We start from the raw sequence: 115,002 nt of genomic DNA, 5'->3' as shown, positions 1-115,002 counted from the left end.
AGCCGGGCGAGGTCCCCGGCGAGCCGGACCACCTCCCGGGCGTCGGCCGGTCCGGAGGGGTGGTCCTGGCCGCGCAGCGCTTCGCTGATCCGGACGGCGGTGCGGGTGAGCGCCTCGGCGAGCCGGTCCGGGTCGCCCGCCGCGTCGAGCACGGTGTGCTGCCACTCGGGGTCGCGGATGCCCGCCGGGTAGCCGGAGCGGGCGTCGAGCAGCGGGTAGGTGTAGGGGATCAGCGAGATGACGTGGCCGTCGGACGCGGTGGGGTCGGCCGCGGGCTCGGCGGGGTCGTCGGCCGGGCCGGTCGGGGTGAGCGCGGGGGCGTGGAAGGCGCCGATCACGGCGGCGACCCGGCGGCCGTCCGCGCCCGCCTGCCGGATGCGGTCCCGCATCCAGGCCTCGCGCCGCAGGTCGTACGGGTCGACGCCGGGCCCGTCCTCGGCGTCGCGGCGCAGTGCCCAGCCGACCAGCAGGGCGGCGCGCCGGACGGCCTCGGGGGTGGAGCCGGGGGCGGCGGTCTCGACGAGGCGGTCCCAGAGGTCCTCGTCGTCGTCGCGTCCGGTGAGGCGGTGGCGGAGGACGTCGGCCACGCCGGGGCCGGCCGGTGGGGCTTCCCGGTCGCGGTGGCCGTACTGGTCGCGGAGGGCGAGCGGCAGGTCGCAGGCGATGGTCTCGACACCGTTGCGGCGGGCCCAGCGCAGGGCGGCCAGCTCGGGCGAGAAGTCGGCGAAGGGGTAGAAGGCGAGCCCGGCGGTGCCCTGGCCGGTCTCGGTGCCGTCCTCCCCCGCGCGGTCGGCGGCGGGAGCCGCGGCGAGGGCGACCGGCGCGTGGGTGGCCTCGTCGGCCAGCCGGTCGAGCCAGGGCTGGAACTCGGCGGGCAGCTCGACCAGCAGCACCTCGGGCTCGACCGCGTCGAGCAGGGCGGGCACGACGGCGCTGAGCGAGGGGGCGTGGTGGCGCACCCCGATCAGGTAGGGCCCGGGCGTGTCGAGCCCGGATGCGGCGAGTCGGGCCGCCTCCGTCTCGACCAGCCCGCGCGGGTCGTCGGGGCCGAGGGCCACCCCGCCGGGCGGCACCGCGCTGCTCATCTGTTCACCTTTCGGGGTGTCGGTCATCCGGGTTCGGAGGTTCGGGTTCGGTCGTTCGGGTTCGGTCGTTCGGGTTCGGTCGTTCGGGTCCGGGCCGTGCCGCCGGGTGGGCGGCACGGCCCGGGTGGCAGGGAGTCAGCTCTCCAGGGCGGAGCGGAGGTCCCAGAGGGTGCGCCAGGTGGCGGCGCCCTGTTCGGCGCGCCGCCGGACCGGGCCGTCCCAGTAACCGAGGAGCCGGGCCGCGTCGGTGGGGTCGTCCTTGCGGACCACCCCGATCAGCTGGCCGGGGAGCCGCCCGAGCAGGTCGCCGCCGTCCGGCAGGTAGGCGGCGGAGACGCCCAGGGCGGTGGCCACCGAGACGGCCTCGGCGGTGCTCATCACGGTCGACGGGCGTTCGACGTCCCAGCCCTCGGTGGAGCGGCCGGTGCGCAGGTCGCGGAACGCGGTGACCAGCGCCTCCAGCACCGCGTCGTCCACCGCGTAGGCGGCTCCGGCCCGGGCGACGGCGGCGGTGGACTGCCGGCGGACGAGCTCGACCTCGGCGTCGAGGCTGCCGATCGGGCCGACCGTCTCGAAGTTGAACCGCCGTTTGAGCGCGGCGGACATCTCGCTGACGCCCTTGTCGCGCAGGTTGGCGGTGGCGATCAGGGTGAAGCCGGGGGCGGCGTGCAGCTGGGCGTCCGGGGTGCCGGCCAGCTCGGGGACGGCGACCCGCCGCTCGGAGAGCAGCGAGACCAGGGCGTCCTGGACCTCGGGCAGGCAGCGGGTGACCTCCTCGACCCGAGCGACCGCGCCGCCGGTCATCGCGGTGAGCACCGGCGACGGCACCAGCGCCTCCCGGCTGGGGCCCTTGGCGAGCAGGAGGGCGTAGTTCCAGCCGTACTTGAGCTGGTCCTCGGTGGTGCCGGCGGTGCCCTGGACGGTCAGCGCGCTGGTGCCGCAGACGGCTGCGGCGAGCAGCTCGGACAGCATCGACTTCGCGGTGCCGGGCTCGCCGACGAGCAGCAGGCCGCGCTCGCCGGCGAGCGTGACGACGCAGCGCTCGACGAGTGCCCGCTCGCCGACGAACTTCTGCTCGATGGCCAGGCTCTTCCGGCCGGCCTTGAGCTTCTCCCCGCCGCTGCCCATCACGAAGGTGACGACGGCGCGCGGGGTGAGCCGCCAGCCGGGCGGGCGCGGTCCGGAGTCGTGCGCGGCGAGGAACTCCAGTTCGGCCGCGTACTTCTCCTCGGGCGGGACGACCTGCCGGGCGGCGGGCCCGCCGCCGGTGGCGGTGCTCGGGGCCGTGCCCGTGGTCGGGTCGGTGCCCGTGGTCGGGGCGGTGGTGGTCATCGGCGGGCCTTCCTGCGCTTGCCGGTCTGGAGCTGTTCGAAGCCGGGGGCGTCCCCGTCGGTGACGCGCTGCCAGGCCCGGGTGAACAGCTCCGGGACGGCGAGGTGCGGCAGCGCGGCGTGGTGGGTGGGCAGTTCGTAGAGGCCGGCCTTCCAGATCTCGGCGGGCAGGCCGGGGGACTTGGCCTCCTGCCAGCCGCCGGGGAGGAACAGGGTGCGGCCTGCCCGGGCCCGCTTGGCCTCCAGGACCAGCCCGGTGGCGGCGAGTTCGGCGCGGGCCTGCTTCAGCCGGGCCGGCTTCCAGCCCGTCCAGCGGGCGACGTTGCGGTCCGTCGGGTCGGGCAGCGCGAGCAGCTGGAGGTAGAGCACGGCGGCGTCCTCGCCGAGCCCGTGGGCCTTGGCGGCCTCGGTGACCAGCTCCGGCACGCTGAGCAGCGGGTGGTGCGGCCAGTACTCGGCGGTCTCGGCACCGTCTGCGGAGTCGGCGCCGTCCGGGGTGGCGGGCAGGTCGGCGGGCGGGGCTACCAGCCGGTCCACTTCGCCCTTGAGGATCACCTCGATGGCGGAGCGCTGGCCCGTGAACCACCAGTTGCCGGAGATGCCGTCGAGCAGTTCCAGCACCGGGTCGTCGGCGCCCGTGAGGCCGGCCGGCCGCAGCCAGATCCGTTCCGTCCCGTCGCGGCCGGGCGACAGCACGAGCGCCTCGCCGCAGCGGACCAGCCCGTCCGCGTCGGCACCGCCCTCGGCGGGCAGGCCGAAGCGGGTGCGCAGGACCTGGGAGACCGGCTCCTCCTTGCTGGAGCCGTAGTACTCGCACGGCAGCAGCAGTTCGGGGTCGGCGAGCCGGGTGCGCAGCGCGGCGGCGGCCGACGGGAGCAGCGGGCGCAGCGGGCTCCGCTCGGGCAGGTGGTAGGCGAGCCAGCGCAGGGCGGCGACGGCGCCGGCGAACGCGCTGCCGACGGGCAGGGCGGCCGGGTCGTCGGGGGCGAGGCGCAACGCTCCGCCGTTGTCCTCGTCGGGGCGGAGCCGGTGGCGGGTGGTGCGGCTGAGCCAGGGGGTCCGAGAGACGTTGAGGATCTCCTCGATGGGTCCGATGCGGGCACCGCTGACGGTGGCCTGGGCCTCGGCGGGCAGGGTGACGAGCGGGCCGAACCGGTCGATCCAGCGCGCCGCGCCGGCGGCCGTGTCGGGGCCGTCCGTCCAGAGCGACTCGGGGTCGGCGGGGAGCAGGGCCGCCCAGGTGTCGGCGAGGACCGCCCGGTCCCGGTCGCGCAGCCAGTCGCGGGCGGCCTTGGCCTCGCCGGACTTGAGGCCGTACTCCTTGAGCGTCTCGGCGGGCAGCGGTGTGCCGTACCACTGGGCGAGGGCGCTGGTGGGGCTGAGCAGCAGGGTCGCGCGGGTGGCGCCGATCCCGGTGCGCGCGCCGAAGTCGGCGGCGCGGTCGACGCGGTGGGAGATGGCCCCGCGCTCGGCGAGCAGGGTGGTGAAGCGGGCGACCCAGTCGGCGGTGAGGGTCTCCTCGGTGCCGCGCTCCTCGGCGGTGCCGAAGTGGGCGATCGGGCCGAACCGGCCGCTCGGGTCGTGGTCGACGGCGAGCCAGTGGGCCTTGTCGTCCTGGTGGCGGCGGCAGCCGAGGACGACCACCGTGCGGTCGCCGTGCCGCCAGACCTGGCCGGCCCGCTGCTCGTGCTTGCCGTCGCCGGCGGTCGGATCGGTGAGCGGCTCGGTGAGGGTGAGCTCGCGCAGGGTGGCGCCGCGGTCGGCCAGCGGTCCGGCGGTGAGCTCGGTGAGCAGCAGCGCGAGCGTGGCGCGCGTCTCGTCGGGGGTGAGCGGGGCGGCCGCCGTGTAGGCGATGGTGCCGAGCCGGCCGAGCAGGTGGAGCCAGCCGTGGTGGATGTCCTCGCCGTGCAGCGGGATGCGGGCCGGGTTCGTCCAACCCTCGCCGGTGGCCGTCGGGGGCTCGGCGAGGAGGGTGGTGACGGCCCGGAGGTTGTTGATCACCCGGTAGTGGGCGCCCCGCTGCCAGCCGCGTCCGAAGCCGCCGACGCCGGGCAGCGGGAGGCCGACGGCCTCGCCGAGGTTGTGGTCGGTGCCGTGCTCGGGGCGGTGGGCGTACTCCTCGGCGTCGCCGTTGGCGCCGCTGCGCTCGGCCTCGGGCTGCGGGAGGTAGCGGGCGACCCGGTCGAGCAGGCCGGCGGCGGTGCGGGCGAGGCCGGTGACGCCGGCGAGCAGTCGCCGGTCACCGATGCCGGGCAGGATCTCGGCGACGGCGTCGAGCGGGAGCTCCTCCTCGGCCTTGCCGCTGCTGACGACCGGTCGGCGAACGCCCTGGACGGTGATCCAGCGCTGCTCCGCGGCGGGGACGGGTTCGGCGTCGGCCGGCCAGGCGGCGTCGATCAGACGGCCGGCCTGGTCGCCGGTGACGGCGCGCAGCAGGTGCGAGCCGGCCTCGTCGCGGGGGCGCAGGCTGTGCCAGTGGGACAGCGGGGGCACCAGGGCGGTGCCGGCGGCGGTCGGGCCGCCGGGGCGGCAGGGCTGCACCTCGCTGGTGGCACCGGTCGGGTCGGTGCCGACGACGGTGGGGGAACCGGTAGTCGGGGCGCTGGTGGTCGGGGCGCCGGGGGTCGGGGCGCCGGGGGTCGGGGCGGTGGCCGCGTCGACGGGGGCGTCGATGGCCAGGGCGAGGCCGAGGCGCTCGCCGGGCAGCTCGACGAGCACCGGGTGGGCACCGCCGGGCAGGGCGAGCCGGCCGACCGGGATCGTCCGGCGCCGGCCGCCCGCCGCGCCGGACCGGGTGAGGACGAGCGTGGTGCCGTCGGCGGTGCCGGTGGTGACGCGGTCGCCGTCGATCCGGGCCCAGTTGCCGAGGACGGTGCCGTCGGTGCCGAGCGGGGTGTCCGCCAGGCCGGGCTGGAGCGGGAACAGCGCGGTGTGGGCGAGGTCGAGCCGGCCGGCGGCCGCGGAGGCGGCGATCCGGGGCGGTTCGGCGGTGCGGCCCAGGGTGCCGGTGGCGGGGTCGAGTTCGGTCAGCACGCCGCCGCCCCGGCCGTACCGGACGGTCCAGTGGCCGGTGCCGTCGCCGAGCACGCGGTGCTCCTCGGGCATCCGGGTGTCGCCGACGTGCAGCGGGCGCTCGCCGGTGCTGCGGCCGCCGCCGGGCAGCGGGAGGGACGGCTCGCCGGTCTCGTCGCCGCCGCCGTAGTAGCGGGCGATGGTCTCGCCGCCGAGCTGGAAGGTCTCGGCGGGCCGGCCGGACCAGTAGGCGTGCTGCCTGCCCTCGCGGAACCAGGCGACCAGCAGCTCGCCGTCGACGAAGCGGAACCGGGGGCGCTGCCAGCTCTCCAGCTTGTCGGGGACGCGCAGGGTGTGTTCGAGCACGATGCCCTCGGGGCCGGCGACGACGACCTGGTTGCCGAGGGCGAGGATCAGGTGCGGCCAGGCGTCCTGCAGCAGCAGTCCCTCGGGGAGGGAGTGGCCGGAGTCGACACCCGGGGCGGCCTTGCGCTCGACGCCGAGCCGGGCGAGCGCCTCTTCGAGGGCGGGCCAGCCGAGTTCGTCGAGGATGCCGCCGCGCAGGGTGCGGGCGAGCAGTCCGGCCACGTCGAGCTGGGCGATCCGCTCGGCGGCGGCCGGGTTCTCCTTCCGGATGCCGGTGCGGCTGCCGCTCAGCTCGCGCAGCAGGGCGTCGGCGCTCGCCAGACCGCGGGCGGCGACGAGCTCCTCGACGCGCGCGTCGGACCACTCGACGAACAGCTCGCGCAGCACCGGCAGGGCGGCCGGGCCCCGGCTCTCGGCGGCGTCCCAGACGGCCGGGACGGCGGCACGCAGCGCGGGCCGGAAGCGGGGGTCGGCCGCGAGGGCGGCCAGGGTGCGGCCGTCGGGGCCGGAGGCGGCGACCCAGTCCTTGAGGTCGAAGCCGTGGCCGGGGGCCGGGTCGGCGACCGGGACGCCTGCGGCGAGCAGCAGGTCCAGCAGGTCGAGCTGGGTGGCGCTGCGGCGGACTCCGGTGAGGAGGTCGACGGGGACGCCGTCGGTGCGCAGGCGCTCCGTCATCCGCGCGGCCAGGGCGGTGGTCTCGGCGCTGATGCCGTGGGTGCGCCAGCCGCGGCCGAGGTGGCCGGTCCAGCGCTGGAGCCAGTCGGCGGCCGAGACGGTGGTGGCGCCCTCGGTGTCGGCGGTGTCAGCGGTGGCGGTGGCGGTGGCGGTGGCCGGGTCGGTGAGCAGCCGCTCGGCGCCGCACTCGGCGAGCGCGGCGAGCCAGGCGGCGTCCTGCGCGTTGCGGTCGACACCGGTGCCGGCCGGGTCGGGCAGGATCTCCAGCAGCCGGGCGCGGACGGCCGCGTCCTGGCGGCCGAGCTCGATGACGGCGGTGTGCCAGGTCTTCCAGAAGGCACCGGGCGCCCGGTTGACGGCGGGTGAGGCGAGCAGCTCGGCGAGCAGCGCCCGCTCGTGCTCGTCGCGGTCCAGGCCGGCGGCCTTGAGCAGGGCGCGGGCGTCCTCCGCGACCCCGGCGTAGGGGGCCATCCCGGCGGCCGAGCGCTCGGTGCACAGCTGGCGGAACCGCTGCCAGGCGGTGAGCGGGTCGAGCCGGCCGCTCAGCTCCTTGACGTACTGGCGCAGGGCCTTGACGGTGAGTGCGCCGGCGAGGGCGAATTCGAGGAAGACGGCGCGCAGCCGCTCCTCGTCGACGGTGAGGTTGTGGGTGCGCTCGGCCTCGCGGGCCTTGCCGAAGTAGGTGCCGGCGTAGCTCTGGTTGCCCTGTTCGAGGAAGATCCGGCCGACCTGCTCGCAGTAGGTGGGCAGGAAGTGCGGGACGGCGCGGCCGAGGCGCCGGGCGAGCTCCTCGAAGCCGTCCTTGGCGTGGCCGGGCTTGGACTTGGCCTGGCGGGCGAGCCGCTCCATCTCCTTGACCAGGGCGAGCGCGTGGTGGCCGTTGGCCGGGTCGTTGACCAGCGCCCAGGCGGGGAAGCCGAGCGCCTCCTGGCGGACCTGGCCGACCTCGGCCGGCTCGTCGGCGGGGACGAGGCCGAGGAAGTCGACGGCGGCGTCCTCGGCGGGGCCGAGCGCGGCGGGCACCAGGCGGACGACGCGGCGCCCGTCGAGCGCCGGGTGGTGGTAGCCGCGGGCGGTGAGGACGTCGGCGGCGCTGTCGGGCCCGCCGGCGTCGGGCAGGGTGCCGGGCGGCAGGACCGCCCCGGCGTCCAGCAGGCGCTCGTGCAGCTCGTGCAGCTCGCGACTGCGCCGGTCCTGCTCGGGACGGTCGGCGTCCGGGACGGTGACGTCCTGCGCGGATCCGGTGGTGCTCATGCGGCTTCCTCCCCTTCGATCGTGCGGCCGGCGTACAGTGCGGCGGCCATCCGCATCCCCTCGGACCAGGCGACCGGTCCGACCTCGGCCAGCGGCAGGACCTTGCCGTCCGGTCCGGTCCAGCTGAGCGCGCCCGTCTCGCACTCGTCGTACTCGTAGTAGTCGCCCACCCAGACCCGGGCCTCCAGCGCGCGGCCGTCCTCGACGACGGGCAGGACGGCGTGCCCGCCGCGGACCCGGTAGCCGAGCCGGGCGCAGCGCCCGAGCAGGTCGCGCAGCGCGCCGTAGTGGCCGCCGGCGTAGGTGTCGACCTCGGTGCCGGTGACGGTGTCGGGCCGCGGCCAGACCTCCCGGTAGAGCTGCTGGACCTGCTGGGAGACGCCGAGTTCGACGGCGAACTCGCGCAACTCGTCGAGGTCGGCGAGCAGCACCGGGTGGGGTATCCGCAGCTCGCCGTCGGTGAGCCGGACGGTGTCCCCGTCGAGGTCGACCAGGCCGATCCCGCGCTCGGCGTCGGCGCCGCGCAGGAAGCCGGCGACGGCGCCGTCCGGCCCGGTGACCACCAGGTCGCGCAGGACCTCCTGCCAGGCCTCGTCGGCCCAGACGGCGGTGACGACCGCGGCGGGCACGGGCAGCGACCGGACCATCCACCGCTCGACGGTCTCCAGGCAGCCGCGCCGGTGCGCGGCCAGCCACTCGGTCAGCTGCCGGAGCCCGGCGACCACCGGATCGTCGTTCAGCTTCGGCGGGACGGCCTTCAGCAGACGGCCCGCCGCATTGCGGCAGACCACCTTGCCCTCTTCGTCGAAGGCGACTTGATAGCCACCCGCACCCGTTTCCACCCACGCCACGGCCGCTCTCCTCCCAGTTGGTCGGTCAGTGATGGGAGGAACGTAACGGGACACACTGACAACGCGATCGGCGGGGAGGGCTGTTGAGCGGTCTGGTCGTTCAAACCGCTCGAACGGGTGATCCATTACCCATCGGTACTACCCGCCGTTGACGGTCAGCCGGAGGATCCGGTCGTCACCGGGACGCGGATCGCCCCGGCCGTCGGTGTTGTCGGTGACGAGCAGCAGCGTGCCGTCCCGGTCGGCGGCCACCGCGCGCAGCCGGCCGTGCTCGCCGGAGAGGAACGCCTGCGGCGGAGCGGCGGCGTGGTCGCCGTCGAGCTGGACGCGCCAGAGCCGTTCGCCGCGCAGGGCGGCGATCCAGACGGCTCCGGCGGCGTACGCGATGCCGCTCGGGGAAGCGTCGGCGGTGTGCCCCTGGGCGACCGGGTCGGTGAACTCCGGGCGGCCGGCGGTGCCCTCGACGGTCGGCCAGCCGTAGTTGCCGCCCGGGGTGATCAGGTTCAGCTCGTCCCAGGTGTCCTGGCCGAACTCCGAGGCCCAGAGCCGCCCTTGGCCGTCCCAGGCCAGGCCCTGGACGTTGCGGTGGCCGAGCGACCAGACCGGCGAGCCGGGGAAGGGGTTGTCGGGGGCGGGGGCGCCGTCCCGGGTGAGGCGGAGGATCTTGCCGCCGAGGGAGTCCCGGTCCTGGGCGAGGGGCTTGTCGCTCGCGTCGCCGGTGCCGGCGTAGAGGTAGCCGTCGGGGCCGAACGCGATCCGGCCGCCGTTGTGCCGCCCGCCGTGCGGGATGCCGGTCAACAGCGCCTGGGGGTCGCCGAGTTGGGCGCCGGCGGGGCGGCCGGGGTCATAGGAGAGGCGGACGATGCGGTTGTCGGCGGCGGTGGAGAGGTAGGCGTGGACCAGGTGGTCGGTGGCGAACCCGGGTGAGAGGGCGAGGCCGAGCAGCCCGCCCTCGCCGCCGGAGACCACGCCGGGGACGACGCCGGCCACCGTCTTCGCCCCGTCCTTGGCGGAGACCCGCAGGATGCGGCCGCTGTCGCGCTCGGAGACGAGGAGGTCGCCGTCGGGCAGCACGGCCAGGCCCCAGGGGGAGGCCAGCCCGTCGGTGACGGTCGCCCGGACCGTCGGCACGGGGGCCTGGCCGGGGGCCTGCGCGGAGGTCGGGGCAGCGGTCGGGGCGGCCGGGGTGGAGGCGGGCGCGGCCGTCGGGGTCGGCGCGGTGGGCCGGGGCGGCGCGGACGAGGCGGATGTCGTGGCGGCGGGTGCGGACGGTCCGGCGGCGCGGTCGGGCGCGGCGGACGAGCAGCCGGCGACGGTGGCCGATCCGACGGCGAGGGCGACGGCGAGGGGGAACAGGGCGGCGGCGGAGCGACGGAGCATCGGTGACCCCTGCGGGAGCGGCGGCGGGTGCGGCGGCGGCGCGGGCGCCCGGCGGACGCCCACTCAGCAGAACACACCACCGGGCAGCGCGGACCGCAACCCGCCACGCCCGCCCGGCCGGTCGAGTGGTCCGGGCGGGCGCGGCGGCCAGCCGGTCGGGCGGGCGCGGCGGTCCGGGCACCTCGGCCCGTCCCGGGGCTCAGCCCTTCGCGGCCGCCGGCGTGCGGCTGCCCGCGCGGGGGACGATCACCGGCGCGCCGTCGCCGGGGGCGGCGAGCACGTCGCTGTCGATGTCGTACAGCGCCCGGACCAGCGGCGCGTCGACCACCTCGCGCGGTGCGCCGCAGGCGACCACCGAGCCGTCGCGCATCGCCACCACGAGGTCGGCGTAGCGGGCCGCCGCGGCGAGGTCGTGCAGCACCATGACGACGGTCCGGCCGCCGGCCGCGACCTCGCGGACCAGCTCCAGGACCTCGACCGCGTGGCCGAGGTCGAGGGCGCTGGTGGGTTCGTCGAGCAGCACGACGGGGGCGTCCTGGGCGAGCACCATGGCGAGCCAGCAGCGCTGCCGCTGGCCGCCGGAGAGCCGGTCGAGGCGCCGGTCGGCGAACTCCTCGACGCCGGTGGCCCGCAGCGCCTCGGCGGTGAGCCGCTCGTCGTCGGCGGACCACTGCCGGAACAGCCCCTGGTGGGGGTGGCGGCCGTAGCGGACCAGTCCGGCGACGGTGACCGCCTCCGGGGCCTGCGGGCTCTGCGGCAGCAGTGCCACCCGGTGGGCGGCCTGCCGGGGGCGCAGCCGCCAGATGTCCTCGCCGCCCACCAACACCCGTCCGGCGTCCGGCCGGTGCAGTCGGGCGACGGAGCGCAGCAGGGTCGACTTGCCGCAGCCGTTCGGGCCGACGATGGCCACCACCTGCCCGCCGGGCACGGTGAGGTCGACGCCGCTCAGCACCGGGCGTCCGGGGCCGTAACCGGCCGCGAGGCCCTCGACCGTCAGCTCCATGGCGGGTTCGTTCCTTCGGTTGGGGTGGTGGTGAGTGACGACCGACGGCTGACGGATGACAGCTGACGACTGACAGATGACAGCTGACGGATTTCAGATATCAGATATCAGATTCTGTCATCCGTCAGCTGTCAGTCGTCAGCCCGTCATCCGCCGGCGCCGGCTCACTTCGCGGCGAGCGCCTTGCCGATGTCGCCGATCACCACGTCGGCCGCGAGCGGACCGCCGCGGGTGGACCAGACCGAACCGTCCACGGTCACGGTGTGGTTGTTCTTCACGGCGCCCAGCTCCTGGTAGGCGGGCTTGGACTGGACGTCCTTCAGCGCGGCCTTGCCGTCGTCGGTGAGGGTCGACAGGAACAGCCAGTCGCCGTCGATCTCGTTGATCTTCTCCAGGCTCAGCGCCGGGGTGTGCGCGTTGCCGTCCTTGTCCTGCGCCTTCGGGCGGGTCAGCCCCATGTCGAGGGCGACGCCGCTGGCGAACTGCTTCTTCTCCATCCAGCTCGGCCCGGTCGGGTTCCAGCGGACGATGGAGACCGCGGCGCCCTTGTTGGCGCCCAGCTCGCCGCCGGCCTTGACGGCCTTGGCGTCGTAGTCGGCGATGACCTTGTTGGCCTGGTCCAGCTTGTTGACGGCGTTGCCGATGCCGCGGAAGGAGAGCTTCCAGTCGTCGGTGGGCGCCATGGTGACCAGGGTCGCCGGGGTGATCTCGCGCAGCTGCTTGAGCACCTGCTCGTCCTGCATGTCGCCGGCCAGGATCAGGTCGGGCTTGGCCGCGACCACCTTGTCCATGACGGGCTGCAGCAGGTTGCCGACCACCGGGATGCCCTGGACCTTGTCCTTCAGGTAGGCCGGCGGCTCGTTGAGGCCCTGCCCGTTGGTGATGCCGACCGGCTTGACGCCGAGGGCGAGCACCGCGTCGAGGTCCTCCTGGGTCAGGGTGACGACGCGCTTGGGCTCGGCGGGGATCTCGACGGCCTTGCCGGTGGCGTCCTTGACGGTCCGCTTGCCGCCGGCCGCGCCGCCGTCGGCCGCCGGGCTGCCGGCCGCGGAGGAGGCGCCGGCCTTGTCCGCCGAGCCCTTGTCGGAGGAGCCCGACGAGCCGCACCCGGTGAGCAGGAGCGCGGCCGCCCCGGTGGCGGCCAGCGCCTGGACCGCACGGCGGCGGGCGAGGTGGAGCGGGCTCTGGGCGGTCGACATGTATGCCTCCGGGCAAAGGTGTTGCTGACAGGTGGTGCAGACGCTGGGGCCGGATCCGGACGAACCGAACGATCCGGTCCAGCACCGGACGGATCCGGCACGCGGCCGGGCGGCCATCGGACCGCGATGACCATTAGGTTAGCCTTACCTTATGACATTGTCGCAAGTGGGTACCGCCGAGGCGGCCGACGCGGACCCCTCCGTCCCCGCCCCGCCCTCGGCCGGAGGCGACCGCCGCAGGACCTGGCCGGCCGTCGGCGGCATCCTCGCCGCCCTGCTCGCGCTCACGGCGCTCTCGCTGTCGGTCGGCGCCGGCGAGGTCGGCCCCGGCCGGGTGCTCGACTACCTGCTCGACACCGGCGGCGCCCGCTCCGACAGTCACCTCGCCCTGGTCGTCGGCGACCTGCGACTCCCCCGCACCCTGACCGCCCTGCTGGTCGGCGCCGCGCTCGGCGTGGCCGGCGCCCAACTGCAGGCCGTCACCCGCAACCCGCTCGCCGAGACCGGCCTGCTCGGCGTCAACGCCGGCGCCTCGCTCGGCGTCGTCCTCGGCATCGCCGTCCTCGGCGTCCAGACCTCGTACGCCTACCTGGCCCTCGCCTTCGGCGGCGCCGTCCTCGCCAGCGGACTGGTCCTGGCGATCGCCGGCAGCCGGGGCGGCGGCTCGCCCATGCGGCTGGTCCTCGGCGGCTCCGCGGTCGGCGCCACCTTCGGCGGACTCACCGGCGTGCTGATCGTCAACTCCCCCGAGGCGTACGACCGGTACCGGGTCTGGGTGCTCGGTTCGCTGGCCGGTGTGGAGGGCTGGACCACCCTGCGCCAGCTCGCCCCGGTGCTCGGCGTCGGCTTCGTCGTCGCCCTGCTCACCACCCGCCCGCTGTCCGCGCTCGCGCTCGGCGACGACCTCGCCCGCGGCCTCGGCCACCGCCCCGGTGCCACCCGCGCCGCCGTCGCCCTCGCCGTCACCCTGCTCACCGCCTCCGCCGTCGCCCTGGCCGGCCCGGTCTCCTTCCTCGGCCTGCTGGCCGGTTTCCTCGCCCGCGCCGCCGCCGGCCCCCGGGTCGGCCGGCTGACCGTGCTCGCCGGACTCGTCGGCGCGGCCGTGCTCACCGGCTCCGACGTGCTGGCCCGGGTGGTGGCCCGCCCGTTCGAGGCCCCGGTCTCGGTGATCGTCGCGCTGATCGGCGCCCCCACCCTGATCGCCATCGTCCGGTCCCGGAAGATGGCCGCGCTCGGCATGACCGACACCGCCCCCGCCGAGACCTCCGGCCGCGCCGACCGCAGCACCCAGGACGCGCCGCCCCGCCCCGACCTGGTGTTCCGGCGCGGCGCGCTGTCCGTGCTGCTCCCCCGCCGCTCCGCGCTGGCCGCGCTCGGACTGGCCGCCGTGCTGCTCGCCGCGGTCACCGTCTCCGCGCACGCCGGCCAGAGCGAACTCGACCTCGGCCGCACCTTCCAGGCCGTCTTCGGCTACGGCGACCGCCTCGACGTGTTGCTGGTGCAGAAGTTCCGGCTCGGCCGGATCGTCGCCGGACTCGCCGCCGGCGCGGCGCTCGGCCTGGCCGGCTGCCTCACCCAGACCCTGGCCCGCAACCGGCTCGCCACCCCGGAACTGCTCGGCGTCAACGACGGCGCCACCGCCGCCGTGCTGATCTCGGTCACCGCCTCCGGCGCGTTCGGCGCCTGGTGGGCCGGCCCGATCGGCGCGCTGGTCGCCGTCGCCGTGGTCACCCTCGTCTCCGGCGGGCTCGGCGCGCGCGGCTACCGGGTGCTGGTCGTCGGCCTCGCCATGTCGGCCCTCGCCTCCGCCGTGATCCAGGTGGCGCTGGCCCGCCGCTCGCTCAACTCCGCCTCCTCGCTGTACGTCTGGACCTCCGGCAGCCTCAACGGCCGGGACTACGAGGTCGCCACGCCGGTGCTGATCGGCCTCGCCGTGCTGGTGCCGCTCGCCCTGGTGGTGGCCCGCCGGCTCGCGGTGCTGCGCTTCGACGACAACGTCGCGTCCTCGCTCGGCGTCGACCCGGGCCGGGTCCGGCTCGCCTGCCTGCTGCTGGCCGTCGCGCTCGCCGGGCTCGCCGTCGGGATCTGCGGACCGGTCGGCTTCGTCGCGCTCGCCGCGCCGGTGATCGCCGGCCGGCTGGCCGGACCGGCGCGGGTACCAGTACTCGGCTCCGCCCTGGTCGGCGCGGTGCTGATCGTGCTGGCCGACACCCTGGGGCGGGTACTGATCGACGGCATCGAGATCCCGGTCGGCATCGTCACCACGGTGCTCGGCGGCCCCTTCCTGCTCTGGGTGTTGCTCGGCCGCAAGGGCAACCCGGCCTAGTCCGTTGAGGAGTTATCGCAGTGCAGAGTGAACAGACCACCCCCGAGGACGAGTTCTGGGCCCGGGTGGCCACCGAGGGCGCGCCGCTGGTCGACCCCGACCCGGACGACCCGGCGTACCGGCTGGTCACCTTCGTCCTCCGCGACGGGACGGCGGGTGACGCGACGGCGGGTGACGCGGTTGCGGACGAGGCGGGGCCGTACGACGGTGTGCTCGCGCTCGTCCACACCGTCACCGACAAGGACCGGCACGCCGGCGACCTCACCCCGCACCTGATGGAGCGCCGCCCCGGCGGCTGGTCCCGCACCTACCGGCTGCGCGCCGACCACCGGGCCTCCTACCAGCTGTACCCGGTGCGCGGCGCCGTCCCCGGCACGGCCCGGGCCGACTGGCTGCGGGTCCTGGACGGCGCCCGTCCCGACCCGCTCGACCACGGCACGGCCGCCGGCCCGCGGCTGCCCGCCCGCGACGGCCGCCACCCCTCCTCGGTGCTCGCGCTGCCCGACGCGCCCGCCCAGCCGCACGCGGGGCGGCGTCCGGACGTGCCGCGCGGCCGGACCGTCCCCGCCGAGGTGGCCGGACGGCGGGTCGACGTGCACCTGCCCGCCGGGCACCGCGCCGACGACGGCCCGTACCCGGTGCTGGTCCTGCTGGACGGCGAGATGTGGGGCGAGGTGCTGTCGGTCGGCGACACCCTGGACAACCTGACGGCCGAAGGCCTGATCCCGCCGACCGTCGCCCTGCTCGTCCACACCATGGGCCCCGGCCGGCCGGACGACCTCAGCTGCAACCCGGACTTCGTCGACCTGCTCGCCGACCGGGTGCTGCCGTGGGCGTCCGCCCGGTTCCGGACCACCGCCGACCCGGCCCGCACCGTGATCGCGGGCCAGAGCGCGGGCGGCCTGACCGCCGCCTTCGCCGCCTTCCGGCGACCCGCGCGGTTCGGCAACGCGCTCTCCCAGTCCGGCTCCTTCTGGTGGCCGGACGGCACCGAGTTCGACGCGGGCAGCGAGTGGCTGACCCGCCAGTTCGCGGGCCAGGAGCGGCGGACGGCCCGGTTCTACGTCGAGGTCGGACTGCAGGAGTGGATGCTGCTCCCGCAGAACCGGCACCTGCGGGACGTGCTCACCGCGCGCGGCTACGACCTCGCATACCGGGAGTTCAACGGCGGCCACGACTACGCCTGCTGGCGGGGCGGCCTCGCCGACGGCCTGGTCCACCTGCTGGGCGGGACCACCGGCTGAAACGCGCGCGTCCCCGTACGACACCGGCCGAGTCGGGCGGGCCGTACGGGGACGCGGGCGCGCGGGGGCCTGCGCCGGGTAGGCGTGGTGACGCGGGCTCGGTGCGCGGACTACGCGGCGGGCGCGGGCCGCTCCGGCGCCGCCGCCTCGCGCAGGGCCCACCAGACGGAGGCGAGCAGCAGGACGCCCGGCACGATGCCCGCGACCGCCGCGATCGCCGCACGGGGCGCGTCGGCGAAGGCCAGGGCCAAACCGACGGCCCCGCAGACGGACATCGCCGCCGCGAGCCGGTTGACCGAGGGCATCCGCCAGACCGCGGCGAGACCGAAGAAGTGGACTCCGACCACCAGGGCGATCCAGCCGACCGCCGCCTGCGGCGTGTGCAGCACATGACTGAGGACGAACAGGCCCGCCACGCCGGCCGCCACCTCGGCGACCACCACGAGCCGGTAGCCCCGGCCGAAGACGCTCGGCCGCGCCGTCGCGGTGGCGGCGGCCTGAGCCGTACGGCTGCGCCGCAGCATGGTGAACAGCCGGAGGAACGCGAGGATCGCGAGGACCCGCAACGGAATTCCGACGGCCGTGGGAAGGGCGGCGGCGTTCACCATGATGAAGGCGAGTCCGAATATGGCGCCGATGAGCCGGGCGGTCTGGTTCGATGTCACGGCGCACAGTCTGGCCGATGTGGATCACCCCGCAAAACCGTGTTCCGCAGGTCCCGACCCCACGCCGTCTGACGGTGCGTCACTCCAGGCCTCCGGGGCGCGAATGCGTGTTGAATCAAAGGTTCGTGAGCGATCGTCCGCTAGTGTGCGTCGACGAAGTGACCGGTGGCGTCATCGACGACGGAAGGACTCACTCATGACCGAGAACTACACGGACCGGCCGACATCGGAATCCGTGCGCATCATCGACTACGAGGAGGCGCGGGTCGTGCCCGGGATCGTTCCGGAGACCTTCATCCTCGTCGTCCGCGGGACCCTGCCGTACCTGAACATGACGGTCCGGCTGTCGCCCCTGGTGTACATCCGGCGGCCGGAGTACTGGGGCATCGAGGTGATCGGCTCGCTGCACGGCCTGGGGCTCACCGCCACCGCCCCGTACACCGTCTCCCTCCCGCTGGACGGCGTCCTGGGGACCAGGGGCATCGAGGTGATCGGGGCGAACCGGACCGAGCAGATCGCCGTGCCGTAGGTCCGATCGGACCTGATCGAACCGGTCGACCCTGATCGGCCCCGGTCGGCCCGGTCGCCGGCCGTGGGTGCCGCGGCGATGGCGGGCCGTTGCGGGAAAGCCCGGCGGGGCGGCCGGAGAGTCAGTAAGGTGTCACATGTGACGCATCCATCTCCGGTCGGCGGTCCCGGGTGATCCGCCCGTTCCAGCCCGCCACCGACTACCCCGCACTGGCGGACCTGCTGTCCGCCGACGCGCCCACGGCCGTCACGGCCGACGAACTCCGCGCCCGGGACGCCGAGTTGCCGCCCCAGGACGGGCTCTCCACCGACCACCGCGGCCTGCTGACCGGTCACGGCCGGATCCGGCTGGTCCAGCCGGGGTGCGGCGGGGACCTCCTCGCCTTCGCCACCGCCTGGCGGGCGCCCTGGACGCCGCCCGGCGACATCGCCTCACTCGCCGTCAGCGCGCCGGGGCGGGCACCGGCCTGGCTGCTCCCGCTCTACGACGGGCTGGAGCGCTGGGCGCGCGAGGCGGGGGCCAGCCGACTGCTCGGCGAACTCGCCGACGGGTCCGGCGAGGCACCCGGCGAGCCCGACAACCACCCGCTCCTCGCCGGTCTGCTGCTCGGTCGCGGCTACCGGGTGGACGCCCACCTCCGCACGGCGACGGCCGCGCTGGACGGGCCGCTCCCGACCCCGCAGCCGCCGCCCGGCGTCCGGTTCGGCAGCCTCGCGACCACCCTCGTCCCCGGGCCGGAGCAACAGCTCCACCAGCTCTACCGCGAGACGCTCCGCGACAACCCCGGCTTCGCCGACACCCTCCCGGGCTTCGACCGCTGGCGGGCCGAGGCGCTGGACGGCGCGGGCGGCCGGCCCGACTGGGTGTTCACCGCCGAGTGCGCGGACCGCATCGTCGGCGTGACCGCCGTCCGCGCCACCCCCGACCCGGCCGCCTGCCACGTCGACTACACCGGGGTGCTGCGGTCGTGGCGCGGCCGCGGACTGGCCCGGGCGCTCAAGCTGCACGCCGCCCACCACCTGGCGGGCCACGGCGTGCTGACCGCGCACACCGAGGTCGAGGCGGGCAACGTCCCGATGGTGGCGGTCAATTCGGCCCTCGGGTACCGGTGGGGGCCGGGCCACCGGCGCCTGGTGAAGGAGCTCTGAGCTCCGCCCCCCGGGACCTCTGCCGGCGGGGCCTCGGCTGCCGAGACCGCCGTCTCCGAGACCTCAGCCTCCGGAACGGCGAGTGGACGGCACCCTGTGCGGGGTGCCGTCCACTCGCCGTCCCGGAACCGTCGGGAACCGTCCGGGCTCGTCAGTCCATCGGCGGCGGGCCCGGGGCCTCCTTCGGCAGGCGGGCCGCGACCAGCGCGCCGAGGGCGACCGCCCCCGCCGTGGCCAACAGGGCGACCCGGTACGGGCCGGGCTCGGCGCCGTGGGTGCCGTCCTCGGCGAGCGCGCCGATCAGAGCCGCGGCGCCGGCGATGCCGAGCGCGCCGCCGAGCGTGCGCACGATGGTGAACAGGCCCATCGCCCGGCCCATCGCGGGCGGCGGGACGTCCGCGAACCCGGCGATCTGCACGGTCAGCACGGCGGTGCCGAGGATCAGGCCCACCCCGAACATCAGCGCCCGGACCGCCCAGGCGTTCTCACCGACACCGGGCACCGCGAGGAGGGCCAGCACCACGGCCGCGAGCAGCAGGGCCGGCAGCGCCAGCCGGCGCGGGCCGAGCCTGGGCAGCAGCCGGTCCACCAGCTGCGAGGCGGCCATCAGGCCGACCGCCTCCGGGAAGACGCTCAGGCCCGCGTCCAGCGCCGAGGCGCCGAGCGCCGCCTGGTAGAGCAGCGGGAAGGCGAACAGCGCGCCCATCAGCCCGGCGGCGGTCAGCAGGGCCAGCCAGCTCGCCGCCCCGAAGGTCCGGTCGGCGAGCAGCCGCAGGTCCACCAGTGGTTCGGCGGTGCGCAGCTGGTGCCGGACGGCCAGGCCGAGCAGCAGCACGCCGAGCACCCCGCCGACCGTCACCGCCGGGGACGTCCAGCCGTGGGCGGGGCCGAAGCCCAGCGCGTAGGTGAGCAGGCCGAGGCCGGGGGTGGCGAGCAGGAAGCCGGTGGTGTCGAAGCGGCCGGCGGGCGGCTCCGACCGGTCGCGCAGGCCGAACAGACCGATGAGCACGGCCGCCACGCCGATCGGCACGTTGACCAGGAACAGCCAGTGCCAGGAGAGGTGTTCGGTGAGGAAGCCGCCGAGCGGCGGGCCGAGGGCGGGCATCAGCGCGGTCGGCACGATCAGCACCTTGCCGAGCCCGGCGCGCTCGTGCGGCTCGAAGGCGCGGAAGAGCAGGGTCATGCCGACCGGGGTGAGCAGGCCGCCGGCCACGCCCTGCACCGCGCGGGCGGCGGTGAGCGCGGCGAGGTCGGGCGCGGCCGCGCACAGGGCGCTGGCCAGGGTGAAGATCGCGAGCGAGGCGAGGAAGACCCGGCGCACCCCGAACCGGTCGCCGAGCCAGCCGGCGACCGGGAGGCCGACGGCGAGGCCGACCAGGAAGGCGGTCTCCACCGCGTTGGCGGCGGAGACCGGACGGCCGAAGTCCCCGGCGATGGTGAACAGGGCCGGGTTGACGATGGTCGAGTCCAGGCCGTTCATGCACATCGCGGCCGTGTAGACGAGGACCACCGCGACGCGCCCCGCGAACAGGGGGCGCGTCGGGGCTTCGGGCCCGGGGGCAGCGGCCGGAGTGCTGTCCGCGGTGTCTGGCTGGGTCATCGGGCCGGGGCCGCCAGATCGGTCCAGTGCGCGGTGATCCAGTCGAGGGCCTCGGCGCGCTCACACGGTCCGTGGGCGACGGTCCAACCGGCCGGGACGGCGGCGAAGGCGGGCCAGAGCGAGTGCTGGCCCTGGTCGTTGACGAGCGCGAGGAACTCGCCGTCGCCGTCGAAGGGGTTGGCGGGGGCGTCACTCATGGGGTGGGTTCTCCAGACGGTCTGGTTGGTCGGTCGGTCGGCTGGGGGCGGTCGGCGGACGAATGACAGTCGACGGACAACAGCTGACAAATGACAGATGACGTTTTCTGTCATCGCATATCTGTCAGCTGTTATCTGTCATCCGTCAACTGTCATTTGTCAGCTGTCAGTCGTCACGCGTCGGCACCGGCACCGGCACCGGCTCCACCGGCACCGGCGTCGAGCCGGGCGAGGTGCTCGGCGACCACGCCCGCGATGTGTGCGATCGGCTCGGGCAGGGTCATGTCCTTGTGGGAGCAGGCGACGTCGGTGTTGTCGATCCGCCCGGCCACGTACGGGGTCCAGAGCTCGGGCACCAGGGTCTCGTCGATGGTGTCGACGACGGCGCGGAAGAACAGGACGTCGCCCTCGAAGCGGCGGTGGTCGTACCCGCGCACCAGGTGGTTGGTGTTGAGGTAGATCCGGTTGAGCGCCTCGACGGTCCCGCCGTCCAGGCCCGCCAGCGGGCTGCCCTCGCGCCGCAGCAGCTCGGTGACGTGGCCGAGTTCGAGCGGCCGGCCGTCGAGGTCGGCCGGCCCGTAGCCGCCCATGGTGAGCAGCGCTTCGAGGGCCTCGGCCTGGTCGGGCACCGGCAGGTCGCGGAAGCCCTCGGCCGGGTAGGCGTCGAGGACGGCCAGCAGCTCGACGGGGCAGCCGAGTTCCTGCAGCCGGATGGCCATGGCGTGGGCGATGATGCCGCCGGTGGACCAGCCGAGCAGCCGGTACGGGCCCTCAGGCTGGACCTCGCGGAGCCGGTCGACGTAGTGCGCGGCCAGTTCCTCCAGCGTCGCGGGCAGCGGCTCGCCCGCGGTGGCGGCGCCGACGCCCTGCGCCTGGAGGCCGTAGATGGGCACGTCGGCCGGGAGGTTGCGGATCAGCCCGGTGTAGCACCAGCTGAGGCCGCCGGCCGGGTGGACGGCGAACAGCGGGTTGCGCCGGCCGGGCGCGGTGGGCCGCAGCGGCAGCAGGACGTCGAGGGCGTCGGCGTCCCTCGCCCCGGCGGACAGCGCGGTGTCGAGCGCGGCGACGGTGGGCGCCTGGAACAGCGTGCCGATGCCGACCTCCAGACCGAGCACGGCGCGGATCCGGCCGGCGAGCCGGACGACCAGCAGGGAGTGCCCGCCGAGCGCGAAGAAGTCGTCGTCGACGCCGACCGCCGGCACGCCGAGCACCTCGGCGAAGAGTTCGCAGAGCTGCTGTTCGCGCGGGTTGCGCGGGGGCCGGCCGGCGCCGGCCGCGGGCGCCTCGGGGGCGGGCAGCACGCGGCGGTCGAGCTTGCCGTTGGCGGTCAGCGGCAGCCGGTCCAGCAGCACGACGGCGGACGGGACCATGTGCACGGGCAGGTCGGCGGCGGTGTGGGCGCGCAGTTCGTCGGCGGTGACCGGCTGGACGGCGGGACCGTCCGGGGCCGCCGGGGCGAGGACGGCGTAGCCGACCAGGCGCTTGTCGCCGGGCACGTCCTCGCGGACGATCACCGCGGCGTCGGCGACCGCCGGGTGGGCGGCCAGCACGGCCTCGATCTCGCCGAGTTCGATCCGGAAGCCGCGGATCTTGACCTGCTGGTCGGCCCGGCCGAAGTACTCCAGGACACCGTCGGCGCGGCGGCGGGCGAGGTCCCCCGAGCGGTACATCCGGCTGCCGCGCTCGCCGAACAGTTCGGCGTACGGGTCGGCGACGAAGCGTTCGGCGCTGAGCGCGGGCCGGCCGAGGTAGCCGCGGGCGAGCCCGGCACCGGCCACGTACATCTCGCCGGTGACGCCGGGCGGGACGGGCTGGAGGTGCTGATCCAGGACGTAGACGCGCAGGTCGGGGATGTTGACGCCGATGGTGCTGCTGCTCCCGGCGGCCGCACTCGCCCGGTCCAGGGCGATGTGGGAGACGTGCACGGTGGTCTCGGTGATGCCGTACATGTTGACCAGGGTGGGCGCGTCGTCGGCGTGCCGCTCGTACCAGTCGTCGAGCCGGCCGAGTTCGAGCGCCTCGCCGCCGAACACCACGTAGCGCAGGGCGAGTTCGCTGCCGGGGCGTTCCCGGTCGGCGGCGCTGAGCTGGTAGAAGGCGGACGGCGTCTGGTTGAGGACGGTGACCCGTTCGCGGGCGAGCAGGTCGAGGAAGGCCGCCGGGTCGCGGCTGACCAGGTGCGGGACGACGACGAGCCGTCCGCCGTGCAGCAGCGCGCCCCACAGCTCCCAGACCGAGAAGTCGAAGGCGTAGGAGTGGAAGAGCGTCCAGACGTCCCGGTGGTCGAAGCCGAACCAGTGGTCGGTGGCGGAGAACAGCCGGACCACGTTGTGGTGGGTGACGGGCACGCCCTTGGGGCGGCCGGTGGAGCCGGAGGTGTAGATGACGTAGGCGGTGTCGTCGGCCCGCAGCGGCCGGGTGCGCTCGTGCTGGGCCAGCGGGACGGCCGGGAAGGCGTCCGCCTCGCCGCCGTCGACCAGGATCTGCGGCACCTGGTGGGCGGGGAGCCGGGGCGCGGTGGCGGCGTCGGTGAGCAGTGCGGCGGGGGCGGCGTCGGCGAGCATGTAGGCGAGCCGGTCGGCCGGGTACTCGGGGTCGAGCGGCAGGTACGCGGCGCCGGACTTGGCGACCGCGAGCAGGGCCGTGACCAGTTCGAGCGAGCGCGGCAGGGCCAGGGCGACGATGGTGCCGGGGCCGATGCCCCGGTCGGCCAGCAGCCGGGCCAGGCGGTCGGCGCGGGCGGCGAGTTCGGTGTAGTCGAGCGAGTCCTCGCCGTAACTGGCGGCGACGGCCCCGGGGTTGGCGAGGGCGGCGGCTTCGAAGAGCTCGGGCAGGGTGGCGCCGGGCGTCGAGGTGACCGGTGTGCCGTTCCACTCGACCAGGGCGCGGTGGCGCTCCTCGGCGCTGATCAGCGGGAGGCGGCCGATGGTGGTGTCGGGCGCGGTGGCGGCGGCGGTCAGCAGCCGGGCCAGTCGCTCGGCGAGCGCGTGGACGGTGGCCGGGTCGAAGAGGTCGGTGCGGTACTCCAGGAAGCCGGCGATGCCGCCCTCGCGCAGTTCGCCCGCGTTGAGGGTGAGGTCGAACTTGGCGGTGCCGGACGGGACGGCGGCGATGGTGGCGGTGAGGCCGCCGCCGAGCTCGAACTCCCGGTCGGGGACGGACTGCCAGGCGAGCATGACCTGGAACAGCGGGTGCCGGGCGAGCGAGCGCGGCGGGTTGAGTTCCTCGACGAGGCGGTCGAACGGCAGGTCGGCGTGGTCGTGGGCGGCGAGGACGGTGCCGCGGACCCGGCCGAGCAGTTCGCGGAAGGTCGGGTCGCCGGAGGTGTCGGTGCGCAGGACCACGGAGTTGACGAAGTAGCCGACCAGGGCGGCGGTTTCGTCGGAGTCGCGGCCGGCCACCGGGGTGCCGACCGGGATGTCGGTGCCGCAGCCGTGCCGGGTGAGCAGGGCGGCGAGTCCGGCCTGGACGGCGGTGAAGACGCTGGTCCCGGTGGCGCGGGCGAGCGCGGCCAGGGCGGCGTGGGCGTCGGCGTCGAGGCGGAACGGCACGGTCGCGCCGTGGTGGGCGGCGACGGCCGGGCGGGGGCGGTCGGTGGGCAGGTCCAGCTGGTCGGGCAGGCCGGCCAGGGTCTTGCGCCAGTGGTCGAGCTGGCGGACGGCCAGCGGGCTGGGCGCGTCGGCCGGGCCGAGGAGCCGGCGCTGCCAGTCCACGTGGTCGGCGAACTGGACGTCGAGCGGAGCGAGTTCGGGGGCCCGGCCGGCGAGGCGGGCGGCGTGGGCGGCGGCCAGGTCGCGGGCGAGCGGGGTGGTGGAGGCGCCGTCGCCGGCGATGTGGTGGAGCAGCAGCAGGAGGGTGTGGGTGCCGTCCTGGTTGGCGAACAGGCTGGCGCGCAGCGGGGGTTCGGCGCTCAGGTCGAAGGCGTACCGGACGGCGTCGGCCAACGGGCCGGTGCCGGTGTGCAGTTCGACCGGGGCGGGCGGGAGGATCCGCTGGTAGGGCTCGCCGTCGGCGGACTCGCCGTAGACGGTGCGCAGGGTCTCGTGCCGGGCCGCGAGGTCGCCGACGGCGAGCGCGAGGGCGTCGCGGTCGAGCGGGCCGGTGAGGGTGAGGGCGAGCGGGATGTTGTAGGTGGGGCTGGGGCCTTCGAGCCGGTAGTGGAACCAGAGGCCGCGCTGGGCCGGGGAGAGCGGCAGCCGTTCGGCGCGCTCGACCGGGACGAGGGCGGGGCGCGGTTCGGGGGCGGAGCGTTCGCGCAGCAGGGCGGCGAGGCCGGCCGGGGTGGGGTTGCGGAAGACGTCGGCGAATCCGACGGCCGTGCCGAGGGTCTCGCGCAGTCGGGCGGCGAGTCGGCCGGCGAGCAGCGAGTGGCCGCCGAGGTCGAAGAAGTCGGCGTCGCGGGGCGGCAGTTCGGCGCGGTCGAGGAGGGCGGCGAACAGCCCGCAGATGATCTCCTCCTGCGGGGTGGCGGGCGCCGCGCCACCGGCCGGGGCGGTGTCCTCGGGTTCGGGCAGGGCGCGGTGGTCGAGCTTGTCGTTGCCGGTGCGCGGAAGTTCGTCGAGGACGAGGACGGCGGCGGGCACCATGTGCTCGGGCAGCCGCTCGGCGAGCGCGGCGCGCAGGGCGGCCGGGTCGGGGGTGGCGCCGGGGGCGGGGACGGCGTAGCCGAGCAGGCGCTTGCCGTGCGGGCCGGGGCGGGCGATGACCACGGCCTGCGCGACGCCGGGCAGGCCGCCGAGGACGGTGGCGATCTCGCCGGGTTCGATCCGGAAGCCGCGGATCTTCACCTGGTCGTCGGCGCGGCCGAGGAACTCCAGGGTGCCGTCGGGGCGGCGGCGGGCGAGGTCGCCGGTGCGGTACATCCGGTCGCCGGGCGGGCCGTACGGGTCGGCGAGGAAGCGTTCGGCGGTGAGGTCGGGGCGGCCGAGGTAGCCGCGGGCCAGGCAGGCGCCGGCGACGTACAGTTCGCCGGTCGCGCCGTCAGGGGCGGGGCGCAGCGAGCCGTCGAGGACGTAGGCGCGCGAGCCCCGGACGACGCGGCCGACGGGGGTGCCGTCCGGGCCGGGGGTCCAGGAGTAGGCGTCGACGGTGGTCTCGGTGGGGCCGTAGAGGTTGACCGGGGCGAGGCCGTCGACGGTGGTGAGGCGGTGCCAGAGCGGGTCGGGGGTGGCCTCGCCGCCGACGGCGACGACGGCGGGGTGGTGCCGGCTCGCGCCGTCCGCGGTCGTCTCGTCCAGCAGGCCTTCGGCGAGCAGGACTTCGAGGTAGGAGGGGGTGACGTCGAGGTAGTCGATCCGCTCGTGGTGGACGTGCGCGGTGAGCGCGGCCGGGTCGCGGTAGGTCTCGTCGTCGAGCAGGTGGAGTTCGTGGCCGTGGAGCATCCACAGGACCGGGTCCCAGGAGGCGTCGAAGGCGAAGGAGGCGCTGTGCGCGACGCGCAGGCGGGTGCGGCCGGTGCGGGCGACGGCGGGGGCGATGTGGTCCTCGCCGTGGCCGGCGTGCAGGTTGGCGAGCGAGGCGTGGGTGACGACGACGCCCTTGGGGCGGCCGGTGGAGCCGGAGGTGTGCAGCAGGTAGGCGGTCTGCGCGGGGTCGGGCTCGGGCAGCGCGGTGACCGGGAGCGCGTCGAGTCCGGCGCGCACGGCGGGGTCGTCGAGGACGACGGCGGGGCGGCCCTCGGTGCCGGGGAGCACCGGGAGCGCGGCGAGGGCGGCGGCGGTGCCGACGGCGCAGACCGGGCGGGCGTCGTCGAGGATGTCGGCGATCCGCTGCCGGGGGTGGGCGAGGTCGAGGGAGAGGCAGACGCCGCCGGCCCGGAGCACGGCGAGCATGGCGACCAGGGTGTCGGTGCCGCGCGTTAGGGCGAGGGCGACCGGGGTCTCGGCGCGGACGCCGAGGGCGGTGAGGCGGTGTGCGAGGCGGGTGGCGGCGGCGTCCAGTTCGGCGAAGGTGAGGGCGGCGGCGCCGCTGCGGACGGCGACCGCGTCCGGGGTGCGGGCGGCCTGGTCGGCGAGCAGGCCGGGCAGGGTGCGGGTGGCGGCGGGCTCGGTGCGGCCGGCGGTGGCGCGGCGCAGGGCGTCCTCGTCGAGCAGGTCGATCCGGGCGATCGGGGTGTGCGGCTCGTTGAGGAGCAGGTCGGCGAGGCCGTCGAGGTAGCGGAGCAGTCCGTCGCGGTGGGCGGCGAGGGCGTCGGCGCCGTAGCGGTCGGGGTGGGCTTCGAGGCCGATCCGCAGGGCGCCGTCGGGGCCGGGCGAGACGGCGAGGGCGAGGTCGTCGACGGGTCCGGCGGCCAGGTTGCGGACGGTGCCGGGCAGGCCGGCCAGGTCGAGGTCGCGTTCGAAGGCCTTGATGTTGACCATCGGGCCGAACAGGGCGCGGCGGGTGCCGGTGAGGGCGAGGTCGCGGCGCAGTTCCTCCAGCGGGTAGCGCTGGTGGCGGCGGACCTCGCGGACCTCCAGGACGACGCGGCGCAGCAGTTCGGCGGCGGTGTCGTGCGGGCGGACGGCGAGGCGCAGCGGGAGGACGTTGGCGGTGGCGACCGGGGTGCGCAGGGCGGCGGGGCCGCGGCGGTTGGCGAGCGGCAGGCCGAGGACGACGTCCTCGGTGCCGGCCAGCCGGTGCAGGTAGCCGGCGGTGGCGGCGAGGACCAGTTCGGCCCAGGTGGCGCGGGCGGCCCGGGCGGCGCCCTCCAGGCGGGCGAGGGTGCCGGTGGGCAGTTCGGCGGTCTGCCGGGGCAGGCCGGCGGGGCCCGCCGGGGTGCCGCCGGGGAGGGTGGCGGGGGCGTCGGCGCCGGTCAGCCGGGCGCGCCAGAACTCGCGGTCGGCGCGGTGGTCCTCGCCCTGGCGGTAGGCGGCCTCCTCGGCGGCGACCTCGGCGGGGGTGGCGAAGGTGCGCTCGGTGGGGCGGGTGCCGGTGGCGTGCGCGGTGTAGAGCTCGGCGACCCGGCCGGCGAGCAGGGTGAGCGCGTAGGCGTCGACGGCGAGGTGGTGGACGCGCTGGTACCAGCGGTGGCGGTCGTCGGCGAGGCGGATGAGGGCCTGGGTGAACAGCGGGCCCTCGGCGAGGTCGACGGGACGGGCCAGGTCGGCGCGCATCCAGGCCTCGGCGGCGGCCTCGGGGTCGGCGTCGGCGCGCAGGTCGAGGCGGTGCAGCGGCCAGGGGCGGCCGGGGGTGAGGCGCTGGCGGGGGGCGGCGGTCTCGGCCTCGGTGACGCTCTCGGTGTCTTCGGCGACCACGACGGCGTGCAGCGCGTCGGCCTCGCCGACGGCCTGGCGCAGGGCGCCCTCGAAGAGGTCGGCGTCGAGCGGGCCGGTGATGTCGACGGCGTCGCCGGTGTTGTAGACCGGGCTGTCGGGGTCGAGCGCCTGGGCGTACCAGATCGCCGCCTGGGTGGCGAGCAGTGGTACGTCGGCGGCGGCGGGGACGGCGACGGGGTCGGACGCGGCCTGGTGGCGACGCATGGTTCTGAGAGCTCCTCGGGTCCGGCGAACGGAACGTCTACTTAGGTTAGCCTAAGCTATCTGCATATCGTCTGGTCAACAGCCTGCCGGGAGGCAGGCCCTGACGCCCCCGGAGGCGCCGATGTCCCCCCTGAACGCGACCGAGCCGGCAGCGGCGGCGGAACTGAAGGCCGCGATCCGCGAACGGGTGCTCGCCCACCGGGACGAGCTGCTCGCGCTCAGCCACCGCATCCACGCCCACCCCGAGACCGCCTTCGAGGAGCACCGGGCCGCCGAGTGGTGCGCCGAACTGCTGCGCGACCACGGCTACTCCGTAACCGGCGGGGCGCACGGCCTGCCCACCGCGTTCAGCGCGAGCATCGGCCACGGACCGGTCACCGTCGCCGTGGTCTGCGAGTACGACGCGCTGCCCGGCCTCGGCCACGCCTGCGGCCACAATCTCATCGCCGCCGCCGGCCTCGGCGCCGCGCTCGGACTCGCCCCGCACGCCGACCGGCTCGGGCTCACCGTGCGGGTGATCGGCGCCCCCGCCGAGGAACGCGGCGCGGGCAAGGCGCTGCTGCTGGACGCGGGCGCGTTCGACGGGGTCGACGCCGCGATGATGGTCCACCCCTGCCCGGTGGAGGTCGCCGACTTCCACTCCTTCGCGCTCGGCACCCTCTCCGTCCGCTACACCGGCCGCGCCGCCCACCCCAGCCTCAACCCGCACGAGGGGCGCAACGCCGCCGACGCGCTCACCGTCGCGCAGGTCGCGCTCGGGCTGCTGCGCCAGCAACTGCCGCCGCACTGGCGGGTGCACGGCATCACCACGGCGGCCGGGACGGCGCCCAACCTGATACCCGACAGCGCCACCGCCGAGTACGAGATCCGGACCTCGGCGGCCGAGGACCTGGCGGCGCTGCGCGCCCGGGTCGAGGACTGCTTCCGGGCCGGGGCTCTGGCCACCGGGTGCGAGGTCGAGCTGACCCGCCCCGAGCCGGACTACCTGGACTTCCGCAGCGACGCCGGACTGCTCGCGCTCTGGCGGGCCAACGCGGCGGCGGTGGGTCGTCCCGAGCCGGTCGAGAGCGGACCGTTCGCCTGCACCGACATGGGCAACGTCTCGCACGCGCTGCCGGCCATCCACCCGGTGCTGGACATCACCGGCGGCGCCTGCGGCCCGCACGAGGCCGCGTTCGCCGAGGCCGCCGTCTCGACGGAGGCCGACCGCGCCGTACTGGACGGCGCGGTCGCGATGGCCTGGACGGCGGCGGACTTCGCGGCGGCGAAGGGGTGACGGGCGACGGATGACGGCTGGCGGATGACAACTGACAATCGACGGATGACAGCTGACAGATATTGAAATCTGTCAGCCGTCATCTGTTATCCGTCAGCTGTCATTCGTCAGCCGCCCCCGTCAGCCGCGCGTCGGCGCCAGGTGCACCGGCCCCGGCTCGGGCAGCAGCTCCCCGAACACCGCCGGCGCCGCCCGCAGGGCGGTCACCCCGGCGTCGCGGACCAGGTCCCCCACCTCGCCCGGGCGGTCCGGATCGGCCAGCACCAGCGCCGCCCCGGTCCGCAGCGGCCAGAGGAACTCCCACAGCGGCAGCCCCAGTTGGAGCACCCGGTCGCCCGGGCCCAGCCGGTACGCGGCCTGCAGCTCGCGCACCCGGCGGTCCACCTCGGCGTGCGAGGTGGACACCCCGGCCGGCCGACCGCCCGGCCCGTACACCCGGCAGAGCGGGTGCTGCGGGGTGAGCGCGCGCGGCGGGTCGGTGGCCACCCGGTCGGCCAGCTCGGCCTCCGACGGCCGTTCCGCCCCCGGCACCCCCTCCCCCAGCACGAAGACCGGGGCCGCGTCCGCCAGCAGCCAGCCGAGCCGGCCGGGCGCGTCGTCCGGGTCCAACGGCAGGTACGCCGCCCCCGACTTCGCCACCGCCAGCAGCGCCGGCAGGAGGTCGGCCGGGCGGGTGAGTGCAAGGCCGACGACCGTGCCGGGGCGGGCGCCGCGGTCCGCCAGGAAGCGCGCCAGCCGGTTGGCCGCCGCGTTCAACTCGCCGTAACCGACCGCCGGGGCGCCGGCCGGCAGCAGCGCCGGGGCATCCGGGGTCCGGGCGGCCTGCGCCTCGAACGGACCGATCACCGTGGTCGCCGGCCACCTCGTCGCGGCCTCGGAGCCACCCGCCGTGCCGGGCTCCATCAGGACGCGCCGAGCAGCTCGGCCCAGGCCTCGACGGCCGGGCGCTCGGCCAGCTGGAGAAAGGCCACCTCGGCGCCCTCGGAGCGCCAGCGCTCGGCCAGCGCCATCAGCCGCACCGAGTCCAGCCCCCAGTCCGCCAGGTTCTCGTCCAGCGGGATGTCCGCCGGGTCCTCGCCGAGCAGGTCGGCGACCTCGGCCCGGATCCGCTCCACGGTGAAGGCCATGCCCGTCACTTCCCTTCCAGTACGGCGTCGGTGGTGGTGACCACGCCGCAGCGCCCGGCCACCCAGGTGAGTGCGGCGCGGTGCTCGTCCGCGCCGAAGTCGGCGACCGCGTCGGCCACCACGAAGGCCTGGACGTCCCGCATCCAGGCGTCGCAGGCGGTCGCCTGCACGCCGATGTGGGCGTAGACGCCGGTGATCACCAGCTGGTCGCGGCCCTGCTCGCGCAGCAGTTCGTCCAGGTCGGTGCGGACGAACGCGCTGTACTTCCACTTGGTGAGCAGGACGTCGCCCTCGGCCGGGGCGACCGCGTCGGCGATCGCCGCCGCCCGCGGGTCGTCCGGGATGCCCGGGCCCCAGAAGTCCTGCTGGAGACCGCGCTGTTCGGCGGTCTGGCCGCCGGGCTGCGCCGAGTAGACGACGGGGATGCCGAGTTCGCCGGCCAGTGCGCGCAACCGGTTGATGTTGGCGAACAGTTCGGTGACCGGCGCGGCCGCCGTGTCGAAGGCGTTCAGGAAGTGGTTCTGCAGGTCGTGCACCAGCAGCACGGCCCGGGACGGGTCGACCGTCCAGTCGACCCGGTTGGCCGGCAGCTCGGCGGCGACGGGCATCGGGTAGGAGGGGATGCGGGGCAGGCCCACGGCGGTGCTTCCTTCGATCTCGGGAGGTGCGGGGGGGTACGCGGGGGGTGCGGGAGGTTCAGGAGGGGGTGATAAGGCTCGCGGCGATGGCGGCGCGCAGGTCCTTCTTGCTGACCTTGCCGATGCCGGTGGCCGGGAAGGCGTCGACGAACTCGATCCGGTCCGGCACCTTGAAGTCGGCCAGTCCGCGCTGGCGCACGAAGCGCTTCAGCTCCACGGACTTCGGCGGCTGCCGGCGGTCCTCCTCGCGCAGCACGACGTAGGCGCAGGTGCGCTCGCCGAGGTACGGGTCGGGCATCGACACCACGGCCGCGTCGTGCACGGCCGGGTGGGCCAGCAGGTGGTTCTCGATCTCCTCGGCGGCGACCTTCTCGCCGCCCCGGTTGATCTGGTCCTTGGCCCGGCCCTCGACCACCAGGTGGCCGGTGGCGGTCCGCCGGACCAGGTCGCCGGTGCGGTAGAAGCCGTCCGCGGTGAAGGAGGCGGCGTTGTGCTCGGGCGCGTTCCAGTAGCCGCGGATGGTGTACGGGCCTCGGGTGAGCAGGTGGCCGGTGGTGCCGTCGGGCAGGTCGCGGTCCTCGTCGTCGACCACCCGCACCTCGTCGTCCGGGGAGATCGGCCGGCCCTGGGTGGTGACGATCACCTCCTCCGGGTCGTCCAGCCTGGTGTAGTTGACCAGGCCCTCGGCCATCCCGAACACCTGCTGGAGCGTGCAGCCCAGCACCGGGCGCACCCGGCGGGCGGCCTCCTCGCTGAACTTGGCGCCGCCGACCAGCAGCACCTCCAGCGAGTCCAGCCCGGTCGGCTCGCCGGCCGTCCGGCGCCGCTCGGCGGCGTCCAGCCAGAGCAGCGCCAGCGGCGGCACCAGGCCGGTGATGGTCACGCCCTCGCGCTCGATCAGCGGGAACGCCGTCTCCGGGCTCGGCTGCGGGCAGAGCACCACCCGGCCGCCGGCGTGCAGCGTGCCGAGCGAACCCGGGGAGCTGAGCGGGAAGTTGTGCGCGGCGGGCAGGACGCACAGGTAGACGCTGCGCTCGTCCTGGCCGCAGATCTCGACCGAGCCGCGCAGCGAGTAGATGTAGTCGTCGTGGGTGCGCGGGATGAGCTTCGGCACCCCGGTGCTGCCGCCGGACAGCTGGAGGAACGCGACGTCCCCGGGCTGCGGCTCGGGCCACCCGGCACCGGCCTCGTCGGCCGGGGCATCGGCGGGGACGTCGGCCAGCCGGACGTGCTCGCCCGCGTCCTCGCCGGCCACCAGGACCAGCTTGAGCGACGGCGTCTCCGCCCGTACCCGGCTCGCCAGTTCGCGGTAGTCGAAGCCGCCCTCGACGGCCGGGATCACGTAGGCCACCGCGCCGGTGAAGGAGCAGAAGTAGGAGATCTCGGTGTACCGGTGGGCGGGCAGCGCGAAGACCGGCAGCGCGCCGATCCGGAACAGCCCGAAAACCACCTCGAAGAACTCGGCGACGTTGGGGAGTTGGACGACGACGCGGTCGCCCCGGCGGATGCCCCGGGCATGCAGGCCGGCGGCCATCCGGTCGGCCCGGCGGTCGAGTTCGGCGTACGTCCAGCGGCGGGTCGGGTCCTCGCCGGGCCCGCCGACCGGGTCGACGATCGCGATCCGCTCGGGGTGGGCGGCGGCGCGCTCGCGCAGCATGCCGCCGAAGGTCTCGCCGCTCCAGTGCCCGGCCGCCCGGTAGCGCTCGGCGAACTCCGCCGGGTACGGGGCGAATCCGGCCAGCACCTCGGCCATCGGGCCGTCCACCGAGCCGTTCGCGGTCGCGTTGGCGGTCTCGTCCACAGCGTCATTCACCGCGTCAGCCGCTCCGTTCGTCACGTTGCTCATCGCGGCACTCCCGCGGCGTCCAGGAAGGTGCGGAACTTGGCGCTGGTCTCGGCGAGTTCGGCCTCCGGCCGGGACTCGGCGACGACGCCCGCGCCCGCGTACACCCGCAGGGTGCGCTCGTCGGCCTCGGCGCAGCGCAGGGTGACCACCCATTCGCCGTCGCCGTCCGCGTCGCCCCAGCCGACCATGCCCGCGTACAGGCCGCGGTCGAAGGGCTCGATCTCGCGTATCGCCTCCCGGGCGAGCGGGGTCGGGCTGCCGCAGACGGCGGGGGTGGGGTGCAGCGCGAGGGCCAGTTCGAGGGCGGAGACCGCCGGGTCGGCCAGTTCGGCGGTGATGGTGGTGGCCAGGTGCCACATCGCGGCGGTGCGGACCAGGGTGGGCCGCTCCGGCACGTCCAGGGTCCGGCAGTACGGCGCGAGCGCGGCGCGGATGGCGTCGACCACGACGGCGTGCTCGTGCAGGTCCTTGGGCGATTCGAGCAGCGCGGCGGCTCTGCGGACGTCCTCGCCGAGGTCGGCGCTGCGCGGCACGGAGCCGGCCAGCGGGTTGGCGACGACGGCGGTGCCGCGGCGGGACAGCAGCAGCTCGGGGCTGGCACCGATGAGGGTGCGGTCGCCGCCGGCGGGCACCGCGAAGGTGTAGCCGCCGGGGTCGCGGCGGGCGAGGCGCTGGAGGATCGCGGGCAGGTCGAGCGGCCGGTCGGCGGTCAGCTGGAGGGTGCGGGCGAGCACCACCTTGCTCAACTCGCCGCCCTGGAGCCGGCGGACGGCCTCGGCGACGCCGCTGCCGTAGGCCTCGGGGGCGGGCACCGGGCGGACGTCCCAGTCGACCCGGTCGGCGGCCGGGGCGGGGAGCGCGATCAGCGGGTCGTCGCGCAGCGCGCCGCAGCTGCGCAGCCGGGCGGGGACGGCGAGTTCGACGCGGCTGTCGTGGTCGAACGCCACCGCGCCCACCACCAGCGGGTGTTCGACGCCGTCCCGGCGGGCCTGGGCGAGCGTCTCGGCGACCCGGGCGGCCAGCGGGCGCCCGTCCTGGGGCACCCGGGCGTGCACGCCCTCGGCGAGCAGCGTGCGGGTCGGGGAGGCGAAGAACGCCTCGTCGGGCGCGGCCCGATACTGGCCCAGCAGCCCGCTGGCCGCGCCGATGACGGTGTGGTCCGTCCCGGCGGGGGCGTGGTGCACGGTGGTCACCTGGATTCTCCCAGTCTGCGAGTGGCCGCCGGGCGCTGCTCGTCGCGGCGGCCGGCGGGTGGTGTGGTGCGGTGCCGTTCCCCGGTGGGGGTGCGGCACCGGGTGGGGCGGTGAAGCGGTGGGCGGTGGAGCGGTGGGGCGGTGAGACCCGGTGAAGCGGTGGTGCGGTGGTGCGGACGTCCCCGGGGGCGCTGCGGGCCCGCGGGCACGGGGTCGGGGCGTCAGGCGCGCAGGGTCGCGCCGCCGTCCACGTAGAGGTCGTGCATGGTGATGTGGCGGGCCCGGTCGGAGACCAGGAAGGCCACCGCCTCGGCGATGTCGGCGGGTTGGGCGATCCGGCCGAGCGGGATGCCGACCCGGTAGCTGGCCGGGTCGCCGTCGATGACGCGCTGTTCGGCGGCGGTGGCGTCGTCCTGCCAGAGGGCGCGCTGCATCTCGGTGTCGGTGGAGCCGGGCGAGACGATGTTGCAGCGCACTCCGGAGCGGCCGAGTTCCAGGCCGAGGCAGCGGGTGAACATGGTGGCCGCCGCCTTGGAGGCCGCGTACGCCGCCATTCCGGTGCGGGGCACGCCGGCGGCGTTGGAGCCGACGGTGACGATGGCGCCGGTGCCGCGTCCGGCCATCCGGCGGCCGACCGACCGACAGGTGTGGAAGACGCCGGTGGTGTTGACGGCGAAGGTGTCCGCCCAGTCCTGGTCAGTGAGTTCGACGGCGGGGGCGACGCGCAGGATTCCCGCGACGTTCACCAGGATGGTGAGCGGCCCGAGCTGTCCTTCGATCAGGTCGACGGTGGACTCGACGGCGGCCGGGTCGGAGACGTCCAGCAGGTAGGGGTGGACGGGGCCGGCGGTGGCCGGGGCGCCCGGCTCCCCCGGTTTCCCCGACAGCCCGTCGGCGAGCTCGGCGAGCGGGCCCGGGTTCCGGTCGACCGCCGCGACGACGGCGCCCGCGGCGACCAGCGCGCGCGTCACGGCCGCGCCGATGCCCTGCCCGGCACCGGTGACCATCGCGACGGCACCGGCGAGTTCGGACTGCTGCACAGGAAAATCCCCTCCGACCAGCGACATTAGGCAAGGCTAACCTAACACAATTGTTCGGACGCGCCGAGGGGTCGCGCAAGGCCCGCGGCCGTCTGCGGGGTCGTCAATTGCGCCCGTGAGGGCCGTCGGGGGGCGGGCCGGAGTCCGGGCGATCTCCCGGGTCGGAGTCCGACGGTCTGCCACGTCGGAACCCGAGCGGCCTCGCCGGGTCGACAGTCGGGGAGCCGCCCGGAATCGAAAGTAGACGCAACGTTGCGTCCAGCTTCAGGCGGTGCTAGCGTCCACGGTATCGAGACGCAACGTTGCGTCCACATTCGCAGGCGCACCTCAGCGCCACTCTCCCGTCGAGGAGCACCCATGTCCTCCACCGCGCCCGGCCGTACGGGCCCGCTCGCCCCGGCCGCCGTCGCCCTCGCCTTCTGGGTCACCATGGCCGGCACCACCGTGCCGACCCCGCTCTACCCGCTCTACCAACACGCCTTCGGCTTCTCGTCGTTCATGGTCACGGTGATCTTCGCCGTCTACGCCCTCGGCGTCGTCGCCGGCCTGCTCTCCCTCGGCCGGCTCTCCGACCAGATCGGCCGCCGGCCCGTGATGCTGGCCGCGCTGCTGCTCGCCGCGGCCGCCGCCGGACTGTTCGAGGCCGCCGACTCACTGCCCTGGCTGCTCGCCGGCCGCGTCCTCTCCGGCTTCGGCGCCGCCCTCATGACCGGCTCCGCCACCGCCGCCCTGCTCGACCTCGCCCCGGCCGAACACCGGCTGCGCGCCCAGACCCTGGCCCTCGGCGCCAACATGGGCGGCCTGGCCGGCGGCACCCTGCTCGCCGGGCTGCTCGCCGAATGGGCCGGCTCACCGCTGCGCCTGCCCTGGACGGTGACGCTCGCGCTCACCGCCGTCGCCCTGCTCGGTCTGCTCGCCGTCCCCGAGACGGTGCCCGCCGAGGTGCGCGCCGCCAACAAGTTCCGGCTGCGCCTCCAGCCGCTGCGCGTCCCGCCCGGCATCCGCCCGGCCTTCGTGCGCGCCGCGCTCGCCGGTGGCGCCGGCTTCGCCGTGACCGGTGTGCTGACGGCGGTCAGCGGACTCTTCCTCGCCACCGTGCTCGACCTGCGCAACCACGCGCTCACCGGTCTCGTCGTGGCCGTGGCGTTCCTCTCCATCGCCGTCGGGCAGCTCCTCGCCCGCGTCCTGCCGCCGGTCCGCGCCCTGCCGCTGGCCTGCGCCGGACTGGTGCTGGCCGCCGCGCTCATCGCCCTCGCGCTGCTCACCGGGACGCTCCCGCCGCTGCTGCTCGGCGCCTGCGTCAACGGCCTCGCCGGCGGGACCGCCATCGGCACCGGGCTGGGCGTCATCAACGGCGGCGTGCCGCCGCACCAGCGCGGCGAGGCGATCTCCACCTTCTTCGCGGTGCTGTTCTCGATGCTCTCGGTGCCGGTGATCGGCGTCGGCGTGCTCATCCAGGCGACCGGGCTGCGCACCGCCGGCGTCACCTTCAGCGGCGTGGTCGCCCTCCTGGCCGTCGCCATCGCGGCGGGACTGGTCCGCCGGCCGCGGGCGACGGGTTCGGTGGCCGCGCCGCTCGCCGAGGAGGCATGAGAGGATGACCCGGACCGACACCTCCGGCCGTCCCCCCGCATCCAAGGACCAGAACACCATCGCCGCCCAGCCCCGCCCCGCCACCGGCACCGGCACCGGCACGAACGCCGCCGCCGCCGGCAGCCTCGGCGCGACTGGAACGGGCAGCGCGGCCGGAACGGGCAGCCCGGGCGGGGGCGGCAGCAGCCGACGCAGCGAGGCCGCCCGCCTCGCGGTGCTGAACGCCGCCGACGACCTCCTGGTGGAGCACGGCTTCGAGGGCCTGACCATCGAGGGCATCGCCGCCGCCGCCGGGGTCGCCAAGCAGACCATCTACCGGTGGTGGAAGTCGAAGGTGGACATCCTCTTCGACAACCTCCTGCTCGACTCCGGCCCCGGCCTCGCCTGGCCCGCCGAGCACCCCGCCACCCCGGCCGACCTGCGCGCCTACATCCACCGGTTCGCCGCCTTCCTCGACGAGGACCCGGCCGGCAAGGTCCTCCAGGCGCTCCTGGGCCACGCCCAACTGGACGCCCGCACCGCCGAGTTGCTGCACAGCACCTTCCTGGACCAGCTGCGCGCCCGGGACGTCGCGCACACCCGCGCCTGCCTCGGACTCACGGCCGAGGAAGACGGAACCGGAGAAGACGGAAGCGGGGAGGGCGGCGCCGACGACCGGGCCGCCGTCCTGCTGGACGCCCTGCTCGCCCCGCTCTACCACCGGGCCCTGGTGCTGCGCCGCCCGCTCGACGCCGCGTTCGTCGACGCGCTGCTCGACCAGCACCTGCCGCGCTGACGGCACCCTTCCCCGGCGCCCGTCCCGGCGCCCTCCTCGGAGCGCCGCCCCTTCCGGCGCCCTTTCACTCCCCAACTCCCTTACCCCTACCGGCCCGTGTCCAGCTCCGGGCCCGTTCAGGAGTCGCCATGTTCCGTCGCCCCCGGCCGTCCTACGACGCCCAGGTCGTCGCCGTCACCCCGCTCACCCCGGCGCTCACCCGGCTCACCTTCCGCGGTGCCGCGCTGGCCGAACTCGCCATCGAACACCCCACCCAGTGGGTCAAGTTGGCGATACCGGAGGGACACTCCCGGGCCTACACCATCCGCCACCACCGTCCGGCCGAGCACGAGGTGGACATCGACATCGTCCTGCACGGCAACGGTCCGCTCGCCCGCTGGGCCGCCATCGCCCGCCCCGGCGACCAGGCCCGGCTGTCCGGACCGCGCGGCCGCCGCCCCGAGTTCGACGGCGCCGAGCACGTCCTGCTCGCCGCCGACGAGAGCGCCCTGCCCGCCGCGCTCACCATCCTCGAACAGCTCCCGCCCGCTGTCCCGGTGTCCCTCGTCGTCGAGATCAGCAAGACCAGCGCCACCGTGCCGCTGCCCGCCCGCGCCGGCCTCACCAGCCGCTGGCTGGCCCGCCACCCCGGCGGACTGAAGGGCCACCTGCTGGCCGAGACCCTGCTCGCCACCGACATCCCGGCCGGCACCACGGCCTGGCTGGCCGGCGAGGCGAACGCCGTGGCCACCATCCGCCGCCACCTGCTCACCGACTGGTCGCTGCCGCGCGAGCGGGTCCACAGCAAGGGCTACTGGAAGCACGGCGAGGCCGACCACAAGGGCTGACCAGTCGGCCGTCAAGTCACCATCGTAGATCCACAGTTCAGCAAGACCGTCGAGGCCGCGCACAGATCGTGCGCGGCCTCGGTCAGCGCGCGTCGCGCCCGTCGCCGTTCCCGTCGCCATTCCCCCCGCTGTTCCCGCGCGCCGCCAGGCGGTACGGGCCGAGGAAGTACGACAGTGCCGCCAGCGACGCGCCCTCGGCCACCTCACCGGCCGTCAGCAGCTTCACCACCTCGTCCTCGGTCAGCCACTCCACCCGGCTCGACTCGCTCAGGTCGGCCGGCTCGCCGATCCGGGTCGCGCCGGTGACGTGGAAGGAGTGGAAGTGCATCGTCGAGATCCCGGACATGGCGTCGAACTCGGTGAGCGGCACCACCGCCCCGGGCCGCCACCCGGTCTCCTCCTCGACCTCGCGCGCGGCCGCCACCACCGGCTCCTCCCCCGGCTCCACCCAGCCGGCGGGCAGCTCCCAGCCCCACCGCCCGGTGATGAACCGGTGCCGGTACAGCAGCAGGAAGCGCCCGTCCCCGTCCGTGACGACGGCGTTGGCGCACTCCTTGGGCATCCGCAGCACGTGGTGGTCGACCCGGCCGACGCCGGGGATGTCCACGTCGTCCAGCCACAGCTCCACCCACGGCGACCCGTACACCTGCCGCCGGCCGTACACCGTCCACTCCGCCACTGCCCGTACCCTCCGCACACCGCTCGCCGTTCCCCACGAGCCTCTCACGCCCCGTCGCCGGTCCGACGACGCGGCGGTGGTGGCGGGCTCAGCCTCAGCGCGCGGCGGACGCGGCGGACGCGGAGGGAGCGGAGGGAGCTGCCGAGGAGGCCGGAGCCTGGGCCGCGGACGGGGCCGATCCCGGGGCCGAGGCCGAACCCGGGGCCGGGGACAGGCCGGTGCAGCCGCGGAGGCCGTCGCGGCGCTTGAGGGCGGCGGCCGCGGCGGCGCCGGACTGCGGGATCGGCACGCCCTTGTCGTCGATGGTCGCCGGGGCGAAGGCCTCGCCGACCACCTTCCCCGCCGGGCTCACGGTCAGCGTGGTGACGCCGGTCTCGTTGGAGTTGGCGTAGTTGGACGTCCCGTACCAGAGGAAGTTGCCGAAGCCGTAGCCGATGTAGGTGGCGCCGAGCATGCCCGAGCCGAGCATGGTGTGCGCGTGGGTGCCGACCACGGCCGTCGCACCGGCGGCCGCGAGCTTCTTGGCGATGGTGGTCTGCGCGTTGGTCGGGCAGGCCTTGCCCTCGTCGCCCCAGTGCAGGTAGACCAGCACGACCGGCGCCTGCCGCTTCGCCCCCTCGACCGCCTTGACCAGCGCGGCGGCGTCCAGGGCCGAGGCGATGCCGGGCTTGTTCGCGCCGGCCCGCCACTTCTGGTTGGTGATGTCCTCGACCTGGCTGGCCGCGACCACCGCGACCTTCACCCCGCGCACCGTGGTGACGTAAGGGGCGTACGCTTCCTGGGAGTTGCGGCCGAACCCGACGACCGGGATCGGCGAGGACTCCTTGGCGGCGAGGGTGTCGGCGAGGCCGTCGGCGCCGAAGTCGACGGCGTGGTTGTTGGCGAGCGAGACGACGTCGACGCCGGAGTCCTTGAGCGCGGTGAGCGCCTTGGGCGAGGTCCGGAAGGTGTAGGTCTTCTGCTCGGGGGTGCCGCGCTCGGTGATCGCGGTCTCCAGGTTGAGCACGGCGAGGTCCGCGGCGGAGAGCGCCTTGGCGCTCGGACCGAGCGCCGGCTCCGGCGGCTTCACGGCGAGCCTGGCCTCGGTGCGGCCCTCGAAGTGGACGTCCCCGGCGAAGGCGACGGTGATGCTGCCGTCGGGACGGGGCGCGGCGCCGTCGCCGGACGCCGGGTCGCCGGGGGTGCCGGAACCGCCCGGGGAGGTCTGCGCGGCGTCGGCGGCACCGGCGGACGCGGTGGGGGACTTGGCGGCCTTGACGGTGGCCGGATCGGGGTCGTCCGGCCCACAGGCGGCCACGGGTATCAGGCCGAGCAGCAGTGCGACGGCGGCCGCGGCACGGCGCATGTGGGTCCCCCAGGAGTCGGTACAGGAGCGGTCGGTCAGCCTACGCCACTCCCCCGCGTCCCCTTCGCCACGCGTCCACAAACGGCGCCCGCCCGTCGCCCGGCGTTCGCCCGCCCCGGACGGCTCTCGGGATGGCTCCCGGGCGGGCGAAACACCTCAGGCTCAGGGCTCGGGGCTCAGGCGAGGTCGAGCAGCTGCTCGTAGAAGCCGCCGAACCCGCGCTCCCGGTCCACCAGGTGGAGCTCCAGGATCCAGTGGCAGACCTGGCCGGCCCGGTCGGTGCGGCGCAGCGGGTTCTCGTTCTCCGGCGTGATGTACGACTCGGACTTGGCCCCGTCGTTGGTCTCGTGCGGGAACTCGCCGACCAGGTGGCCGGCGTGCCAGATGCCGATCTCCCAGCCGGCCTCGCCCGCCAACCGCTCGACCTCGGCGTGCAGCCGGCGGCCGGTGAGGTCGGGTTCGGCGGCGAACAGGGCGCGCCCGGCGGCGAAGATGCGCGGGAGGTCGTCGAGCAGCCGGTGCTTCTCCGGGTCGTCGCCGAAGACGTAGGTGCGGCCGAAGTCGGCCTCGTACTCCTCGAAGATCGGGCCGAAGTCGGCGAAGGCGATGTCGTCGGGGCCGATGACCCGGTCCGGCGGGTTGTCCCGGTACGGGGCGAGGGTGTTGGGGCCGGAGCGGATGATGCGCTTGTGCCAGTGGCGGGTGTCGCCGAACATCTCGTTGGCGAGGTCGCGGATCAGGTCGCTGGCCTCGCGCTCGGTGCGGCCGGGGGCGACCAGCCCGCGCGCCGCCACCTCGTCGAACAGCGCGATCGCCTTCTCCTGCGCCGCGACCAGCCCCTGGGCGCGCTGCGCCTCCGTCGGCCCGGTTCCGGATGCCTCGACCGTCATGACCTCTCCCCTCTGCCATTGCGCCGACCGGCCGCAGATACAGGCCTGAAGCGCTGATTTATCTTGCAATTGCATGCCAATATGCATGATCACGCTGGTATGTGCGAAATCCTTTCCGGGTCAGCCCACAGGACCGATCGTCCCAACCGTCCACCCGATCCGTCCACGGCGTCCCGGACGCACCGCCCGTCCGGGCGCGCGGCGTGGAAGCGTGGAAGCGTGGAGGGAGGGGTGGCAGCTGAGGGCACGGGCCCGGATGGCAGGTGGTGCGTCATGGCCGGCAACGGGAGCGCGGAGGCCGGACAGCGGATCGTGGTCGGGATCGACGGCTCGGCGCCCTCGAAGGCGGCGCTGCGCTGGGCGGTCGGCCAGGCGCTGCTGACCGGGGCGGCGGTGCACGCGGTGGCCGCGTGGGAGTACCCGTCGCTGTACGGGTGGTACGCGCCGGTGGCGGACGACGGGTTCGAGCAGGCGGCGCGGCGGACGCTGACCGCCGAGGTTGACGAGGTGATCGGGCGGGAGCGACCGGTCGAGGTCGCGGAGAGCCTGGTGCTCGGGCATGCGGCGGAGGTGCTGCTGGAGGCGGCCGAGGGGGCGGACCTGCTGGTGCTCGGCAGCCGGGGGCGCGGGACCTTCGCGCGGACGCTGCTGGGGTCGGTGAGCGCGCGCTGCGCGGTGCACGGGTCCTGCCCGGTGGTGATCGTCCGGGCGGACGGCTCCGCCTCGGCGGCGCCCCGGCCGGCCGGGGCGGCTGCAGCGGCGGGCGTAACGGCGACGGACGAGGCGGTGACCGTCCGCACCAAGGACTGGCAGCTGAGCCTGCACGTGGTCGAGGACCACGACACCACCCGGGTGCACGCCGTCCTGGACGCCGACGGCACCGTCCTGCACAGCGACGCGCTCGCCCGCCGCAACCCGCGCGACGTCCCGGCGGCGCCGGTGGGCGACGACTTCGCGGTCGGCCGCGCACTGGTCGACCTCGGCCACCAACTGCTCCGGGCGGGGACCCATGACGCCACGGGGCCGGCGGACGGGTGACATGCTGGCGGGCGAACGGCGAAGGACCCCCGACGGCGACGGACGATTGACAGCCGGCGGCTGACGGATGACAGATGACAGATGACAGCTGACGACTGACAGATTTCAGATGACGGATAACAGATGACAGATTCTGTCAGCCCGACCCAGGGTCAGGGCTCCCCCGACTTCACCCCCGCCCAGCGGGCCCGCGGCCGCGCGCTGCGCCGCGCCCAGCTGCCGTGGGCCCTGGGCGGCCGGCTGGCCGGCCTGGCCCTGACGCTCGCGCTCGGCCTGACGCCCGCCGGGGCGGGTCTGGTGTCGGCGGTCGGCGGCTGGTTCGGCGGCTCCCGGACGGCGGAGGTGCTCGCCGGGGCCGCCGCGCTGGTCCTCCTCGGCCAGGCGGCGCAGTTGCCGTTCGGGGCGGGCGCCCGGTCGGTGCGGGCCCGGTTCGGCCTGGTCACCCAGGGCTGGGCCGGCTGGGCGGTCGACGCCCTGCGCGGACTCGCGCTGACCCTCGCCCTCGCCCTGCCGACCGCCGCCGGCCTGTACGCGCTGACCGCCTGGTCGCCGGACCGCTGGTGGCTCCCGGCCGCGGCCGCCGCCGCGCTCCTCACCGCCGCCCTCTCCTTCCTCTACCCCCTCCTCGTCGAGCCGGTATTCAACCGCTTCACCTCGATGGAGCCGGGCCCGCTGCGCGAGGCCCTGCTTGGCCTCGCCGAACGGGACGACGTCCGGGTCCGGGACGTCCTGGTCGCGGACGCCTCCCGCCGGACGACGGCGCTCAACGCGTACGTCTCGGGCCTGGGCGCGACGCGGCGGATCGTCGCGTACGACACGCTGCTGTCGACCGCCGAGCCGCGCGAGGTGGAACTGGTGGTGGCGCACGAACTGGGGCACGTCAAGCACCGGGACGTGCTGACCGGCACAGTGCTGGGCGCGGTGGGCGCGGCCGTCGTGGTGGCCCTGTTGGGCCTGGCGACCGGCTGGGACGGGCTGCTGTCGGCGGCCGGCGCGGCGGACGCGGCCGACCCGCGCTCCCTGCCGCTGCTGGCGGCGTGCGCGGCACTGCTGGGCGCCCTGTCGGGCCCGGTACAGTGCGCGGTGAGCCGCCGGGTGGAGACCCGCGCGGACCGGCACGCCCTCGAACTCACGTCGGACACCGAGCAGTTCATCGCGATGCAGCGCAGACTGGCGTTGACCAACGTGTCGGACGTCGACCCGCCCCGGGTGCTTGAGCTACTGTTCGCCACTCACCCGAGCGCGACCCGCCGGATCGCGGCCGCGCGCGCCTGGCAGGCCGGCCGGACCGCGTCCGAGGGTGCGCCACCTGCACCCGAAGTCGTTGTATAGTGCAACGAAATTAGACCCCGAGGAGGTAGGTCACCGTGCCCGACCGCGAATCGTCGATCGCCACCATCCAGCGCGAGCTGACCGCCTTCGCCCGCCGTGCCCGGCACAAGGCCTCCCAGCTGCACCCCGACCTCTCCCTGGTCACCTACAGCATCCTGGACCTGATCACCGAGCGCGGCGGCTGCCGGGCCGCCGACATCGCCGCGCACTTCATGCTCGACAAGTCGACGGTGAGCCGCCAGGTCACCGCCCTGGAGCGGCTCGGCCTGCTGCGCCGCGAGACCGACCCGGAGGACCAGCGCGGCCAGATCCTGCTCGCCACCGAGGCCGGGCTCGCCCTGCTGCGCGAGGCCAACGAGCAGCGACGGCTCTCCTTCGCCGCCCGCTTCACCGGCTGGGCGGACGAGGACGTCGCCCGGTTCGCCGACTACCTGGCCCGCTACGGCGCGGAGGGCTGAGGCCCGCGGGGGCACCCCTGGCCGCCCGCCCCCGCAGGCCCTCCGGGTGCGGCGGACCACCCGGACGGTGTACAGAGGAGAGGTGCCACATCGGCCGCGTCCCCGTGCCCAGCACCCGCCCGAGCAGCGCCCGCACGACCCCCACCCCCTCACCCGCCGCCACCGCTCCTGGCGGCCCGACCGCCGCGCGCTGACCGCGCTGCCGCTCGCGCTGATCGTCCTGATCACCGTGGTCGACGTGCTCGCCCCGCCCGACATCCACCTGGGCCCGCTGCTCATCGTCGCCCCCGCCCTCACCGCCTCGCTGGCCGGCGCCCGCGCCACCACCGTCGTCGCCGTGCTCGCGCTCGCCGCGCTGACCCTGATCGGCGTCCTGCGCGACGGCCTCGCCACCGCCAACCACGAGACCCAGCTCGGCGCCCTGCTCGCCGTCTCGGCCCTCATCGTCACCCTGCGCGTCCTGCGCGACCGGCACGAACGGGAGCTCGCCCAGGTCCGCTCCGTCTCCGAGGCGGCCCAACGCGTCCTGCTGCGCCCGCTGCCCGACCGGATCGGGCCGCTCCACCTCGCCTCCGTCTACCTGGCCGCCGAGGCGGAGGCCCAGGTCGGCGGCGACCTGTACGCAGCCGCCCGCACCGCCACCGGCACCCGGCTGCTGGTCGGCGACGTCCGCGGCAAGGGGCTCTCCTCGCTCGGTGACGCGGCGCTGCTGCTGGGCGCCTTCCGCGCCGCCGCGCACCTGCACGCCGACCTGCCCGAGCTCGTCGGCTACCTCGACGGCAGCATCGCCTGGGACCTCGCCCAGCTCGCCGAGCAGCAGGACGCCCGACCGCCCCGACCGCTCCCGCTGGCCCGCACGCTCCCCCGCCCGCCACGGCGGCGCGGGGCGGCGGCGGCACGGGCCGCACCAGCACCCGCACCCGCACCGGACGACAGTGGCGAGTCGTTCATCACCGCCGTCGTCCTGGACATCCCGGACGACGGCACGGTGGTCCGGCTGGTCGACTGCGGCCACCCGCCGCCGCTGCTCCTGCACGCCGACGGCGTCACCGCGCTCGAACCCGCCCGCGCCGCGCCACCGCTCGGCCTCGGCGAGCTGGCCCCGGCGCCGTACGTGGTGGAGGAGTTCCCCTTCCTGCCCGGCGACCGGCTGCTGATCTACACCGACGGCGTGATCGAGGCCCGCGACACCGAGCGGCGGTTCTACCCGCTGCCCGAACGGGTCGCCGAACGGACCGCCGCCCACCGCGCCGAACCTCCGGCCGCCCTGCTGCACCACCTGCGCCGCGACCTGCTCGCGCACGTCGGCGGACGGCTGGACGACGACGCGGCGATGGTCGTCGTCGAGCGGCTCGGCTGAGCGCGGGACAGGGGCTCACCGGCCTCACGGGCGGTACGGCAGCTGCGGGACGTCGAAGCAGGTGGTGGTCATGGACTCCACCTGGGTGACCCAGCCGCCGCGCCCGTCCGCGGCGGAGTCCTGCCAGCGGGCCGCGTCCAGGCAGGCCCGGGTGAGCCCGGTCGGCGCGGGCCGCGGCGTGAACGCGGCGGGCAGGATCAGCCCGTGCGCGTCGTACGGCTCCGCCCGGTTCATGAACCGCTCGACGCAGGCCCGGGTGAGGTCCGCGCCGCACGAGTCCATCGCGTCGGTCAGCCACTGGGCGCCCGCCCAGCCCTCCAGTTCCCAGGCCGACAGCAGCGGCTCCCGGTCCGGCAGGTAGCGCGCCATCGCCGCGCGGAACTCGGCCACCGCCGGGTGGCGGACGTCCTCGTAGTTCAGCGAGGCGGAGGTCGCCCAGAGCGCGTTGCGGCAGGTGGGCGAGGCGCGGTAGTCGGTGCGGACGGTCTCCGACCAGTTCTGCACGTTGGTCACCTTGGCCGTGACGTGCGCGCCCGCTTCGTCCAGCGACCGGCAGAGCGCGGCGTTGCCCCGGCCGTCCATGGCGTCGAACAGCAGCTGCGAACCGTCCGCCCGGACCGCGGCCGCCACCGCCTGGAAGTTCGGCAGCGCGAAGTCCACCGTCTGCGTCAGCACCCGGTAGCCCTCGGCCTCCAGGCCGGCCCGCAGCTGCGCGGCGTAGCGGGCGGAGTCGGCCTGGTTGTAGGCGACCACGGCGGCGCTGCTCGCGCCCAGCCGTTCCTTGAAGAAACGGAACACCTCGGTGGACTGGTAGAGCGTGCCGTTCCAGCCGACCGCGTGCCCGTCGCGCGGCGCGGCGCTGCCGTAGATGCCGTACAGGTGCGGCCACCGGTCGTACGCCGTGCCGATCGGCTGGCCGCCGACGTCCGGCACCCCCTTGCCGCTCACGTAGGGCGCGCCGGCGTAGTCGAGGACGCTGCCGGAGACGAAGGCGAAGACGTGCGACTGGTCGATCAGCCGGTGCACGCAGTCCTGGTTGCCGATGCCGCTGCCGCCGTCGTCGCAGGTGACGAGCTTGACGGTGCGGCCGTGCAGACCGCCGCGGTCGTTGAGGGCCTGGAAGAAGGCCTGGGCTCCGTAGCGCGGTCCGCTGAACACCTCGCTGCCGACCGGACTGGTCAGCGAGGTGACGAGGCCGAGCCGGATCTCGGTCGGGGTGACACCGGTGTCGGAGGCCGGGTTGCCGGCACCGCCGGAGGTGGTGGGGCGGGCGCCGAAGGCCCCGTCCGGCAGGCGCGTGCCGCAGCCGGACGTCCCGACGAGGGCGAGCAGCAGGACGGCCAGGATCAGGGCCAGGGCCGGCCTCAGGGCCGGGGCCGGGGTCCGGACCGGGGCCAGCGCGTGGGCGTGGGCGTGGGCGGGGGCGGGGGCGTGGGCGGGGACGGGGACGGGCACGGCTCCGGGCCGCCGGCGGGTGGTTCCGTCGGCGGCCCGGGGGCGCTGAGCAGGGGTCAGCTGCATCCGGGGATCGGGGTGCCGCTGGCTCCGGCGGCCTGGACCAGCAGACCGCAGAGGGTGGAGCGGGAGACCTTCCAGGTGCCCTTGTCGAGCACCGCCTGACCGCTCGCGGCCGGCTCGACCACGGCGCCCTGGAGCGAGAGTTCGTAGGTGACGGTGGCCTCGGTCGGCGAGGTGAACGCCACGTCCGTCACCTTGGCCTGCACCTGGCCGACGCGCGGGTCCTGGGAGAAGCCCTGGAGGATGGGGAGCAGCAGGTCACCGTTCTGGAGCAGCGAGGCCTTCTCGGGGATCGGGGTGGTGGGGTCGAAGAACTTCTGCCAGTTGTTGGTGATCTCGGTCTTGGCCGTCGCGGGGTCGGCGGGCGCGGTGGCTCCGGCGGCCGGGGTGGCGCCGACGGTTCCCGGAGCCGAGGCCGACATCGAGGCCGACGCCGACGCCGAGGAGGTGGCCGTGGACCCGGACTTGCTGCTGCTGCACCCCGCCACCGTGCCCGCCAGCAGCAGCGCGAGCAGCACGCTCGCCGACCGCAGGACCGGGCGGCCGTCCCGGCGGGTGCCGCTCTGCCACACGTGCATGGTGTTCCTCTCGCCTGCCGGGACGGTGTGCGCCGCTCGGGTCGGTCCGCCGGTCTCCGGATGCTGTTCCAGGCCGTTCCTGGAAACGTCGCAAGTGACACCATCAAGGCGGATCCATGGACGAATCGCAATCCGGGGAACAGAACGCCCGAACCGCCCGCCGGCCCGCCTCCCGGGCCGCGCGGGCGGTGCGGGCGGCCCGGGACAGCCGCGAGTGGCCGGGGTGGGCGCTGGTCGCGGTCGGCGCGGTGCTCTGCGTGCTGGGCTGGTACGGGGTCTCCGGCGAGCGCTTCGCCGAACAGCAGATCCCGTACCTGGCGTCCGCCACCATCCCGGGTGCGGCGCTCATCGTGGCGGGGGCCGTCCTGGTCGCCCTGCGTTCGAGCGGCCGCCCCCACGCACAGCCGCGTACGGCCGTGACGTCCGCGTCCGCGACCGCGACGGACCGCCGGATCGAGCAGCTGTACGCCCTGCTGGTCGAACCCGCGCCGCCGGGACCGGACGCCCCGCCGCCCGCCCCGCCCGGACCCACCGGCCCCGGCCCGTTGCTGGCCGTGCCCGAGGGCACGCTCTACCACCGGCCGGACTGTCCGCTCGTCCGGGGCAAGCCCGCCGCCGCCCCCGTCGACGCGCCCTCCGTCCGCGCGCGCGGGCTCGTGCCCTGCCGCCTCTGCGACCCCGGTCCCGTCCCCCTCCTCGGCTCCGGCCCCGACTCAGACCCTGACTCAGACCCCGGCTCCGGCCCCGCTCCCGAAATCCCCGACGGACCCACCCGTCCGGGCGACCCGACCCCGCCGACCGGCTGAGCGGCCGTCCGATGCTCGTTCCTGTCCCCGCCCTGGCCGCCACAGCCGCCGACGTGACCGGCCTCACCGTCGACCTGGCCCTCGCGGGCCTGACCGTCGGCAGTGCCGCCGCGCTCAGCGGCATCGGCCTGGTCGTCTGCCACCGCGCCACCGGCGTGCTCAACCTCGCCCAGGGAGCCCAGGCGATGCTCGTCGCGTACCTGCTGCGCGACCTGGTGGTGGTGCGGCACTGGCCGGTTTGGCCGGCCGTCGCGTGCTGCCTGCTGGTGGTGGCGCCCGCCCTCGGGGTGGTGCTGGACGCCCTGGTGTACCGGCCGCTGCAACGGCGCGGCGCCGGGCCGGCCGAGACCATGGTGGCCGGGCTCGGGGTGTTCGTGCTGCTCATCGGGGTGGTGGTGCTGGTGTGGGGCGCCGCGCCGGTGGCGGGCGCGCCGTCCCCGTTCGGCGGGGCACCGATCGGGCTGGCCGGCGGACACACCCTGCGCCCGGACACCGTGGCGCAGCTGGCCGCGATCCTCGTCCTGGCGCTGACGGTCGGTGCGGCCACCCGGTTCACGCCGTTCGGCCTGCGGCTGCGGGCGGTGGTGGACGACCGCCGGCTCGCCGAACTGGCGGGGGTGGACGCCGACCGGGTGTCGGCGGCCGGGTGGGCGTTCGGCTCGTTCACCGCCGGACTGGTCGGGGTCGCGCTCGCGCCGTACCTGCTGCTGGATCCGTACGGGCTGCCGCTGCTGGTGATGGAGACGATGGCGGTCGCGGTGGCGGCCCGGCTGCGCAGCATCCCGGTGGCGGTGGTGACCGGGCTCGGCCTGGGGATCGCGCAGGCCGAACTGACCCGGCTCCGGCCGACCGGGCAGCTGCTGCCGCTGGTGCAGGCGGTGCAGGCGAACCTGTTCGTGGTGGCGCTGCTGGCCGCCGCGCTGCTGGCCGGGCCCCGGATCACGGGCGGGGCGGACACGGCCGCTCCGCCGGTGCCGGTGCCGGTGCCGCCCCCGGCCCCCGGCGGGTCCGGTGAGCGCGGCGGGCCCGGTGAACGCGGCGGTGCGTGGGCGGCGCGGGTGGTCTGCCTGGTGCTGCTCCTGCTGCCGATCGGTTTTCGCGGCAACGACCTGCGCAGCGCGCTGCTGGTCCCGGCGCTGGCCCTGGTGCTGCTGTCGATCGTGGTGGTGACGGGGTACGGCGGACAGATCTCGCTCGGCCAGGCCGGGTACGCGGGGCTGGGGGCGCTCGGGACGGCGCTGCTGATGTCCGGGCGGATCCCCGGCCTGCCGGCGCTGCCCGCCGCGCCCGCGCTGTTGTTCGCCGTGCTCGCGACCGCGCCGCTCGGGCTGCTGACCGGCTGGCCCGCGATCCGGCGGCGCGGGCTCGCCCTCGCCCTGGTGACCTTCGCGGTCGGCACGACCCTGAGCCGGTTCGTCTTCCAGCAGCCGTACGCGACCACCGGGCTCACCCTGGAGCGGCCGGCGTTCCTGGCCGGCGACCGCGCCTTCTACGTCGCCGAACTGCTGCTGCTCGGGCTGGGGTTGGTGGTGGTGCGGGCCCTGCACGGGGGCCGGACGGGGCGGGCGCTGAGCGCGCTGCGCGACCACGAACCGGGGGCGGCCGCGGCGGGGGTGAACGTGCCGGGGCTCAAGCTGTTCGCCTTCGTCGTGGGGGCCGCGCTGGCGGCGCTCGGCGGGGGGCTGATGGGGCTGGCCGGGCGGGCGTTCGACGCGGCCACCTTCGATCCAGTGCGCGGGCTGCTCTGGTTCGCGGCGGTGGTGGTGGCGGGCGCGGACAGCGCGTTGGGCGCGGTGCTGGCGGCGGCCCTGCTGATCGGCCTGGACGCGGGGACGGTGGCGGGGGTGTCGGCGGTCGCGGTCGGGGTGCTGGCGGCGGCCATCGGGCGACTGCCGGGCGGCCTGGCGGGGGTGGCGACGCGCTGGGCGGCGGGGTGGCCGACCGGCTCGGTGCCGTCCCGGGGGCCTGCGCTGCCCGAGGTGCCGGCGTTGCCGCCGGGCCGACTGACCCCGGCGGGGCGGCGGGTGCGGGCGGTGATCACGGCGCGCCGGGGCGGCGACGGGACCGCGTCCGCGCCCGTGCCAGGGGAGGCCGGGCCGTGAACGGGACGCGCGGCGCCGCCCGACTGACGGCCCGGGGCGTGGTCCGCCGGTACGGGGGGATCCAGGCGGTGGCGGGGGTCGACCTGGCCGCGCCGCCGGGGCGGGTGACGGCACTGATCGGGCCGAACGGCGCGGGCAAGAGCACGCTGTTCGACTGCCTGGCCGGCACCGCCCGCCCGGACGCCGGCCGGGTACTGCTCGGCGGCCGGGACGTCACCCGGTTGCCCGTGCACGCCCGGGTGCGGCTCGGCCTGGCCCGCACCTTCCAGCAGATCGCCGTCTTCCCCACTCTTTCGGTGGCGGACAACGTCCGGATCGGCGCCGAACAGCGCTCCAGGCGCGACAACGGCGGCGGCGTGACGCGGGAGCGGGCGGCGGAGCGGACGGCGCGGGCGCTCGGCCTGTTCGGGCTGGAGGCCGTGGCGGCGGAACCGGCCGGCGAGCAGCCGACGGGGGTGCTGCGCCTGGTCGAGCTGGCCCGGGCGCTGGCCGGCGGACCGCGCGTCCTGCTGCTGGACGAACCTGCGGCCGGCCTGGACGCCGCGCAGACCGCCCGGCTGCTCACCGTTCTGCGCGGGCTCGCCGGCGACGGCATGGCGCTGCTGCTGGTCGAGCACGACCCGGACCTGGTGGCCGAGCTCGCCGACATCGTGTACGCGATGGCCGACGGCCGGGTGGTCGCCGCCGGACCGACGGCGACGGTCCTGTCCGACCCCCGGGTGGCCCGCGCGTGGGGCGGGGCGGAGCGAGGGCGGGAGCGGGGCGGGAGGTGACAGATGACAGCTGACAACTTTCAGCTGACAGATATCAGATAACAGCTGACAGATAACAGATTTCCAACTCCCAACTCCCAACGGCCTCCCCGCCCCCACCCCTCCCCCGGAGCCCGCCCCATGCCCGTCGAGATCGCCCTGTCCGCCGCGCGGGTGCGGTACGGCCCACTGGAGGCGCTTCATGGCATAGACCTGACAATTCCATCCGGGCAGGTCACCGTCCTGCTCGGGCGCAACGGGGCCGGGCGGAGCAGCGCGCTGCACGCGTTGGCCGGGCTGGTGCGACTGTCCGCCGGGCGGGTCGTCTGGCGGGGGCGGGACGTCACCGCGCTCGACGTGCACCAGCGGGTGCGGCTCGGCTTGGCACTGGTACCGGCGGAGCGGGCGGTGTTCGCCTCGCTCACCGTCGCCGAGCACCTCGACCTCGGCGCCGCCGCCCAGCGCTCCCCCCACCCGGGGTCCGGCCGCACCCGCGAAGCGCTGGCCGTGTTCCCCGAGCTGACGGCGCTGCTCCCCCGGCGGGCCGGGACACTGTCCGGCGGACAGCAGCAACTCGTCGCCGTGGCCCGGGCATTGACGTCAGCCCCACGCCTCCTCCTGCTCGACGAACCGGACCGCGGACTGGCCCCGGCCGTCGCCGCCCGGCTGCACGCCCACCTGTTGGCCTCAGCCACGACGCAGGGCCGAACGGTGGTGCTGACCGCGCAGACGCTCCCGTCCACGCTGGCCGGGGCGGCCGTCGTACACGTCCTGCACCGGGGCGAGGTCGGCTTCTCCGGGGAGCCCGCCGAGCTGAGGACGGTGCCGCAGCGGTGGTGACGAGGGCCGGCGCCGGCCGACGGTCACTGGGCGAGGTAGCCGCCGTCGACCGGGAGAACGGTGCCGGTGATGAACGAGGCCTCGTCGGAGGCGAGGAAGAGGACGGCGGCGGCGACCTCCGCGGGCGAACCGAGCCGGCGCATCGGGTGGAGCTGCTCGATGGCGGCCAGGTACTCGGGGCCGCCGGGTTCGTCGCGCAGCCGGGCGACCCGTTCGGTGGTGATGGTGCCGGGAGCGACGGCGTTGACCCTGATACCGCGGTCGGCCCACTCCACCGCGAGGTGCTTGGTGAGCCCGGAGGCGACGAACTTGGCGGGCCCGTAGACGGCCTGGCCGCGCTGCCCGGCGACGCCCGAGATCGACGAGACGCAGACGATGGCACCGCCCGCACCCCCGCCGGCTGCCGCCCCTGCCCCCGTCCCCGTCCCTGCCCCCGCCCCCGCCCCCGGGGCCATCGCCTCGATGGCGTACTTGCAGGTCAGGAACATGCCCCGGCCGTCGACGGCCATCACGTGGTCCCAGTCCTCGGCCCCGGCCTCGGTGATCTCCAGCAACGGGATCACCCCCGCGTTGGCCACCAGGACGTCCAGCCGGCCGTGCCGTTCGACGGCGGCGGCGATCATGCGCCGGGCGTCCTCGTCCCGGGAGACGTCGCCGACCACCGTGGTGACGGCCTGCGGCAGCCGTTCGGCCAGCCGCCGCAGGCCGTCCTCGTCGAGGTCGGTGGCCACGACCGCCGCGCCCTCGCGGGCGAAGCGTTCGGCGACCGCGCGGCCGATCCCGTTCGCGGCTCCGGTCACCACACAGGACTTCCCGGCCAGCCGCCCGCCGGACGCACTCGTCTCCGTCATGGCACCGGACTGTAACGGTGCGCCGCCGGACGGTAAACCCGGCCGGGAGCGCGTCCGGCGCCGGACTGCTCCGGGCGGGTGAGGGGGCGACCCCGGCCGGTTCAGCCGACCGTGAGGACGATCTTGCCGCGCAGGTGGCCGCGCTCGCTCTCGCGCTGCGCCTCGACCGCCTCCGCCAGCGGGTGGACCCGGTGCAGCGGCAGGCTCAGCCCGCCCTCCTCGAACAGCGCGACCGCGCCCGCCAGCGCCGGACCGTGGTACTCGGTCGGCTCGTTGCCGCCGGTGAACCGGACCCCGTGCTCCGCAGCCCCCTGCCAGTCGGCGATGGTCAGCACGTGCTCCGCACCGCCCGCCAGCTCGATGGAGAGCGGCAGGACGTCCGTCCCCGCCCCGTCCAGCACCCGGTCCACCCCGTCGGGGGCGACGGCGCGGACCCGGTCGGCCAGCCCGTCGCCGTAGACGACCGGCACCGCGCCCAGCTCGCGCAGGTACGCGTGGTTGCCCTCGCTGGCGGTGCCGATCACCCGGATCCCCCGCGCCCGGGCGAACTGCAGCAGCAGGGTTCCGACGCCGCCCGCCGCACCGTGCACCAGCAGGGTCTGGCCGGGTTCGACACCCAGCAGGTCCAGCGACCGCCAGGCGGTCTCGGCGGCGACCGGGATCGCGGCGGCCCGCGTCCAGTCGAGCCCGGCGGGCTTGCGGGCCAGCTTGCCGGCCGCGGCCAGCACGTGCTCCGCGTAGCCGCCGCCCTCGACCAGGCCGAACACCTCGTCGCCGGGCTGCCACTCGGTGACGCCCTCACCGACCGCCTCCACCACGCCCGCCACCTCGTAGCCGACCACGGCCGGGAGGGTGACCGGGAACAGCTCGGCGATCACGCCGGAACGCACCTTGCTGTCCAGCGGGTTGACGCCGACGGCGCGGACAGCGATCCGCACCTGGCCGGCGCCCGGCGCGGGCAGCTCGATCTCGATCGGGTGCAGGACGTCCACGGTGCCGTACTCGGCGAAGCCGATCGCCTTGGTCGGGAAGCCGTCGCTGTCGACGCCCTTGCCGTTGCTGCTGTTACTCATGACGGGATCCACCGTTCTTCCTGAGACCTTCGGAACGGCTCCAGCCTGGTACGGGCGGCGGTCCGGGCCGGCCATCCGTTCGGCCGGTTCCACCTGGCCGTTCGGCCAGGCCGGGGCGGGCGGGCCCGGACTAGGCTGACCGGTATGGCCGAACAGCTGCGCAACGGACCCGCCACCGGCGCCACGAAGGACACGGACTCCGGCTCCGGCGCCGAACCCGGCAGCTGGTCCTGGGACCACCCCGAGGGTGCGCTGGCCCGTACCGCCGAGGTGCTGCGCGCGCCCCGCCCGGCGATCATGTCGAAGCTCTCCGAGGTGGTCGCCGACCTCGTCCCGCACATCGCGGTGGCCCAGCTCAGCGGGGTCTGCACATTCTCCCCGGCGATCGCCTTCGGCCCCGACGAGCTGTCCGCGCGGATCACCAGCGTGGAACTGGCCCAGCTCGCCGAGGCCGTGCCGCCCGGCCGCGCCTGGCAGGGCGAGGCGGTGCTCGCCGGGCGCGCCCGTCCGACGGTCGCCGTCTCGGCGGCCCCGGCGGGCAGCAACGGCGCCCTGCTGGTGCTGGTCCGGGCGAGCGCCGGGCCCCTGGAGCCGCTGCCGGAGGCGCCGCTCGCGCTGCTGCGGCAGCTGTGGGAGCTGGTGACCACGCACTCCCACCACCGGGCCGTGGACGCCGCCCCGGCGCACGCCGCCGTCTCCCGCGCCTCGGCGAGCGCCCGGGCCCGTGCGATCGCCGAGTTGGGCGGCGCCCACGCCTCCGCGCTGTCGGCGATCCTCGCGCCGCTGCGGTCCGCCGCCCTGGACGACGCGACCGCCCGGCGCAACGCCACCGAGCTGGCCGTGACGGCGCTGCTGGAACTGCGCGGCGCCGCCGACCTGGACCGCGAGCTGAGCGAGGAGCCGGCCGCCACCGCGTTCGCCCGACTCGCCGACGCGGTAAGGCCGTTGCTGCGGCACAGTCCGGTCCGACTGGACCTGCTGGCCCCGGCCGAGGGGGACCGTTCGGTGCCCAACGACACCGCGCACACCGCCCGGGCCGCCGTCCGGTCCACCGTGCTGGCCATGCTGGAGCAGGACGGTCTGACGCGACTGCACGTGAGCTGGCAGTTCGTCGACGACACGCTGCGGGCGGTGGTCCGGGACGACGGCCCGGGTCTGCTGAACGCCGACGCGCTCACCGTCCACCGCACCGCCGACCGGATCGCCGCCCTGGCGGGCCGGTTGGCGGTCGACGCCGTCCCGGGTTGGGGGACGACGGTGACCGTCGACCTGCCGTTGCACGTCGCGGCGGCGGCCGTCGGCTCGGCGGATCCGCTGGAGGGGCTCCAGCCAAGGGAGTTGGAGGTCCTGGACCAGCTCGCCCGGGGGCGCCGCAACCGCGAGATCGCCCAGGCCCTGCACATCAGCGAGTCGACGGTGAAGTTCCATGTCGCCAACATCCTGGCCAAGTTGGGCGTGACCTCGCGCGGTGAGGCGGCCGCCCTGGCGCACCGGGCCGGGCTGCCGACGGCCCCGCCCGCGCTCCACGCGGCGTCCTGAGCCGCCCGTCCCCCGTCGGAGCGCCACCCAGTGCTCAGTAGTAGTGCCGCAGTTCCGGCCAGAGCACCGACCAGGGCCGGTCGGTGCCCGAGCAGAGCAGCACGGGCGCGTGCTGCTCCTGGTTCGGGACGCCGTGGCCGTTGTCGACCCGGGCGACCACCCGGCAGTCGGTGAAGTGCCGTTCCGCGCCCGGGAATCCGTCCGGGTGGACGAGCAGCACCGGGCCGTCGAGGCGGTCCGGCGGCGGGCCCCAGTCGGCCAGGCTCATGTGGCCGGAGTACGGGGCGGGCAGGCCGCGGACCGGACCGTAGGCGGCGAGGGCGCCCGCCTCGCCGTAGTCGGCGGCGAAGAGGACGGCGCGGTCCCGGCGGTCGGGCGGGATGGCGTCCCAGCCCCGGGCGGCGGCGTCGGCGAGTTCGGGCCAGCCGATCTGCTCGCCCTGTTCCGCGTAGAGCCGGTTGACGGCCGGGGTGAGGCGGGCCGGCAGCACCGGGAGGGTGACGACGAGGTTGACGGCCGCGCCGAACGCCAGCGCGGTCGCGAACGACCGGATCCGGCGCGGGCCCGCCGCCGCCAGCCGGCGGGCGACCGGTTCGCAGCCGGCCGCGGTCAGGACCAGCAGCGCGGGCAGCGCGTAGTACGGCTTGCCGCCGACCGCGACCACCAGCCCGCAGAGCACCGGGTAGGCGAGCGCGAACGGCCTGGCCCAGGCCGAGTCGGCGTCGTGGCGCAGGCGGCGGAAGCCGGCCAGCCAGACCGGCACCAGCACCGGCGACAGGTAGAGGATCTGCATCGGCACGAACAGCAGCCGGTTGGCCAGGCCGTCCCGCTCGCTGATGCCGCCGGCGACGGTGAGTTGGGGCCAGCCGTGGGCGGCCTGCCACCACAGGTCGGGCAGCGCGACCGCCACCGCGACGGCGGCGCCCGCGACCGGCCACCACCCGCGCAGCACCCGGCGCGGTCCGGTGATCAGGACGGCCGGCACCAGGGCGGCGGCGAGCAACAGGACGAGGTCCTTGTTGAGCAGCGCGAGCCCGGTCGCCGCGCCGACGGCGGGCCACCAGCGGCCGTCGCCGGTGCGCAGCAGGCGCAGGGCGAGCAGGCAGACGGCCAGCCAGCCGAACAGGTCGAAGGTGGCGGTGTTGAGCAGGTGCCCGACCGCGAGCACGAACGCCGAGCAGGCCGCGCTCCCGGCGGCGAGCAGCTGGCCGCCCCATCCGGCGCCCAACTCCCGTGCCAGCAGCGCCACCAGGACGACGGTGGCGGCGCAGAGCAGGACGGACACGGCGCGCAGCCCGGCCGGGCCGTCGCCGAACAGGGCCGTGGACGCGCGCCCGAGGAGCGGGGTGAGCGGCGGCTGGTCGACGTAGCCCCAGTCGGGGTGGCGGCCGGCGAGCAGGAAGTACAGCTCGTCGCGGTGGAACCCGTACCGGCCGGACAGGGCGAGTTGCACCGCGGTCACCGCCGCCGTCACCGCGGCGACCGGCTTCCAGGCGAACGGCCCGATGGCGGAGGGTTCCAGGGCGGACGGAACGACGGCGAACGACCCCCGTGTGTTCACGAAGGCGAGTGTGACAGCCCGCCGTCGGCGCAGGAAGTCGGATCGGCCGACTTCCTGTGCGGGCCCGCCGGCAGGGCGGACCGCACCGCCCCGACTCCCCCGGCACCGACCGCGCCCACCGCGCTCACCGGCCGTGTCCGCCCGGCACGCCCGGCACGCCTGCGGACGCTCCGGCCGGGGCGGTCTCGATCCTGGCGGCGCACAGCACGTTCGGGCGCTTGCAGTCCGCGACCGGCGAGGAACCGGACGGGGCCGACCCCGGACGGCCCGCCGGCGGCTCCTCCCGGCCGTCACCCAGCAGGAGCGTGACGGCGCCACCGCCGACGACCAGCACCGCCCAGACGGCCACCGCCGTCCGTTGCCACCGCCGCACTCCGGCCCCCCGGTTCAGCATGGTCAGCACCCGCCCGACGGGCACGCTACCACCGGGTCCGGAGCGGGCTCACGCCTCCTTCGGGCGGGTCCGGGCGCGCAGGTGGAGGCGTTCGCCCTGCTTGCCGAAGAGGCTGAGCACCTCGACGTCCCCGGCGCCGGTGGAGCCGAACCAGTGCGGGTTCTGGCAGTCGAACTCGGCCGCCTCACCCGGGGCGAGGACGACGTCGTGCTCACCGAGGAGCAGCCGGAGCCGGCCGGAGAGGACGTAGAGCCACTCGTGGCCGGTGTGGGTGGTGAGGGTGGGGGCGTGGTGGCTCGCCGGGATGGTGATCTTGAACGCCCGGGGCTCGGTCTGGTGCCGGGAGAGCGGGACGAAGACCCGGCCGTCGGCGCGTGCCGGATGCTGGTGGACGCGCGGGTCCTGGACGCGCGGGGCGGCGACGATCTCGTCCAGCGGGACGGCGAGGGCGGCGGCGATCGGGAGGAGGAGTTCGAGGCTGGGTTTGCGCTGCTCGGACTCCAGCCGGGACAGGGTGCTCTTGGAGATCCCGGTGGCCTGGCTGAGATCGGCCAGCGACATGTCCTTGCGCTCGCGCAGGCGGCGCAGCCGCGGGCCGATCTGGCGCAGGGTGGCGGCGATGGCGGGGATCGCGTCGGGGTCCATACGGACGATCGAAGCAGGCCGTCCCGGTTCCGGCAACGCGGGTTCCCGCCGCCACCGCCGCCACCGCCACCGCCACCGCCACCGCCACCGCCGACCGGTTACCCCGCCGCCCTCAGCCGACGAGCAGCTGACTGCGCAGGTCGCGGAGGTCGCGCCGGTCCAGGCCGAGCCCGGACGCCAGGTAGGCGTCGAAGGAGCCGAACGTCCGCTGCACCTCGTCGAATCCGGCGTTCAGATACTCGGGCCGGACGTCCAGCAGCGGCTTGTAGACGGCCTGGTAGGCGGGCGGCAGCTGGGCGAGGGTGGCGGCGATCTCGGCGGCCCGGTAGGTGTTGCTGGCGAGGTAGTCGGCCTCGACGGTCTCGCGCGGCACGCCGAGCGCGGTGAGCAGCGCGGCGGAGGCCCAGCCGGTGCGGTCCTTGCCGGCCGTGCAGTGGAACAGGACGTTCTCGTCGTCGCGCTCCACCAGGGAGGTGAGGACGGCGCGGTAGGCGCCGCGGGCGCTGTCGGCGGAGACCATGGTGCGCTCGCCGTCGATCATGGCCTGGACGGCGGCCTGCGGGGTGGTGACGTTGAACGCGCCGGTGTCGGCGGTGCCGAGCACATTGGCGTCGACGGCGGTGGCGCCGGCCGGGAGGCGGTCGGGGGCGGCCTTCCGCTCGGCGGGGGTGCGCAGGTCGAAGACGGTGCGGATGCCGAGGCGGCGGAGCTTGGCGAGGTCCGGCTCGGTCAGCTTGGAGAGGTCGCCCGAGCGGTAGACGACGCCCATCCGGACCCAGTGGCCGTCGGCGGTGCGGTACCCGCCGGCGTCGCGGAAGTTGGGGGCGGAGGCGAGGTGCAACGAGCGGTCGGCGACGACGAGCGGGGTGCCGCGGTCGGGGACGAGCTCGAAGTACCACTGGTCGGCGGCGGGCAGCCCGGTGACGGTGACCGTGCCGGTTCCGGCGCCCTTGGCGACGGGCTTGCGGTGGCGGATGTCCTCCGGGTCGGTGCCGGCGTAGACGGTCACGTGGCGGGCGCCGGGGGCGGTCCAGGTGAGCGTGAAGCCGCCGTCGGCCTGCTGGGTGGCGGTGGCGGCGGTGAACGGGATCGCCTGCCGCGCGGCGGCGGCGGACCCGGCAGCGGCGGGAGCGGACGCGGCGGGAGCGGGGGCGGCGGCGGCCAGCGCCGGGGTGCCGAGGACGAGGGCGCCGGTCAGCGCCACCGCGACCGTCAGGCGGGTGTGGGAGGTGCTCATGACCCGGCACGGTAGGCAGGACGAAGTGGTCCTCCGTGGCCGCCGGATGGCGTACCGGCGACGACTTGTCGAAGTACTGGCGTTCGAGCGGCCGCTCAGTCCGGGTGCGCCATCCCGGCCGCCGCTTCGAGGACGCGCTCGTAGCCGACCTGGACGGCCCACAGGGTCCGCTCGTCGTACTCGGAGTCGTCGGGGCGCCGGGTGCGCCAGGCCAGGGCGGTCTGGAAGAAGGCGTGGTCGCCGGGTTCGAGGGCCGGGAGGGTCCAGCGCAGGGCCCGGTTGTCGTCGAGGTACTCGACGCCCCAGCCGGCCCAGCCGGCCCCGCCGACGTCCACGGTGTCGAAGTACCGGGCCCAAGCCGCCGGGACGCCGCCGAGTTCGGCGCGCCAGTAGAGGTCCTCCGCGTCGGGGCCGCCGAGGTGGAGAACCGTTTCGGCGTCCCAGAGTTCGACGGCGGCGGTCCCCTGACTGCCCGCGTACTCGCTCTCGACTCCGGCCGGGACGTCCCGGAAGGAGGCGGTCAACCGGACCCCGGAGAGCGCGGCCCGGGCGTCGATCCGCCAGACGGCGCCCCAGCAGTTCGCCGCCGGCAGCACCGCGGCGTCCCCGCGCGGCCGGAACGGGCAGAGCAGCAGCTCCAGTTCGGCGCCGGGGTGCTCCCAGTGGTGGATCAGGGCGCCGGTCGGGAGGCGGTCCACCCGCCCGGGCCTCGGCGGCACCGTCCAACCGCCCAGGCGCGCCCGGAGGTCGAGCACGCCGAGCGGCGTGGCCACCGAGGGCGGGGCGGGCACGAGCGGTCCGGGGAGCCGGGCGATGTGGGGCAGGAGGAGCGGCACACCGGGAGCCTAGGACACGGTCGGGTTCCGACACTTTCCGCCACGACTGCCCTACTCTTCGTGACCGATCGGTCGTGATCCGACGACCCGCAGCCATGAGGAGATTCCCGGTGCGACGAATCGCCGGCAGGATCGGCAGCCTTGCCGCCGCAGCAGTCCTCGCCCTGACGATGGCCCAGCCCGCCGGGGCCCAGCCCGCCGGGGCCCAGCCCGCCGGGGCCCAGCAGCGGACGGAGGGCCCGGGCACCCGCGCCCCCGATCCGACGGCCCTCTTCGAGTTCACCGACGTCACCCACGAGACCTTCGTCTTCCGGCTCACCGACGTGAACCGGATCCAGAAGGCCCGGGACATCCTGAGCGGCAAGGAGAAGGAGGCGACGCACGTGATGGCGCGGATCGTGCCGCGTCCGCAGTTCTACAACCCGCGGTGGAGCTACCACATCAACCCGGACACGGTGGAGTTCTTCGCCTTCGCCATCGAGGTGTGCGACGCGACGATCCCGTACATCGAGGAGCACCTGGACGAGGCGGGCGGCGCCTTCCTGCCGGGCTACTACTGGTGCGGCTGGTCCACGAAGCTGACCCGGGAGATCATCCCGTCCTGAGGACCCGCTGCCCTGACGGCCGTCGCCGGGCTGCCCCGTTCCCGCGCTCGGGGAGGAACGGGGCAGCCCGGCGGCGCGTCCGGGGGCGGGCGCGTCAGGCGGTGAAGGCCTGCTGGTAGTCGGGGTTGGCGATGGGGCGGTGGGCGAGGAGGGGTTCGGGGAGGTCGAAGGCCTCGACCAGGGTGAGGGCGTGGTCGGCCAGTCGGCCGATGGAACGTTCCGCCAGGTCCGGCAGGGACTCGGCCTGGCGGGCGGTGAGTTCGCCGGCGGCCAGCAGGGTGGCGGCGTGCGCGTCGATCCGGCGCAGGGTGAAGAGCCGGTGCAGGTCGAGCAGCAGGGCCCGGGCGTCCGGGTCGGCGGCGGCGTCCGCCCAGGCCAGCAGGGCCGCGCCGGCGTCGAGTTCGGCCCGGGCGGTGACGGCGGCGAGGGCGTCGGGGGCGGCGGCGTTCCAGCGGCCCAGGCTGTCCCCGGCGGGGGCCTCGCGCAGCCGGGTCCGGGCCCGGGCCAGCCGGATCCGGCCGACGGCGCGCAGCAGCGCCTGCCGGACGGCGGGATCGGCGAGGTCGGCCGGGTCAGCGGGGTCGGCGGCCCCGGCCCCGGCGGTCCCCCCGGCCGCCGGGAGGGACGTTTCCTCGGTCTCCAGGAGGAGTTCCGCGCCGGCCTTGGCCCAGAGCGCGAGGTTGTCGCCCTCGGCGGTGATGGCGCCCTCGACGTCCGAGGCGAGCACGGTGATCCCGTTGACCGGCAACAGGCCCTGGGCGCCGCAGCGTTCCCGGCTCTCGATGATCAGCTCGCGGGCCTGCCAGGTGATCCAGCCCTTGGCGATGGCGATCTGACGCTCGGCGGCGGCCCGGTCGGCGGAGTCACCGGGGCCGCCGGAGCTGCCGGGGCCGTTGGAAGCTCCGGCGCCATGGCCGGCCCAGCGGTCGACGGCGTCCCGGTGCAGCGCGGTCATCGCGTAGAGCGTGGCGAGGCCGGCCAGCAGCGGACCGTGGTGGGTGCGGTGGCTCCAGATCGGGCGGCGGCGGTCCGGCCGGGTGTCGGCGATCTCGCGGTGGTGCGCGTAGCGGACGGCGGTGGCGAGGGCGACCCGGGCGCCGCCGACGGCGCTGGCGCTCATGCAGAGCTTGCCGGCGGTGACCCGGCCGATCGCGGTGAGGAATCGTTTCCGCTTGCTGCCCAATGAGCTGCTGAGCGTGCCGTCGTCGGCGAGCCGGCCGTGCTCGCCGGTGAGCAGCGCCTCGGGCGGCAGGACGACCCGGTCGAAGGAGGTGAGGCAGTGGTCGACCGGACTGCCGGGGCGCAGCGGCAGGGCCTGGACGGTGACGCCGGGCAGCGGGCCGGACTCGTCGGTGAGCGGCACGTGGAAGAGGAAGACGCCCTGGTCGCGGCCGTCGATGCGCAGCCGCGCGGCGACCACGGCGGACTTCGGGCCGCCGGCGGGGCCGGTGTTCGGCATGAACTTCCGGGCGGCCGGGTGGGGCGTGTGCAGGATGAAGGTGCGGTCGGTGCGGTCGTAGTCGGCGACGGTCTCCAGGGCGGCGGCGTCGTTGCCGTGGCCGAGTTCGGTGCAGAGGAAGGTTCCGACGCGGTCCATCCGCAGGTAGTCGTCGAGCGGGCGCTTGTCGTTCGGGTCGTGGTCGAGCAGGCTGCCGAGGAAGAGGTTGTAGTGGATGCCGGCGAGCACGGTGAGGGCTCCGTCCAGCGGGCCGGTCCACTCGTGCAGCGCGGCCAGGCGGGCGGGGTCGGCGGCCAGGGCGGCGGCGTCGACGGTGTCGTTGACGCGGCGCAGGCGGCGGTAGGAGTCGGCGAGCTGCTCGGCGGGCGGGGTGTCGGTGCGCCGGTACATGGCCGGGTCGGCGGCCAGCTCCCGCCAGTCGCGGTGGACGTCGTGGCGGTGGGCGTCGTAGAGGAGCCGGGTCAGCTCGGCGGCCGTGCCGGTGGGAGCGGCGGTTGGAGTGGCGGCGGAATCGGCGACGGCGCCCGGTATGGAAAGCGTGGTCATGTCATCTCTATTGCCTGATCAGGCCATCGGTCACGGCTTTGTGATCAAGGTCACCGGCGGGATCGCGGAGCGGCCGGCGGCGGACCTCGGCGGCCCCGCCGCGCACAGGAAGTCGGCCGGTCCGACTTCCTGTGCGCCGACCCGTCACATTCCGGCGGGCTACGCCGTCTCCCTCCCGACAACGGCCACGGAGGAGAGCGGGAGGACGAGGACATGGCGCGGCGCATCACCATCATCGGCGGGGGCTTCGGCGGGCTGACGGCGGCGATCTCGGCGGCCGAGGAGGGCGCGGAGGTGACGCTCCACGAGGCGCACCGCCGGCTCGGCGGCCGGGCCAGGACGGCGCAGGGGCCGTACCGGACCAACGAGGGACCGCACGCGTTCTACCGGCGCGGCCCGCACTGGGCGTGGCTGCGGCGGCGCGGACTGGTCGGGCCGCTGGCCCGGATCCCGGTCGGCGACCTGCTGCGGATGCGCTACCGCCTGGACGGCCGGCTGCGCGCGCTGCCGCCGCTCGGGATCTCCCGGCTGGCGACCCGCCGGGACGCGCCGGTCGGCCGGACCTTCCTCGGCTGGGCGAGCGAGGTGGCGGGCGAGCGGACGGCCCGCGCGGCGGCGAACTTCGTGGCCGTCGCGACCTTCCACCACGACCCCGGCCTGCTCTCGGCGGCGTTCACCCAGGAGCGGCTGCGCCGGGCGGCGGGCCTGCCGCCGGAGGCGGTGTACCCGGTGGGCGGCTGGCAGTCGGTGATCGACCGGATGTCGGCCCGGGCGCTGGAGTTGGGGGTGCGGATCGAGACCGGTTCGCGGCTGGAGGCGCTGCCGCCGACCAACAACCCGATCATCGTCGCGACCTCGCTGGACGCCGCGCGCCGGCTGCTCGACGACGACCGCCTGACCGGGGAGAGCGGCCGGACGCTGCTGCTGGACCTGGCGGTGCGGTCGCGGCGCGGGGACGCGTTCGTCGTCTCGGACCTCGACGGCACCGGCTGGGTGGAGCGCTTCACCGCCCAGGACCGCAGCCTGGCGCCGGCCGGCGAGCAGCTGGTGCAGGCCCAACTCCCCCTGGCTCCCGGCGAGTCGAAGGAGTCCGGGCTGGCCCGGGCGGAGCAGCTGCTGGACCTGGGCTTCCGGGGCTGGCGGGAGCGCACGGTCTGGCGGCGGACGGCGGTGGCGGCGGGCCGGACGGGCGCGGTGGACCGGCCGGGGACGACCTGGCGGGACCGCCCGTCGGTCGACCGCGGCGACGGCGTCTACCTGGTGGGCGACCAGGTGGCGGCGCCCGGGGTGCTGAGCGAGGTGTCGTTCGGCAGCGCCCTGGAGGCGGTGTCGCTGGCCCTGGTCCGTGGCCGGGTCCGGCAGTTCAGCCGCTGAGCCCGCCGGCTGCAGGCGGAGCGCTTCACCGACGGGAACGGCGGGGGCGACTCGGCCTGACCAGGTCCCGGTGGCCGCCGGGCGGTTCAGGTCGGGACGACGACGGCCTGGTCACCGTGCGGGCCGAACAGGTGCAGGATCTCGACCGCGTCCGCCCCGGCCGGCCCGAACCAGTGCGGCTCGGCGGTGTCGAACTCGGCCGCCTCGCCCGGGTGGAGGGTGAACTCCCGCTCCCCCACGACGAGTCGCAGCTCACCGGCGAGGACGTAGAGCCACTCGTAGCCGAGGTGGGTGACGAGCCTGGGCTCGCGCGGCGCCAGGACCTGCTTGAACACCTGCACCCGCCCCGGGTAGTCGGTGAGCGGCACCAGGACGCTCCCGGAGTCCCGGTGCCGGGGCCGGAGGTGGACGCGGGGGTCGCCGGTGGCGGGGGCGGCCACCAGCTGGTCCAGGGCGACGCGATGGGCGCGGGCGAGTGGGATGAGCAGGTCGAGGGTGGGCCGCCGGTGGCCGAACTCCAGGCGGGACAGGGTGCTCACCGAGATCCCGGTGTCGGCGGCGAGCGCCTCCAGGGTGAGCGCGCGGCCGTGGCGCAGCGCGCGCAGCCGGGGGCCGATGGCGGCGATGAGCTCGGGGACGTCGTCGTTCACGGGTCCTGATTCTGCCCGGCGCGGGCCGTTCCCCGGCGGCGCCCCGGGCCGTTCCCGGCGTCGTCCCGGGCCGCTCTTTGCGGTTTCCGCAAAGACGCTGGGCCCGCGCCGCCGCCCGGTCCGAGCATGGGCGCGACCGGTACGACGTACCGCCCCGCACCCGTAGGACAAGGACCCGCCCATGGCAACCACGGCAACCCCATCGACCCCGACCACCACCCCGGCACCCGGGGCGGCACTGAGCGCCCGCCGACGCTGGACGGTCCTCGCCGTCTGCGCGCTGAGCCTGTTCCTGGTCGGCCTGGACACCACCATCGTCAACGTCGGCCTGCCCGCGATCGGGCGCGGCCTGGCCGTGGGAACGCACGGCCTGGAGTGGATCGTCGACGCCTACACCGTGGTCCTGGCCAGCCTGCTGATCTCGGCCGGCGCGCTCGCCGACCGGTTCGGGCGCCGCCGGGTCTTCCAGTGCGGGCTGGTGGTCTTCGGCCTCGCCTCGCTCGCCTGCGCGCTCGCGCCGTCGCTCGGCGTGCTGGTCGCGGCGCGCGCCCTGCAGGGCGTGGGCGCGTCGATGCTCAGCCCGGTGGCGCTGGCGATCGTGGTGAGCGCGATGCCCGACCCCCGGGAGCGGGCCCGCGCGATCGGCGTGTGGGCGTCGGTGTTCGGGCTGAGCATGGCGGCCGGGCCGGTCACCGGCGGGGCGCTGGTCGCGGCCTTCGGCTGGCGTTCGGTGTTCTGGGTGAACCTGCCGGTGGTGCTGGTGGCCGTCGTGCTGAGCGTGCTGTTCGTCCCGGAGTCGCGGGCGCCGCGGGCCCGCCGGCTCGACCTGCCCGGCCAGCTGCTGCTCACCGCGGCCGTGTGCGCGACGGTCGCGGTGCTCATCGAGGGGCCGCGGATCGGCTGGGCCGCCGCCCCCGCCCTGGCCGGGTACGCGGTGGTGGCGGCGACGACGGCCGCCTTCGCACTGGTCGAGCGCCGGCGGGCCGAACCGCTGATGGACCTCGGCCTGTTCCGGCGACCGGTGTTCGGCACGGCCGTGCTGGGCGCGGTGGCGGTGTTCGTCGCCCTGACGGTGAGCCTGCTGCTCACCACCTTCCAGCTCCAGCACGCGCGCGGGTGGACGCCGCTCGCGGCCGGCGCGGCGACCCTGCCGATGGCGCTGGGGGCGACGGTGTGCGCGCCGCTGTCCGGGGCCCTGACGAGCCGGTTCGGGCCGCGTCGGCCGCTGCTGCTCGCGGGCGGGTTCACGGCGGCCGGCGGCGTGCTGTGCCTGGTCGGCCGGGCCGAGCTCCCGGTCGTGCTGCTCGCCTACCTGCTGCTCGGCGTCGGGTTCGGCTTCGCCAACGCCCCGATCACCAACACCGCCGTGAGCGGTCTGCCCGCCGACCGCGCGGGCGTGGCCGGGGCGATCACCTCGACGGCGCGCCAGGTCGGTTCGGCGGTCGGCGTCGCGGTCGCGGGCGGCCTGGTCGCGGGCGTGGCCCCGGACGGCCTCGCCGTCGCCGCCCGGCCCGGGTGGCTGGTGGTCACGGCCTGCGGACTGTTCCTGCTGCTGGTCGCGCGGGCCTCCCGCGGGCGCTGAGTGCCGCGTGGAAAACCAGGTGCGCCCCGTTCGGACCCCGTGTTACGGTCGGCCGGTCCGAGCGTGACCAGGAGTCGATCAAAGACCGGTAGAGACGGGAAGGTGAATTGTGGCCACGGTGATAGCCGCTGCGCACGTGCTGCGCGGCGCCCGGAGCGTCCTCACCTCCCGGGTCCCGGTCTGACCATTCCGTTCGTACCGGGGCCCCTTCACACCAAGGGTCTACCCGATCATGTCTTCATCCTCATCCTCCATGCCGTCCTCCTCCGTGCCCTCCTCCCCGTCCTGGCACACCCGGGTCGAGCTGCCCTCCGACGTCCCGGCCGTCCATGAGCTCACCGTGGCCGCCTTCGGCCGTCCGACGGAGGCCGAGCTGCTCGGCCGGCTGCGGACCGACGCCGGGTGGATCGACGCCCTCTCGGTCGTCGTCACCCTCGCCACCGACACCGGCTCCCCCGTCGGCCACGTCGTGCTCACCCGGGCCTTCATCGACGACGTCCCAGCACTCGCGATGGGACCGGTCTCCGTGCACCCCGACCACCAACGGTCGGGCGCCGGTTCGGCCGCCGTCCGGGCCTCGCTGGACGCCGCGCGCGCGATGGGCGAGCGGTACGTCTTCCTGCTCGGGCACCCGTCGTACTACCCGCGGTTCGGCTTCGGCCGGGCCTCGGCGCACGGCGTCACGCTGACCGTCGACGCGCCCGACGAGGCGTGGATGGCACTGAGCCTGACCCCGGCCGAGCACCCGCTGCCGTCCGGGACGGCCCGCTGGGCCGCCGCGTTCGCCATGCCGTAACGACACACGGGCGCCCCGGCCCGGTTTTCCCCTCCAGATACCTGGGATGGAAACCGGGCCGGGGCCTCCCGGAGGATTCCGGTATCGGCACAGCGGGAGCTGGGCCGAGCTCCAGGGCGACCGGCCGGATTCGCACCTCGGCCGACCGGCCGTGGAACCCGACCTGTTCGCGTCCGCGCAGCCCGCACCGGACCACGGGGAACCACGGGGGAACGGGGACACGGGGGAACACGGGGGAAGGGCGGGGGGTCCTGCCGGCTTCGGGCAGCTGCCGGGAGGACCCCCTGCCGCCTCAGTCGGTCGGGGCGACCGTCGCCGGGGTGCCGGCGGTCGGTTTCCGGGGCCGGAGCAGGGGTAACGGGCGCGCGGGGCGTATGAACCGGACACTGCCGTCATGTTAAGGACATGTGTGCGCGCCGTCCGAAGATCGAACGGGCTTTCACTCCTAACACACCGTATGACTAGTATCGCCTCGTCATAAAGCCCGTGCCCCGGACGGTCCGGCCCTTCCGAGCCGACCGCCAGCCCCAAGGAGTCAGCTCTGCGCGCGCGTGCGAATCGGCGGCCCCCGACGCCGAAGACCCCCCGCAGGCGTCGGCCGCGCCTGTCGTTGCGGACGGCACTGCTCGTCCTCTCCCTCGTCCCCAGTCTCGCCATCGCCGCCCTCTGGGCGGTCACCAGCGGCGTGACCATCTTCGCCTTCCAGCGGCAGGCGGCCCAGGGGCTGCTGGCCGAGCGGGCGGGACAGCCGTCCAACATCGTCTACTACAACCTCCAGGAGGAACGCCGGCTCAGCGCCGAGGCGCTCGCCCGGCCCGGCAGCGTCACCGAGCAGCTGAAGAACCAGCGCCGGCTCACCGACGAGGCCGTGCAGAAGTTCCAGGCCCTCTCCGGCGAGACGGCCGACAGCGCGCCCGCCGAGGTCCGCACCGCCGTCGCCGAGACCCGGCGCGCGATGGAGAAGCTGGGCGACCAGCGGGCCGCCATCGACAAGGGCGCCGTCGACCAGCAGAGCGTCTACGCGTACTACACCGACCTGATCACCGTCGACCTGCGGCTGTTCACCGCGCTCAGCCACGTCGACAACGGCGAGGTCACCTGGGTCTCCAAGACCCTGCTCAACTCCTTCTGGGCGAAGGAGATGCTGGCCCGCGAGGACGCGATCCTGGCCCGCGGCTGGCCGTCCGGACGGCTCAGCGCCTCCGACTACCAGCTCGTCCAGCAGGCGATCGGCGCCCAGGAGCACCTGTTCACCGTGCAGGTCGTCCCGTATCTGCCGGCCGCGGAGCGGGCCACCTGGCAGGAGCTCACCAGCGGGCCCGCCTGGCAGGCCAAGGCCGCCGTCGAGCAGGCGCTCGGCCGCCCGGCCACCGCCGACGCGGGCGGCAGCGTCCGGCTCCCGCAGCTCCAGGACCAGTGGCGGCAGGCCGTCGACCAGCTCAACCCGCAACTGGTGCAGGCGATCGAGAAGCGCACCGACGGCGTGGTCGAGGTCGGCAAGGGCTCGATCATCGCGCTGCTCACCCGCGTCCTGCTGACCACCGTGATCGGCCTGGTCGCGGTCGTCGCGGTGGTCGTCACGGGCTGGCGGCTGACCCGCTCGCTGCGCCGCCGGATCAAGGACCTGCACGGCCAGGCACAGGAGTTGGAGCGCACCCTGCCCGAGGTGGTCGAGCGGCTGGCCCGCGGCGAGCAGGTGGACGTCGAGGCGGAGAGCCGGGCGATCACCGCCGGGCCGCACGCGGCCGAACCCGGAACCGGGGCCGCCGGCGAGGCGGCCGACGGGGCGGGCACCGGGGCCGGATCGGTGCCGGACACCACGACCGGCACCGACGAGCTGGCGCAGCTCGGGCAGGCGCTCAACCTGGCCCGCACCTCCGCGCTGGAGACCGCCGTCCGGCAGGCCGAGCAGCACCGCGGCTTCGAGCGGCTGCTCCAGCGGATCGCCCGCCGCACCCAGCTGCTGATCGGTCAGCAGCTGCGCAAGCTCGACGAACTGGAGCGCCGGCACGAGGACCCGGAGGTGCTGGAGGGGCTGTTCGACCTCGACCACCTGACCGCACGACTGCGCCGCTACGAGGAGAACCTGGTCATCATGGCCGGCGGCCAGCCGCAGCGGAAGTGGCGCAAGCCGGTGCCGCTGCTGGACGTGCTGCGCTCCGCGCAGGGCGAGGTGCAGGAGTACCGGCGGATCGTGCTGGACGTCGAGGGCCACCCGTGGCTCTCCGAACGGGCGGTCGGGCCGATCGCCCACGTGGTCGCCGAACTCATGGAGAACGCGGCGACCTTCTCGAAGCCGCCCACGCCGGTCGACGTCCGGGCAGCCGTCGTCGGGCGCGGGCTCGCCATCGAGATCGAGGACCGCGGGCTCGGCATGGACCCGGAGCAGTACGACGCGGCCAACAAGCTGATGGCCGACGCGCTGGCGGCCGACGCGCTGGCGGCCGAACCGCCGCGGACGGACATGCTGGCGCGGGCGGACGACATCCGGCTCGGCTTCCACGTGGTGGCCCGGCTGGCGGCCGCGGTCGGGCTGCAGATCGAGTTCCGGCCGTCGGCCTTCGGCGGGACCCGGGCGGTCGTGCTGGTCCCCGGCGAGCTCGTGCTGGACGGGGACGCCGGGCTGCCGGACGTCGCGGCGGTCACGCCGCTGCCCCGCCGGGCGCGGCCCGAGCGCGGGGCCGAACAGTGGGGAACCGAGCAGCGGGGGGCCCTCGCGCCGCTCGCCTCGGTGACGGAGATGCCCGCGCCGACCGAACTGCCCCCGTCGGCCGGGGTGACCCCGCTGACCGGGCTGACCGACGTGCACGGGCTGACCGGACTGGCCGCGACGGCCGGCGTGCCGTCGGGAGCCGAGGAGGCGCCGACGCCGGCCGTCGCGGTGGACGAGCAGCAGGAGCGCGCGGCCCGCGTGGCGCCGACGCCCGTCCCGGCCCCCGGCCAGGCGGACGAGCCGTCCGGCAGCGACTGGTTCACCGCCGGTCCCCGCCCGGCGCCCGCGCAGGCCTTCGCGCACGTCGAGTACGTGCCGCCGTCGGACGACGAGGTGTTCGCCGGACCGGTGCCCAGCGGCCGTCCGCACGGCGGCGGGGACGGGGACGGCTATCTGCACCCGTTCGCGGGCCCGGACGCACCCGGCATGCCCGGCACACCCGGCACACCCGGCGTACCCGGCCACGATGTCCCGCCGTACGGCACGCCGTTCAGCGGCACGTCCGGCACCCCGCACGGGGCGCCGTCCTACGACGCCCCCGCCTACCCGGACATCGCCTACGCGACGGTGACCCCGGCCGAGGCGCCGTACGCCGACGAGCAGTACCGGCCGGCCGACCACTACCGGCTGGCCGAGCGGCGCCAGCACCACGAGCCCGCCCCCGCCCCGGCCGTCGAGACCACCACCACACCGTCCTACCCGGCCGCCGACCCGGTCGGCCCGGCCGAGCCGCCGGTCGGCCTCCAGGCGCCGCTCCCGCAGCGGATCCGGCAGGCCAGCCTGGCCGCCGAGTTGCGCGTCCCGCCGCCGCCCCGGAGCCAGTACCCCGGGACCGGAGGCACCGGCACCAGCGGGTCGGCGGGCCCGTTCCAGCGGCCGGCGCGCCGCTCGGGCGCCACCATCGGCGCGTTCCAGCGCCAGTCCCGGGCCGCCCGCGGCCTCGACCAGACCGGACCCGACCACGCCACCGACCACGCCGACGGCCACACCAGCGGCCACACCGGCAGCCCCTTCGCCGGCGCCGTCCAGCCCGACCCGGCGACCCCCACCAGCATCGCCGGCCCCCCGACTCCCGCGACGGGCCCCGCCCCCTGGGCCCTCCCCGCCGCGGACCCCCGAACCACGAGGACGGAAGACCAGTCATGAACCGCACCACCGCCACCCACCAGGACCTCGACTGGCTGCTGGACGGACTCGTCGACTCGGTGCCCGGGACCAGAAGCGCCGTGCTGCTCTCCGACGACGGCCTGGTCGTCAGCCACTCCCGCTCGATCGAGCGGGCCGACGCCGAGCGCCTCGCCGCCGTCGCCACCGGCCAGCAGAGCCTCGCCCGGGGCATCGGCCAGCTCTTCGACGGCGGCCCGGTGCACCAGGTGATCGTCGAGCTGGCCGAGGTCTGGCTGTTCGTCATCGCCGCCGCGCAGGGCACCCACCTGGCGGTGATCGCCTCCCAGGAGGTGGACGCCGAGGTGATGTCGGTGGCCATGCACACCCTGGTCCAGCAGGTCGGCCAGAAGTTGACCACGCCGGTCCGCAGCGAGTTCGACGCCTTCGCCGCCAGGAACCGGGGGTGAGTCCCCGGTGAGGAGGCCGCACTGGAGCGAGCTGCCCGACGAGGACGAGGACGACGACTACGGCGCGGACACGATGGTGCGCCCGTACACCATCACCCGCGGCCGGACGGCGCCCGAACGCGACGACCTCACCCTGATCACGCTGCTCAGCACGGTCGAGGAGCTGGCGGATCCGGTGCTGGCGGCCCGGGGCGCGCGAGCGTCCGGGCCGCACGGGCTCCAGCCCGAGCACCGGCTGATCCTCGAACGGTGCCGGCGGCCGGCCGCCGTCGCCGAGGTCGCGGCCGGGCTCGACCTGCCGGTCTCGGTCACCAAGATCCTCCTGGGCGACCTGATCGCCCAGGGACTGCTGCTGGCCCGGGCGCCGATCTCGGTGGCCCGGGCCGCCGGGGGCGGCGGCCTGGACCTCGGGCTGCTGACGGCCGTACGCGAAGGACTCCGGAGGCTCTGAACCATGGCACCATCCGCACCACTCCCCTCCCCCGCACCCCGGCCCGCGCCGGTCGTCCCGGCCGCCGTGAAGATCCTGATCGCCGGCGGCTTCGGGGTGGGCAAGACCACCCTGGTCGGCTCGGTCAGCGAGGTCGCCCCGCTGCGCACCGAGGAGTACCTGACCCGCGCCAGCGTCGGCGTGGACGACCTGGCGGGCGTGGACAGCAAGGAGACCACCACCGTCGCCCTGGACTTCGGGCGGATCACCGTCAATCCGGAGCTGGTGGTCTACCTGTTCGGCACGCCCGGGCAGGAACGGTTCTGGTTCATGTGGAACGACCTGGTGAACGGCGCGCTCGGCGGGATCGTGATCGCCGACACGCGCCGGCTGGACACCAGCTTCGCCTCGATCGACTTCTTCGAGAGCCGGGGCATCCCGTTCGTGGTGGCGATCAACTGCTTCCACGGCCACAACACCCGCACACCGGCGGAGGTCCGGGCCGCGCTGGACCTCGACCCGCAGGTGCCGATGCTGATCGGCGACGTGCGGGTGCGGACGTTCGGGCGGGACCTGCTGCTGGCGCTGGTCGACCACCTGATGGCGCTGTCGGCCGGCGACCCCGGGCCGGGCTGCTGAAACCTTTCCTCACCTCTCTTCCCCGCACTCCTCCCCAGCTCGATCGATCACCACCGCTTGGAGAACAACCGTCATGACCCCACCCCTGCGCGTCCTCGTCCACGGCGGCGGCATCGGCGGCCTGACCCTGGCCACCGCCCTCGCCGGCCGCGGCCACCGGGTCGACGTCGTCGAACTGCGCGACGCCCTGGAGGCGCTCGGCGTCGGCATCATCCAGCCCTCCAACGCGCTGCACGTGATGCGCGAGATCGGCGTGCTGGAGCAGTGCCTGACGGCCGGCTTCGAGTGGGAGGTGCTCACCATCTGCGACCCGGCCGGTGCCACCGTCGCCAAGATCCCGCAGCCCCGGATGGGCGACGCGCCGTCCAACAACGGCATCCCGCGACCCGCGCTGGCCCGACTGCTGGGCGAGGCCGCCACCGCCACCGGGGCGAGCCTGCGGTTCGGCACGACGATCGCCGAACTCGCCGACGAGGGCGACCAGGTGGCGGTGACGCTCACCGACGGGCACACCGACCGGTACGACCTGGTGGTCGGCTTCGACGGCATCGGCTCCCCACTGCGCAAGCGGCTCTACGGCGACCGGTACGCGCCCGAGTACACCGGCTTCGCCAACTGGCGGGTCACCCTGCCGCGTTCGCCCGAGGTGCAGGGCGTGGTGATGTCCGCCGGGAACCTCAAGGCGAAGGCGCTGCTCACCCCGATCAGCGCGGAACTGATGTACCTGGGTTCGGTGTTCGCCGAGGCCGAGGACTTCCGGCCGGACCCGGCCCGGGCCCACGAGCAGCTGCGCGAGCGGCTGGCCGGCTTCGGCGGACCGATCGCCGAGGCGCTGGAGCAGGTCACCGACCCGGCGGCGGTGGTCTACTCGCGGATCTCCCAGGTCACCGTCGAGGAGCCGTGGCACGTCGGCCGGGTGGTCCTGGCCGGGGACGCCGCGCACGCCTCCACCCCGCACCTGGCCCAGGGCGCGGCGATGGCGGTGGAGGACGCGCTGGTGCTCGCCCAGAGCCTGGACGCCGCCGGGACGGTGCCCGAGGCGCTGGCCGCCTGGGAGGAGCGCCGCCGCCCGCGCGCCATGTGGGTGCAGGCGCTGTCCCGGGCGATCCTCAAGCAGGAGACCGGCACGCCGACCACGCCGGAGGAGGACGAGCTGCTCAAGATCGGCATCCCGGGCGCCGCGCACGTCCTGGTCCAGCCGTACTGACGACTAACAGCTGACAGATTTCAATATCTGTTATCTGTTATCTGTCGGCTGTCATCTGAAATCTGTCATCCGTCAATTGTCAGCCGCCTCCGGTCCGGCGCGGGCTTGTGCCGCGCCGGACCACGGGACAGACTTGACGCCCGTCCGACAAAAAGGCCGCCCACCGAGGGCCGACCAGCCCGAGGGGTGACGGATGACGTCGTCGTCGCTGTTCCGCATGCTCGACCTGCACGAGGCCGTGGAACGCGCCCGGCAGCGGCCGGACGGGCGACTGTTCGTCTCCGACTACAACGGTGGGCACCCCTACGTCGCCGACTACCTCGGCGACCTCGCGCACACCCCGCCCTACCGGCTCGGCGACGTCACCCGCTACTCGGCGATCGACGAGGACCACGTCCTGCGCGCCAAGATCGCCCGCCTGCACGAGAGTTACGACGGCGAACCGTACTCCCCCGACCAGGTCGTGCCGGCCGGCGGCGCCAGCTCACTGCTCGGCACCTTCTGCACCTGGCTGCGCCTCACCGGCCACACCCGGATCCACTACCTGCCGCCGGTCTACTACAAATTCGCCTACTTCTTCCGGCAGTTCGGCATCGAGCCGGTCAAGCTCACCGAGGCGCACGCCCACCAGCCCCAGCCGGACCTCCGGCTCCCGGACGAGCGGACGGTGCTCCTGCTCACCGACCCGGTCTGGTACGCGGGCCGGCGGGTGCCGAAGCTGGTGCTCAAGCAGCTCGCCGAGTGGCAACTCGCCACCGGTTCGCTGGTGTTCGTCGACGGCACCTTCCAGTACATGCGCTGGGACGGCGGCCGCCGCGAGGACTCCGCCGCCCTGCCCGCCGACCTCACCCTGCGGCTGGTCTGCCCCACCAAGTACCTCTCCATCCACGGCTACCGCTGCGCCCACCTGCTCGTCCCCGGGCCGCTGCGCGAACCGCTCGCCGAACTGCACCTCAACCTGCACGGCGACGTCACGATCGCCGACCGGCTGTTCGCCCACCGGGCCGCCGACCTGATGCTGATCGAGGGCAACCACCGACTGCTGGACCACGTCCGCAGCAACCACCAACGGCTCACCCGCGCCGGGGCGTTGGACGCGCAGGCGCAGATCGACACCGGCTACTTCCTGTTCGCCCGCCCCGCCGCCCCGGCGGACCGCCTGCTGGCGCTCGACGGCCGGTACTTCGAACTGCCCGGCCACCCCGGCTACGTCCGGATCAACCTGCTCAACGAGCCCGCCCTGGAGGGCCTGGAGGAACTCGCCGCCTCCCCGCGCTGACCTGACGTCAGCCCGCGATCCGGTGCCGGCGGGCCCAGACCGCCGCCGAGATCCGGGCCACCAGCCGGGCCGCCGGGTCCGCCGCCGCCTCGTCCGCGCCGGAGGCCAGCGGGCCCGTGTAGCAGACAGCCAGCAGGTACGGCGGGCAGTCCGCCGGGTGAACGAGGCCGACACTGTGCCGCACGCCGGGGAACCAGCCGTTCTTGAACGCGACCCTGGTGCCCGGCGGCAGGCCGGCCGCGAGGTCCACCCGGAAGGCGTTGCGCTCCAGCAGGGCGAGCAACTCCGGTTCTCCTTCGAGGGATTGGAGCAGCCGGACGAGGTCGCGGGCGGTGACCCGGTTGTGCACGCCCGCGTCCCGTGCCCGGTAGTCCTCGATGCCGCGCGGGCTGGCGCTGTGGGTGGCGCCCGCGCGGCGCCAGGCCTCGGCGACGGCGGCGTGACCGGTGCGGGCGAGGCAGAGGTTGGTGGCGAGGTTGGAGGAGTGGGTGATCATCCGCTCGGCGAGCAGGCCCAGCGGGGCGGTGCGGCCGAGCAGGGCCCAGGGGACGGGGTCGCTGTCCCAGTCCGGGTCGTTGCCGAACTCGCCGCCGGCCCGGGACTCGAAGGCGTTCACCACCGGGACGTGCGCGTCGAGGTCCGCGCCGCTGCGGTGCAGCGCGGCCAGGACGGCGACCTTCATCGTGCTGGCGGCGTCGTGCGGCTCGTCCCCGGCCCGCTCGAACACCGGCTTCCCGCCCCACGGGGCGACCACTACGGAGAGCATGTCCGCCACGGTTCCCACCCACGCCGCCGCCCAAACCGGCGCCTACGTCCAGGTGCGGGACTCGGTGAGCAGGTGGGCGTGCAGGTCGGCGAGGCGGGCGTCGGCGAGGGTGCCGGACCGGGTGGCGAGGTAGAAGGTGTTGATCGGCGGCAGGTCCGGCCGGAGCAGCTGGACGAGGGTGCCGGCGTCGAGTTCGCGCTCGCACAGGTAGGTCGGCACCACCGAGACGCCGGCCGAGGCGGCAACCGCCGCGATCACCGCGCGCAGGTCGGGCACCACCACGGCGGGCGAGCCGGGCGGCGGCGCGGAGAAGACGGTCTGCCAGTAGCGGCGGATGATCGGCAGGGTCTCCGCGTAGGCGATCAGCGGGACCTTCTCCAGGGCTTCGGGACGCCGGAGCGCCAGCCCGTCGCGCAGCAGCCCGTCGGCGATGCCGGGCGAGGCGACCAGGGCGAACTCCTCGTCCGTCAGCGGCACCGCGTCGACGCCCCGGGAGCGCGCCGGGACGGTGGAGACGACGAGGTCCAGGTGCCCGGCGCGCAGGCTCTCCAGCAGGCCGGCCGCCTCGCCCAGGCTCACCCGGACGTCCAGGCCCCGGGCGATCAGCCCGCCCAGGCTGGGCAGGACCCGGGCGGCGATCAGTTCGGCGGGTCCGCCCAGCCGGAGCGGCCGGCTGCTCGGGCTGCCGCCGAAGTGCCGCCGGACGGCGATGTCGAGCTCGGCGAGCGGGTCCCGGACGTCGTGAGCGAGCGCCTCGCCCTCGACGGTGGGCAGGGCGCCCTTCGGCGTGCGGTGGAACAGCGGGCCGCCCAGCGCGACCTCCAGGCCCCGGATCTGCTGGGTGACCGCGGGCTGGGTGATGCCGAGTTCGCGCGCGGCCTTGGTGAAGGATCCGGTGCGGTAGACGGCGATGAACGTCTGCAGCCACCCGAGTTGCACTGCCCGGCCCCCCGATACCGGAGGGCCTTGACACGCCCGGTGGCGGTGTCGGCTCCGTTCCCCCCCTCCGGCCGAATCTACCGGAGGCGCCACCGCCGGCCGCCCGCGCCCCGCCCCGTCCGCGCGCTCCCGTCCGCGCGCCCCTGACCGCGCGCCCCCGCCCCCGGTCGCCGGGGCCCCGTCAGGCGGTGCCGACCTGCCGGAGCGCCAGCCTGGCGACCTCGGCGGCGGAGGCCGGGTTCTGCCCGGTGACCAGGCGGCCGTCGGCCACCGCGTACTCGGCGAAGGCGTCCGTCTTGGTGACCACCGCACCGAGCCCGGTCAGCGCCTCCTCCAGCAGGAACGGCACGGTGCCGGCCAGACCGACGGCGGCCTCCTCCTCGTTCGTGAAGGCGGACACCCGCTTGCCCGCGACCAGCGGTTCGCCGTCCGACAGCACGACCGGCAGCAGTCCGGCCGGCCCGTGGCAGACCGCCGCGACCACGCCGCCGTTCTCGTAGACGGTGGCGGCGAGTTCGGCGATCTCCCGCGCGTCCGGGAAGTCCCACATGCTGCCGTGGCCGCCGGCGAAGTAGACCGCGGCGTAGTCGTCGCCGTTCAGTCCGGCGGCGGTGGGCGTGTCGGCGAGGGCCTCGGCGTGCTCCCGGAGGAAGGCGGCGGTGACCTCGTCCGCGGGGTCGACGCCGTCCTGCGGGGCGGCGCCGCCGCGGACGGAGACGAAGGCGAGGTCCCAGCCGGCCGCGGTGAAGACCTGGGCGGGGTGGGCGACTTCGGGGACGTAGAAGCCGGTCTTCCGGCCGGTGTCACCGAGGGTGTCGTGCGAGGTGAGGGCGAAGAGCACGGTGGGCACGGTCGATCTCCTTCAGCGGGAACCAGGGCGCCGGAGGCGGTGACGGCGTTGCCGTCCGACCCGTCCCCCGGCCGTTTTCCACGCTAGGGAGCGGCGCGACGCCCGCCAAATAGCGGCCGCCGCACTCCCCGATAACGGAAACGATGCCCCCGGCGGCAGCCCCAGGGGCTATCCCTCCGCCTGGTCGGGATGGCGCGGGTGCCGCTTCCGTATCCGCCTGGGGGCGAGGCGGGCGGCCGGGAGCCGGGTGGTGTCGAGCGGTTCGAGGTCCGCCGGCCCGCCCGGCCCGCCGTCGGCGAGCGCGGCGAGGTAGCGGGCGCGGGGCGCGGGCGCGGCGCCCAGGCTGCGGACGTGCGGTGAGTCCCACTGGGCGTCGAGCAGTCTGCCCCCGGCGGCGGCGAACCGGGCGGCGAGGTCGGCGACGGCGACCCGGGCGGCGTCCGAGCGGCGGTGGAACATCGAGTCGAGGCTGAGCACCGGCCCGACGGCGATGCCGAAGACGCCGCCGACCAGGTCACCGCCCGACCACACCTCGGCGCTGTGGGCGGCGCCCAGCCGGTGCAGTCCGGTCAGGGCCTGCTGTAACTCCCCGGTCAGCCACGGTGGTTCGCGCCCCTCGGCGCAGGCGGCGAGGACCTCCGGGAAGGCCCGGTCGGCGGTGGTCCACCAGTCCAGGCGGTTGCGCAGCAGCCGGGCGAGCTTGTGCCCGATGCGCACGCCGCCGGCGTCGAGCACCGGGCGCGGGTCGGGTGACCACCAGGCGAGCGCGTACGGGTCCGCGTGGTCGGAGCCGGGCAGCAGGGCGACCTCACCGGCCGCCACCGCGTCCTCGAAGCGGGCCTCGTTGAAGGCGCTCGCATAGTCGTCGGCGGCGGGCAGCGGGAACAGGCCGCGCCGGTAGGCGGCGAGCAGCACCTCGGGCGCCAGGTCGGCGCCGAACGCCACCGGACCGTCGGCCGGCGCCCGTCCGACGTCGACGGCGGCGAACAACGCTTCGGCGGCGGGTACTTCGTCGCGTTCGCGGCGGGAGCTCATCGCATCGCCCCCAGCGGCGGGGCGAGGAAGCCCTCGGCCGTCAGCCGGTCCAGGTAGAAGTCCAGCAGTCCGTCGTCGACGGAGGGCAGCACCACTCCGCTGCCGGCCAGGGCGTGTTCGGTGTTGGCCCGATCGAACAGTGGGAACGTGGGGCGGAAGTACATCTCGCTGATGGAGAGTTCGGTGCCGGGGACGCGGTCGACGAAGAGCGGGACGAACGGCGTCATCGGGTGGGTGGGGTGCCCGGCCGCGAACCGGACCAGACCCTGCACCCACTCCCCGTACGGCACCTCGTCGACCGGGTGGCCGCGCACGCGGAGCCGCTCGGCGAGGTCGGCGAGGGCCGCCGGGCGGGGCGAAGTGACGTGGTACACCTCGCCGTTGGCGGGTGCGTGGGCGACGATGTGGCTGAGCGCGCGGCTGAACCGGTCGGCCGGGACGAAGTCGAGCGGGAGCCGGACGTCCGGGCAACTCCCGCTCTCGGCCATGTACTTGATCAGCGCGCAGATCTCGGTCCCGGTATTCATCACGCCCGTGCGCAGGTCGCCGGTGACGTCGTTGGTGCGCAGCACGGTGACCGGGAGCCCGGCGGCGGCCGCGTTGTGCAGCAGCTGCTCGGCGACCCACTTGCTCTCCACGTAGCCGACGGCGAGCCGGTCCGGATGGGCGAGCGGGGTGCGTTCGGTGACCTCGCCGACGCCGGCCGGGCCGAAGCCGGCCAGGACGGCGAGGGTGGAGAGGTAGTGGACCGGGATGCCGCGCTCGTGCCCGGCGAGCCGGACCACCTCGCGGGTGCCGTCGACGTTGGCGGCGCGCAGCTGGTGGTAGGGGTAGATGAAGTTGACCTGGCCGCCGAGGTGGTGGATGGCGTCCAAGGATCCGGCCAGCTGCTCGAACTGATGCTGCGTCAGGCCGAGCAGCGGTTCGGCGAGGTCGCCGACCAGCGGGACGACCCGGCGGTCGGCGAGGTCGTGCCGGAGGAAGCGCTGCTGGGCGGCGCGGATGCGTTCGAGGGCGTGTTCCTCGTCTGGAGCGCGGACCAGGCAGTGGATGCGCGCGGCGGTGGTGTGCAGCAGGGCGTCGAGCAGGTGGGCGCCGCAGAAGCCGGTGGCGCCGGTGAGCAGGATCTCGGCGGGTTCGGCGCGGGACGGCGCCGGGTGCCAGGACTGGCGGACGGGGGTGTCCAGCCGGGCCTCGGCGACCCAGTCGACGGCGGCCTCCCCCGCCCCGTCCCGGCTGGAACCGGCCGAGCCGGCTGCACCGGTCGAACCGGCTGGACGGGCCGAGCGGGCCGAACGGGCGGCGAGGGTGGCGGCGGCGAAGGCGCGCAGGGTGGGGTCGCGGAGCAGCGCGCGGGTGAGGAGGCGGATCCGGGTGACGTCGATGCCGAACATGATCCGGGCGCGGGCGAGCATCTCCATGGCGAGCAGGGAGTTGCCGCCGAGGTCGAAGAAGTCGTCGTCGGGGCCGACTTCCTGGACGCCGAGGAGTTCGGACCAGAGGTGGGCGACGCCCGCCTCCACGGCACCGCCGTTCCCGTTCCCGCCGCCGGAAGCCCCGCCGGAAACGGCAGCGGGCGCGGGGGCAGGCGCCGGCGCGGCGACCGGGGCAGCCGGGCCGGCCGGCCGCCGCTGGAGCTGCGGGCGGGTGCTCGGCAGCCGGCGGCGGTCGATCTTGCCGGCCGGGGTGAGCGGCATGGTGTCGAGGAGGACGAACTCGGCGGGGACCATGAAGTCCGGCAGCCGTTCGGCGAGGTAGGCGCGGATCCGGCTGCGCCGGGCGCGGGCCCCGGAGGCGGTCCGGTCGGTGAGGGTGTAGTAGGCGGTGAGCACGCGGGCACCCTCGGCGCCCTCGGCGTCGCCGTCGGCGTCGCCCTCGGTGGCGGCGGTGTCGGCGGTGACCCGGGCCTGCCGGACGTCGGGGTGGGCGGCCAGCACGGACTCGACCTCGGCCGGGTCGACGCGGTGGCCGCGGACCTTCACCTGGTCGTCGAAGCGGCCGATGATCTCCAGGTGGCCGTCGGCGCGCCAGCGTCCGGCGTCGCCGGTGCGGTACATGCGTTCGCCGGGGGCGGGCGCGTAGGGGTCGGGGAGGAACGTTTCGGCGGTGAGCCCGGGGTCCTTCCAGTAGCCGCGGGCCAGCCCGGGACCGCCGAGGTGGATCTCGCCCTTCTCGCCGGGGCGGACCGGGGAGAGCCGGGCGTCCAGGACGTGCACCCGCACCCCGGGCAGCGGCCGGCCGATCGGCACGGGCGCGACGTACCCACCGGTGCGCGAACCGTCGACCCGGGCCCCGTCGACCCGAGTCGGCCCCTCGACGTGAGCCCCGTCGACCTGAGCCGCCCCCTGCGGGGCGAACCCGTGGGCGCCGGGCGCCAGCACCTCCGCCGTGAGGTCACAGAGCGTGGACGTGATCGCGGCCTCCGTCACCCCGTAGGCGTTGACCAGCCGGACCCCGGGCAGCCGGTCCAGGCAGGCGCGGCAGTCGTCGGCGTGCACGGTGTCGCCGCCGACCACGATCAGCCGCAGCCCCTCGGGCGCGGGCCCGCCGGGCGGCAGCAACCCGAGCACGTGGTGCCAGTAGGCGGGCGTGAGGTCGGCGACGGTGAGGCGCAGCTCGCGCATCCGGTGGACGAGTTCGGTGGGCGCCCAGGTGTGGGCGCCGCCGAGGACGAGGGTGGCGCCCGCGGTCAGGGTCGCGAAGACCTGTTCGAGCGAGGTGTCGAAGCCGAGGGCGGCGAGCTGGAGGACGCGGTCACTCGGGGTGAGCGCGTAGGCCTGGACGACCCGGTCGAGGGTGAAGACCAGCGAGCGGTGGGTGACCGGGACGCCCTTGGGGGTGCCGGTGGTCCCGGAGGTGTAGATCAGATAGGCGAGGTCGTCGGGGCCCGCCGCGTCCTCGGGAACGGCGCCACCGGAACCGTCCGCACCCCCGCCCTCCGGACCGCCCCCGACCTCCGGCCCGCCCGCGTCCGGCGCGAGGACCCGCACCCCCGGGAAGCTCCGCCCCGCCGGCGCGACGACGAGCCGCGCGCCGCAGTCCTCGACCAGCCGGTCCAGCCGTCGCTGCGGGTGGGCCGGCTCCAGCGGGAGGAAGGCGCCGCCGGCCTTGAGCACCCCGAGCCAGGCGGTCACCAGGTCGGCGCCGCGCTCCAGGCAGACCGGGACGACCTGTTCGGGGCCGACGCCGTGGGTGCGCAGCACGGCGGCCAGCCGGTCGCTGCGCCGGTCGAGTTCGCGGTAGCGGAGCGTCTCCTCGTCGGCGACGACGGCGACGGCGTCCGGGGCCTGCGCGGCGCGGGCCCGCACGAGCCCGTGCACGGTGCCGTCGGCACCGGCGGTACCGACCCGAGCACCGGCCCGAGTGGCCCCGCGCCCGACCCCGAGGCCCGGCCAGCGCCACTCGCGCTCGACGTACGTCCGGCACTCCTCGTGCCGGGCGGGCCCGAACACGGTGCGCCAGCCGCTCGGAACCGTGAAGTCCCCGGGCCAGATCGTATACTGACCGTTCTCATTGCAGAGCACGGCGTGACGTCCGGAGTCCACCCCGGGACGTGCGCCCCGTGCGCTGTCTGCTGCGTCGTCCACCGGCTTGACCTCGTGCTGTGGCGGCAGAATGCTGGGAGGTGCGACATTTCCGACTATACGCACTCAAGGCCCATTTCGAACGCCCGGCCCAACCCGTCACCACGGGTCACCGCCGGGCGGATCTCCGGACCGTCCGAACGGGCGGCCCGACCACCCCGACCACCCCACCCCTCGCCCGAACTCCCCTGCCCGACCGGCGGGGTGATGTCGTGGAGGAGGTAGCCTCGTTGACACGCCGGCGCCAACGCCTGATGGTCTGTTACCTGGTGTGGATGATGCTGTTCACCGGCATCTACTACGCCAACCCCTCCCAGCGGATCATCTGGTGGACGGGCATCGGCCTGGGCGGCGTCGCCGCCATCGTGGCCGGAGTCCGTCTCAACCGCCCGTCCCACGCGCTGTTCTGGTACCTGCTGGCGCTCGCCAACCTCAGCTTCACCGCGGGCGAGGTGGTACAGGTCATCCAGATGCAGTTCCTGCACCTGGGCAGCCCGTTCCCGTCCGTCGCCGACGGCTTCTACCTCGCCGAGTACCTGCTGTACGCGGCGGGCGTGTTGGGCTTCATCCGCTGGCGGACCGCGCATCAGGACCGGGCCAGCCTGCTGGACGCGCTCACCCTCACCATGGGCCTGGCGCTGCTCGCCTGGATCTACCTGATCCTGCCCTACGCCCGGGACCCGGACCTCAGCTGGTTCCAGAAGGCCGTCTCGATCGCGTACCCGCTCGGCGACGTGGTCATCCTCGCCCTGCTGCTGCGCCTGCTGGTGCCGCGCGGCGGGTTCAGCCGCGCGCTCCAGCTGCTCACCGTCGGCACGGTCGGCCTGCTGGTCTCGGACGTGCTGTACGGGCTGATCCTGCTGCACGGCAGCTGGCACATCGGCACGCCGGTCGACCTCGGCTGGGCGCTGTTCTACACCTGCTGGGGCGCCGCCGCGCTGCACCCGTCGATGGTCGAGCTGACCAGGCCGATCCCCAGCCAGCAGGCCGACCTCAGCGCCGGCCGGCTGGCCCTGCTGACCCTCGCCTCGCTGATCGCGCCGAGCATCCTGATCATCGAGTCGCTGAACGGCAACACCAGCAACGCGGGCGTGATCGGCGCCTTCTCCGCCCTGCTCTACCTGCTGGTGCTCGCCCGGCTCGCCGTCGCGGTGCGGGCGCGCCGGCAGGCGATGGCCCGGGAGCGGGCGCTGCGCGAGGCGGGTGCCGAGCTGACCGCGGCCGTCACCGTGGAGGAGGTCGCCGACGCGGTGCAGGCCGCCGCGTCCACCCTGATGCCCACCGAACCGGGCCACGTCGCGCTGCTCGCCGTCACCGAGGGTGGCGTCCTGCACGTCCGACACGCCGAACGCGGCGCCGACCGGCACCCGCTCGCCGACCGGCCCGACCACCCGGACGCGCCCGACGATCCCGACCACGACCACCCCGACACGCCCGACCACCCCGCCAGCCGCCGCGAACCCGACGAGGTGCTCGCCCTCGCCGCCTACCGGGAGACCCGGCTGCTCCCCGTCGAGGACATCGGCAGCGACCTCGCCACCCGCCTCGACGGCATGCCCTGCGCCCTGCTCTGCCCGCTCACCCTGGCCGAGCGCCCCTCCGGCGACCCGCTGATCGGCGCCCTCATCGTCACCGGCACCGAGCAGGAGCTCACCAGCCTCTGGGGCTCGCTGGAGATCCTCGCCGCCCAGGCCGCCCTCGCCGTCGAACGCGTCATGCTGAGCCAGGAGATCACCCGGCGCGACAGCGAGGCGTACTTCCGCACCCTGGTGCAGAGCGCCAGCGACGTCATCCTGATCCTCAACGCCGACGACTCCGTCCGCTACGCCTCCGCCTCCTCCGCCGAGCGCGTGCTCGGCTACCCGAACCTGCACGGCACGCTGATCACCGACCTCGTCCCGCCCGAGGACAGCCGCGCCGTCGGCAGCGCGCTGGCCCGGATGCGCGGCATGGACGGGGCCGGCGGCCGACTGGGCCGGGCCGGACGGATCGGCCGCTCGGGCGGCGACGCCCAGCGCGAGCACTGGCGGCTGCTGCGCGCCGACCGCACCCCGATCGAGGCCGAGGTGCGCTGCAACGACCTCCGCGACGACCCGACCGTCGGCGGGCTGGTGCTCACCCTGCGGGACGTGACCGAGCAGCGGCAGATGGAGCGGGAGCTCACCCACCGCGCCTTCCACGACTCCCTGACCGGCCTCGCCAACCGCGTCCTCTTCCAGGACCGGGTCGGCCACGCGCTCTCCCGGGGCGAGCGCAGCGGCGCCGTCACCGGGGTGCTCTTCATCGACCTGGACGACTTCAAGGTGGTCAACGACACCCAGGGGCACGCGGTCGGCGACGAGCTGCTGGTCGCCGTCTCGCTGCGGGTCTCCACCGCGCTGCGCACGTCCGACACGGCGGCCCGGCTCGGCGGCGACGAGTTCGCGGTGCTGGTGGAGGACGCGCTGCGGCCGGCCGACGTCGGCTCGATCGCGGACAGCGTGCTGGCCGCCTTCGCCGAACCGTTCAAGCTGAGCGCGGGCGCGGTCCGGGTGACCGCGAGCATCGGGGTGGCGACCACCGAGGACAGCGTGGACGCCACCGAGCTGCTCAGCCACGCCGACCTGGCGCTGTACTCGGCGAAGGCGGCGGGCAAGCGGCAGTGGTGCCACTACCAGCCGGCGCTGCAGGCCGGGCTGGTGAAGCGGCACGAGCTGAACGAGAACCTGGACACCGCGATCGCCGAGTCCGCGTTCCGGCTGTACTACCAGCCGATCGTCGACCTGGCGACGGGTGACCTGGTCGCCTTCGAGGCCCTGGTGCGCTGGCCGCACGACCGGCGCGGCATGGTGCTGCCGGACGAGTTCATCGCGCTCGCCGAGGAGAGCGGCCAGATCGTGCCGCTCGGCGCCTGGGTGCTGGAACGCGCGGCCCAGGAGGCGGCCGGCTGGCACCGGCTGAGCTCGGCCGTCCGCACGGCCGCCGGCCTCCCGCCGCTACGGGTCAACGTCAACGTCTCGGCCCGCCAGTTCCGCGACGCGGGCTTCGTCGACGTGGTGCGCGGCGCCGTCCACAGCTCGGGCATCCCGGCCGAGTCGCTGGTCCTGGAGCTCACCGAGTCCGTCCTGATGCGGCGCGACGACCGCGTCCACACCGACATGCGCACGCTCGGCGAGCTGGGCGTCGGCATCGCCATCGACGACTTCGGCACCGGCTACTCCTCGCTCTCCTACCTGCGGGAGTTCCCGATCTCGATCCTGAAGATCGACAAGTCCTTCATCGACGGCCTGGGCCTCTCCCAGCAGCAGTACGCGCTGGTCGAGGGCATCACCCGGATCGCCGACACCCTCGGCGTCCAGGTCATCGCCGAGGGCATCGAGAACCCCGAACAGCGCGACCTGCTCGCCGCGATGGGCTGCCCCCTCGGCCAGGGCTACCTGTTCGCCCACCCGCTCACCCCGGACCAGGCCCGCGCCCTGATCGAGGAACGGACCGTCACACTCCGGAAGCCTGCGTGAAGTCCGCCGTCGCACCGAGCACCAGCAGGTCGTCGTCGTCCACCGTGTAGCCACGGATGTCGAAGACCAGCTTCGCCCGCGGGACCTCCCTCGGCACGTCCACGGTGAGGGTCAGCGTGGTGTCGCCCTTGGGGATCGGGCTCTTGCCGTCGCTGGTGGCGCAGGACAGCTTCAGCGTTCCCTCGCCGCGCAGTTCGGCGAGGAGGTCGTAGTCCTTCGTCAGGAGCTTGATCAGCCCCAGCTTGACGACGACCTGGAGGTACGCGCCGTCCGCGATCTCCGTCTGCGCCGTCGCGCTGATGGTGAAGACATGGGTCCGCCCCGGGGTGAGCGGGGTCGGGCTCAGCTCGATGCCCGTGATCAGCAGGGCGTCCGCCGGCGAACCCTTGTCCGTATAGCTCCACGTGGCCATCGCAAATCTCCTCAAAGCAAAGGGAGTTGATCACACAACGGCTGTTCAGTCTGGCGCGCCCATCGTCTCACACCGCATGGCGAGCCATTCAAGCCACTCGAACGGGTGATCACCCCCGCCGGAAGACACCGGCCCGGGCCGCGGCCTCGGCGGCGTCGGCGGCGCGCTGGGCGGCCGGCTCGTCCAGCGGGTCGCCGGTGGTGAGCATCCGGTAGTACAGCGGGGCCGAGACGGCGCGGACGACCTCGGCCGGATCCGTCCCGGGCGGGAGTTCACCACGCTCGACGGCCTCGGTCACGCACGGGGCCCACTCCTCCACCCGGGCCCGGTAGAAGCGGTGCAGGGCCTGCGCCGCCGCCTCGTCGCAGGTGGCGGCGACCAGCACCGCGCGGAACAGGGCGCCCTGCCGCGGGTCGGCGAGGGTGCGCTGGACGAGGCGGGCGTTGGCGCGCAGGTCCTCGCGGAGCGAGCCGGTGCGGGTGCGCGGCAGGGACTGCTCGGCCATGTCGGTGAGCAGGTCGGCGAGCAGCGCGCCGACCGAGCCCCAGCGCCGGTAGACGGTGGTGCGGCCGACCTCGGCGCGGCGGGCGAGGTCGGCGAGGTCGAGCCCGGCGAAGCCGACCTCGACCAGGGCGTCCTCGGCGGCGCGCAGCACGGCGGTCCGGACACGGGCGGTGCGGCCGCCCGGTCGCTGCATCTCAGACGCCATTAACGGGACTCCTGTTCCATTAGGCCCAGCGCCGGTGCTAGGGTCGGTCACATCTTAACGGAACGCCAGTACCGTTAGCGAAGGGAAACCGCATACCCATGGAGTACCGCCAGCTCGGCGCGTCCGGCCTCAAGGTCCCCGCGCTCTCCTTCGGCACCGGCACCTTCGGCGGCCGCGGCCCGCTCTTCGGCGCCTGGGGCACCACCGACGCCACCGAGGCCCGCCGCCTGCTCGACATCGCCGTCGACGCCGGCGTCACCCTGTTCGACACCGCCGACGTCTACTCCGACGGCGCCTCCGAGGAGGTCCTCGGCCAGGCGATCAAGGGCCGCCGCGACCGCGTCCTCGTCTCCACCAAGGCCGGCCTGCCCACCGGCGACGGCCCCAACGACGCCGGGACCTCCCGCGCCCGCCTGATCACCGCCGTCGACGCCGCCCTGCGCCGCCTCGGCACCGACTACCTCGACCTCTTCCAGCTGCACGCCTTCGACGCCGCCACCCCCGTCGAGGAGGTGCTCGCCGCCCTCGACGACCTGGTCCGCGCCGGGAAGGTCCGGTACACCGGCGTCTCCAACTTCTCCGGCTGGCAGCTGATGAAGTCGCTCGCCGCCGCCGACCGCGACGCCCGCCCCCGCTACGTCGCCCACCAGGTCTACTACTCCCTCGTCGGCCGCGACTACGAGTGGGAGCTGATGCCGCTCGCCCGGGACCAGGGCGTCGGCGCCCTGGTGTGGAGCCCGCTCGGCTGGGGCCGGCTCACCGGCCGGATCCGTCGCGGCGCCCCGGTCCCGCCCGGCAGCCGCCTGCACGACACCGCCGACTACGGCCCGCCGGTCGAGGAGGAGCTGCTGTACGACGTGGTCGACGCCCTCGACGCGATCGCCACGGAGACCGGCCGCACCGTCCCCCAGGTCGCGATCAACTGGCTGCTGCGCCGGCCGACCGTCTCCTCCGTCATCATCGGCGCCCGCAACGAGGAGCAGCTGCGGCAGAACCTCGGCGCCGTCGGCTGGGAACTGACCGCCGACCAGGTGGCCCGCCTCGACGCGGCGAGCGCGCGCACCGCCCCCTACCCCTACTTCCCGTACCGCCGCCAGGAGGCCTTCGCCCGCCTCAACCCGCCGCTGGCCGGGTAAACCGGTTGTCCTCGCAGGTCAGGGCAGGGCATTGTCTCGGACATGATCGAACTCCGCGTGCTCACTTCAGACGACTGGCGGCTCTGGCGCGGGCTGCGGCTCGCCGCCCTGGCCGAGGCGCCGTACGCCTTCGGCTCGACCCTCGCCGACTGGCAGGGCGAGGGCGACCGCGAGGAGCGCTGGCGCTCCCGGCTGGAGATCGCCGGAGCCCGTGACCTGGTCGCCTTCGTCGACGGCGAGCCCGCAGGGATGGCGACGGGCGTGCCGCAGGGCGAGGACGCGGAGCTCATCTCGATGTGGGTCGCCCCGACGGCGCGCGGCCGAGGCCTCGGCGAGCAGCTGATCGCCGACATCGAGCACTGGGCGGCCGAGCAGGGCTTCGCCGCCCTGCGCCTGGCCGTGATGCCGGACAACGCCCGCGCGATCGCCCGCTACGAGCACTGCGGCTTCAAGGACACCGGCGAGCAGGGCGACCTGCTGCCCGACGGCCTCCGCCACGAGGTCCTGATGGCCAAGCCCTTGCGCGCCGGCTGAACCCGCCCCGCCCACGCCGACGGCCCGCCGCGCGCCTTCCGGTGCGCGGCGGGCCGTCGGACTGCCGTTACTCCCCCTGCCTCCTCAGGTGCCGGGCGAAGAAGCGGGCTCCGTCCTCCATCTCGAACCGCGGGACGCCGGTGTGCCCGCCCAGGTTGGCGTGCAGCGACTTCTCCTGCGAACCGAAGGCGTCGAACAGGTCCAGGGCCGCCTGCCGGTCGTTCCCCGCGTCGTCCCACTGCAGCAGGACCCGCAGCGGAATGGTGACCTGACGGGCCTCCTCGAACATGACGGCGGGGATGAAGCTCCCGGCGAAGAACCCGGCGACCGCGATCCGCGGCTCGACCACCGCCAGCCGGACGCCGACGGAGATCACCCCGCCCTCGTACCCGACCGGGCCGCCGAGCCCGGGCAGCGCGAGGAGCGCGTCCAGGGCGGCCCGCCATTCCGGGACCGCCCGCTCGACCAGCGGCAGGATCAGCGCGTCGACCACCTCGCCGGTCACCGGCTCACCGGCCGCCAGCACCCGGCGCAGCTCGGCCCGGGCCTGCTCGGCCGCGTCCCAACGGGGCCGGACCCCGCTCCCGGGAAGCTCGATGGTGGCCGCGGCGAAACCGAACTCCGTCGCGTAGTACCGGGCCCGCCCCACCAGCCGGGGGTACATCTTGTCCAGCCCGAGCGGAGGGTGGCCGATCAGGATCAGCGGTGCCGGCGCGGAGTCGGGTGCGGGCGCGGAGTCGGGCGTCCACAGGACGCCGGGGATCTCCCCGAGGGTGAATTCGCGTTCGAGGACGCCGTCGTCGAGGCGTCGCTCGGAAGTGAAACGCATGGTCGTGCCTTTCGGGAGTGCTCGTGAAAACGGCGCTCCCGGACGACCTACCGCCCGACCGTGACCCCGGAGGGGAGCACCCAAGTCGAAACTGCGTTCACGGGTACCACCTCCTCGCTCTCCCACACGGCCACCCGCAAGGTAGCAGCGGCCACCACACTCCGCCAACAGGATTTCGGTGCGGCCGCGCGGGACCTCAGGTCGCCGTGCGGGAGAAAACGAACGCGGCGGCGTCCTCGTCCAGATCGATCGTCAGCCCGGCATCCAGCGCCTTGGCCAGCCGCATGAACAGCGGCAGGGTCGGCAGGGAGTCCCCGCCCTCGATGTCGGAGATCTGCGGCTGGGTCATGCCGGCCCTGCGTGCCAGCTCCGTCTGCGAGATGCCCAATTCCGTGCGCCGGTCGTAGACCGCCTGCCCCAGCGCGAACGCGTGGCCCGCCTCCACGTACGCCGGTGACTCGGCCACTGGCTCGCCCAGGAGCTTCCGGGTCCGGCGGGTCTTCCACTGCGAGTGGTTCACGGGCACTCCCCCTCGATCGGGTCGTAGACGTGCCCACTATGCCAACTCCGCTGCCCGCGCCGGGTGGGCGCGGGCGGCGCGGAAGAATATGTAGACCGGTCTACAGATTCTGAGGTGTCGGGCGAGGAATATGCAGACCGGTCTACAGAGACCCCCTCAGAGGTGGTCGATTCAGTGGACCGGTCTACATATTCGGTCCCGGGGCGCGGCGCGGCGGCCGGGAGTCGGGGTGGGCGCGGGGGTCAGCCGGCCGGGGGGTAGGGGTGGGGGTGGCCGAGGTGGGGGAAGGTGGGGAGGAGGTCGGTGTGCGGGGGGATGTGGTCGCTGGTGATCTTGCCGCCGGAGACCATGGTCAGGCGGGCCGAGGTCACGTCGTCGGTGAGGGTGCGGCCGTTGGGGTAGGCGGCCGGGCGGGCGCGGTCGTAGCGGAGGATGTCCGGCAGGATGATCTTCAACGTCTCGGTCGCGGAGGCCGTGGTGTAGTCCCCGGTGTGCTGGAGGACGGCCGTCCACGGCTCACGGTAGTTCGCCCAGTCGTCGGCCGGCTCGCCCGCGTTGTAGGCGTCCTTCACCTCCTCCGCGTTGAAGTACGCGGTGAGGGACGGGTGCGCGCCCCGGTCGATGGAGGTGAGTTGCCCGTTCTCGTGCAGGCTCACCCGGGCCCAGACGCCGATGGCCGGGTCCGGCCCGAGGTCGGCGTCCGGGACTTCGAGGGCGATGCCGAAGACGTTGGTCTCCCCCATCGCGTCCTTGCCGGTCCAGGTGAAGTTGTTGACGATCCCTTCGAGGTCGGCGAAGAAGGGGTCGCTGCGCAGGCCGACCGAGAGCTTGTAGCCGCCCGCCTCGACCACGTGCGGGGTGGTGCCGAACGCGACCGGGACGTCGGCGAAGAGGACGTCGCCGCCCGCCTCGTGTTTCTGCGCGGCGGCGCCGGTGGCCCGGTGCACGGTGACGCTCTGGGCGCCGGTGGAGGGCTGGGAGAAGGTGAACGAGTAGGCGACGTCGGCGCGGTGGTCGCCGTCGTTGTCGACGTTGAGGCGGTAGACCGCGTCCGGGTGGAACTCGGTGCCCTGGGTGGGCGCGAACGGGTTCACGTTCATGATCAGGACGGTCCGGCCCGGGGCGCCGGCCGCTGGGAAGGCGAACACGTCGGTCAGGTCGAGCCGGGCGTCACCGCGGGGAGAGCGGAGGTTCGGTCCGCTGAGGTGGTGGGACATGCCGCCCGTGGTACCAGTACGGCCCGCACACGGGAGGGAGGACACCCACACAACCGGCGGCCGTCCGCCGATTGGCGGACGGCCGTGGGGTGGAGCTCGTCAGCTCGTCAGACGGAACGGGCGAACTCGACGAACGCCGCCCAGGCGTCGGGCGAGAAGGTGAGCTGGGGCCCGGACTTGTCCTTGGAGTCACGGACGAGCACGGCGGCCGCCGTCTCCGCGACCTCGACGCACTCGCCGCCCTCATTGCTGCTGTAGCTGCTCTTGCGCCAGGCGATCTCGACGCAGGCACCGCCCTCGTTGCCGCTGTAGCTGCTCTTGAACCACGCCAGCTCGCTGCTCATCGTTCTCCCAGAATCTTCTCGATCAACGACAGGGACTCCTTGGGAGTGTGCGCCTGCGCCCTGAGCGTCCCGTATCGCGCGTTCAGGATCCGGACCTCGTTCTGATCCGTGATCAGCCTACTGCTCGTCTGGACCTCGATGTAGCCCATCTGCGAACGCCCCTTCGGGGTGATCAGAGTGAACGAGCCACCCGTACCGGCGTGCTCCGTCCGGTCGAGCGGCATGACCTGGACCACCATCCCCCGGGTGTTCCCGACCTCCAGGAGGCGGCGCAGCTGCCCCGCGTGCACATCCCGGCCGCCGAACGGCCGGTGGAGCACGCTCTCGTCGATCACCCAGCTGAACATGGCGCGGGGCCAGCTCGCGAGGATCTCCTGCCGTGCCATGCGGGCCGCCACCCGCATCTCGATCACCTCGTCGGAGAGGAGCGGCTGGCGCATCGCGAAGATCGCGCGCGCATGGGCCTCGGTCTGGAGCAGCCCCGGGACACCGTCCAGGCTCCAGAAGTGGAGCTCCTCGGCGCCGGGTTCCAGGCCCGCGTAGTCGCGGAACCAAGCGGGGTGCCGCACACGGGACTTGGCCTTCGCGCGCTCGATGTCATCCTTGGTGACGCTCAGCAGCCCGCCCGCGTTCAGGTGCGTGTCCGCCGCCACCAGCAGGTCCGGCTGCGGCGTCCGCTTGCCCTGCTCCACCGCGCCGATCAGGCTCTCGGTGTAGCCGGCCTTCACGGCGAACTCCCGCTGCGTCAGGCCCGCCCGCTCGCGCAGCAGCTTGAGCTGCTTGCCGATCGCCCGGAAGAAGTCCGGCACCTCCGACAGGTTCTCGTCCAACTCCGCGATGCGCACGTCTCCGCTCTCGCCGCCACCCTGAACAACCTCACGCATGGAGACCACCCCTATTTTCCGGTCACACCCGACTGCCACCACAGGGCACTTTCCGCACCCGGACAACCACGGATTGTGCTCGCCTGATGCATGGTCAGCGTACGCCCGGGGGGGCAGGCTTTTCCCCATGAAGTCCGAAATCCCCCTGGACAACCCGGTTCCGCGCGCCCATACCGCGCTCCTCACCTCCACCCCCAAGGGAGCGGCCATCGGGCGCCGCATCGCCAGACAGCAGCTGGTCTCCTGGGAGGTCAACTCCCTTCACCCGGACGCCTTTCACTCCGCGCTGCTGATCGTCGCGGAGCTCGCCGCCAACGCCACGACCCACGGGCGCACCCCGGGGCGCGGGTTCCTGCTGCACCTCTGCCTCACCACCGTGCGCCGGTCCCGCACCACCGTGCTCCGCATCGAGGTGTCCGACTGCCGGGGCGACCGGCACCCCACCCTGCCCACCGACTGCCCCGCCGACTCCCAGTCCGGGCGCGGCCTCGTCCTGGTCGACGCCCTCGCCGACCGCTGGGGCTGCCTCCCCCGGCAGCCCAGCTCCAAGACGGTCTGGGCCGAGATCGACATCCCGTCCCCCCAGTCCGTCCCCGCCGCCGACCCCTCCCCCACCACCCATGTCGCTGCCTGACCGCGCGGCCGCCGCCGCCTGCACCGTCCTCCCGATCACCCTCCTGCTCGCCTTGGTCGCCTGGGCCTACCCCGTCCTCTCCCACGACCGGCCGGCCCATCCGATGCCGTCCCCCACCGTCTCCGCCTCCCCCTCCCCCAACCCCTGAACGCCGCACGGGAAGTCGGCCCCGCCGACTTCCCACTCCGCAGCAACCCGCTATCCGGCCGCCGGCCGCCGCGCGTACACCTCGATCTCGATCTTCATCTGCGGGTCGGCGAGGCCGCACACCAGCATCGTCGCCGCCGGGCGGACCTCGCCGAAGGTCCGGCGCAGCACCGGCCAGCAGGGCTCGAAGTCCTCGCGCTCGGGCAGCAGGTAGCGCACCCGTACGACGTCTGCGAACGTGCAGCCGGCCTCCGCCAGGGCCGCGCCGATGTTGCGCAGGCACTGCTCGGCCTGCTCCACCACGTCGTCCGAGATCGTCATCGTGCCGTAGTCGTACCCGGTCGTCCCCGACACGTGGACGTGCTCGCCGTCCACGACCGCACGGGCATAGCCGATCTGTTCCTCGAAAGTGGAACCGCTGAGAATCGCGCGTCGCTCTGTCATGGCCGAACGCTAAGCGAGCTGCGCCGATATCGTCCAATACATCAAAAGCCATCGCCTGATATCTCTAGGAATATGGACCGCCCCGAACTCCCCCTCCCCCAATTGCACGCTTTCGTCGTGCTTGCCGAGGAACTCCACTTCGGTCACGCCGCCGCGCGTCTGGGCATCGCGCAGCCCCCGCTGAGCCAGCAGATCGCCCGGCTGGAGACCAAGGTCGGCCATCCCCTGTTCAGCCGCGCTCCGGGGCGGGTCGCGCTCACCCCGGTCGGGCGCGAGCTGCTGCCCGCCGCCCGGCGGGCGCTCGCCGAGCTCGCGGACGGGCTGGCGGCGGCGCGAGCGGTCGGCGACGGCCGGGCGGGCCGGCTGCGGATCGGGTTCTCCGCCTCGCTCGCCCTGACCGTCCTGCCCGAGCTGCTGCGCGCCTTCCAGGAGCGGTTCCCGGGGGTGGAGCTGGACATCCGCGAGATGACCACCGCGCCCCAGCTCGCCGCCCTGCACGAGCGGACGATCGACATCGGGCTGCTGCGCGAACCGCCGGCCGCCGAGGAGGGATCACTCGGCTTCCGGACGGTCCTCACCGAGCCGTTCGTCGCCGTCCTCCCGGCCGCCCATCCACTCGCCGCCCAACGGACCGTGCGGGTGGAGCAGTTGGCGGACTCGCCGTTCGTGTTGCTGCCCCGCGAGGTCGGGCCGCAGCTGTACGACCGGATCGCCGGGCTGTGCGGGGCGGCGGGCTTCGCGCCCCGGATCGTCCAGCACGCGGTGGAGTGGCAGACCGTGTGCGCGCTGGTCGGCACCGGCCTCGGCGTCTCGCTCGCCCCGGCGAGCATCCGGCGGATCCGCCTCCGGGGCGTCGCCTTCCGCGCCGTCGAGCCCGCCGCCGCCCGTACGCGGGTCGCCGTCGCCTGGCGCCGCGACGACCCGAACCCGCTGGTGGCCCACCTGCTGGCGACCATCAGCCAGGACCGGGCGGCCGACGACGGGCACCCGTCTCCGCCTACTGCCCCGACCGCACAGCCTCGGTGAACTCCTTGAGCCGCTGGCGGAGATGATCTTGTTGCACCCGAAGCTTGGCCAGCGACCGCTCGTCAAGAACTCCGACCACCGACGGTATGGCAACGGCGATGTTCACCATGATCATTGCAGTGGTCAGGCCGGTGTACGCACGAGCCGTGGCCTCGGAGGCGAAGAGCATGATGTCGCCCTCGAAGGCCTTCAGTTCTCCCTGAAGCCCTCCGGTCCGCTTCGGGAGAGCGCGCATCTGCTCCTTGGAGACGGGAGGCAGGAGCGACAAGGCGTCGATGGCTTCCTTCGCGAGCCGGTAGATCTCACGGTAGACGTCACGCATCCGGCCGTCCGAGCCGGCCCCCGATCCGCCCCCCGAGATGTTGACGGAGCCGTTCACCACCTCGGTCTGGATGACGACCTCCGCCCGACCACCATTGAGCTGATTCTCCGTCACATCGCTCTCCTGGTCCACGTTCCGCGCGACCAGGATAGACGGGGCGGGCTCATGGCGGGCCGACTCGGCAGGGAGGCTAGCGGGGGGAACGGCCTGGGGCGGCCGAAAAGGAAGGGCCCTGGCCCCGCCCCCGTCCACCGCGGCCAACCCGCTGCCCGGTCGGCGACCGGGCTGAAGGGTTCTGACCTGCGGGTTATGCTTCCCGCCATGTCTGCCACCGATGCCCACCAGCACACCTGCGCCTGCTGCGCCGAGCCGCACGACGGGCCGCCGCTGTCCTATGGGTCGCCGGCGCCGGTGAGCTGGAAGTCGCGCTACCGCCTGCGGCGGGACAGCGAGCTCACCTCCGACCAGTGCATGATCAAGGGGAAGCACTTCTACGTCCACGGCCTGGTCGAGATACCGGTCCGGGACAGCGACGAGACCTTCTCCTGGGGCGTCTGGGTCTCGCTGAGCGAGGACAACTTCGGCCGGATGCACGATCTTTGGGAAGACCCGGCGCGCGAGCAGGAGCCGCCGTACTTCGGCTGGCTCTCCACCGAGCTGCCGGTCTACCCGGAGTCCACGCTGCTGCTCAAGACGCACGTCCGCACCCGCGAGGTCGGCCGGCGGCCGCTGATCGAGCTCGAACCCACCGAGCACCCGCTGGCCGTCGAACAGCGGGAGGGGATCACCATGGACCGGGTGCGGGAGTTCGCGGGGCTGCTGCTGCGCGGCTGATCCGCGTACTCAGAACGTCGCCAGGTCGAGGGCCGTGCGCAGGGAGGCGTAGCCGACGCAGGGCAGCAGCCAGACGCCCAGGCCGGCGGTGACGGCGGCGAGGACCCGGCCGAGGCGGCCCCTCCGCTCCTTCGGGCGGCGCAGCTGCCGCACGCCGAGGGCGATCACGGCCACGGCGAGGACGCCCAGGCCGTAGGCGAGCGCGGGACTCCGCCGGTGGGCGAGTTCGGCCCCGACGAACAGGACGACCAGCGAGCCCGTGGTGACCACGGCCAGCACCGCGCCGCCCACCGCCTCGGTGACCAGGTCCAGCAGGAAGTCCCCGATCGCCCGAAGGCAGCCGGCCTCGGAAGCCACCACCGGCGTCGGATCCCCCGGTTGGTGGGCCGCCGGCCCGTCGAGGCCCTCGTCGGTCATCGCCTCTCCGTCTCGCTCGTCCGGCCGCCCACGCTACAAGGCGGTGGGGGCGGCGGGATCACGGGCACCGGCTGGTTGTGGAGGAGGGCGTGGCCGAGGGGGGTGAGGGTGTGGCGGACGCCCGGGCCGGTGCGTTCGGTGGTGAGGAGGCCGGCGGCGCGCAGGATGGTCGCGTGGTGGCTGGCGGTGGCGGGCGAGGTGCCGGTGCGGCGGGCGAGTTCGGCGGTGCCGGCCGGGCTGGCCACCGCCTGGAGGGTGCGGGCGCGGGTGGTGCCGAGCAGGGCGACGAGCGCGCCGTCCGGCCCGGCGGAGGCGGTCGGGGCGCAGACCGCCCGGTAGCCGGCGAGGTCGGCGGCGAGCGGGTAGCGCAGCACGAGCGGGTTCTCGGGCCCGGCGTTGTCGGTGAGGGCCAGCGGCTCGGGCCAGAAGAAGGTGGGCACGAGGAGGAGTCCGCGGCCGTTCAGCCGCAGGTCGAGGTCGAAGGGGCAGGGCACCGACAGCACCGGCGCGTCCCAGGAGACGGCGGGGTGGAGGGTGCCGAGCATGCCGTCCAGGCCGCCGTCCACACCGGCCAGGGCCCGCCGGGTGCGCTCGGTGTGGGCGGCGGCGAGCAGTTGCGGCCAGTAGGGGGCGACGGCGAGGGCGTGGTACTCGCGGAGCCGTCGGCGTACGAGTCCCGCCCACTGGCGGTCGCCCCGGTGGAGTTCGCGGACCCAGCGGGGCAGGTCCGGCCGCAGCACGGCGAGGGCGCCGAGGTCCGCCAGCCAGCGGCGCGCGGACCGTGACCAGGTGTGGTCGAGGCTCTCCGGCAGGCTGGTCGCGCCCGCGTGCAGGAACGCCTCCGGGACGTGCCGCGCCCCGGCGGCCGCCAGTTCGAACAGCGGGCGCAGTTCGGGCCGCAAGCCGCGCCGGGTGCGTTCGCGCCAACCGTCCAGGGCCGCGCCGCCGGTGGTCGGACTTTGCACGAGCGAGAGACTCAGGACCGTTTCGGCGAGCGGGTCGGGGGCCCGTGCGATCCGGACCCGTGCCAGGTCATCGTGGGTGAAGTGGATGCGCAGCACCGTCGTCGGCCCCTCCCGTCGGCTCTTCGGCCAGGTGCGGCAGCACACGGTTCGGACGCACATCCTTCGCGTGCCTGCCACTGGGCCCACGGTAAGCGGGCCCGTCCGGGGCTTCGGCGGGTTGCCGGTTTCTGACCGGATCCCGTCGGGCGACGGTCGGACGGCTGTCGGGCGGCCGCCGTGGCCGCCCGAATTCGATGGAGCCCGAAGGGTTTTGGTACGCACCGGAGGGCCCGATGACACTGGGTCACCGGGGCACCGTCCGGTGCCCCGGTCACGAGGTGAGGGGAACCACGATCATGCGATTCCTGCGGTTCACGCGATCCACCGGCCGGTTCGCCGCGCGCACCGGCGTCATCGCCGGCGCGGCGGCGCTCTCCGCGACGACCCTGCTGGCCGCTCCGGCCGAGGCCCTCCCGACGCAGCACCGGTGGGCCAACGTGGCCACCGGCAAGTGCCTCGACATCCGGGGTGCCGACGTGCACTACGACGCGCTGCTCCAGCAGTTCAGCTGCAAGGTGGCCGGGAACCAGAAGATCCAGACGGACACCTACCTCGGCGACCCGACCACCGACATGCGGGTGATGCACTCCGGCATGTGTCTGGAGCCGACGGGCATGGAGGCGGGCGCCACCATCGTCCAGCGCACCTGCAACTACAGCCAGGGGCAGCGCTGGGAGTTCACCTGGTACGACGCGGGGGCCACCATCAAGAACAAGGTGACCGGTCTGTGCATCGACGACGCGGGCATGCCGTCGGGCAGCCGGCGTGAGGTGCGGCAGCAGCCGTGCACCGCCGCCGCCGGCCAGCTCTGGCGGAACCTCGCGGCCAACGGCTGACGGTCCGTCGCGTTCGCGGCCCGGGGGCGCTCCCCCGGGCCGCGAGGCGCTCAGACGGTGTTGACGGGCGCGGTGGGCGCGGTGGTGGAGCCGGCCGGGGCGCCGAGGGTGCGTTCGGCCTTGGCGACGGCGGCGCGGTAGTAGAGCGAGGCGAGCTGCGAGGAGTCGGAGTCGCGCTGGAAGAACCCGAACGCGAGGGCGACGTCGCCGAGGCGTTCGACGCCGAGGTAGCCGTTCAGCCGGATGCCGTCGATGGCGCCGTCGAGGCGGACGGCGGGGGCGCCCTGGCGGTCGCCGAGGGCGACCGGGGTGACGGTGAAGGTCACGCTGGTGCCGGTGTCGTCGTTGAAGGTGATGCTGCGGCAGTCGGCGAACGCGTCGGAGACGGTCTTGAAGTCGCCGGTCAGCCGGGCCGGTTCCTCCGCGGTGAGCGACTCGGTGACCATCGGGTTGCCGTTCGGGCCGTCGAACTCGGCTTCCTGGTGCGGGGTGGTGACCGGGCCGCGGGCCGTGTTGCGGTTGAGCAGGGCGCGCAGGGCGTCGCAGCCGGCGACCGGGGACGCGCCGCCGCCCGGGGAGGGGCTTTCGCTCAGCACGGCCTCGGTGAAGTCCGGGCCGAGTTCGGCGGCGGTGAGCAGGGCGGCCTTGAGCTGCTCGTCGGTGGGCAGCTGGGCGGCCGTCGTCCGGACCACGGCAGGCGCGGCCCCGGGTGCGAGCGCGGGTGGGAGCGCTGCGCCGGAGAGGCCGAGGGCCAGCACGGCGGCGGCGGTGAGGGCGAGGAGAGGCCTCGGGAAGGACATACGGGCCCCCGGTCGAGAGTCGGGCAGGGACAGGCGTCCAGTGTCCCACCGGCCCCCGAGGCCCGCCCGCCCGGCGGGCGTTCCCGCAGGTCAGGCGTGGTCTGAAGGGGCGGGCGGCAGCGCGTCCAGGGTCTCGGCGAGCCACTGCACCCAGAAGGCCTCCAGCCCGATCCCGGCCCGCAGCACGGCGTGCTGGAGCGGGTCGCCCCCATCGCCGTTCTCCGGCGGGAAGTCCTTGTGCTCGATCTCCCGGTAGGCGGCCAGCTGCGCCCGGTGCAGGGCGAGGTGCCGGCGCAGTTCGGCGTCCAGCCCGGCGGTGCCGACCACGGCGGCCGCGCGCAGCCGCAGCAGCAGCGGTTCGCGGATGGTCTTGGGGTCGTCCCCGGCGGCCGTCCACCGCGCCAGTTCGCCCCACCCGGCCGGCAGCACCTCCCACTCCTTCTTCTGCCCGCGCACCGGGCCGGCCTGCGGGAGCGCCCGGATCAGCCCGGAGGTCTCCAGCCGGCCCAGTTCGCGGTAGATCTGCTGGTGGGTGGCGGACCAGAAGAAGCCGATCGACTTGTCGAACCGCCGGGTCAGCTCCAGCCCGGAGGACGGCTTCTCCAGCAGGGCGGTGAGGATGGCGTGCGGCAGCGACATGGGTCGATCCTAGGCGCCGCCGCACACCGTTCCCCCCGGCCGGATCGGCCCGATCAGAGCGCGGCGGCCAGCTCGGTGCCCTGCTTGATGGCGCGCTTGGCGTCGAGTTCGGCGGCCTGGTCGGCGCCGCCGATGAGGTGCGGGGTGAGGCCGAGGGCACGCAGCGCGGCGTCGAGGTCGCGGCGCGGCTCCTGGCCGGTGCAGAGCACGACGGTGTCGACGGGCAGCAGCTGCGGTTCGCCGTCGACGGTGAAGTGCAGGCCGGCGTCGTCGATCCGGTCGTACCGCGCGCCGGCGACCATGGTGACGCCGCGGTGCTTGAGTTCGGTGCGGTGGATCCAGCCGGTGGTCTTGCCGAGGCCGGCGCCGACCTTGGTGGTCCGGCGCTGGAGCAGGTGGACGCGGCGCGGGGGCTCGGGCCGCTCGGGCGGGGTGAGGCCGCCGCGGTCGCGGTACTCCGGGTCGATGCCCCAGTGGCGCCGGTGGACGGCGGGGTCGAGGCCGGCGCCGTCGCCCGCGTCGGTGAGGAACTCGGCGACGTCGAAGCCGATGCCGCCGGCGCCGAGGATCGCGACGCGTTCGCCGACCGCCGCGCCGTCGCGCAGCACGTCGAGGTAGCCGAGCACGCTGGGGTGGTCGACGCCCGGCAGGTCGGCGGGGGTGGGGGTGCGCGGGGTGACGCCGGTGGCGAGGACCACCTCGTCAAAGCCCTCGGCGGCGAGCGCGGCCGCGTCCACCCAGGCTCCGAGCCGCAGTTCGACGCCGTGGGTGTCGAGCTGGTGGCGGTAGTAGCGCAGGGTCTCGGCGAACTCCTCTTTGCCGGGGATGCGGCGGGCGATGTCGAGCTGGCCGCCGATGGTGTCGGCCGCGTCGAACAGGGTGACGGCGTGGCCGCGTTCGGCGGCGGTGACGGCGAAGGCGAGACCGGCCGGGCCGGCGCCGACGACGCCGATCCGCTTGCGCAGCCGGGTGGGCGCGAGGACGAGTTCGGTCTCGTGGCAGGCGCGCGGGTTGACCAGGCAGGAGGTGATCTTCCCGCTGAAGGTGTGGTCGAGGCAGGCCTGGTTGCAGCCGATGCAGGTGTTGACGGCCTCGGGGCGGCCGGCGGCGGCCTTGGCGACGAAGTCGGCGTCGGCGAGCAGCGGGCGGGCGAGCGAGACGAGGTCGGCGTAGCCGTCGGCGAGCAGCTGTTCGGCGAGTTCGGGGGTGTTGATGCGGTTGGTGGTGACCAGCGGGACGGAGACCGAGCCCATGACCTTCTTGGTCACCCAGGCGTAGGCGCCGCGCGGCACGGAGGTGGCGATGGTCGGGATCCGGGCCTCGTGCCAGCCGATGCCGGTGTTGATGATGGTGGCGCCGGCCTCCTCGACGGCCTTGGCGAGCCGGATCACCTCGTCGAGGGTGGAGCCGCCGGGGACGAGGTCGAGCATGGAGAGGCGGTAGACGAGGATGAAGTCGGGGCCGACCCGCTCGCGGACCCGGCGGACGATCTCGACCGGGAAGCGCATCCGGTTCTCGTAGGGGCCGCCCCACTCGTCCTCGCGGTGGTTGGTGGCGGCGGCGATGAACTCGTTGATCAGGTAGCCCTCGGAGCCCATGATCTCGACGCCGTCGTAGCCGGCCCGCCGGGCGAGGGCGGCGCAGCGGGCGAAGTCCTCGATGGTCTGCTCGACCTCGTCGGCGCCGAGGGCGCGCGGCGGGAACGGGCTGATCGGGGCCTGGACGGCGCTGGGGGCGACCAGGCCGGGGTGGTAGGCGTAGCGGCCGAAGTGCAGGATCTGCAGGGCTATCCGGCCGCCGGCGGCGTGCACGGCGTCGGTGACGACGCGGTGCTTGTCGGCCTCCTCCTCGGTGGTGAGCATGCTGCCGCCGTCCCAGGGGCGGCCGGCCTCGTTGGGGGCGATGCCGCCGGTGACGATGAGGCCGACGCCGCCGCGGGCGCGTTCGGCGTAGAAGGCGGCCATCCGGTCGAAGCCGCCGGGGGCCTCCTCCAGGCCGACGTGCATGGAGCCCATGATCACGCGGTTGGGGAGGGTGGTGAAGCCGAGGTCGAGCGGGCGCAGCAGGTGCGGGTAGGGCGGCGGCGGGGTGCTGGTCATCGGCGGGTTCTCCTGGTGGCGGCCTGTGGTTGCTCCACGGTTGGTTACTCCACGGTAGGGGAGGCTCGGACGCTTATGCAACCAGTTGCACAAGCCGCCCGGGATGCCCTTTGAGGCATAGACATGACAAAAATCCCCCGGTTTGCACTGACGGATCGTCAGCACACGGCGTATGGTCGACGGAACGACGTGAGTCGGCGGACGAACGTGCTGGATGAGGCAGAAGGGGAACGGCCGTGCGGGGTGGATCGGTCGCCGTGGTCGGCGGCAGCATCGCCGGATGCGCCTTCGCGCGGGCCGCGGCCCGGGGCGGGGCCGAGCGGGTCACCGTGCTGGAACGCAGTCCCGGGCGGCTGGAGGACCGCGGCGTGGGCCTGTGCATCGTGGTGGACCGGTACGCGGAGCTGGTCCGGGCCGGACACCTCGACGACGGCATCCGCCACCACCCGCTCACCACCCGGCACTGGGTGGCCCTGGAGCCGGACGGCCCCTCGCGCGGCGCCCCGCGCGGCCGGGCGCTCTGGGTGCAGCCGATGCGGATGCACTCGTTCCACTGGGGCGTGCTCTGGCAGGGCCTGCGCGAACGCACCCCGGAGCGGGTGGAGTTCCGCACGGGGACGTCCGTCACGGCGGTCGGCGGCGGCGGTTCCGTCGCATCGCCCGAACCGGCCTGGGTGGAGACCGCCGCCGACGGCCGCGAGCCGTACGACCTGGTGGTCGGCGCGGACGGCCACCGGTCGGTGGTGCGCGCCGCCGTCTGCCCCGACGCCCGGCCCGAGTACGCGGGCTACGTCGCCTGGCGCGGCAGCTTCGACGCCCGGCTGCTCGACCGCCTCCCCGGCGGCGCCGCCCGGTGGCCCGAGGACGAGGTCATCACCGTCTGCTACCCCGGCGGCCAGGTCGTGCTCTACCGCATCCCCGGCCTGACGCCCGACCGCACGCTGGTGAACTGGGTCTTCTACGCGGCCGCGCCCGACTGGCTGCTCCCGGCCGACAGCGGCTCCGCCGACCCCAACGGCATCCCGGCCGGCTCGCTCGACCCCGCTCACCTGGACGACCTGGCCGAACTCGCCGAACGCATGCTGCCGCCCTACTGGGCCGGGGTGGTCAACCTGACGCCGGTCGAGCGGATCCTGCTCCAGCCGATCCACGACCTCGAAACCCCGCGCCGCACCGCCGGCCGCCTGCTGCTCGCCGGGGACGCCGCGACCCTGGTCCGCCCGCACAACACCAGCGGCGCCGCCAAGGCGCTCCAGGACGCCTGCGCCTTCGAGGAGGCCTGGCGCGCGGCGGCCGGCATCGACGAGCTGCTACCCGTCTACGACCGCGAACGCGGCGCGGTGGGGCGGGCGTTGGTGGAACTCGGCCGCCGGCTCGGCCGGGCGCAGGTCACCCGGGCGCCGGACTGGACGGCCATCGACGAGGCCGGGATGGCCGAGTGGTGGCGCGACCAGCTGGCCGGCACCGGCGGGTTCGGCGGCCTGGCACTCGACCGGACTCCGAACCCGCCGTCACCTCACGACGGTTGACCCGTCAGAACGGTCGACCCGCTCAGACGTTCACGCCGTAGTCGGTGGCGATGCCGCGCAGGCCGGAGGCGTAGCCCTGGCCGATCGCGCGGAACTTCCACTCGGCACCGTTGCGGTACAGCTCGCCGAAGACCATCGCGGTCTCGGTGGAGGCGTCCTCGGTGAGGTCGTAGCGGGCGATCTCCTGACCGTTGGCCTGGTTGACGACCCGGATGAAGGCGTTGCGGACCTGGCCGAAGTTCTGGAACCGCGCGTCGGCGTCGTAGATCGACACCGGGAAGACCACCTTGGCCACCTCGGCCGGCACGGCGCCCAGGTCGACCTTGATCTGCTCGTCGTCGCCGTCACCGCCGCCGGTCAGGTTGTCGCCGCTGTGCTCGACCGAACCCTCGGGGCTGCTCAGGTTGTTGAAGAAGACGAAGTGCTGGTCCGAGACCACCTTGCCGAACGCGTTGCAGAGCAGCGCGCTCGCGTCCAGGTCGTAGTCGGCGCCGGTGGTGGTGCGCACGTCCCAGCCGAGTCCGATGATGACGGCGGTCAGACCCGGCGCCTCCTTGCTCAGCGAGACGTTGCCGCCCTTGGCCAGCGAAACTCCCACGATTGCCCTCCTCGATTGCTCTCCCTGTCGACGAATCTACAGCACTGTAGAGATCATCGAGAGACCGGAGGACGCCTTCGCGTCAGCCGGGGGAGGAATCCGGCTCCCGCGCAGTGGGTCAGGGGTAGCCGTACCGCGTCGAGGCGGTACGGCATCTCGGGGGTGCAGACCTGCGAGCGACCTTGAGCAGGTGAATGTTCTGTGGGTCGAGAGACCGCCGCTTGTGCTCAGCCTGTGCGGCAGCCATGCGTGGGTGTCGGTGGGGAGCCGTAGTGTGATGGGGTTTCGTGATCCATCCGTCAAGGGCAGCGACAGGGTGACACTATGACGGCACTGAAGCAGACGGCGAACGAGGTTCCCGGGCACGCCCGGTACACCTACCGCCTGCGTGTGTCGTCCAGCGCGCTCGCGCTGCTCGACGCGGAATGGTCCCGGTGTCGGTGGGTGTGGAACGAGTGCGTGCACGTGTCCCGCAAGGTCCACCACCACAACTGGGTGACCGGCGAGAAGACGACATGCGGCCCGGCGCAGCTCGACAGGATGCTGACCGCAGCGCGCGGCGCGATGTCGTGGCTGCGCGAAGGAGCCTCGGTTCCGCAGCAGCAGGTCGTCCGGGACTTCGCCAAGTCCCGCACGAAGGCGCTGACGGACATCAAGGCGAAGTTGCCTGTCAGGCAGCGTGCGGGGATGCCGAATGCGAAGAAGAAGCGTGAAACACTTCCCAGCCTGAACTACACGCGCCACGGTTTCCGGATCAAGGACGGTCGGCTGTGCCTCGCCGGGGGGATCGTGCTGACGGTGGTGTGGTCGCGTGGCCTTCCCTGCACCCCGTCCTCGGTACGGGTGTACCGCGACGCCGTCGGACACTGGTGGGCGTCGTTCGTGGTGACCGCCACGGTTGAGCCACTGCCCGCGACCGGCCGTGTGATCGGCATCGACTGGGGCGTGAAGGAAATCGCGACCACCACCAGCGACACCCACGACCTACCGCACCACGCGCACGGCGGGAAGGCGCAGGCCAAGCTGACCCGGTACGACCGGATGATGGCCCGACGCCGGCCGCCCAAGGGCAAGGCCGCCAGCAACGGCTACAAGCAGGCCAAGCGGCTGCGCGCCAAGGCGTACCGAAAGGTCGCCGACCAGCGACAGGACACCGCCCGCAAGTGGGCGAAGGCCGTCGTCCGGGACCATGACGCTCTCGCCGTCGAGGACTTCAAGCCGCGCTTTCTTGCCAAGACGACCATGGCCCGAAAGGCCGCTGACGCGGCGATCGGCGCAACCAAGCGCGCCCTGATCGAGATGGGCCACAAGCACGGTCGTGCCGTCCACCTTGTCCACCCCGCGCACACCACGATGGACTGCGCACACTGCGGGGCGAGAGCCAAGCACCGCCTACCGCTCTCCGAGCGAACGTACGCGTGCACCGCGTGCGGAGTCGCCTCCCCGAGGGACAAGAACTCCGCCCGCGTGATGCTCGTCCGGGCTGGACTGGCACCCGGCTGACGTTGAGGGCGTAAGACACGGCCACCCGCAGTGGCGGCCATGCAACCCGAGTCAGGAATCCCCCAGACGAACGCGGAGTCCCCCGCCTTCAGACGGGGGAGCAGTCAAGACAAGAGCTCCGTCACATGCTGCGGCAACAGACAGGCCTGCCGGGCCAGCAACTCGACGAAGGCCGCCGTCAACGGGTCCGGCCTGGTCCGGGTGTACGCCGCCAGCGCCCGGCGCACCGGCGGCTCGGGCCGGCGCACCAGGCCGTCGAACGCCACCGGCACGATGTTCGCCGGCACCAGGGCCACGCCCAGCCCGGCCGCCGCCAGCAGCGGCGCCGCCGCCGTCTGCTCCGTCCGCACCGCCACCCGCGGCCGGAACCCGGCCTCCGCGCAGGCCGCGTCGAGGAGGTCGGCGAGGCCGTTGCCGGGCGCGTAGTGCACCCAGTCCCGCTCCGCCAGCGCCGCCAGCGGCACCTTGCCCGCTGCCGCTTCCTCCTCCGGCGGGAGGGCCAGCACGAACTCCTCCACCCCCAGCTCCCGGATCGGCCCCTCCCAGTCCGCCGGCGGCGCCCCCACCGCGACGTCCGCCTGCCCGGCCGCCATCGCCGCCCGCAGCTCCTCGTTGTGCGCGAACTCGCGCAGCCGGATCCGCACCCCCGGATGCGCCCGCCGCCAGGCCCGCAGCACCGGCGGCAGGATGCCCAGGCCGACCGAGTAGACCGTCGCCAACTCCAGCTCCCCGCCGGACAGTCCGGCCGCCTGCCGGGCCACCGCCCGCAGCCGCTCGGCGTCCGCGAGCGCCGCCCGCGCGTGCGGCAGCACCGCCCGCCCCATCGGTGTCAGCCGCACCGCCCGCGGCAGCCGCTCCAGCAGCGCCCCGCCGACCGCCTTCTCCAGCGCCCGCACCTGGTGCGAGAGCGCCGGCTGGGTGACGTGCAGCAGCTCGGCGGCGCGGGTGAAGGAACCGGTGTCGACGACGGTCACCAGGTACTCGAACTGTCGGAGAGTGGCCATGCAGAGAGTTTATGGCTTCCGGAGAAAACAAGCCTTGGACGCATCACCCCAGGTCAGCGGAGCCTTACCCCATGACCTCCGACACCACTCTCCCCGCTCTCCCCCTCGCTTCCCGCCGCGTCGTCATCGTCGGCGCCGGCTCCAACACCGGCCGCGCCCTCGCCCACGCCGCCTCCGCCGCCGGAGCCGAGCTCATCCTGGCCGGCCCCGACCCGCGCAAGCTGGAGTGGACCGCCGGCGAACTGACCGGCCCCGCCAAGGTCGTCCCGGTCGACCTCGCCGACGAGGACTCCATCGCCGCCCTCGCCGCCGCCACCGGCCGCTTCGACCACCTGGTCTCCACCGCCGCCATGCCCGCCAACGGCCCGCTCGCCGAACTCCAACTCGCCGACGTCCACCGCGCGTTCGCCGCCAAGGTCTACGGCCCGCTGCTGCTCGCCAAGCACCTCGCCCCCAACGCCGCCACCGACACCCCCGACGGCGCCTCCTTCACCTTCTTCTCCGGCGTCGCCGCCTGGCGCCCCGCCCCCGCCCGCACCGTCATGGCCACCACCAACGGCGCCCTCGCCTTCCTCATCCAGGCCCTCGCCGTCGAGATCGCCCCGGTCCGTGTCAACGCCGTCTCCCCCGGCATCGTCGACTCTGGCGCCTGGGACCGGATGGGCGCCGACAAGACCCCCTTCCTCCGCTCCGTCGCCGACCGCAACCCCGCCCGCCGCACCGGCACCACCGACGACCTGGTCCGCGCCGTCCACTTCGCCATGACCAGCCCCTTCGTCACCGGCACCGTCCTCCACGTCGACGGCGGCGCCCGCCTGGCGTGAGAAAACGCCGATGCCGGGGTGAGAAGCCACTCACCCCGGCATCGGCATTCCCGGTCGGTCCGCTATTTCCCGAGCTGCCGCGCTCGGTCTCTGGCGCGGTTCTTGATCTTCCGCGTCAGACCACGTTCCGCCAGAGCCTCCAGCAGGACCACTGATTCCGAGCTGTCCGCCAGGCCCCGCTGCAACCAGTGCGACGAACCAAGGACATCTTCGATAACCGAATCAGGGTCAACAGCGGAGGTCTTGGCCAGAATCCATTCACGAATTCGCTGCCGAAGGAACGCCAGCTCCCCGGCCTGCTCCCCTACCCGGTCGACCCGGCGACAGAAGGATTCGAGCTCACGAATTTCCAGGGCAAGTCGGTCGACGTGATCGACCAGGGCCGCCTGCGCCATTGTTCGATCCGGGTCGCGCAGAACGATCTCCACGACCCGATCCTCTACGTCCGCTTCGGAATCCTTCAGCGAGCGGACATACAGGCCGTATCGAACGTGCTCGTCCTCGTCCCATGCCGGATCCACCTGGCCCTGGCCGGAGATCGAAGCAAGCCATTCGATATCACCAGCACTGATCACTCGGCCTGTCCTCCAGTTCCATGTTGTGCGGCCGATCACCCGGGCGCGTAGCGGGTTACAGATCTTACGCTACCCGCGCGCACCCGGGTGACCCATCAGAAACTAACCGATACTAGGAGACTCCCTTCGGATTCGCCTTGAGCCACCACTTGAAATACTTCCGCATCCTGGTTCGGATCTTGCTCTTGTTCGCATTGACTACCTCGGCCTGACGCTTGGAGAGTTCGGGCGAACCGTTGATCGGCTTCCCGTTCTTTCCGATCTTCGCCTTCGGGCCGTGCCCCTCCACGTGCGCGTGCAGCGGCGCATGGTCGTTCGAGTTGATCCAGACCCGGACGCCGCGCTGGGAGACGATGGTCCCGACCGGGCTGTCGCCGCCGATTTCACAGCGGTCCGACTTGTTGTGCACAACAACGTCGACACCGTCGGCGTCGACCGTGTAGGTGTGCACATTTCCGACGTTGAGGTTAAAGACGATCCGGTCCGCCGTGTCGCCGTAGTCCACGACGGAATCCACGACGTGCGAGGCGCCGTCGTCCGAAACGAGTCGGTCGCCGACCTCGACGTCACCCGCGTCCACCCAACCGCGTCCCATGACCCAGAACGGGTGCCCAGCCGTGGCTACCACGCCCGAATCGCCGACCGAGTCCTCGGTGGAGACCCGGACCAGATGCTTCACGCCATATCCGACGATGACGTTCAGAACCGGTTCAACGGACGAGACGCCCGTTTCCGGATCGGTCGCCAGAACCACGTCTCCGACAGCGATTTCGGAAATCGCCCGATAGGTTCCGTCGGCCATGAGAACCCGCGTCTCCGGCGCGAACGAATTACACCGCTTGAACACGCGTTTCGCGACTGTAGCCGTACGCTGATACGCCGTCCTGGCAACGGACGCGGCACGCTGGACGCGTGAGGACGCCCGCACGGCCTTGACCGTCGTAACCGCAGCCTTGACGACCGGGCCCGCGCCGACGGTGGCGGCCACCGCCACGACGGCCATCTCGGCGGCCTTCTCCCAGTTGCCGGTGGCCGCGTAGGACACCGAGGAAACGACCGCCGCAACCGCGCCGATCGGGCCGGGGATGTTGGACGCGACCTCAGCAACCTTGGCCACCACCTCGACCGTCTTCTTCAGCCACTTGGGCATGCCCCAGTTGCCGTCGAGGTCGGTGCAGTTGACCGGGTCGCCGGTGCAGTAGTCGTAGGCGCTGGCGTTGCCGCCGGGCACCGGGTCGATCTGCAGGAAGCGGCCCAGGGCCGGGCTGTAGAGGCGGGCACCCATCAGGATGTCGCCGTCCTGCGCCTCGGCGGAGCGCTGCTTGCCGCCCAGCCAGCCGTACCGGACGCCGGCCTGGCCGTCCTGCGGGATGCCGAACTCGTCGAAGTCCAGCACCACCGGCTTGGTCAGCGCGGTGTCGGTGGTGACGACCACCGAGCCGAACAAGTTGGTCAGCTGAAGCTGGACGTCACCGGTCTTCGTGGTGGTGGCCACCAGGTCGGTGTCCGGACCCGAGACGTTGCGGGTCAGGGTGCCCTGCGTGGTGTCCTCAACGGTCCAGCGGACCTCGTCGGAGTCGTCACCGTAGTGGTTCAGCTTCGAGGAGGCGCCGGCCCAGGAACCGTCCGCCTGCTTCTTGCTCGTGGTGAACGCGGTCAGGCGGTGGGCGGCGTCGACGGCCCACTCCTGCTTGGTGTCCCCCTTCTCCTGGGCGGCGACGCGGTCGTTCGCCCAGTAGGTGTTGGTCGCGCCGGTCGCGGTCTTCACCGTCCGCCCGAAGGCGTCGTAGGTGAAACCCGCGTCGGTGAGACGGTCGGCGCTGTCGTAGGTGTGGTTCTCCGCCGTGGCCCCGGCCGTGCTGCACTCGCCGGACGCCCCGCGCGGGGAGGTCTGCTTGGACAGCCGGTTGGAGTGGTCGTCGAAGGCGTACTGCCGGGTGACGCAGCCGGTGGCGACCGTGGACTGCTCGGCCTTCACCAGCCGGCCGAGCCGGTCGTACTGGTACGAGCGGGTGGCGGTGGAGCTGGTGTCCTTGGCCACCTGGCCCTGGGTCGAGATGTCGGCGGTCTGCGCCCAGATCACCTTGTTGTCGCTGGCACGGGTGTAGGTGCGGCTGGTGGCCTCGCCAACGGCGTTCGTGGTGTCCTTGCGGACGATGCCGCCGGGGTAGGTCTGCTCAACGAGCTGGCCGTCCGGGCCGTACTTCGCCGTGAACTCACCGGCCACGCTGTCGTTGATCGAGGTGACCAGCCCGCGCGGCTCCTTCGCGCGGTCGTAGGTGTAGGTGGTGGACCCGGTCGGGTCGCTGACCTTGACCGGCTTGCCGAACCTGTCGAACTCCGAGGTCGTGGTGGAGCCGTCGGCGTCCGTGTAGGAGGTGAGCCTGCCCAGCTGATCAAGGACACGCACCAGGGACTTGCCACCCGCGGTCGTCTTCACGATGTCGCCGGTAGCCGGGTCGTACTCGGTGGTGACCTTCGGAAGCGGCTTGCCCTCGTCCGAGGTGATCTCGGTGGACAGGATCCGGTCCGCGCCGTCGTAGGTGGTGACGGTCTTGCGGGACTTGCCCGCGTTGGTCTCGGTGGTCTCCTCCGGCTCGTTGAACGGCGAGTAGCGGGTGACCCGCTTCACAGGCAGGGTGGTCGGCGTCGGCACCGCAACCGCCCCTGTGATCGCACCGCCCGGCATCGTGACGCAGGGCAGACCAGCCCACTCGGGACGGTTGGCGCACTGGGCGTCGTCCGGGTTGACTCCGGCGGTGTAGAACACCGACTTCACCGTCCCGGCGTCGGTACCGGTGGAGCCCGGCTTGCGGGACTCCAGCGCCTTTCCGTGAGCAGAGAACTTGACGGTGGCCGTCAGCTTGGCGCCGAGCGCGTCCGTGGTGACCGAGGTCGGGGTCTTCAGTGTCCAGCCAAGGGTGCCCCCGATCGGAGCGTCGTAGCCCCTCTTGGTGACGCGCAGCTCGACATCGTCGGCGTACCCGTCGATCCGGGCGCCATCGGTGCTGGTGGTGACCAGGTGGTACGCCTGGCCGTCAGGCTTGCCCTCGTCGTAGGTGCTGGTGTTGTGGTCCCGGGCGACAACCGAAGTACCGGCGGCCAGGGTCGGGTTGACCGTGGTCTTGGTCAGGGTGACCGTGTCCAGGCCGGCGTGGAAACGCTCGCCGGAGCTGGCCGTGTTGGTGCCGGTGATGGTGAGCTTCAGCTCGTGGTCACCGCGTGCCAGGCGGATCTCCGTGCCGGTCGCGTACGGGGCGACGACCGGGTCGGCGGAGTAGGTGTCGATCGGCTGGCCGAGGTTCTGGCCGTCGATCGCGAACTGCACGATGCCGTGGTCGCTGTTCTTGGTCAGCTGGCCGGAGAGCTGGTAGTAGCCCTCCTCCGGCACGCTGACGCGCATGACGTCGTACGCACCGGCCGCCGTGGCGCGCACGCCCAGGTGGGCGCCGCCGGACCAGATGAGACCGCAGCAGTTGTTGTCGATCTGGACCGGCGCGGTGGCGCCGAGCTGCGGCAGCTTCTCGGCCTCCGCCGTGACGGTGACCGGGGTGCTCTGCCCGTTGACCTGCTCGGAGAGCGAGGCACGGTAGACCGGGCCGAGCGTCTCGGTGACGTCGATGCCGTCCGCGCTGTAGGTGGTGCGCGAGTCCAGCAGCCGGGCCCGGGACTTGGTGATCTCGGCCTTGAGCTTCTTCTGCTCGTCGGTCAGGTTCGCCGCGAGCAGCTCGGCCGGGATCTGGGGCAGGCCCAGTTCGGCCGTGAACCGGTCCCACTCGGGGTGGGTCCCGAGCGCGATGGCCCGGTTGGTGGCCTGCACGCTCCGCACGGCGTGGCCGTAGCGGTCGTACTCGGTGGTGTCGATGTCACCGCCGGGGGTGACGGACGGGCTGGCCGTGTTGACCTCGTTGCCGGAGGCGTTGAGGTAGTGGACCGCGGCCGCCTTGTAACCGGCCTGGCCGGGCTTGGCCGCCGTGGCGGTGTTGGTGCCCGGGTCGTCCTCCGGACCGAACACGGCCGTGGCGTCGGTGGGCGCGTCCAGCTGCGCCCACGTCTTCACGTCCTCGCCGGACAGGTCGTACGGACCCCCGGCACCGGTGGTGAGCGGCACGTCGTAGACCACGTTGGTCGCGACCTCGCCGCTGACCTGGTCCTTGCTGCCCTGGGCCAGGGCCGCGCGGCGGACCTTCAGCAGGCGCCCCGGGTCCTGGTCGGCCGCGGCCTTGCCGTAGTCGAAGCTCCACGGCAGCTCACCGGCGGAGCCGACCTGGGTGACCCGGCCGTCCGCGTCGTAGCCGTAGGTGGTCTTCAGCGGCTGCGCCAGACGCGGGTCCCAGACCTGGGCGATCCGGCCCTTGTCGTCGTACGCGTAGTGGGTGACCTCGACGGCCTCCTGCTTGGAGGTGGCCGGGTTCCACGACCAGACCTTGACGGCCTTCACCCGGTCCGGGTAGTCGCCGGGCGTGGTGGCCGTGGCGGTGAGGCCCTTGGCGTACTCGTACTCCATGACCTCGCAGCCGCGCGGCAGCGGGTCGACCGAGCAGTGGTTCACGTCGTCGACGCCGGGCTCGACCGGCGGGATGACGCGCTTGACCAGCGAGCGGCCGTCAGCGGTGTCGTACTGGTACCGGGTGGCGGAAGCCGCCTCGGGGCCGCTGTCGCTGACCACCTGGTAGATGTTCGAACCGGCCTGGCGGGCGAAGACGGTCTTCGAACCGTCCAGCTCGGACAGCTCGTAGGTGGTGCCGTTGGTCTGCACGTTCCAGAGCTGGTTCGGGCCGGCCCAGCAGACCCAGACCGAGCCGCCCTTGTCGGCGTCCAGGCACTTGCCCGAGTGGCGGTTCACCACCATGCCGTCGGTGCGGACCTCCCACTGCTGGTTGTCCCCGCCGTTGCAGCCCCAGAGCATCATCCGGGTGCCGTTGTCGACCTGGCCCCACGGGTTGTCCAGGCAGTAGCCCATCAGCCGCAGCGACTGGTCGTCACCGCGGGTCCACTGCTGGTTGGTCGCGCCGGTGCAGGGCGCGGGCTGCAGCCCGGCGCCGTTGCCCGCGGCGCCGTTCGGCACCTCCAGGCACTGGCCGGAGGTGGACAGCACGATCGCGCCCGCGGTGGCCGGGACGGCCTTCAGCGCGAGCGACTCGGCGCCCGGCTCCGGGAAGAAGGTGCCGTCGGTGCCCTTGGCGAAGGTCAGCGAGGTGTCGTCGTTGCCCTTGATCTCGACCAGGTCGGACTGCGGGAACGACAGCGAGCGGTAGTCCGAACCGGGGCCCGCGTCGGGGCCGCCGGCCCACTGCGGACCGAACGGGGCGACGATCTCCTTCAGCGACAGGTCGTCGAAGAAGACCTCCTTGCCGCTGCCGCCGGCGTTGCCGTTGTAGAGGCGGAACCAGGCCTCGGTGGCGTCCTTCGGGACGACCATGTCGACGGTCAGCTGCTGCCAGCCGTCGGTGAACGCGGCCTTCGGCGAGGCGGTCTCGCCGTAGCCGGCCGGGGTGCGGTAGACGCCGACCAGGCGCAGACCGCGGTTGGGCACCGGGTTGTCCAGGCCGGTCGCGCCGGGGACGTAGATCCAGCCGGTCAGCCGGTAGGTCTTGCCGGGCTGCATGCCCTGGCCGAGGGTGTACTCCGGGCCGAGGGCGGCGTAGGTGTCCGTGCCGCTGGTGGGCTTGACCAGCAGCGAGTCGGTGGAGCTGTCGTGACCGCGGACGGTGGAGCGGGAGAGCTCGGCCGGGCCGGCGGTGAAGCCGGTCAGGTCGGTGCTCACCTGGCGCTGGTTGGCGCTCAGGCGCTCGCCCTGCGGCTGCCAGCCGCGGCCGAGGTCGCGCGAGGAGGTGGTGCGGGCCACCGACATGCCGAACTCGTTGGCGTCGGTGACGTCGGTGGAGTAGTCACCGGTCAGCAGGTTGACGGAGCCGGGGCCGACCTGGGCGCCGGCCGCGCCGTCCGCGTTGCGGTCGACGGTGATGGTGTTCCAGACGGTCGCGTAGCCGGCGCCCGAGCCGTCCTCGGGGAACAGCTTGGCGCGGACCTGGACGACGCCGCCGACGTTGCCGAGCGTGTCGATGACGGTCCAGTTGGCGTGCGGGCCGAGGTCGGAGAGGAGCGGCTTGTCCTCGGTGACGGCCGTGTTGTCGGCCTTGGTGAGGTTGGCCCGGGGCACCGTGTACTCGGTGGCGCCGGGGCCGCGGCGGTACTCGTAGACGACGCGCTTGAACTGCGCCTGGGCGTCGACGGCCAGCTTGACGCGCTTGGCGGACTGGCTGCCGTTGACCGGCGAGCTCAGACCGGCCTGGCCGACCTGGAAGGTGTAGGTCGCGGGCGGGGAGAGGTTCCCCGCACGGTCCTTGGCCTGCACGCTGAGCACGCGCCGGCCCTCGGTGGTCGGGGTGATCGAGGTGGTCAGCGCGGCGGTGGCGTTGACCGTGACCGGGGTGCCGCCGTCCAGCGTGTAGACGTAGGCGGTCAGGTCGTCGGTGCCGGCGGCCGGGGTGAAGGTGAACGAGCCGGCCTTGTTGGCGGCGCCGTGCCACAGCCCGTCCGACGGGTAGTCGGCGGAGGTGACGAACGGCGCGCCCGGCTTCACCGTGTCGACCACGAACTGCGTGGTGACCCAGTTGGAGCGGGACTTGCCGTCGTCCAGCACGGTGGAGATGGAGTACTGCACGCCCTCGTCGAGCTTGGCGATGCCGAAGTCGGACGCCCGGACGGACGCGACCGCGCCGTTCGGGGTGTCCTTCGGGATGCTGCCGAGGAAGGTGCCGCCGCGCCACAGGTCGAAGTAGACCTTCACCGTGTCACCGTCGACGTCCGCGGCCTGCGCCAGGAAGCGCGGGTTGGCGTCCGAGGTGTACTTCGGGTTGCCCGGCTGGGACGGCTGGATCTCGACCGTCGCCGGCGTGGTCGGCACGGTGTTGTAGGTGATCGACAGGAACGGCGGGTGGTCGCCCTCGGACGACTCGAACCGCTTCCAGGTGTAGGAGTCGTTCTCGTCGACCGCCTTCAGGCCCAGCGCGTACGTGCTCGCGCCCATGCCGGACCATTCCCGCACCAGGGTGGTGACGTCGGCCTGCACCCAGTAGGTGTTGCCGGGGCCCAGGCAGTCATGGGTGTCGCCGTCGTTCGGGATGTCCCGGGTCTCGCTGGAGACCGCGTAGCGGTTGATCAGACCCGGCTGGTTGCCCCAGCGGTTGCCCCGGTCGGCGTACTGGGCGGACCAGACCTCCCACTGCTTCTGCAGGCAGGAGGACGAGTGGAAGTTCGCCAGGTAGAGCTTGGAGTCCAGGATCTGCTTGCCGTTGAAGTCACCACCGGGGAAGTGGATGAACGAACGGGCCTTGACGGCGCCGCCGTTGTACGTCCCCAGCTTCAACTCCGTGGAGGAGGAGTTGTCGGTGTTCTCGTTGGTCTGCACATAGGTGTCGAAGTTCGCCTCGACGTTGACCGCGGGGTCGATCGTCACCGGGAACTGCGTCTTCGGGTCGGCCAGCAGCGCCGCGTCCGGGGTGAACACCAGCTCGGTGTCCGCGCCCTGACCGCGCACCTGCATGGTCACCGGCGCCCGGTTGAGGTGCTCGCCCGAGGCCTCGTCGACCGCCGCGTCCCACATCACGGGGGCGGGGATCGTGACGGCCGGCTTGTTGGTGCCCTTGTCGACCAGCTGGATCGAGCCGTCCTGCTGCGGGACGACGTTCAGGCCGGTGGTGTCGAGCGGGATCGTGATCGTGCCGGTCTGCGCGACGGCGGAACGGTTCTTCACGATCAGGAACTGCTCGAAGCCGGTCCGGGTCGCCTGGAGCACGAGGTCGACGCCGGGGCGGGCGTCGACGTACGTCGCCTTGCTGCCCTCCAGCTTCGGCTTCGGCAGCTTGCCCAGCCAGCCGAAGCCGACCTGCTGGTCACCGGAGCCGACCTTCACCAGCTCGCGCTCGGCGGGCTTGGCATCCGGCTTGGCCTCGGGGGTGGCCGGAGCCGGGGCGGCCGGGGCGGCCGGGGTGGTCGGCGCGGGGGCCGCGGCGCGGGCGGCGCTGCGGGAGGCGTGACGGTGGGCGACAGCCTGCCGGGCACGGTTCCGGCGCCGACGCCGGCCGCGACGCCGACGCCGGCCGCCACGGCCACCGAGC

General features: G+C 74.3%; 92 protein-coding genes (1 of these 92 only partly in view). 38 read left to right on the top strand and 54 right to left on the bottom strand.

Annotated elements, in window-relative coordinates; genetic code table 11:
* The 7 genes from AB0N76_RS06470 to AB0N76_RS06440 form a co-directional block, all read right to left on the bottom strand.
* Positions 1-1,085: the beginning of a DUF5682 family protein gene (locus AB0N76_RS06470; RefSeq protein WP_363553771.1), read on the bottom strand. It extends 2,815 nt beyond the left edge of the window; the window shows 1,085 of its 3,900 coding nt (coding positions 1-1,085); its start codon is at positions 1,083-1,085; its stop codon lies beyond the left edge, outside the window.
* Between the two features lie 135 nt (positions 1,086-1,220).
* Entirely contained in the window at positions 1,221-2,417 is a 1,197-nt protein-coding gene (locus tag AB0N76_RS06465; protein WP_363553769.1) for an AAA family ATPase, read from the bottom strand.
* Positions 2,414-7,723: a hypothetical protein gene (locus tag AB0N76_RS06460; RefSeq protein ID WP_363553767.1), complete on the bottom strand. Its 5,310-nt coding sequence runs from the start codon at positions 7,721-7,723 to the stop codon at positions 2,414-2,416. The genes AB0N76_RS06465 and AB0N76_RS06460 overlap by 4 nt, the downstream gene beginning before the upstream one ends.
* A complete protein-coding gene (locus AB0N76_RS06455; RefSeq protein WP_363553829.1) occupies positions 7,720-8,565 on the bottom strand; it encodes a DUF4132 domain-containing protein in 846 nt (281 codons plus the stop codon). The genes AB0N76_RS06460 and AB0N76_RS06455 overlap by 4 nt, the downstream gene beginning before the upstream one ends.
* 147 nt (positions 8,566-8,712) lie before the next feature.
* A complete protein-coding gene (locus tag AB0N76_RS06450; RefSeq protein ID WP_363553765.1) occupies positions 8,713-9,954 on the bottom strand; it encodes a PQQ-dependent sugar dehydrogenase in 1,242 nt (413 codons plus the stop codon).
* Between the two features lie 199 nt (positions 9,955-10,153).
* Positions 10,154-10,957, bottom strand: a complete 804-nt coding sequence (locus AB0N76_RS06445) for an ABC transporter ATP-binding protein (protein ID WP_363553763.1) — start codon at positions 10,955-10,957, stop codon at positions 10,154-10,156.
* A gap of 164 nt (positions 10,958-11,121) precedes the next feature.
* Positions 11,122-12,156 (bottom strand): ABC transporter substrate-binding protein, encoded by a 1,035-nt coding sequence (locus AB0N76_RS06440; RefSeq protein ID WP_363553761.1) that lies wholly within the window; start codon positions 12,154-12,156, stop codon positions 11,122-11,124.
* Positions 12,157-12,307: 151 nt separating this feature from the next.
* Between AB0N76_RS06440 and fhuB the strand changes: the two genes are divergently transcribed.
* Both fhuB and fes read left to right on the top strand, forming a co-directional pair.
* Positions 12,308-14,482, top strand: coding sequence for a Fe(3+)-hydroxamate ABC transporter permease FhuB (fhuB, locus tag AB0N76_RS06435; RefSeq protein ID WP_363553759.1), 2,175 nt, complete (start codon positions 12,308-12,310; stop codon positions 14,480-14,482).
* A gap of 20 nt (positions 14,483-14,502) precedes the next feature.
* Positions 14,503-15,726 carry an enterochelin esterase gene (gene fes, locus AB0N76_RS06430; RefSeq protein ID WP_363553757.1) on the top strand — a complete coding sequence of 408 codons (1,224 nt, stop codon included), beginning with the start codon at positions 14,503-14,505 and terminating at the stop codon, positions 15,724-15,726.
* A 110-nt stretch (positions 15,727-15,836) separates the two neighbouring features.
* On the opposite strand, the gene AB0N76_RS06425 is transcribed toward fes, so the two are convergent.
* Entirely contained in the window at positions 15,837-16,391 is a 555-nt protein-coding gene (locus AB0N76_RS06425) for a hypothetical protein (protein WP_363553755.1), read from the bottom strand.
* A 196-nt stretch (positions 16,392-16,587) separates the two neighbouring features.
* On the opposite strand from AB0N76_RS06425, the gene AB0N76_RS06420 reads away from it, so the two are divergent.
* Complete coding sequence (locus AB0N76_RS06420) at positions 16,588-16,920, top strand: hypothetical protein (protein ID WP_363553753.1); 333 nt, start codon at positions 16,588-16,590, stop codon at positions 16,918-16,920.
* A gap of 170 nt (positions 16,921-17,090) precedes the next feature.
* Positions 17,091-18,068 carry a GNAT family N-acetyltransferase gene (locus tag AB0N76_RS06415; protein WP_363553751.1) on the top strand — a complete coding sequence of 326 codons (978 nt, stop codon included), beginning with the start codon at positions 17,091-17,093 and terminating at the stop codon, positions 18,066-18,068.
* Between the two features lie 151 nt (positions 18,069-18,219).
* Here AB0N76_RS06415 and AB0N76_RS06410 read toward each other — a convergent pair whose 3' ends face one another.
* From AB0N76_RS06410 to AB0N76_RS06400, 3 genes are all read right to left on the bottom strand, one after another.
* On the bottom strand, positions 18,220-19,668 hold the full coding sequence (locus AB0N76_RS06410; protein ID WP_363553749.1) for a DHA2 family efflux MFS transporter permease subunit: 1,449 nt from the start codon (positions 19,666-19,668) through the stop codon (positions 18,220-18,222).
* Positions 19,665-19,865: an MbtH family protein gene (locus AB0N76_RS06405; protein ID WP_363553747.1), complete on the bottom strand. Its 201-nt coding sequence runs from the start codon at positions 19,863-19,865 to the stop codon at positions 19,665-19,667. The genes AB0N76_RS06410 and AB0N76_RS06405 overlap by 4 nt, the downstream gene beginning before the upstream one ends.
* Positions 19,866-20,038: 173 nt before the next feature.
* Positions 20,039-27,325, bottom strand: coding sequence for an amino acid adenylation domain-containing protein (locus tag AB0N76_RS06400; protein WP_363553745.1), 7,287 nt, complete (start codon positions 27,323-27,325; stop codon positions 20,039-20,041).
* Between the two features lie 121 nt (positions 27,326-27,446).
* On the opposite strand from AB0N76_RS06400, the gene AB0N76_RS06395 reads away from it, so the two are divergent.
* Positions 27,447-28,601, top strand: a complete 1,155-nt coding sequence (locus tag AB0N76_RS06395) for a M20 family metallopeptidase (protein ID WP_363553743.1) — start codon at positions 27,447-27,449, stop codon at positions 28,599-28,601.
* Between the two features lie 120 nt (positions 28,602-28,721).
* Here AB0N76_RS06395 and AB0N76_RS06390 read toward each other — a convergent pair whose 3' ends face one another.
* The 6 genes from AB0N76_RS06390 to AB0N76_RS06365 form a co-directional block, all read right to left on the bottom strand.
* Positions 28,722-29,447, bottom strand: a complete 726-nt coding sequence (locus tag AB0N76_RS06390) for an AMP-binding protein (protein ID WP_363553741.1) — start codon at positions 29,445-29,447, stop codon at positions 28,722-28,724.
* Between the two features lie 56 nt (positions 29,448-29,503).
* Entirely contained in the window at positions 29,504-29,728 is a 225-nt protein-coding gene (locus tag AB0N76_RS06385) for a phosphopantetheine-binding protein (RefSeq protein ID WP_363553739.1), read from the bottom strand.
* A 5-nt stretch (positions 29,729-29,733) separates the two neighbouring features.
* The gene (locus tag AB0N76_RS06380) at positions 29,734-30,366 is read right to left on the bottom strand and encodes an isochorismatase family protein (RefSeq protein WP_363553737.1); all 633 of its coding nucleotides are present in this window, start codon (positions 30,364-30,366) and stop codon (positions 29,734-29,736) included.
* Between the two features lie 58 nt (positions 30,367-30,424).
* Positions 30,425-32,119 (bottom strand): (2,3-dihydroxybenzoyl)adenylate synthase, encoded by a 1,695-nt coding sequence (locus tag AB0N76_RS06375; protein WP_363553827.1) that lies wholly within the window; start codon positions 32,117-32,119, stop codon positions 30,425-30,427.
* Between the two features lie 89 nt (positions 32,120-32,208).
* Positions 32,209-33,411, bottom strand: coding sequence for an isochorismate synthase DhbC (dhbC, locus tag AB0N76_RS06370; protein ID WP_363553825.1), 1,203 nt, complete (start codon positions 33,409-33,411; stop codon positions 32,209-32,211).
* 215 nt (positions 33,412-33,626) lie between these two features.
* Entirely contained in the window at positions 33,627-34,472 is an 846-nt protein-coding gene (locus AB0N76_RS06365; protein WP_363553735.1) for a 2,3-dihydro-2,3-dihydroxybenzoate dehydrogenase, read from the bottom strand.
* A 330-nt stretch (positions 34,473-34,802) separates the two neighbouring features.
* On the opposite strand from AB0N76_RS06365, the gene AB0N76_RS06360 reads away from it, so the two are divergent.
* From AB0N76_RS06360 to AB0N76_RS06350, 3 genes are all read left to right on the top strand, one after another.
* Positions 34,803-36,038 (top strand): MFS transporter, encoded by a 1,236-nt coding sequence (locus AB0N76_RS06360; RefSeq protein ID WP_363553733.1) that lies wholly within the window; start codon positions 34,803-34,805, stop codon positions 36,036-36,038.
* A gap of 4 nt (positions 36,039-36,042) precedes the next feature.
* Positions 36,043-36,813, top strand: coding sequence for a TetR/AcrR family transcriptional regulator (locus AB0N76_RS06355; protein WP_363553731.1), 771 nt, complete (start codon positions 36,043-36,045; stop codon positions 36,811-36,813).
* A 128-nt stretch (positions 36,814-36,941) separates the two neighbouring features.
* Positions 36,942-37,640: a siderophore-interacting protein gene (locus AB0N76_RS06350; protein ID WP_363553729.1), complete on the top strand. Its 699-nt coding sequence runs from the start codon at positions 36,942-36,944 to the stop codon at positions 37,638-37,640.
* 82 nt (positions 37,641-37,722) lie between these two features.
* Here AB0N76_RS06350 and AB0N76_RS06345 read toward each other — a convergent pair whose 3' ends face one another.
* From AB0N76_RS06345 to AB0N76_RS06335, 3 genes are all read right to left on the bottom strand, one after another.
* A complete protein-coding gene (locus tag AB0N76_RS06345; protein ID WP_363553727.1) occupies positions 37,723-38,319 on the bottom strand; it encodes an NUDIX hydrolase in 597 nt (198 codons plus the stop codon).
* Between the two features lie 94 nt (positions 38,320-38,413).
* Positions 38,414-39,664, bottom strand: a complete 1,251-nt coding sequence (locus AB0N76_RS06340) for a CapA family protein (RefSeq protein ID WP_363553725.1) — start codon at positions 39,662-39,664, stop codon at positions 38,414-38,416.
* 176 nt (positions 39,665-39,840) lie between these two features.
* On the bottom strand, positions 39,841-40,554 hold the full coding sequence (locus AB0N76_RS06335; protein ID WP_363553723.1) for a M24 family metallopeptidase: 714 nt from the start codon (positions 40,552-40,554) through the stop codon (positions 39,841-39,843).
* A gap of 273 nt (positions 40,555-40,827) precedes the next feature.
* On the opposite strand from AB0N76_RS06335, the gene AB0N76_RS06330 reads away from it, so the two are divergent.
* From AB0N76_RS06330 to AB0N76_RS06315, 4 genes are all read left to right on the top strand, one after another.
* A complete protein-coding gene (locus tag AB0N76_RS06330; protein ID WP_363553721.1) occupies positions 40,828-41,592 on the top strand; it encodes a universal stress protein in 765 nt (254 codons plus the stop codon).
* Between the two features lie 123 nt (positions 41,593-41,715).
* A complete protein-coding gene (locus AB0N76_RS06325; protein WP_363553719.1) occupies positions 41,716-42,924 on the top strand; it encodes a M48 family metalloprotease in 1,209 nt (402 codons plus the stop codon).
* Positions 42,925-42,959: 35 nt separating this feature from the next.
* The gene (locus AB0N76_RS06320; protein ID WP_363553717.1) at positions 42,960-43,382 is read left to right on the top strand and encodes a MarR family transcriptional regulator; all 423 of its coding nucleotides are present in this window, start codon (positions 42,960-42,962) and stop codon (positions 43,380-43,382) included.
* A gap of 190 nt (positions 43,383-43,572) precedes the next feature.
* Positions 43,573-44,742: a PP2C family protein-serine/threonine phosphatase gene (locus AB0N76_RS06315; RefSeq protein WP_363553823.1), complete on the top strand. Its 1,170-nt coding sequence runs from the start codon at positions 43,573-43,575 to the stop codon at positions 44,740-44,742.
* A 24-nt stretch (positions 44,743-44,766) separates the two neighbouring features.
* On the opposite strand, the gene AB0N76_RS06310 is transcribed toward AB0N76_RS06315, so the two are convergent.
* Together AB0N76_RS06310 and AB0N76_RS06305 are read right to left on the bottom strand one after the other, a co-directional pair.
* Positions 44,767-46,263, bottom strand: a complete 1,497-nt coding sequence (locus AB0N76_RS06310; RefSeq protein WP_363553715.1) for an ABC transporter substrate-binding protein — start codon at positions 46,261-46,263, stop codon at positions 44,767-44,769.
* Complete coding sequence (locus tag AB0N76_RS06305; protein ID WP_363553713.1) at positions 46,254-46,838, bottom strand: hypothetical protein; 585 nt, start codon at positions 46,836-46,838, stop codon at positions 46,254-46,256. Before AB0N76_RS06305 ends, AB0N76_RS06310 begins: the two co-directional genes overlap by 10 nt.
* A 116-nt stretch (positions 46,839-46,954) precedes the next feature.
* On the opposite strand from AB0N76_RS06305, the gene AB0N76_RS06300 reads away from it, so the two are divergent.
* From AB0N76_RS06300 to AB0N76_RS06285, 4 genes are all read left to right on the top strand, one after another.
* Entirely contained in the window at positions 46,955-47,644 is a 690-nt protein-coding gene (locus AB0N76_RS06300; protein ID WP_363553711.1) for a hypothetical protein, read from the top strand.
* A gap of 11 nt (positions 47,645-47,655) precedes the next feature.
* Positions 47,656-49,746: an ABC transporter permease gene (locus tag AB0N76_RS06295; protein ID WP_363553709.1), complete on the top strand. Its 2,091-nt coding sequence runs from the start codon at positions 47,656-47,658 to the stop codon at positions 49,744-49,746.
* Positions 49,743-50,519, top strand: coding sequence for an ABC transporter ATP-binding protein (locus AB0N76_RS06290; RefSeq protein ID WP_363553707.1), 777 nt, complete (start codon positions 49,743-49,745; stop codon positions 50,517-50,519). The genes AB0N76_RS06295 and AB0N76_RS06290 overlap by 4 nt, the downstream gene beginning before the upstream one ends.
* A gap of 120 nt (positions 50,520-50,639) precedes the next feature.
* Positions 50,640-51,338 carry an ATP-binding cassette domain-containing protein gene (locus AB0N76_RS06285; RefSeq protein WP_363553706.1) on the top strand — a complete coding sequence of 233 codons (699 nt, stop codon included), beginning with the start codon at positions 50,640-50,642 and terminating at the stop codon, positions 51,336-51,338.
* A gap of 23 nt (positions 51,339-51,361) precedes the next feature.
* Here AB0N76_RS06285 and AB0N76_RS06280 read toward each other — a convergent pair whose 3' ends face one another.
* Positions 51,362-52,189 carry an SDR family NAD(P)-dependent oxidoreductase gene (locus tag AB0N76_RS06280; protein WP_363553704.1) on the bottom strand — a complete coding sequence of 276 codons (828 nt, stop codon included), beginning with the start codon at positions 52,187-52,189 and terminating at the stop codon, positions 51,362-51,364.
* A gap of 101 nt (positions 52,190-52,290) precedes the next feature.
* Positions 52,291-53,262 (bottom strand): NADP-dependent oxidoreductase, encoded by a 972-nt coding sequence (locus AB0N76_RS06275; RefSeq protein WP_363553702.1) that lies wholly within the window; start codon positions 53,260-53,262, stop codon positions 52,291-52,293.
* A gap of 144 nt (positions 53,263-53,406) precedes the next feature.
* Here AB0N76_RS06275 and AB0N76_RS06270 point away from each other — a divergent pair, with 144 nt between their 5' ends.
* Complete coding sequence (locus AB0N76_RS06270; RefSeq protein ID WP_363553700.1) at positions 53,407-54,801, top strand: LuxR C-terminal-related transcriptional regulator; 1,395 nt, start codon at positions 53,407-53,409, stop codon at positions 54,799-54,801.
* A 34-nt stretch (positions 54,802-54,835) separates the two neighbouring features.
* Here the strand turns inward: AB0N76_RS06270 and AB0N76_RS06265 are convergent, their stop codons facing one another.
* The 5 genes from AB0N76_RS06265 to AB0N76_RS06245 form a co-directional block, all read right to left on the bottom strand.
* Positions 54,836-56,362, bottom strand: a complete 1,527-nt coding sequence (locus AB0N76_RS06265) for a glycosyltransferase family 39 protein (RefSeq protein ID WP_363553698.1) — start codon at positions 56,360-56,362, stop codon at positions 54,836-54,838.
* A 124-nt stretch (positions 56,363-56,486) separates the two neighbouring features.
* Positions 56,487-56,756, bottom strand: a complete 270-nt coding sequence (locus AB0N76_RS06260; RefSeq protein WP_363553696.1) for a hypothetical protein — start codon at positions 56,754-56,756, stop codon at positions 56,487-56,489.
* 48 nt (positions 56,757-56,804) lie between these two features.
* Entirely contained in the window at positions 56,805-57,401 is a 597-nt protein-coding gene (locus AB0N76_RS06255) for a helix-turn-helix domain-containing protein (protein ID WP_363553694.1), read from the bottom strand.
* Positions 57,402-57,513: 112 nt separating this feature from the next.
* Positions 57,514-58,638: a tyrosine-protein phosphatase gene (locus AB0N76_RS06250; RefSeq protein ID WP_363553692.1), complete on the bottom strand. Its 1,125-nt coding sequence runs from the start codon at positions 58,636-58,638 to the stop codon at positions 57,514-57,516.
* 95 nt (positions 58,639-58,733) lie between these two features.
* Complete coding sequence (locus AB0N76_RS06245; protein WP_363553690.1) at positions 58,734-59,474, bottom strand: hypothetical protein; 741 nt, start codon at positions 59,472-59,474, stop codon at positions 58,734-58,736.
* A gap of 110 nt (positions 59,475-59,584) precedes the next feature.
* Here AB0N76_RS06245 and AB0N76_RS06240 point away from each other — a divergent pair, with 110 nt between their 5' ends.
* Positions 59,585-60,079: a calmodulin-binding protein gene (locus AB0N76_RS06240; RefSeq protein ID WP_363553688.1), complete on the top strand. Its 495-nt coding sequence runs from the start codon at positions 59,585-59,587 to the stop codon at positions 60,077-60,079.
* A gap of 94 nt (positions 60,080-60,173) precedes the next feature.
* Here AB0N76_RS06240 and AB0N76_RS06235 read toward each other — a convergent pair whose 3' ends face one another.
* Positions 60,174-62,084, bottom strand: coding sequence for an acyl-CoA dehydrogenase (locus AB0N76_RS06235; RefSeq protein ID WP_363553686.1), 1,911 nt, complete (start codon positions 62,082-62,084; stop codon positions 60,174-60,176).
* Positions 62,085-62,297: 213 nt separating this feature from the next.
* Here AB0N76_RS06235 and AB0N76_RS06230 point away from each other — a divergent pair, with 213 nt between their 5' ends.
* Positions 62,298-63,458 carry an NAD(P)-binding protein gene (locus AB0N76_RS06230; RefSeq protein ID WP_363553684.1) on the top strand — a complete coding sequence of 387 codons (1,161 nt, stop codon included), beginning with the start codon at positions 62,298-62,300 and terminating at the stop codon, positions 63,456-63,458.
* Between the two features lie 86 nt (positions 63,459-63,544).
* Here the strand turns inward: AB0N76_RS06230 and AB0N76_RS06225 are convergent, their stop codons facing one another.
* Positions 63,545-64,108 (bottom strand): XRE family transcriptional regulator, encoded by a 564-nt coding sequence (locus tag AB0N76_RS06225; protein WP_363553682.1) that lies wholly within the window; start codon positions 64,106-64,108, stop codon positions 63,545-63,547.
* 181 nt (positions 64,109-64,289) lie between these two features.
* Here AB0N76_RS06225 and AB0N76_RS06220 point away from each other — a divergent pair, with 181 nt between their 5' ends.
* The 8 genes from AB0N76_RS06220 to AB0N76_RS06185 all read left to right on the top strand — a co-directional run bounded on the left by AB0N76_RS06220 (position 64,290) and on the right by AB0N76_RS06185 (position 74,328).
* Positions 64,290-65,690 carry an MFS transporter gene (locus tag AB0N76_RS06220; protein ID WP_363553680.1) on the top strand — a complete coding sequence of 467 codons (1,401 nt, stop codon included), beginning with the start codon at positions 64,290-64,292 and terminating at the stop codon, positions 65,688-65,690.
* A 253-nt stretch (positions 65,691-65,943) separates the two neighbouring features.
* The gene (locus tag AB0N76_RS06215) at positions 65,944-66,486 is read left to right on the top strand and encodes an N-acetyltransferase (protein WP_363553678.1); all 543 of its coding nucleotides are present in this window, start codon (positions 65,944-65,946) and stop codon (positions 66,484-66,486) included.
* 610 nt (positions 66,487-67,096) lie between these two features.
* On the top strand, positions 67,097-70,345 hold the full coding sequence (locus tag AB0N76_RS06210; RefSeq protein ID WP_363553676.1) for a nitrate- and nitrite sensing domain-containing protein: 3,249 nt from the start codon (positions 67,097-67,099) through the stop codon (positions 70,343-70,345).
* On the top strand, positions 70,342-70,773 hold the full coding sequence (locus tag AB0N76_RS06205; RefSeq protein ID WP_363553674.1) for a roadblock/LC7 domain-containing protein: 432 nt from the start codon (positions 70,342-70,344) through the stop codon (positions 70,771-70,773). Before AB0N76_RS06210 ends, AB0N76_RS06205 begins: the two co-directional genes overlap by 4 nt.
* A 73-nt stretch (positions 70,774-70,846) precedes the next feature.
* Positions 70,847-71,224: a DUF742 domain-containing protein gene (locus AB0N76_RS06200; RefSeq protein WP_363553821.1), complete on the top strand. Its 378-nt coding sequence runs from the start codon at positions 70,847-70,849 to the stop codon at positions 71,222-71,224.
* Positions 71,225-71,227: 3 nt separating this feature from the next.
* Entirely contained in the window at positions 71,228-71,842 is a 615-nt protein-coding gene (locus tag AB0N76_RS06195) for an ATP/GTP-binding protein (RefSeq protein WP_363553672.1), read from the top strand.
* Between the two features lie 73 nt (positions 71,843-71,915).
* A complete protein-coding gene (locus AB0N76_RS06190; protein WP_363553670.1) occupies positions 71,916-73,049 on the top strand; it encodes an FAD-dependent monooxygenase in 1,134 nt (377 codons plus the stop codon).
* 193 nt (positions 73,050-73,242) lie between these two features.
* Entirely contained in the window at positions 73,243-74,328 is a 1,086-nt protein-coding gene (locus AB0N76_RS06185) for an aminotransferase class I/II-fold pyridoxal phosphate-dependent enzyme (protein ID WP_363553668.1), read from the top strand.
* Positions 74,329-74,335: 7 nt separating this feature from the next.
* On the opposite strand, the gene AB0N76_RS06180 is transcribed toward AB0N76_RS06185, so the two are convergent.
* From AB0N76_RS06180 to AB0N76_RS06160, 5 genes are all read right to left on the bottom strand, one after another.
* Positions 74,336-75,094 carry a serine hydrolase gene (locus tag AB0N76_RS06180; RefSeq protein WP_363553667.1) on the bottom strand — a complete coding sequence of 253 codons (759 nt, stop codon included), beginning with the start codon at positions 75,092-75,094 and terminating at the stop codon, positions 74,336-74,338.
* Positions 75,095-75,136: 42 nt separating this feature from the next.
* Complete coding sequence (locus AB0N76_RS06175) at positions 75,137-76,033, bottom strand: LysR family transcriptional regulator (protein WP_363553665.1); 897 nt, start codon at positions 76,031-76,033, stop codon at positions 75,137-75,139.
* A gap of 181 nt (positions 76,034-76,214) precedes the next feature.
* A complete protein-coding gene (locus AB0N76_RS06170; RefSeq protein WP_363553663.1) occupies positions 76,215-76,883 on the bottom strand; it encodes a type 1 glutamine amidotransferase domain-containing protein in 669 nt (222 codons plus the stop codon).
* A gap of 168 nt (positions 76,884-77,051) precedes the next feature.
* Complete coding sequence (locus tag AB0N76_RS06165) at positions 77,052-77,918, bottom strand: leucyl/phenylalanyl-tRNA--protein transferase (protein WP_363553661.1); 867 nt, start codon at positions 77,916-77,918, stop codon at positions 77,052-77,054.
* The gene (locus AB0N76_RS06160) at positions 77,915-81,463 is read right to left on the bottom strand and encodes a thioester reductase domain-containing protein (protein WP_363553819.1); all 3,549 of its coding nucleotides are present in this window, start codon (positions 81,461-81,463) and stop codon (positions 77,915-77,917) included. Before AB0N76_RS06160 ends, AB0N76_RS06165 begins: the two co-directional genes overlap by 4 nt.
* A gap of 269 nt (positions 81,464-81,732) precedes the next feature.
* On the opposite strand from AB0N76_RS06160, the gene AB0N76_RS06155 reads away from it, so the two are divergent.
* Positions 81,733-84,999, top strand: a complete 3,267-nt coding sequence (locus AB0N76_RS06155) for an EAL domain-containing protein (RefSeq protein ID WP_363553659.1) — start codon at positions 81,733-81,735, stop codon at positions 84,997-84,999.
* Here AB0N76_RS06155 and AB0N76_RS06150 read toward each other — a convergent pair.
* Entirely contained in the window at positions 84,977-85,411 is a 435-nt protein-coding gene (locus tag AB0N76_RS06150; protein ID WP_363553657.1) for an ML domain-containing protein, read from the bottom strand. The genes AB0N76_RS06155 and AB0N76_RS06150 overlap by 23 nt on opposite strands.
* A gap of 109 nt (positions 85,412-85,520) precedes the next feature.
* Positions 85,521-86,120: a TetR/AcrR family transcriptional regulator gene (locus AB0N76_RS06145; protein WP_363553655.1), complete on the bottom strand. Its 600-nt coding sequence runs from the start codon at positions 86,118-86,120 to the stop codon at positions 85,521-85,523.
* Positions 86,121-86,218: 98 nt separating this feature from the next.
* Here AB0N76_RS06145 and AB0N76_RS06140 point away from each other — a divergent pair, with 98 nt between their 5' ends.
* Together AB0N76_RS06140 and AB0N76_RS06135 are read left to right on the top strand one after the other, a co-directional pair.
* Positions 86,219-87,256, top strand: a complete 1,038-nt coding sequence (locus tag AB0N76_RS06140) for an aldo/keto reductase (protein ID WP_363553653.1) — start codon at positions 86,219-86,221, stop codon at positions 87,254-87,256.
* Between the two features lie 42 nt (positions 87,257-87,298).
* On the top strand, positions 87,299-87,790 hold the full coding sequence (locus AB0N76_RS06135; RefSeq protein ID WP_363553651.1) for a GNAT family N-acetyltransferase: 492 nt from the start codon (positions 87,299-87,301) through the stop codon (positions 87,788-87,790).
* A gap of 67 nt (positions 87,791-87,857) precedes the next feature.
* Here the strand turns inward: AB0N76_RS06135 and AB0N76_RS06130 are convergent, their stop codons facing one another.
* The 5 genes from AB0N76_RS06130 to AB0N76_RS06110 all read right to left on the bottom strand — a co-directional run bounded on the left by AB0N76_RS06130 (position 87,858) and on the right by AB0N76_RS06110 (position 91,584).
* Positions 87,858-88,619: an alpha/beta hydrolase gene (locus AB0N76_RS06130; protein ID WP_363553649.1), complete on the bottom strand. Its 762-nt coding sequence runs from the start codon at positions 88,617-88,619 to the stop codon at positions 87,858-87,860.
* 196 nt (positions 88,620-88,815) lie between these two features.
* Positions 88,816-89,139 (bottom strand): helix-turn-helix transcriptional regulator, encoded by a 324-nt coding sequence (locus AB0N76_RS06125; RefSeq protein WP_363553648.1) that lies wholly within the window; start codon positions 89,137-89,139, stop codon positions 88,816-88,818.
* Between the two features lie 242 nt (positions 89,140-89,381).
* On the bottom strand, positions 89,382-90,356 hold the full coding sequence (locus tag AB0N76_RS06120) for a DUF4331 family protein (protein WP_363553646.1): 975 nt from the start codon (positions 90,354-90,356) through the stop codon (positions 89,382-89,384).
* A gap of 107 nt (positions 90,357-90,463) precedes the next feature.
* Complete coding sequence (locus tag AB0N76_RS06115; RefSeq protein ID WP_363553644.1) at positions 90,464-90,700, bottom strand: DUF397 domain-containing protein; 237 nt, start codon at positions 90,698-90,700, stop codon at positions 90,464-90,466.
* Positions 90,697-91,584, bottom strand: a complete 888-nt coding sequence (locus AB0N76_RS06110) for a helix-turn-helix transcriptional regulator (RefSeq protein WP_363553642.1) — start codon at positions 91,582-91,584, stop codon at positions 90,697-90,699. The genes AB0N76_RS06115 and AB0N76_RS06110 overlap by 4 nt, the downstream gene beginning before the upstream one ends.
* Before the next feature lie 127 nt (positions 91,585-91,711).
* Between AB0N76_RS06110 and AB0N76_RS06105 the strand changes: the two genes are divergently transcribed.
* Together AB0N76_RS06105 and AB0N76_RS06100 are read left to right on the top strand one after the other, a co-directional pair.
* On the top strand, positions 91,712-92,218 hold the full coding sequence (locus tag AB0N76_RS06105) for an ATP-binding protein (protein WP_363553640.1): 507 nt from the start codon (positions 91,712-91,714) through the stop codon (positions 92,216-92,218).
* The gene (locus tag AB0N76_RS06100; protein ID WP_363553638.1) at positions 92,205-92,366 is read left to right on the top strand and encodes a hypothetical protein; all 162 of its coding nucleotides are present in this window, start codon (positions 92,205-92,207) and stop codon (positions 92,364-92,366) included. The genes AB0N76_RS06105 and AB0N76_RS06100 overlap by 14 nt, the downstream gene beginning before the upstream one ends.
* Before the next feature lie 50 nt (positions 92,367-92,416).
* Here the strand turns inward: AB0N76_RS06100 and AB0N76_RS06095 are convergent, their stop codons facing one another.
* Complete coding sequence (locus AB0N76_RS06095; protein WP_363553636.1) at positions 92,417-92,809, bottom strand: RidA family protein; 393 nt, start codon at positions 92,807-92,809, stop codon at positions 92,417-92,419.
* Between the two features lie 72 nt (positions 92,810-92,881).
* On the opposite strand from AB0N76_RS06095, the gene AB0N76_RS06090 reads away from it, so the two are divergent.
* Positions 92,882-93,835 carry a LysR family transcriptional regulator gene (locus tag AB0N76_RS06090; protein ID WP_363553634.1) on the top strand — a complete coding sequence of 318 codons (954 nt, stop codon included), beginning with the start codon at positions 92,882-92,884 and terminating at the stop codon, positions 93,833-93,835.
* On the opposite strand, the gene AB0N76_RS06085 is transcribed toward AB0N76_RS06090, so the two are convergent.
* Complete coding sequence (locus AB0N76_RS06085; protein ID WP_363553632.1) at positions 93,807-94,289, bottom strand: hypothetical protein; 483 nt, start codon at positions 94,287-94,289, stop codon at positions 93,807-93,809. The two genes, AB0N76_RS06090 and AB0N76_RS06085, sit on opposite strands and share 29 nt — an antisense overlap.
* A 189-nt stretch (positions 94,290-94,478) precedes the next feature.
* Between AB0N76_RS06085 and AB0N76_RS06080 the strand changes: the two genes are divergently transcribed.
* Positions 94,479-94,991: a DUF2199 domain-containing protein gene (locus AB0N76_RS06080; protein ID WP_363553630.1), complete on the top strand. Its 513-nt coding sequence runs from the start codon at positions 94,479-94,481 to the stop codon at positions 94,989-94,991.
* A 9-nt stretch (positions 94,992-95,000) separates the two neighbouring features.
* Here the strand turns inward: AB0N76_RS06080 and AB0N76_RS06075 are convergent, their stop codons facing one another.
* Positions 95,001-95,408 carry a hypothetical protein gene (locus AB0N76_RS06075; RefSeq protein WP_363553628.1) on the bottom strand — a complete coding sequence of 136 codons (408 nt, stop codon included), beginning with the start codon at positions 95,406-95,408 and terminating at the stop codon, positions 95,001-95,003.
* Positions 95,405-96,373, bottom strand: coding sequence for a winged helix-turn-helix domain-containing protein (locus AB0N76_RS06070; protein WP_363553626.1), 969 nt, complete (start codon positions 96,371-96,373; stop codon positions 95,405-95,407). Before AB0N76_RS06070 ends, AB0N76_RS06075 begins: the two co-directional genes overlap by 4 nt.
* A 395-nt stretch (positions 96,374-96,768) precedes the next feature.
* Between AB0N76_RS06070 and AB0N76_RS06065 the strand changes: the two genes are divergently transcribed.
* On the top strand, positions 96,769-97,308 hold the full coding sequence (locus tag AB0N76_RS06065) for an RICIN domain-containing protein (RefSeq protein WP_363553624.1): 540 nt from the start codon (positions 96,769-96,771) through the stop codon (positions 97,306-97,308).
* A gap of 50 nt (positions 97,309-97,358) precedes the next feature.
* Here AB0N76_RS06065 and AB0N76_RS06060 read toward each other — a convergent pair whose 3' ends face one another.
* The 3 genes from AB0N76_RS06060 to AB0N76_RS06050 all read right to left on the bottom strand — a co-directional run bounded on the left by AB0N76_RS06060 (position 97,359) and on the right by AB0N76_RS06050 (position 100,846).
* On the bottom strand, positions 97,359-98,108 hold the full coding sequence (locus AB0N76_RS06060) for a hypothetical protein (RefSeq protein WP_363553622.1): 750 nt from the start codon (positions 98,106-98,108) through the stop codon (positions 97,359-97,361).
* 90 nt (positions 98,109-98,198) lie between these two features.
* On the bottom strand, positions 98,199-98,747 hold the full coding sequence (locus AB0N76_RS06055; RefSeq protein WP_363553620.1) for a PadR family transcriptional regulator: 549 nt from the start codon (positions 98,745-98,747) through the stop codon (positions 98,199-98,201).
* A gap of 53 nt (positions 98,748-98,800) precedes the next feature.
* Positions 98,801-100,846 carry an NADPH-dependent 2,4-dienoyl-CoA reductase gene (locus AB0N76_RS06050; RefSeq protein WP_363553618.1) on the bottom strand — a complete coding sequence of 682 codons (2,046 nt, stop codon included), beginning with the start codon at positions 100,844-100,846 and terminating at the stop codon, positions 98,801-98,803.
* 236 nt (positions 100,847-101,082) lie between these two features.
* On the opposite strand from AB0N76_RS06050, the gene AB0N76_RS06045 reads away from it, so the two are divergent.
* Positions 101,083-102,375, top strand: a complete 1,293-nt coding sequence (locus AB0N76_RS06045; RefSeq protein ID WP_363553616.1) for an FAD-dependent monooxygenase — start codon at positions 101,083-101,085, stop codon at positions 102,373-102,375.
* Between the two features lie 22 nt (positions 102,376-102,397).
* On the opposite strand, the gene AB0N76_RS06040 is transcribed toward AB0N76_RS06045, so the two are convergent.
* Positions 102,398-102,973 (bottom strand): TerD family protein, encoded by a 576-nt coding sequence (locus AB0N76_RS06040; protein ID WP_363553614.1) that lies wholly within the window; start codon positions 102,971-102,973, stop codon positions 102,398-102,400.
* A gap of 324 nt (positions 102,974-103,297) precedes the next feature.
* On the opposite strand from AB0N76_RS06040, the gene AB0N76_RS06035 reads away from it, so the two are divergent.
* A complete protein-coding gene (locus AB0N76_RS06035) occupies positions 103,298-104,476 on the top strand; it encodes a transposase (RefSeq protein WP_363553612.1) in 1,179 nt (392 codons plus the stop codon).
* Positions 104,477-104,580: 104 nt separating this feature from the next.
* Here the strand turns inward: AB0N76_RS06035 and AB0N76_RS06030 are convergent, their stop codons facing one another.
* Positions 104,581-105,480 (bottom strand): LysR family transcriptional regulator, encoded by a 900-nt coding sequence (locus AB0N76_RS06030; RefSeq protein ID WP_363553610.1) that lies wholly within the window; start codon positions 105,478-105,480, stop codon positions 104,581-104,583.
* A gap of 71 nt (positions 105,481-105,551) precedes the next feature.
* Between AB0N76_RS06030 and AB0N76_RS06025 the strand changes: the two genes are divergently transcribed.
* Positions 105,552-106,304: an SDR family oxidoreductase gene (locus AB0N76_RS06025; RefSeq protein WP_363553608.1), complete on the top strand. Its 753-nt coding sequence runs from the start codon at positions 105,552-105,554 to the stop codon at positions 106,302-106,304.
* Between the two features lie 62 nt (positions 106,305-106,366).
* Here the strand turns inward: AB0N76_RS06025 and AB0N76_RS06020 are convergent, their stop codons facing one another.
* Together AB0N76_RS06020 and AB0N76_RS06015 are read right to left on the bottom strand one after the other, a co-directional pair.
* Positions 106,367-106,879 carry a hypothetical protein gene (locus tag AB0N76_RS06020; protein ID WP_363553606.1) on the bottom strand — a complete coding sequence of 171 codons (513 nt, stop codon included), beginning with the start codon at positions 106,877-106,879 and terminating at the stop codon, positions 106,367-106,369.
* Between the two features lie 112 nt (positions 106,880-106,991).
* Positions 106,992-114,797: a ricin-type beta-trefoil lectin domain protein gene (locus AB0N76_RS06015; RefSeq protein WP_363553604.1), complete on the bottom strand. Its 7,806-nt coding sequence runs from the start codon at positions 114,795-114,797 to the stop codon at positions 106,992-106,994.
* Between the last annotated feature and the right edge of the window lie 205 nt (positions 114,798-115,002).

It is taken from the genome of Kitasatospora sp. NPDC093806 (assembly GCF_040683335.1).
Lineage (GTDB): Bacteria > Actinomycetota > Actinomycetes > Streptomycetales > Streptomycetaceae > Kitasatospora.
Note: the sequence above shows the minus strand (reverse complement) of the source record. Positions and strands in the feature narration are given on the sequence as shown.

Bases quoted from the DNA above. Each gene is read 5' to 3' on its own strand.
- AB0N76_RS06100 (WP_363553638.1), top strand. From the start codon at position 92,205: ATGTCGCTGCCTGACCGCGCGGCCGCCGCCGCCTGCACCGTCCTCCCG.
- AB0N76_RS06355 (WP_363553731.1), top strand. From the start codon at position 36,043: ATGACCCGGACCGACACCTCCGGCCGTCCCCCCGCATCCAAGGACCAG.
- AB0N76_RS06090 (WP_363553634.1), top strand. From the start codon at position 92,882: ATGGACCGCCCCGAACTCCCCCTCCCCCAATTGCACGCTTTCGTCGTG.
- AB0N76_RS06375 (WP_363553827.1), bottom strand. From the start codon at position 32,119: ATGGCCGAGGTGCTGGCCGGATTCGCCCCGTACCCGGCGGAGTTCGCC.
- AB0N76_RS06145 (WP_363553655.1), bottom strand. From the start codon at position 86,120: ATGGCGTCTGAGATGCAGCGACCGGGCGGCCGCACCGCCCGTGTCCGG.
- AB0N76_RS06115 (WP_363553644.1), bottom strand. From the start codon at position 90,700: ATGAGCAGCGAGCTGGCGTGGTTCAAGAGCAGCTACAGCGGCAACGAG.
- AB0N76_RS06465 (WP_363553769.1), bottom strand. From the start codon at position 2,417: ATGACCACCACCGCCCCGACCACGGGCACCGACCCGACCACGGGCACG.
- AB0N76_RS06335 (WP_363553723.1), bottom strand. From the start codon at position 40,554: ATGACGGTCGAGGCATCCGGAACCGGGCCGACGGAGGCGCAGCGCGCC.
- AB0N76_RS06440 (WP_363553761.1), bottom strand. From the start codon at position 12,156: ATGTCGACCGCCCAGAGCCCGCTCCACCTCGCCCGCCGCCGTGCGGTC.
- AB0N76_RS06445 (WP_363553763.1), bottom strand. From the start codon at position 10,957: ATGGAGCTGACGGTCGAGGGCCTCGCGGCCGGTTACGGCCCCGGACGC.
- AB0N76_RS06450 (WP_363553765.1), bottom strand. From the start codon at position 9,954: ATGCTCCGTCGCTCCGCCGCCGCCCTGTTCCCCCTCGCCGTCGCCCTC.
- AB0N76_RS06025 (WP_363553608.1), top strand. From the start codon at position 105,552: ATGACCTCCGACACCACTCTCCCCGCTCTCCCCCTCGCTTCCCGCCGC.
- AB0N76_RS06030 (WP_363553610.1), bottom strand. From the start codon at position 105,480: ATGGCCACTCTCCGACAGTTCGAGTACCTGGTGACCGTCGTCGACACC.
- fhuB (WP_363553759.1), top strand. From the start codon at position 12,308: ATGACATTGTCGCAAGTGGGTACCGCCGAGGCGGCCGACGCGGACCCC.
- AB0N76_RS06330 (WP_363553721.1), top strand. From the start codon at position 40,828: ATGGCCGGCAACGGGAGCGCGGAGGCCGGACAGCGGATCGTGGTCGGG.
- AB0N76_RS06360 (WP_363553733.1), top strand. From the start codon at position 34,803: ATGTCCTCCACCGCGCCCGGCCGTACGGGCCCGCTCGCCCCGGCCGCC.
- AB0N76_RS06270 (WP_363553700.1), top strand. From the start codon at position 53,407: ATGGCCGAACAGCTGCGCAACGGACCCGCCACCGGCGCCACGAAGGAC.
- AB0N76_RS06260 (WP_363553696.1), bottom strand. From the start codon at position 56,756: ATGCTGAACCGGGGGGCCGGAGTGCGGCGGTGGCAACGGACGGCGGTG.
- AB0N76_RS06400 (WP_363553745.1), bottom strand. From the start codon at position 27,325: ATGCGTCGCCACCAGGCCGCGTCCGACCCCGTCGCCGTCCCCGCCGCC.
- AB0N76_RS06185 (WP_363553668.1), top strand. From the start codon at position 73,243: ATGACGTCGTCGTCGCTGTTCCGCATGCTCGACCTGCACGAGGCCGTG.
- AB0N76_RS06340 (WP_363553725.1), bottom strand. From the start codon at position 39,664: ATGCGCCGTGCCGCGGCCGCCGTCGCACTGCTGCTCGGCCTGATACCC.
- AB0N76_RS06405 (WP_363553747.1), bottom strand. From the start codon at position 19,865: ATGAGTGACGCCCCCGCCAACCCCTTCGACGGCGACGGCGAGTTCCTC.
- AB0N76_RS06365 (WP_363553735.1), bottom strand. From the start codon at position 34,472: ATGTCGCTGGTCGGAGGGGATTTTCCTGTGCAGCAGTCCGAACTCGCC.
- AB0N76_RS06285 (WP_363553706.1), top strand. From the start codon at position 50,640: ATGCCCGTCGAGATCGCCCTGTCCGCCGCGCGGGTGCGGTACGGCCCA.
- AB0N76_RS06205 (WP_363553674.1), top strand. From the start codon at position 70,342: ATGAACCGCACCACCGCCACCCACCAGGACCTCGACTGGCTGCTGGAC.
- AB0N76_RS06300 (WP_363553711.1), top strand. From the start codon at position 46,955: ATGGACGAATCGCAATCCGGGGAACAGAACGCCCGAACCGCCCGCCGG.
- AB0N76_RS06305 (WP_363553713.1), bottom strand. From the start codon at position 46,838: ATGCACGTGTGGCAGAGCGGCACCCGCCGGGACGGCCGCCCGGTCCTG.
- AB0N76_RS06150 (WP_363553657.1), bottom strand. From the start codon at position 85,411: ATGGCCACGTGGAGCTATACGGACAAGGGTTCGCCGGCGGACGCCCTG.
- AB0N76_RS06060 (WP_363553622.1), bottom strand. From the start codon at position 98,108: ATGTCCTTCCCGAGGCCTCTCCTCGCCCTCACCGCCGCCGCCGTGCTG.
- AB0N76_RS06230 (WP_363553684.1), top strand. From the start codon at position 62,298: ATGGCGCGGCGCATCACCATCATCGGCGGGGGCTTCGGCGGGCTGACG.
- AB0N76_RS06080 (WP_363553630.1), top strand. From the start codon at position 94,479: ATGTCTGCCACCGATGCCCACCAGCACACCTGCGCCTGCTGCGCCGAG.
- AB0N76_RS06350 (WP_363553729.1), top strand. From the start codon at position 36,942: ATGTTCCGTCGCCCCCGGCCGTCCTACGACGCCCAGGTCGTCGCCGTC.
- AB0N76_RS06075 (WP_363553628.1), bottom strand. From the start codon at position 95,408: ATGACCGACGAGGGCCTCGACGGGCCGGCGGCCCACCAACCGGGGGAT.
- AB0N76_RS06190 (WP_363553670.1), top strand. From the start codon at position 71,916: ATGACCCCACCCCTGCGCGTCCTCGTCCACGGCGGCGGCATCGGCGGC.
- AB0N76_RS06280 (WP_363553704.1), bottom strand. From the start codon at position 52,189: ATGACGGAGACGAGTGCGTCCGGCGGGCGGCTGGCCGGGAAGTCCTGT.
- AB0N76_RS06250 (WP_363553692.1), bottom strand. From the start codon at position 58,638: ATGAGCACCTCCCACACCCGCCTGACGGTCGCGGTGGCGCTGACCGGC.
- AB0N76_RS06140 (WP_363553653.1), top strand. From the start codon at position 86,219: ATGGAGTACCGCCAGCTCGGCGCGTCCGGCCTCAAGGTCCCCGCGCTC.
- AB0N76_RS06110 (WP_363553642.1), bottom strand. From the start codon at position 91,584: ATGCGTGAGGTTGTTCAGGGTGGCGGCGAGAGCGGAGACGTGCGCATC.
- AB0N76_RS06095 (WP_363553636.1), bottom strand. From the start codon at position 92,809: ATGACAGAGCGACGCGCGATTCTCAGCGGTTCCACTTTCGAGGAACAG.
- AB0N76_RS06220 (WP_363553680.1), top strand. From the start codon at position 64,290: ATGGCAACCACGGCAACCCCATCGACCCCGACCACCACCCCGGCACCC.
- AB0N76_RS06055 (WP_363553620.1), bottom strand. From the start codon at position 98,747: ATGTCGCTGCCGCACGCCATCCTCACCGCCCTGCTGGAGAAGCCGTCC.
- AB0N76_RS06035 (WP_363553612.1), top strand. From the start codon at position 103,298: ATGACGGCACTGAAGCAGACGGCGAACGAGGTTCCCGGGCACGCCCGG.
- AB0N76_RS06165 (WP_363553661.1), bottom strand. From the start codon at position 77,918: ATGAGCTCCCGCCGCGAACGCGACGAAGTACCCGCCGCCGAAGCGTTG.
- AB0N76_RS06105 (WP_363553640.1), top strand. From the start codon at position 91,712: ATGAAGTCCGAAATCCCCCTGGACAACCCGGTTCCGCGCGCCCATACC.
- AB0N76_RS06275 (WP_363553702.1), bottom strand. From the start codon at position 53,262: ATGAGTAACAGCAGCAACGGCAAGGGCGTCGACAGCGACGGCTTCCCG.
- AB0N76_RS06050 (WP_363553618.1), bottom strand. From the start codon at position 100,846: ATGACCAGCACCCCGCCGCCGCCCTACCCGCACCTGCTGCGCCCGCTC.
- AB0N76_RS06410 (WP_363553749.1), bottom strand. From the start codon at position 19,668: ATGACCCAGCCAGACACCGCGGACAGCACTCCGGCCGCTGCCCCCGGG.
- AB0N76_RS06385 (WP_363553739.1), bottom strand. From the start codon at position 29,728: ATGGCCTTCACCGTGGAGCGGATCCGGGCCGAGGTCGCCGACCTGCTC.
- AB0N76_RS06180 (WP_363553667.1), bottom strand. From the start codon at position 75,094: ATGCTCTCCGTAGTGGTCGCCCCGTGGGGCGGGAAGCCGGTGTTCGAG.
- AB0N76_RS06130 (WP_363553649.1), bottom strand. From the start codon at position 88,619: ATGCGTTTCACTTCCGAGCGACGCCTCGACGACGGCGTCCTCGAACGC.
- AB0N76_RS06120 (WP_363553646.1), bottom strand. From the start codon at position 90,356: ATGTCCCACCACCTCAGCGGACCGAACCTCCGCTCTCCCCGCGGTGAC.
- AB0N76_RS06195 (WP_363553672.1), top strand. From the start codon at position 71,228: ATGGCACCATCCGCACCACTCCCCTCCCCCGCACCCCGGCCCGCGCCG.
- AB0N76_RS06460 (WP_363553767.1), bottom strand. From the start codon at position 7,723: ATGAGCACCACCGGATCCGCGCAGGACGTCACCGTCCCGGACGCCGAC.
- AB0N76_RS06420 (WP_363553753.1), top strand. From the start codon at position 16,588: ATGACCGAGAACTACACGGACCGGCCGACATCGGAATCCGTGCGCATC.
- AB0N76_RS06295 (WP_363553709.1), top strand. From the start codon at position 47,656: ATGCTCGTTCCTGTCCCCGCCCTGGCCGCCACAGCCGCCGACGTGACC.
- AB0N76_RS06325 (WP_363553719.1), top strand. From the start codon at position 41,716: ATGACAGATTCTGTCAGCCCGACCCAGGGTCAGGGCTCCCCCGACTTC.
- AB0N76_RS06395 (WP_363553743.1), top strand. From the start codon at position 27,447: ATGTCCCCCCTGAACGCGACCGAGCCGGCAGCGGCGGCGGAACTGAAG.
- AB0N76_RS06200 (WP_363553821.1), top strand. From the start codon at position 70,847: ATGGTGCGCCCGTACACCATCACCCGCGGCCGGACGGCGCCCGAACGC.
- AB0N76_RS06135 (WP_363553651.1), top strand. From the start codon at position 87,299: ATGATCGAACTCCGCGTGCTCACTTCAGACGACTGGCGGCTCTGGCGC.
- AB0N76_RS06065 (WP_363553624.1), top strand. From the start codon at position 96,769: ATGCGATTCCTGCGGTTCACGCGATCCACCGGCCGGTTCGCCGCGCGC.
- AB0N76_RS06255 (WP_363553694.1), bottom strand. From the start codon at position 57,401: ATGGACCCCGACGCGATCCCCGCCATCGCCGCCACCCTGCGCCAGATC.
- AB0N76_RS06215 (WP_363553678.1), top strand. From the start codon at position 65,944: ATGCCGTCCTCCTCCGTGCCCTCCTCCCCGTCCTGGCACACCCGGGTC.
- AB0N76_RS06235 (WP_363553686.1), bottom strand. From the start codon at position 62,084: ATGACCACGCTTTCCATACCGGGCGCCGTCGCCGATTCCGCCGCCACT.
- AB0N76_RS06310 (WP_363553715.1), bottom strand. From the start codon at position 46,263: ATGCAGCTGACCCCTGCTCAGCGCCCCCGGGCCGCCGACGGAACCACC.